A 115,343-nucleotide genomic window follows, 5' to 3' on the forward strand; every position below is an offset into this window, starting at 1 on the left:
AGCGAATTGCTATAAATACCCTCACAAAAAATGGCGCTCACTGAGCGCCATTTTTAATACAACTAAATTACTTTTAAACTAATTTATTCTGCGTCTGGTAGGTTACGACCGTAGAATATTTCCTGCATTTCGCGGGTTAGTTTAGAGCGAATTTCTTCTTCTTCCTCATCCGACAGCTCATCAGTAGATAGGCCGAACAGGTAAGTGTTTAAGTCGGTTTCTTTTAACATCATTTTGGTGTGGAACAGGTTTTCTTGATACACGTTCACGTCCATCATTTGGTACGCTTCTTTGGTATCTTCTGTCATGAAGTTTTGAATCGAGTTAATTGCATGGTCAATGTAGTGTTTAACGCCGTTTACGTCGCGGGTAAAACCACGTACGCGGTAGTCAATGGTTACTACGTCTGACTCAAGGCTATGAATTAAGAAGTTTAACGCTTTAAGTGGCGAAATAATGCCACAGGTAGATACTTCAATATCAGCACGGAATGTACAAATACCATCATCAGGGTGTGCTTCTGGGTAGGTATGTACACAAATGTGGCTCTTATCTAGGTGCGCAACAACAGAATCTGGTAATGGACCTGGCGCTTCGTCAGCATCGTAATTTTGCTGCTCTTCTACCGGCTCTTCCGAAACCAAAATAGTCACACTTGCGCCTTGTGGTTCATAATCTTGGCGCGCCACATTTAAAATGTTAGCACCAATAATATCAACAACATCACCTAGTATGTCGGTTAGTCTATCTGCACTGTACTGCTCGTCGATATATTCAATGTATTCTTTACGTTGTTGCTCGGTCTTTGCGTAGCAAATGTCGTAAATACTAAAGCTTAAACTTTTGGTTAAATTATTAAAGCCATGAAGTTTAAGTTTATCGAAGGGTTTGTTCATGATAAACCAACCTATAAATTAGTGAAATCTGCACCTGCAGAATGAAAAGTTCGCGGATTTTATACGAATTTTCCTCACGGAAAAAGCGTTATTTTACCTGTTCTTGCACAACTTCGTGGCTGTGGGTAATTTCTACTGTTTTATCAAGCATTAAAGCAACAGAACAATACTTTTCAGCAGAGAGCGAAACCGCGCGCGCTAGGTGTTTTTCCGAGACATTATTGCCTGTAACAACAAAGTGTAAATTAATTTTAGTAAATACACGAGGTGCTGTTTCGGCGCGCTCTGAGCTTAGTTGTACTTGCACATCAGAAAAATCTTGCTTGGCTTTTTTTAAAATACTTACAACATCTACCGACGAGCAACAACCTACCGACATAAGTACCATTTCCATTGGACTTGGTGCAGCGCTGTCGCTACCGGCATCAAAAACTACATTGTGATTAGAATTAGAACGGCCAATAAAGGTGTCGCCTTCAACCCATTTTACATTTGCTTGCATGTGTTTATCTCTAAAAAAATTTTGTTGATTGTATAACAATCTGCAACGATACGTGAGCGCTGAGATTAAATTTAGTGGTGTTATTAATAAGGCGAGAAGTAATAGAAGCGCAGTCATTAGGTCATACTGCGCTGTGTTAACGGGTAACGTTAAGAGGTTTGTGTTACCGCGTTATCAAATAAGTTTTTAATAAGCCCAGCAAACTCATCTATAAATGCGTGTTGTTCAACCGTAACGGGTTGTGAGGTTATGCTGCTTAGTACTTCTTGTAAGTCGTAAACAATACCGTCTACCTCGCGTACTATTTGGCTGCGTTGTTCGGTATTAAGATTAGTATGTTGTTCACAAATTAGCATAACGTTATGCGCTATTACGTCTTCTATGAGTTCCATAACGGTAGGGGCACCGGGTTTGATTTCGCCTGGCTTCTCAAATAACGCTAAATTTTGAGTTAGATACATGATCAAGTCATCGTACCCTTGCCTGTCTAAAACCATTGTGATTTTCACCTTTGAATAACTAATTGCATAGATTTAAGCAGAAAGCGCCACTAATTACTAGCTTTGCGCGATACCAATACAAAAAAAGCAGCCTAAGCTGCTTTTCTCATTCTTTATAACTATAAATAGAACAGTAATTAATCTATTTTTAAGCCTGGGCTTAGTGTTGCTGGCATCGTTACTTTTTCAAGTTCTACCGAAGCTACAGGGTATGCACAGTAGTCGGCTGCATAATATGCGCTTGCTCTGTGATTTCCTGATGCGCCAATACCACCAAATGGAGCTGCACTTGATGCACCTGTAATCGGGCGGTTCCAGTTAACAATACCGGCACGAATACGGCGTAAAAAGTGATTGTAGTCGGCTTCGCTGTCGCTTAATAAACCTGCTGATAAACCAAAGCTGGTATCGTTTGCTTTATCAATTGCGTGGTCAAAGTCATCAAAGCGGAACACTTTTAATAATGGGCCAAAGTGCTCTTCATCTGGGAAATCGCTAATCGCTGAACACTCAATAATACCCGGTGTTACAAAACCAGTATTGGCTGTGTGCTCAAGCTCTACTAGTACTTCACCGCCAAGCTCAACAAGCTCGTTTTGTGCTTTTACCATGCCTGCTGCAGCCGCAGATGAGATCATAGAGCCCATAAATGGCTGATCTTCATCATCGTAGTTGCCTACTTTAATGGCTTTAGTTGCAGTGATAAGGCGCGCTAAAATGTCATCGCCTTGTTGGCCTTTAGGTAAAAATACTTTACGTGCACACGTACAACGTTGGCCGCTTGAAATAAACGCCGATTGAATAATATCGTGTACCGCGGCTTTAGTATCTGCCACATCTTTAATAATCAGTGGGTTATTGCCACCCATTTCAAGCGCTAAAATTTTACCTGGCTGGCCTGCAAACTGTTCATGTAAAATATGACCAGTACGCGAAGAACCTGTAAAGAATAAACCATCTATGCCTTTATGCGCAGCAAGGGCTTTACCTGTTTCTACTTCACCTTGAACAAGGTTAATTACACCGGCAGGTAAACCGGCTTTTTCCCATAATTTAAGCGTAAGCTCTGCCACCATTGGCGTAAGCTCTGATGGCTTAAATACCACGGTGTTACCGGCTAAAAGCGCTGGCACAATGTGGCCATTAGGTAAGTGCCCAGGGAAGTTATATGGGCCAAATACGGCAACTACACCATGTGGTTTATGACGGATCATCGCACGCCCTACCGGCATAGCGTTTTCAACGTCGCCAGTGCGCTCTAAAAATGCTTTTTCAGAAATGGCAATTTTACCTACCATTGCGCCCGCTTCTGTACGCGTTTCCCACAGTGGCTTACCGGTTTCTTGGGCAATCGCTACAGCAAGTTCTTCGCTGTGCTCTTTAAGTGTTGCTGCAAAGGTTTTAACTATCTCTAGGCGCTCGTTAAAGCTTTTATCTGCCCAGCTGTAAAATGCTTCGCGCGCCGAATTTACCGCGCTATCTACTTGCTCTGCAGTCGCTGAAGATGCCTGCCAGATAACGTCGTTATTTGCAGGGTTTACTGAATTAAATGCGTTGCCTTGGCCTTGTGACCACTGACCATTAATAAATTGTGCAGGATGAGTCATTATACTTTCTCCTTAATTAAACTGGGGTTGCGCTTACGGTGTCGCCCGATTGTAGCTGTAGGGCATCGGCTATTTGTTGCGATAAAATAAGGCTGCTTGCACGCTCATCAAAGCTAAGCGCTGCAACCGTTGCACGGTAATCTTCTAACTTGCCGTTAGCAAGCAGTACCATGGTATCGCCCGATGCTTCGCCTATTTCTACTTTGAAGTCTTTCGCATTACGAATAGTGGCAATGTTGTCTACTTTTGCTTCTACTGTAGGGCCCGCATCAAAAATATCGACGTAACCGTTGAAGGTAAATCCTTCATTTTTTAATAGCTCAATAGCTGGGCGTGTGTTGTCGTGTACTTTACCAATCACCGCTTGAGCGTCTTTGCTAAGCAAGTTTACGTAAATTGGGTACTTTGGCATTAGTTCAGCAATAAACACTTTTTGGCCTATACCTGTTAGGTAATCGGCGGTAGGAAAGTCCATTGAGAAAAAGTGCTCTTCTAGCCACTGCCAAAACGGGCTGCTGCCGTTTTCGTCAGACACGCCGCGCATTTCTGCTATTACTGTCTGTGCAAAACGCTGCTCATGTTGTTTTATAAACATAAAGCGCGCTTTTGAAAGAAGTTTACCGTTACAGTTTTTACGATAGCCATCTTTCAAAAATAAGGTACATAGTTCTGTCGCGCCGGTGTAGTCGTTACATAGGGTTAAAATATCAACCGCTTTGTATACATCTAACGTGCGTGATGAGTGAATTACTTTACTTAAGTGGTAATGATAAAACGCATCATCAAGCCCTACTGCAGCTTCAATAGCTGAAGTACCAACTACTTCACCGGTTTCGGTATCTTCAAGAACAAACAGGTAGCCTTCGTCACCAGGTTGTGACGTTTGTTTAGCAAATGAACTCACAGAATGGTCAATTTTCTTTTGCAGTAACTCTTCGTTTAACGGCAAAGATGTAAAACCATGGCCCGATTCGTGGGCAATTTTTAATAACGCTGCGTAATCATTTTGCTGGATTGGGCGAAGGATCATCATGAGTCCGCTTGCTCCCTTATCAATAACGGTAAATAGAATATGCAGGGCAAGCAGGCTTGCCCTTAATAAGGTGGTTTAACGCGCTTAAGCGTTTACTACGCTTGCTACTGCTTTTTCAAAACGCGCCATACCTTCGCGAATATCCGCTTCGGTGATTACTAACGATGGCGTGAAGCGTACTACATCAGCACCCGCTACAAGCGACATAAGCCCTTGCTCGGTAGCTGCTACTAAAAACTCTTTAGCACGGCCTTTGTATTGCTCGTTAACGGCTGCACCAATTAATAAACCTTGGCCACGAATTTCGCTAAACACGTTGTATTTTTCGTTTACCGCGTTAAGAAGTTCGTTAAATAATGCTGCTTTTTCTTTTACGCCCGCCAGTACTTCAGGGGTATTTACAGTATCAAATGCGGCTTCGGCTACTGCACACGCCAGTGGGTTACCACCGTAAGTAGAACCATGAGTCCCTACTTTTAAGTGCTGTGCAATCTCAGTAGTAGTTAGCATAGCGCCAATAGGGAAACCGCCGCCAAGTGCTTTAGCTGACGTTAAAATATCAGGCACTACGTTTAAACCCTGGTATGCGTATAGCTCACCAGTACGGCCAACACCTGTTTGTACTTCATCAAAAATAAGCAGTGCATTGTGTTTAGTACATAGCTCACGAACGCCTTGTGCAAATTCGTCAGTTGGCGAAATAATACCGCCCTCACCTTGCAGTGGCTCCATCATTACGGCACATGTTTTGTCGCTAATTAGCGCTTCAAATGCAGCTAGGTCATTGTAATCACAATGTACGATGTCGCCTGGCTTAGGACCAAAACCATCTGAGTATGCAGCTTGCCCGCCTACGGTTACGGTAAAGAACGTACGACCGTGAAAGCCTTTGTTAAATGAGATAATTTGTGATTTTTCAGCACCAAATTTATCAAGTGCAAAACGACGAGCTAATTTAAGTGCTGCTTCGTTTGCTTCTGCGCCTGAGTTTGCAAAGTAAACTTTTTCAGCAAAGGTCGCATCGACCATTTTTTTAGCTAAACGCAGCGCAGGCTCGTTAGTCATTACGTTTGATAGGTGCCAAATTTTTTCGCCTTGCTCTTTTAATGCACCTACTAATGCAGGATGGCAATGGCCAAGACAGTTAACAGCAATACCACCGGCAAAGTCGATAAATTCTTTACCTTGTTGATCCCATACGCGAGAGCCTTCGCCTCGAACAGGAATAACGCTTGAAGGCGCGTAGTTAGGAACCATTACGTGATCAAATAATTCGCGATTGACTGTCATTTTTTTTCCTCTTAATTGTGAGCAACACAAAACATCAAAATAGGTGTTTGGTTATAAATGTAACCAAGATATTTACGCACTAAATAGCAAAAGGTTGAGCGTAAAACTGCCTTGTGGTTCAATTTTCAGGCGCTCATTATTTCAGATATTTGTGGTGCTGTCTCGTTAAAAACTTTCATGCAGGCCTTTAAAATAAAGGCCTTGGGATATTATTTCATAGATAGTGAATAACTATCTGCATAGAAAATAAATGCCATTTTTTAATACTTATGCGCCTGCGCAGTGAGTCGCGCCTTACATTAAGTGCTTAAAGCGAGGTGTGCTTGGGGAGATGTTAATGAATGAATAGTCGCAAAAAAATTAACAAAAAATTCAATAGTTAATGAAAATTTGCCGGCAACAGCGACAAATTACCGATATAAGGACCAGCGAGTAAGCTGCTTTTTAGTCAATTTGAATAGCAAGGTTGGTAAAATTGCTTGTTTCGAGGGCTTTTAGCTCATTTTTAGTGAATTGGTGATACGAAAACCACGCCTGCATTTCATCTTGTTCAATAAGTTGGTGTTGTTTTAGATTTAAATACTGCGAATAGCATCGCGCTTTAAGCATGACTTCACTCATAGGGAAAACATCACTACTTTGCTCAATACCATGAACAAGTTGCGCCATAACATGATTAAACGGCAAAAACTTAAAAGCCATTTTTCGAATAACTTTAGCACTTAACTCAAGCGACTTATTACTTAACAACGTGGTTAAAAATAAGGGATCTGGCTTTAGCTCCAACAATGCCGTGTGTAAATCTTTTTGCTGTGCTTCACGTGCTATTTGCACTTTGCGTTGCCATACCTGTTCAAAGGTTTTTAAGTACAAGCGTACTAAGGCAATACGCCCAACATCTATAAGCATGCCCAGTGTAAACGCATGTACAGGGTTTACATCGTTAAGCTCTGCAATTTTTTGCGCCGCAATTGCATTGGCCATGGCGGCATCGCGCAGGCGGCGCTTTAATAATGGAAATGGCTCTGTGCTGTGTGGCATCCAATGGCGCATAGCAAAAGTAGGAATTACCAATTGTAAGTTATCAAGGCCAATATAACGCAGTGCAAGTGCGGGGCTGTCTACTTTAACTGAGGTACTTTTGCTGCGCTGCTTTCGGTAGTAAGGCAGGTTTACCAATGACACTAATTCGCGGCCAAGCCAACTAGAATCATTTACCAAGGGCTCTAAACGCCCAACACTTGCCGACTTAGCCGCCAGTATATCTAGCATGGTAGCAACGTTATCTTCTATGCCTATGGTGTTTTGAATAACAGCATCCATATCTTCTAATTGCTTAAATATGGCTGTTTCTATTACTTTATGAAGTTGTTTGCTCGCTTGTGCTCGGTACTTATGATGCGCGGTGCTACTTTGCTGACGTTTATGCTGTGCGGCAACTTCTACTTCTAATAAAGTGCGTTGCTTCATTGGTTCGCCATAATCAATTTCCAGCGTATGAATAAAGCCAATTTGTTGATGTGCAAAACTATGGCCAAGCAGCAAGTCGTGAGCACGCTGGTCAAGCATTGAGGCTATTCGCTTTTGCGACGCAAGTTCAGTCATAAAGTCCATTCAGTATAAGTATTACCATTCGGTGGTTACTGTAAGGTTAGAAGCGAGATAAAAAGTTAGCAAGCAATTCGAGCCCTTGAGTTGTTAAAATAGCCTCGGGATGAAATTGCACGCCTTCAAGAGCAAGCTCTGTGTGAAGTAGCCCCATAATTTCGTCAAACTCACCTTGCTCGGTTTGGCTCCATGCGGTAATGGCTAATTCACTCGGTAAACTGTGTTTTTCTACCACCAGCGAGTGATAACGACACACAGTAAGCGGGTTTTCTAAACCGGTAAATACCCCCTTATTATTATGAACAATAGGTGAGGTTTTACCATGCATGACTTGCTTAGCACGTATAACCTTGCCCCCTAGCGCTTGCGCTATAGTTTGATGCCCTAAGCAAATACCCAAAATAGGATAAATGCCTTTTAGTTGCTCAACGACATTGAGTGACACGCCCGCTTCGTTTGGCGTACAAGGCCCCGGAGAAATAACAATATGCTTGGGGTTAAGTTCCTTAATTTGCGCAACAGATATTTCGTCATTACGCTTTACCAGCACCTCTTGGTTTAAGCGCTGAAAGTATTGTACTAGGTTATAAGTAAACGAATCGTAGTTGTCGATCATCAACAGCATTACACAACGACCTTATTTAATAATGTAGTGCTCTTTGCTCACATGTGTGGCTTGTAAAATGAGCGATAGAAGCTTTTATAGGGCCATTCTATCACTAATAATTACCCAACATACATTAGCAAAACGCCTTAAAAACTTACGCCTTTAGCTAAAAATGCTTCAAATTCGTTTGCTGGTATTGGCCGGCTTAACAAGTACCCTTGAATTAGGTCGCAGTTATACTCTTTTAGTTTTTCAAGTTGGGCATGCTCTTCTACGCCTTCGGCGATAATATCGAGCCCTAAGTTTTTAGCTAATTGGCAAATACTCAGTACTAAAGCCTGATCCCGTGTGTCTGTGGCCATATTGCGCACAAACGACTGATCTATTTTTAATTTATTTACCGGAAAACGCTGTAAGTAACCCAGCGACGAATAGCCCGTACCAAAGTCATCAATTGATAAGCTAATACCCAGTGCACTCAGCGCCTGCAGTACTGAAATACCAAACTCTTCATCGTCCATAATGGCGGTTTCGGTAATTTCTAGCTCAATTAAATGCGCGGGCACGTTAAAATGTGCCAACCGCTGTTTTATGCTTTGCACAAAGTCTTGCTGTGTAAATTGCCTTGCCGATATATTAATAGCCAAGCGGATATTTAAGTTTTGCTGATGCCATTTTTTAGCTTGGGCAAAGGCACTATCGAGTATCCATTCGCCTAATGACAATATAAACCCGCTGTGCTCGGCAATAGGAATAAACTGCGCCGGAGAGACAAACTTCCCATCATCAAACCACCTAATTAAACATTCGCAGCTGTTTATGGTTTGCGATTTAAGGTGCATTTTAGGCTGAAAATAAAGCTCAAACTGCTGCTTTTCAATGGCGGTATCAAGGCGCCGAGCAATATGTAGCTGCTGGGCGTGCTTAACTCCGCTTTCGGTATCAAAATAAGCGTAGGGAATATTACGTTTTACCGCCTCTTCTAAGGCAATATTGGCGTGCAGTAGCAGCGTTTTATAGTTATTACTGGTTGGGTAGCGTGTTACACCGCAGTTAAAGCTCATACGCATTTCACCGTACGGTGTGCTAATAGCTTGGCTTAAACGGCTTTGTACGCCTTTGAGTAAGTCATCTAGGGTTGTTGAGCAATCTTGCTCGGTATAAATAACCACAAAGTTAGCATCGGCAATGTGATAAACGGTCAGTTTGTTTTTACTTTTTAACTGCTGAGAAAATTTATTAGCGCTGCGCGATAAGTGCATAGCAAAGGCATTTATACACTCGTTAGCGCCCGATAAACCATATTGCTCAAGCAATAGCTTAAAGTGGCTTACATCAATCAGCATTAAACTAAAAGGCTGCTCAAGCGAAATTAGCTCATTGGTGTATGTTTCTAAACTGGCTTGGTTTGGCAACTTTGAATACGGGTGATGAAAGGCTAAATACTCTAATGAGCGCTCTGCCTCAAATTGCTCTGTTACATCGCGTATGTGTATATCAAATGCATCTATTTCTTGCAGCCAATGTATTTGGTAAGTGAGGTAATGATTATCTAGCTGTGTATAAAAACGCTCAACATGACTAGCCGACTGCTTAGTGTCTATTAGTTGCTGCTTTATATTAGGGCTGAGTAATGCAATGGGCGTACTGTGTTTATCGCTTACATACGCTTTATGCATAGCAATAGCGGCAGGGTTACAGTAGTTAAGCTCAAGGTTGGCACTTAAACTCACAATTGGGTTAGGGTTGCGCGTTGGGAATAGCGCTAAACGTTCGTTACGGGTACTAAGTTTTATAAATTTAGATGCGTAACGCCCTGTATAAATGCTTACCAGCACTATGGCAAACGTAAACAAAAACACAATATTGACTGTGGTGTGCAAGTTGCTTTCGGTGTCTTTGTAGCCGCTATCAACCGCATTTGAAATAACCGTTTCTGCATTTGTTAAGTGCCCCATCACTTGGGCTTGCAGTTCGGTGAGTTGCTCTAGTTGCTCTCTGGCTAAATCCCAACTAGTGCTGCTGCTTGATAGGTTTTCGTGTAATTTAAGTGCTAAGTCTAAACCACTTTTAAACTCATCACTTAAACTACTTTCTAGCGCTAATGTACTGTGGTTTTGATCTAGGTTTTTTATCAGCGCAAGTATACGTACATGGTTTTCTAAAAAGTCGATTAAATAAAGTTCACGCTTACTCGTTGCGTAATACTCATATAATAAGCGCTCTTGCTTTACTAGGTAGGTTTCGATTAATCGAATATCGCGTAGCGCCGGAATTTGTTGTTCCATTAAGGTCGATGAGGTGCGCTTAATGGTTTCTGCCTGATAATAAACCATCGCAGACAGTACACAACCTACCAGCACAATACCGATATAAAACTGCTTAGCTTTACTGGCAAATTTATTAGTGAATATTTTCATATAAACGCTTGATCTGACCCTAAAATATTAACAACTCATTTTAAAGCGTAATTATATATGATTAATAAAAGCACTATTGTTTATATTTGGTTATAAAAAAGGGTGCGAAAACGTTAATCAGGCGGGCATAAAAAAGAAAGAGGCCGGCGAGAATACCAGCCTTAATGATACCAATCCGCAATAATACTTAATCATTTTCAGGGGCTAAACATGTCGCTATCTACGTTAAAAAATTCTCATTTAGAGCAACTAAATAGCGAATTTTTTGCCTTGCTATCAACACGCTTTTCCATCCTCAAAATAGATCACTTAATTATGCGGATTGGTATAATTTATTGTACAGAAATAACAACTTTACCCATAGCTTGGCCACTTGCTAAGCGGTCATGCGCTTTAGCAGCTTCTTCTAAACTAAAGTCTTGCTCATCAAGTACTGGGCGCATACCACCTGCTTCAACAATTTTCGTAAGTTTGGTCAGTTTGTCGCCGTGGTCTTGACGGTTAAAGTCGTGGATCATTGGAATAAGCATAAAGATTACGTTTAACGATAACCCTTTAAAGTGTACTGGGCTTAAATCTACTTCTAATAAAGAAAGCGTTGTAGATACCTGTGCATTTAGCTTTGCTGCAGCAAATGAGTTAGTCAGGTTACCACCACCTACGGTGTCAAATACCATGTCAAAACCAACGTTGCTTGTGTGTTTTTCAACGTACTGCTCTACGGCTTCGTCTTTAAAGTTTATGCCTGTAGCGCCAAAGCTTTCTATTAGTGCTAGTTGCTCTGCGTTACCGCCAGTTGAGTAAACATCAGCGCCAAAATGCTTAGCTAGTTGTACTGCTAAATGGCCTACACCACCTGCGCCGCCGTGTACTAATACTTTTTGGCCTGCACTTACACTTGCACGTGTTAAGCCTTCAAGTGCTGTAATACCTACAAGTGGAATAGCGGCTGCTTCTTTCATGCTTAGGTTTTTAGGTTTGTGAGCGATTAAGCGCTTATCAGCAAGAATAAACTCAGCAAGTGCACCTGGTAAATCGCCTAGTCCACCAGCACAACCATATACTTCATCACCTACTGCAAAGTCTGTTACACCTTCGCCAACAGCTTCAACGGTGCCTGCAAAGTCCATCCCTAAAATGCCCGGTAGTTTTGGAGCAAAGGGTAAGTCAGCACCCATTTGACGAATCATCATATCAATTGTATTTACGCTTGTTGCGGCAATACGAACTAACACATTACCTGCTGTTACTTGTGGTTTTGCAACCTCAGCTGCTACAAACTCTTCAGTGCCACCAAAATTATTAATTGTCATTGCTTTCATGGGTATTGCCTCTGTTATCTGTTGATAAGTAATTGTGTAATGAAGCTTCATTGTAGACACACCCTTTACAAATGATAATAAGGCTAAACATACAATCAGTTTCAAAATAATATTTATAATAGAGTTTAAAAATCACTCCATCACTGTTTAAAAGTAGGCATTAAACAAAATCCTACCCAGTCGCTGCGCTATATCAATTTAAGCTAGCTATGGTTGATTTATTATTGTCTAAGCCCCAGAGTAATATATGAAAAGGTAGTAATTCACTTAAGTAACTCATTTATCCTACTAAGGAGCGAATATGTTAGGCGAAGACCACTCACTTACCAATGACTTTCCACAGTACCTAAATACCATTGCAGAGCTAAATAAAAGCGACACAGAATTTGCTAAAAAGGCAGATAAATACGACAAGCTAGATAAAGAGATTCGTGTTTTAGAGCTTAAAGATGCGCCCATTAGCGATGAGCAAATGAATCAACTAAAACATGAGCGTTCAGAATTAAAAGATTGGTTGTACGAGCGTTTACAACAAGAGTAATGTTGCACGCAAAAAAAAGAGTTCACCGTTAGGTGAACTCTTTGACGATCAACAAAGGGTAAAACATTTAAAGCACATATCGGCTTTATAAAAACAACTAAGCCTTATAAGGCATGAGTAAAATCTTTTTGCGTTATTTTGCTACTAGCTATCAGCATTTAGCTGAGCAAGCAGGCTATCTAACGTATCAACTAACTGCTGATTTTTAGCAGGGTTGAGCGCATCTGGATGTGGCGGTGCAAAGCGCTCTGCATCGTTATCGAAATAAAGGCCAGTGGCATCTTTAAATTCGTCACTTAATGCGGCGCGGCAAAAAATATCAGCGCCTAGTTTTAAGTCGCCACCAGCAAGCCCGTAGGCATCTTTTACCATTTTACTACCTAGTAACGACTTAGGGTTTACCGCAACAACTAATGGCCCGCTGCCTTTAAGTGCTAAACCTAAGTGACGCGACCACATAGTAATAGCCAATTTGCTTTGCGCGTAGGCTGCGCTATCTGATAGTGGCTTGTTGCCCACTAACGAGTCAAAGTTAACGCTGGTTTGTGCAGCCGATGACACGTTAACCACACGTGATTGCGTGTTCATTACAGGCAGTAACGCTTTAGTAAGTAAATAAGGCGCTAACGTATTAACTGCAAACCGTGCATCTAGCCCATTTACAGTAGTGATATTTGCCAATTTATAAACACCGGCGTTATTAATAACTACATCAAGTATTTTATTCGCGTTTTGTAAGTCGGCTAACACTGACTGAGCCAAGGTGTTTACTTGCGCCATATCGCTTAAATCGGCAATGTAGGTGGCTGTGCTTGCTTGCGGGTAATCAGCATTTAAGCTTGCTTGTACGGTATTTAACTTGTCTTGGTTGCGCCCGTGTAATAATACAGTATGCCCTTGCGCTAACAACATTTTAGCGGTCTCTAGGCCAATACCGTCGGTGGCACCGGTTAATAAAATTGTTTTTTTCATGTTGAACGTTCCTTTTTGTATTAAGACTTTGGCCATTGCAATAACGACAAATTACACACGCATTAGCTCACTGCTATTTATTAATAGTACCACCACTTTTAGCGACTAATAATTAGTGGCTCAGTAGAATCAGTTTATAGAATTAATTGATAAACCTATGCGCCCTTATTAAGTAGGTATAGCCATTGTGCCTTTGCTTGGGTGAATTTTAAGCGTTTATTTGAAATAACGGACAATCATAACTATTGTTTTTAAATTACCTTAATAGTAGTATTTATCATATAAATACACTTTTCGAGAAAACACATGAAAGTTTTAGTTACAGGCGGTATGGGTTATATAGGTAGCCACACATGTATTGCCCTCCATGAGGCAGGCATTACCCCAGTTATTTACGACAACTTATCTAACGCAAGCCCCCGTGTGCTTGATCAACTCGAAAAAATTACCGGTACCCGTTTTGAGTTTATTTTAGGTGACATTCAAGACGAGCAGCAGTTTAAACTCGCCCTTAAACACAGCCAAGCTGAGGCTGTATTTCACTTTGCAGCACTTAAAGCGGTAGGTGAATCAACCGAGCAACCACTGCGTTATTACCAAAACAATGTGTCGGGCACATTAAGCATGCTACAAAACATGCAAGAGGTAGGCGTTAACCATATTATATTTAGCTCATCGGCCACTGTGTACGGCGAGCCAGACTACCTACCTATTGATGAAAAACACCCTATACGCGCTACTAACCCATACGGTTGGAGTAAAGTTATGGTTGAACAAGCCATGCAAGACGTATGTAATGCCAACAGCCAATTTATGGGCATTGCTCTTCGCTACTTTAACCCAGTTGGTGCACACCCAAGCGGCTTATTAGGCGAAAGCCCTAATGGTATTCCAAATAACTTAATGCCATTTATTGCTCAAACTGCGGTAGGTAAACGCGAAGTGGTTAATATTTTTGGTGACGACTACGACACCAAAGATGGCACCGGCGTGCGCGACTATATTCACGTTTTAGATTTAGCTAAAGGCCATGTAGCGGCCTTTATGCAACATAAAACAGATACCGCCTTTCATGCATACAACCTAGGCACAGGCCAAGGGTATTCGGTGCTTGATATGATCAAAGCATTTAGCGCATCAGCCAATAAAGATATTCCTTATAAAAGTGCACCGCGCCGAGCAGGCGATATTGCCTGTAATTACGCCGATGCCACAAAAGCGCAAACCACCCTTAACTGGCACGCAGAACTAACACTGAGCGACATGACTAACGACACATGGCGCTGGCAAACTAATTACCCAAGTGGGTTGGAGAGTTAACATGGCTTTATTAGAAAGTACTCACAGACGTAAAAACCCGCTAACGGGACGCTGGGTATTAGTATCACCGCATCGTAATAACCGCCCGTGGTTAGGCGCTACAGAAGCAGTAAACGAAAGCGTACTACCAAAACACGATGAAAGCTGCCCACTTTGCCCAAGCAACACCCGTGCAAATGGCGACAGCAACCCAGATTACAAATACACCCATGTATTTAGAAATGACTTTGGCGCACTGACCCCTAATGAGAGCGAGCAATCGCAAAGCTTAGACTCAGACAGCGATTTATTTATTGCTGATGAAGCAAGCGGCGAATGCCGTGTAATTTGTTTTTCGCCAGAGCATAACAAAACACTGCCAGAGCTTGAGCACGATGCCCTACACGAAGTAGTAAAAACCTGGAAAGACAACTACACAGAACTTGCACAACACTATGAATGTGTTCAGGTGTTTGAAAATAAAGGCGAGATCATGGGTTGCTCGCAACCTCATCCACACGGCCAAGTATGGGCGCATTCGCACTTATCAACCGAAATAGAAGCCGAAGATACCCAGCAGCTTGCCTATTTTAAAAAGCATGGCAGCGCGATGCTTGCCGATTACGTGCAAAAAGAGCAAGCAGATAAAACCCGCGTCGTATTTGAAAACGAGCACTGGCTTGTTGTGGTGCCATTTTGGGCAGCATGGCCGTTTGAAACACTGCTTGTAACTAAAGATAACATTCAAAACTTTAGCCAGCTAAACGATGCGCAAACAGACGCCTTAGCACAAGCGCTTAAAGTATTAACCACTAAATACGACAACGTATTTAATTGTAGCTTCCCGTATTCTATGGGATGGCACAATGCACCGGCTAATCGTGGCTCAGATGAGCAACATTGGCGCTTACATGCCCATTTTTACCCGCCGCTACTTCGCTCTGCCACCGTTAAAAAACACATGGTTGGCTACGAAATGTTAGGCGAAAGCCAGCGCGATTTAAGCGCAGAAACAGCTGCCTCTATTTTACAAGCAGCCAGTACCACACACTACAAAAAAACAGCAGGACACACAGATGACGCTTAACGATTTTCAACAACAATTTTTATCACTGTACGGTGCGCCTGCTCAAGGTATTGCTGCAGCACCTGGGCGTGTAAACCTAATTGGCGAATTTACCGATTACAACGACGGCTTTGTATTCCCGTGCTCGTTAGAGTTTCGTACTCAAGTTATGTTTAAAGAGCGCGACGACAACATCATTACTGTGCATTCGTTAAATTACCCAGGCGAAAAAGACAGCTTTAGTGTTGATGAAGATATCAGCGAAGGGCAATCGCAATGGGGTAACTATATCCGTGCCGTGTCATTTGTTTTAAAGCGCGCGGGCCATACTTTACGCGGCGCCGATTTACTTATTGACAGTAACTTACCGCAAGGCAGTGGCTTATCTTCATCGGCGGCATTAGAAGTGGCCATTGGTGGTATGTTTAACCATATTGCACAGCTTGGCTTAAGCGAAGAAAAAATTGCCTTACTAGGCCAAGAAGCCGAAAACGACTTTATGCATTGCCAATCGGGCATTATGGATCAGCTTATTTCGGCAAAAGGCGAAAACGGCCATGCGCTTTTAATTGACTGTGAAAACCTAGCAACTGAATCAGTAAAAGTACCCGATGATTTAAACATTGTTATTGTTAACTCTAACTACCCACGTAAATTGGTAGATAGCGAGTACAACCAACGTCGTGTTGACTGTGAGCAAGCAGCTGCAAAAATGAATGTAGCCACGCTTCGTAAAGCCACCATGGACACGCTTGAAGCAACTAAAGATGCACTAAGCGAAAACGAATACAAACGTGCACACCATGTAATTAGCGAAAACGAGCGTGTAATTGCAGCAACTAAAGCGCTGCAAAATAACGACATTGATACGCTACGCGAGCTAATGGCGGCATCGCACCAATCGCTTAAGCATTACTTTGAAGTAACCGTACCAGCAACCGACGGCCTAGTAGAAATTTGTAAAGAAGCGATGGGCGAACGCGGTGCAGTACGTATGACCGGCGGTGGCTTTGGCGGTGCGATTGTGTGTTTATGCCGTGATGCAGAAGTACCACTTATTAAAGCAGCGGTTGAGCAGCACTACTTTGAGCGTTTTAATTTAAATGCCGACATTTACGTATGTTCAGCAGGTTCAGGATTACAAATTACGTCTTTTTAAACATCATTAAGGAATAAGCATGGCAAAGGTTAATTGGGGTATTATTGGGTGTGGCAATATTGCTCACACCTTTGCTAAAAGCATTGCGCATTGCGCTAATGCACAGCTTATTGGCGCTGCATCGACCAGCGAGCAACGCGCAAAAGAATTTGCCACACACTATTCAGTTAAAGGCTATGAGAGCTACCAGGCCCTTATGCAATGCCCACACATTGACGCCATATATATTGCTAATACCCACGAGCAACACTTTAAAACTATTGCGCAATGCTTAGTGAACGATAAGCATGTACTCAGCGAAAAGCCCATTACTGTTAATGCACAGCAACTCACAACCCTTAGCCAGTTAGCCGAACAACAAAACTGCTTTTTAATGGAAGGTGTTTGGATGCGCTTTTTACCTGCCATAGTAAAACTGCAGCAGTTATTAAGCGAGGGCATCATAGGCAAAGTACACAGTGTTAATGCCAACTTTAGCCTAGCGGGCAACTTTGCTGACTCACACCGTTTAATGAACCCTGCGACCGCAGGTGGCGCATTGCTTGATTTAGGTATTTACCCTATATCGATTGCCGATGTGGTATTTAATAAAGCCCCTGAACAAATTAAATCATTAGTACACAAAAGCACGACCGGCGTAGATGAGCGCAGTGTAACCCTTATAAATTACGGCCAAGGGCAATTTGCGCAGCTTAGTAGCGCGTTACAACAAAATGGCCCTACCGAAGCCTGTATTTTAGGGGAGCACGGGTATATTCGCATTGCTGAATTTGTTGGTGCACAGTCGCTAGAGCTTCATTTAAACACCCAGCAAATGCAGCAGTTTGATTTTAGCTTTAATGACGATGAAAACTTTAAATTTGAAATTGCTCACGCTAGCGAATGTATTTTACAACAACAAACACAAAGCAATGTATTACCGCTCAGCACAAGCCTGCGGGTAATGCACATAATGGATACGCTTCGGGCGCAGTGGCAGCTTAAATACAGCGATAGCGTTGAAGCCCATCAGCTAGATTAATAATAAAAAATACACACAACAAGGATACACAATGACAACCACACACACGTTAAAGGCGCTTTCAAAAGCCTTGCTGCTAGCAACGGGCTGCTTAACAGCAAGTACTGTTTTTGCAGATCAAAAAACGCCTGAGCAACTCTACCCACCTTTAACCAGCGAAGTACTTCCTGAGCTTACTGCTAAAGGTAGTTACAGCGTTGGCGTACAAACGCTTGATTTAATAAATCCCGCGCAGTTTGACCCTGCAACCCAAGGGGAAAAAGATCGCCCTTTAAAAGTAGAAGTGTGGTACCCAGCAGCAAACAGTGCAAACGCACCCTTAACCAGCTACAGCGACATAACCCGTACAGGTAAAGCGTTTACCTTACAAGCCGATGCCATGCGCGATGTAGCCATTAATAACAAAGAGCACTACCCTGTTATTGTGCTCTCACACGGTTATACCGGCTATCGTACAATTATGTATTACTTGGGCGAACATTTAGCATCGCATGGGTACATTGTGGCAGCCATAGATCATACCGACTCAACCAATGCAGATGTTGATTTTAAAAATGCGCCGTTTTCGGGCTTTTTTAGTACCCTTATTAACCGCTCACGCGATCAACAATTTGTACTTAACTACTTTAACGAACAGAGCAACTTTGCCAGCAAGCAAGTGGATAACAAAAAAGCAGGCATAATTGGTTACTCTATGGGTGGTTTTGGCGCGGTTAATACAGTTGGTGGCTGTTATGACTTTAATGAGAAAACTACTGCAATGTTTACCGGTATGAAAGACCCTGCACAAATAAAACAAGTGCAGCAATTACTCAATAGCTGTGCAGGTGGGCAATATAAAAACCCACAAGTAGATACACGCATAAAAGCTATGGTGGCCTTTGCGCCTTGGGGCGGGCAACATAACTTATTTAATGCCAGTGCTATGCAAAACATTAAAGTGCCTTCGCTTTATATCGCGGGTAGCTTAGATGATATATCCGGTTATGAAGGCATTAAAAACCTATATAACCAAACGGGCAGCACCGACAAGTACCTGCTTACTTACAAAAATGCGCGCCATAATATTGCGCCGCACCCTGCTCCTGCTATTGCCAAACGTAGCAGCGAATTAGATATAGGCCATTACTACGAGCCATCGTGGTCAATGCGCACCCTAAACGAGACCAACAAACACTTTGTACTTGCTATGATGGACTGCCACGTAAAAGGCATTACCAGCCAATGTGAATACCTAGACTTACCACAAAATGGCGACCAAGCTGTGGTTAATGGTAAGCCACTGCCAGCATGGCATGGGTTTGATAATCGTTTTTCTACTGGTATGGATTGGCAACAAGCTAAACCGCGCACCAAGTAACACAAACTTTGGCGGCTATTTTTATATTTAGCCGCATACGCACTTAAAATAATGCTGCTATAAAACACCTGTTATTTAAAAGAGTTAGCAAATAAAAACAGCGTGCTTATTTTTTAAACGGCTATTTTAAGAAAAAATCATTGCCATTAATGTAAGTTAAAGGCAATCTAGTCATATATAAGATAAGATAAATAACACAAATATCATGTCAAAATACATACTCTCAATTGATCAAGGAACCACAAGCTCTCGGGCCATCTTGTTTACAAAAGATGCAGACGTTTTTGGCTCAGCACAACAAGAATTTTCGCAGCATTTTCCACAAAATGGTTGGGTAGAACACGACCCTAACGATATTTGGCAAACCGTGCTAAGTACCAGCCGCGAAGTATTAGCAGATAAAAACGTTAAGCCTGAAGAAATTATTGCCATTGGTATCACCAACCAACGTGAAACCACTTTAGTGTGGAACAAAAAAACCGGCAAACCTATTTATAACGCCATTGTGTGGCAAGACCGCCGCACCAGCGATTACTGCGAAAGCCTAAGCACTGACGAGCTTTGCCAAACCATAAGCGATAAAACCGGCTTACTGCTAGACCCGTATTTTTCGGCCACTAAAGTGCGCTGGATTTTAGACAACGTTGAAGGCGCACGCGAACAAGCCCTTGCAGGTGAACTGGCGTTTGGTACCGTTGATACCTACTTACTATGGCAGTTAACCGGTGGCAAAGAGCACCGCACCGACGCCACCAATGCATCACGCACTATGTTATTTAATATTCATACTCAGCAATGGGATCAAGAACTACTCGATTTATTCGAAATTCCTGAATCTATGCTGCCCCAAGTGATGGACTCAGCCGACGAATTTGGCTCAACCAGCGACGATATTTTTGGTGCACCAATACGCGTATGTGGTATTGCCGGCGATCAGCAAGCAGCCCTTGTTGGCCACGCATGTTTTGAGCAAGGTATGGCAAAAAGTACTTACGGTACGGGCTGTTTTTTAATGCTGAATACCGGCGAAAAAGCGCTTACCTCAGAAAACCGCTTACTAACCACGGTGGCTTATAGGCTAAATGGCAAACCAACATATGCCATTGAAGGCAGCATTTTTATGGCAGGCGCCACGATGCAGTGGATTGTTGAAGGCTTAAAACTATTAAGCCATGCTGGAGAGAGCGAATCGTTAGTAAAAGATGTACCGCTTGATCATGGGGTATTTTTAGTGCCTTCGTTTACAGGTTTAGGCGCGCCCTACTGGGACCCTAATGCACGTGGCGCTATTTTAGGCTTAACCCGCGACTCGGGCATTAGCACCATTGTTGCTGCTGCGCTGCAATCGGTTGGGTATCAAACCAAAGACTTACAAAAAGCAATGGAACGTGATGGCTTACGCCCAAGCGTGTTACGGGTAGATGGCGGTATGGTTAAAAATAACTGGGTACTGACCTTTTTATCAAACATTTTAGGCGCAACGGTAGAGCGCCCAACAGTGACCGAAACCACCTCTTTAGGCGTAGCATACTTAGCAGGCTTACAAACCGGTGTGTATGAGTCAACTGAGCAATTAGCAAAAATGTGGACCTGCGACCGTCGCTTTGAGCCAACAATGAGCGCTGACGAACGTAACGATTTATACGCAAAGTGGCAGCACTGTGTAGCGCAAGTTTGTCTCTCTAGTGACGATAGCAAACAAGCGTAAAACGCCCAGCCGCTAATTAAAATTAGCGGCTTACAAAACACCGGCAACAGCGCTTAAATGGCGCGTTGTACGCTGTATGTTTTAAAAAGATCAGGATTAAAAATTAACAAGCAAAAAGCGCGGTTATCTATTGTCAAATAAGAGCCACAGCTTTATGATGCTATATGTCTTATTTATATTACAAATAAAAAGGTTAGCTCGGTGGAATTAGCAGATAACGAATACGACCTACTCGTCGTCGGTGGCGGTGTAAACGGCACTGGAATAGCAGCTGATGCAGCAGGCAGAGGATTAAAAGTTCTATTGTGTGAACAATCAGACCTTGCCAGTGCAACGTCTTCAAATAGTTCTAAGCTGATCCACGGCGGTTTACGCTACCTTGAACATTACGAATTTAGATTGGTAAAAGAAGCCTTGGCTGAGCGCGAAGTGCTGCTTAAAAATGCCCCGCATATTATGTGGCCGCTTACCTTTAGGCTACCGCACCAATCGCACCTACGCCCTGCATGGATGATCCGCATTGGCTTATTTATGTACGACAACCTAGCTAAGCGCGAAACACTGGCTGGCTCGCGTGGCATTAAATTTGGTGAAAACAGCGTATTAGAACCTTCAATTACCAAAGGGTTTGAATACTCAGATGGCTGGGTTGATGATTCACGTTTGGTAATTTTAAACGCCTTAGCTGCCCAAAACAAAGGCGCGACCATTGCTACGCAAACCAAGTGCGTAAGTGCAAAACGCATCGATAACCAATGGCAGGTAACGCTTGAGCAACAACAAACTAAGGCACAACAAACTATTAAAGCCAAAGGTATTGTTAATGCAGCAGGCCCGTGGGTAGCAAAATTATTTGACGAAGCACTGATAGAAAAATCGCCACAAAATATTCGCCTTGTTAAAGGCAGCCATATTGTGGTGCCGCGTATTCACGATGAAAAACAAGCCTACATTTTACAAAATAAAGATCAGCGCATTGTGTTTGTTATACCGTTTGAAGATGACTACTCGCTAGTAGGCACCACCGATGTTGAACACAAAGGCGCAGCGCAAGATGTAAAAATTAGTGATGAAGAAATCGATTACTTAATCGATATTACTAACAGCTACTTTAAAAACCACATTAAACGCGAAGACATAGTACATACCTTTTCGGGTGTGCGCCCACTGCTTGATGACGAATCAGTGAATGCACAAAAAGTAACGCGTGATTACAAGTTAGAGCTTTCAAGTGAAGGCAAACACACACCACTGTTAAGTGTGTTTGGTGGCAAAATTACCACCTACCGTAAACTTGCCGAAGCTGCAGTGAATAAGCTTGAAGAATTTTACCCACAAATGAGTGAAGCGTGGACCAAACACAGCGCCTTACCCGGTGGCGATTTTAGCTCGGTAGAAGCGCTGGCCAATGAGCTTAAAGCGGCTTATAGTTGGTTACCAGAAATCACTCTTAAACGCTTTGTACGTACCTACGGGACTCGTGCAAAACTAATTTTAGGCAGTGCAACCCAGCTCAGTGATTTAGGCCAAGACTTTGGTCATGGCTTATTTGCAGCAGAAGTTGATTACTTACTAAATGAAGAATGGGCGGGTAACGCTTACAATATTCTATGGCGCAGAAGCAAACTAGGACTGCGCTTTAATGAAGCACAAGTGGCAACGCTTAATCATTATATTACGCAAAGCCAAGCGGCTAAAACAGCCTAACAGCAGCTTTAACCCTTACTTAATTTAATAACTAGCCCCCAATAATTGCACAATCAATATTGGGGGCTTTTTTATATTACTTGGTTTTATTACTATTAAATAAGTAGTTAAAACCACTTAACGTAGCCTCTTTTACGTCAAACTCTAAACATTGCACACCAATGCAATTTAACGCATGGGTAAAGCAGGTATTTAGTTGCTCTGTGCCAATAACCACTACTTTAGAATTATTCACCAATTGCCATTCACTGGCATGGCGTGCAGCGCGTACATCACTACCAATAAGCACGCCCGACAAGTATGCCTTGGCTTGCACTGGTGTTAACTCTTTTGAAAGCTGGCGCGTACGGACACTAAAAATACCGTGCGCCAAATTACCGCTGTCACTGCCTAACGTGAGTTCACAGCCTTGCTCAAATGCATGCCAATCAAATACCCCCGCTTCACAGTCGTTAGGAATAAGCACACTTTGATGACATAGCAAGTCGTATAATTCGCCGGTCATTGCGGTTTTAAAACAGATAATTTGGCCATCTTTTAACAGCACCCATTTAGTATGGGTACCGGGTAAACAAATGAGTACGTTGCCGTGCTGATAGGCCGGGTTTTGTTTTAAAAAACCTAAAATTTGCAGCTCTTCGCCGCGCATTACATCAAATAAATTGTTTTGTAATGTGCATTTTGTACCAGGCAAAGCACTGACTTTATTACCTGCACAATCAAAATTAATTGCGCCACTAAGCAGGCTTTCGGGGTTTATAGGGCACGCTAAATAAGGGGTTTCTTTCCAGCCAATACTTGAGGTGATTTGCCCTGCCATATAAATAGGTAAAACGCCGTATTCGCTGGTCCATGGTGCAACGACACCAATTAAAGTATGTTCAAAGTTTTGTTTATCTCTAATCACACCTGGGCCGTCGCGCTGAGCAATTAAAGTTAACTGCCCTGTGGTATTTACGCTGCATAAATAGGCGCGTAAATGACTCGTGCCCCAATCTACGGCTATAAAAAGGTTTAAGTGCTGCAACTTAGAGCCTCCCACCGTCAATTTTAATACCTTGACCGGTGATCATACTGCTTTCGTCGGCAGCTAAAAAAAGTGCCAAATTAGCTACATCTTCAGGGGTTACTAACTTTTTAAGTGCCATGGCTTCCATCCACTTCACTTGCTCTTGCTCGGTAAACCAACTGGCTAATTGGCGGTCGGTGGCAACCCAACCCGGTAAAATAGCATTCACCCGAATACCAAATTCACCATAATCGCGCGCCAGTGCTTTAGTCATGCCGATTAAACCGGCCTTTGCCGTTACGTAGCCCGCCATTTGTGGCTGCCCCATGATGGCATTGATAGAGCTAAAATTAATAATGCTCCCCGCGCCTTCGCTTTTCATAAAAGACATAGCAACTTGCGAGGCAAAAAACGCCGGATTTAAGTTAATTTGTAGGCATTGATCCCAATCTTGTACTGTAACGTCTTCACTGGCTTGGCGGCGGTCGTTGGCTACATTGTTTACCAGTACATTAATAGCGCCTAGTTCAGCACATGCATCTACCAAAGATTGCTGTAAAGCATTTGAGTCGGTTACATCAACCTGTCTAAACCACAATTTGGCGTTAGGCAATGAGGCTATAAGAGATTGAGCAGCCTCGTTATTAATATCTATAAAGGCAATTTTGGCAGCTTGAGCGGCAAACGCTTTTACCATTGCACGGCCAATGCCTGAAGCACCCCCGGTAATAAAAACAACTTTGCCAGAAATACTGGGGTAGTGAGCGTGATTATTCAAATGCGTTTCTCCATAATACAGACTGCCCCTCTCAATATTTATAATTATTTGCTAAAGAGGATTACTGTTACAGCTGTGTTAAAATACTTGCCTTTAACAAAGTTTATAACATATCCTTTCGTACATTAATATGATATATGATATATAATAAAGCAATAACTCATTCGGATAACGCTCAATGAAAAGCCAACCTCGTCAAAATTTAACACAACAATTAACCCATGATTTAGGCTTTGCAATTGTGCGTGGCGTTTACCCAGTTAACGAAGGCCTGCCCTCAGAAGCTGACCTATGCGTAAAATACGATGTGAGCCGCAGTGCAACACGCGAAGCTGTAAAAATGCTCTCTGCTAAGGGCTTAATATCTTCTCGCCCTAAGCAAGGGATCCGCGTACTGCCAGAAAGCAGCTGGAATATGTTTGACACAGATGTACTGCGCTGGATTTTAAGCAGTAAACCGTCGCTTTCTTTATTAAAAGAGTTTACACAAGTACGTGTCGCACTTGAGCCACAAGCCGCTGCCCTAGCAGCTGAAAATGCCAGTGCCGAACAACTTGCTGAAATAGACAACGCACTTGCCCGCATGGCCGATGCAGACCAAGGCTTAGACGATCCGCTTGAAGCCGATATTGCCTTTCATACCAGTATTTTAGTAGCCAGTAATAACCGCTTTTTTGTACAGCTCACTGAATTTATTAGCACCGCGCTGCGCGTAAGTATTCGTTACACCAACCACATTAAAGGTGTGCCAGGGGCCGACGTTGCAAAGCATGCTGATATTTTAGATACGATTAAATCGCGCAATCCAGAGCGCGCTAAAAAAGCAGTAGAAACCATTTTAGAAGAAGCGCTTGAGCTGATTGAGTCTAAACTCGACTAATAGCTTAAAAAACATTATTAAAAAAAGGGAGCTAATTAGCTCCCTTTTTACTGCTTGCTATATTTTAAGCTTTGTTAAGCTCAAAAATAAGCGATGTTTGCGGGAATGAAATTGGCATTTGTAGGCCAAATTCCATCAATGCTTCACCCGTAAAAGTTTGCCCGTTAACAGCGGCAATTGACGAAGGTCGGTATTCTTCAAATTTAACCGGCCACACTAAATTAAGTGTGTACTGTGTATCTGCATCTAATCCAACAAAACGAAGCTTATTAGGCGCAGTACGCGGTGTTTCGCGTACACTGTTATACGCAAATAACGCTTTTGATTTTTGCTCGTCGATTAAACCAAAGTTAATTGATAAATCGTCGCTATCGAGGCGGTACAAATCGGCAGCATGAATAAATTCACGGTGCTCTTTGTGCAGCGCAATAGCCGCTTTAAGCGCATTGTATTCGTGATCGGTCAGCTCACGTGGGTCCATTTCAATACCCATATGACCAAACATAGATACCGCAGCACGCATTTCAATACTGACATTACGACCTGTGATATGACAATCACGAGGGCCTACGTGTGCACCCATAACCGACGATGGGAAGAAGAACGAACAGCCGCGTTGAATTTCAAGACGGTCAAGTGCATCGTTAGAATCTGACGTCCATACACGGTCTGTGTGTGCAAGCACACCATAATCTACACGGGCACCACCTGAAGAACAGCTTTCTATTTCAAGGCCTGGGTGCGCCGCTTTAATACGGTCGATTAAGCGATACAGTGCCAGTGTTTGCTGATGCACCGCAGGCTTGCCTGAGAAGTTACCCGCGTGGTTTATATCGCGGTTCATATCCCATTTAATGTACTTAATTGTTGGGTATTCAACTAAAATGTCATCAATCGCTTTGTATAGGTATTCAACAACCTCAGTGCGCGTTAAATCAAGCACCAACTGGTTTCTAAAGCTTAATTGCTCGTTATTTTCTGAGCCTAATACCCAATCAGGATGAGCGCGGTATAAGTCACTATCTGGGTTTACCATTTCAGGTTCAAACCAAATACCAAACTCCATGCCTAAGCTGTTTACATGGTCAATCACTGGCGATAGGCCGTCTGGGTAAATTTCGTAATCTACGGTCCAATCACCTAGGCCTGCATAATCACCTCGGCGACCTTTAAACCAACCGTCGTCCAGTACAAAACGCTCAATACCTAATGGCGCTACTTTATCGGCTAACTGCTTTAGCGTGTCTACATCGTGATCGAAGTAAATACCTTCCCACGTGTTGTAATGCACTGGGCGTGTTTTTTCGCGCTGCGCCTGGCTAAGTAAGTTAGCTTTAACAAAGCGATGAAAATTACGCGACAGCGCACTAAAGCCATCGCTCGAAAACGAGCCATAAATACTTGGGCTTTGATACGTTTGGCCTTTAGCAAGGGTTAGCTCGCCCGGTAATAATAACTCACCCATTTGCACATAGCGGCGCCCTTCTGGTAGTAGCTCAGCGCGTAGCTTGTTGTTACCGCTCCAACCTAAATGAAAGCCATAACACTCGCCTTGTTGCTCGCCTGCGCCTTCGCTATGAACTAATAAACCAGGGAATACGTCGTGCGATGTTTTACCTTTGCGGTTTTCGCGTACAAAGCTGCCTAATACTAAATCAACCGATTGGCGTTGAAATTCGTTAGACCAACGTCCTTCAAAGCTCACTAGCTTGTTCATGCTATCCGGTAGTTGGAACGTAGGTGCGGCGCAAAAATTAACGCTTAGCGGAGCATCACTTAAATTAGTTAATACAGTATGCGCACTTAGCACATCGGTGTTGCTATCAAGTGTGATGCTGTGCACTACTTCAATACCACGCAACTCATCAACACTTACAAACTCTAAGCTAGAAGGGGTTGGCTGACGAACATCTTGAAGAGCAGGGCCAACTGACCAAGCTATGGTGTCGTTTGACAGCTCTAGCCCTGGCGCGCCTGTAAAGCCTTCACCTAATAGTGGAGAAAGAGAAATAGGTGCTTCTTCAACCACGGCACATTTTACTTCCTGACGAGTCGCAAGCTGAGTTAGCATTGTTTCAGTTGTTTGCTCAGATAGGCGCTTACCAAAATAAAGTAACGCTGGTGTTTTGCTCTGGCAGTCGAAAATAACGGTGCTGTTTGCGCTGTCTAATCGAAAGAATGGTTTAATATCAGCCATGATTCTCCTGTCCTCTTTAATGAAGATGAGTTTAATACGCGAGTACATTATATGTGTGCTTACTCGCCGCTTACTGCATCAAATTGCAGTCAGTGATTTTAAAATAATAGTATATATCATACAAATTACTTTTAGATAGTGTTTACGGTGTAATTTAGCCAATATTATTACTGGCTATACCAGTCATTAACTTAAACAGCGGTTAAAAAATTTAATACCACCTTGAGCAATATTATATTTAGTGGGCTTTTAGCCTGGGGTAATCTGTAAAACCCCAGCAGGTAGTCACACGTTTAGCACGCAAAATGATTAAGTATTATTGCCCATGGGTGTTTTCTACAGTGTCGATTAATTGAATAAATAAAAATCGGCCTAAGTTACCTTAGGCCGATTTAGTAATGTGTTAACTGGCTAATAAAAAGTGACTTAACTTTTTACTGCTGGTTATTTTGGTGCGTGCACTGGTGGCGTATCTTCAATAGCAGGTGTTTTACCTGCCCACTGTGCATTTAAACCAAACACTACTTTATTAACGATTAACGCAAAGGCTACACATACAATAAGTGTAATTGGCATTAAGTGAATATAGTGTAGTTCAGTATGTAGCGGCGAATTTTCAAACGTCAGCATGCCATACATAACCACGCCTAAAATTACCGCGGCTATACCTGCACGCGCATCTACATTTTTAAACAATAAACCCACTACAAAAATTGAGAATATAGGCATACTTAATAAGCCGTTTAACTGTTGTAGTAAGTTAATAATGCTGTCGGCTTGCTGATAAATTGGCACAAGCACAAGCGTTAAGCTAGTAAGTAACAACGTAACGTAGCCGCTTAGCTTTACTACACTTGGCTCTTTATTAAAGTAAGCTTCGTGAATATCACACACGTAAAGTGCCGTAGCCGAGTTTAATAAGCTGTTATAAGTAGAAAGCACTGCCGCCGCCATTGCTGCGGCAAACACGCCCGTTAACCATGCAGGCATTACATCACCTACAATTCGGCCATAAGCTGCATCGCCAATGTCGCCATACAGTTTGTACGAAATAATACCCGGTAGTACAACAATCGCCGGTACAATTAAAAAGCGAATACCCGCTGCTGCAAATATCCCTTTTTGCGCTTCTTTAACGTTTGGCGCAGCCATTGCTCTCTGGGTAATGGTTTGGTTAGTACCCCAGTAATACATTTGAATAAAGATCATACCGGTTAAAAGCGTAGGCCAAGGGATTGGCGAGTCAGCATCACCAATTAATGTTAAGCGCTCTTGTGGAATGCCGCTAAAGTCGTAATCAATCGCGTTAAGCGCTAAAAATACGACCAGTATTGCCATACCTAACACTAATAAACCATTGTAGGTATCGGATACCGCAACCGCACGTAAGCCACCAAAAAATGCATAAATAGCCCCTACTAAAGCAAATGCGGTCGCTATGTACATTAGCGGAATATCAACCTTAAACATGGTCTGCATAAATAGCGCACCAGAATAAATAACCGCAGGCATGTAAATTAGCGCATTACCTAAAAAGAATAAGCCACCAATAACAGCGCGAATGTGCTTGTTGTTGTAGCGTTTTTCTAACAGCTCTGTGGTGGTTGTACAGTTGTACTTGTAATAAACAGGAATAAATACTTTGGCTAAAATAATAAGCCCTAAAATAGCCGCCAATTCCCACCACACGAGCAAGGCCATTTGATTGCCATTCATGCCCACCAGCTGGTCGGTACTTAAATTTGTGAGCGTAATTGAGCCTGCTACAAACATCCAAGTAAGGCCACCGCCCGCTAGAAAATACTCTTTTGTTTGATTATCACCACTATTACGGTTTTGGCCTCGGCACTTCCAATATGTAAGTCCACCAATTAAAGCGGTTACAAAGAAAAAAACCACCAACTGCAAAATGTTGTCTGACATGTGTGTGTCTCCAGCGCGTTAAACGCAATGTCTGTCTATGTGAACGTATTAACCTGTAAAGGCTAATTAATAAATTGCACCTTACAGTGCATGTGCATCTCGACTTAGTTCTAACTTAATTTGCTTTAATGGCATAAGCTCAGGATGCTGGTTGTGACGCTTTACTAACGCATTTAACTGAAACAACGAAATAAGCATGCTGTTAAGTACGCTCAGGTAACCTTGTTTGTGTAAATTGGCAATGGTATCGCTGTCTAAAGTTTGCAGTTTATCTTCATCAACAGTGCTCAAACCTTGAATAGTTTGCGCCTCGCCTTGTTCAAACTGCAAAACAATATCTATGTTTTTAATCAGCCCTAAGCGGGCAATTTCTTGGGTAAATTGATACGTTTGGTAATCATTTTTTAAATCGCTTTCTAGTAGCTTTTGCTGCGCACTTAAATACAGGCTTGGGTTGCCTTTGGCATCAAATAACGGCTCGCCTTGCTGGGTATTAACGGCTGAGCTTTGCTCATCAATAGCAATAAAGTAATCACTGCTATTTGCCTCACGAGTGAGTAGATAAAGCGGCTGGGTTTGCATGCACACAGGCGTGTACAGCGCTTGCCATTGATTGTTACTCACAAATAAACTTTGCTGAGCACTAAAGCTGGTTAAGCCCGAAATAGTGTAGCTGCCGTTGTGTGCGTTACGCGCTAAAAAAATAGGTAAATCGCAGGCTGCTTTTGCTACTTCGGTTGCACGTAGATTAACTAAGTGCTGTGTTTTTGCGTATTCAACACCCGCATTAGGGTTAATTTTTATTGCTTGGTGTTGAGTATTTGATAGTTCACTAATTGCCATAGTTACACATCCTTAAATTGGGTTAGCCGCAAGCCACTGCTCAATATAAGCACGGTGAGGCGGCAACGTTTGCAACATCTGCTGTGTAAGCTGGCTGTTACGTTCAATTATTTGATTTGCTTGCGCATCGTTTGAGTACAAATACGCTTGCTTAGTAAAGTCGGGCTTAAAGCCCATACCGTATAAAACATACTGGTAACTGGCGGCAGGAAATAGCTCTAATGCGCCATGAAAATCTTGAATAAGTGGGCCACGCGTCCCCCAAAGCAGTAAGTCTTCTTGTAAACTTTGCGGAATGCTTTGTGGTTGTACGTGCGCTTGCCAATAAGGCTCTGGGCGCTTAGTTAACATATAATGTAGTTTTAAAAAGTCGATAATACGCTGCCAGCGATAATCCATTTGCTCATTAAAGCGCTTTGCAACAATGGGCATTACTTGGGTGTTGGCTGGCATATGCTCTGCAACAAAGCGAGACGAAATTTCAACCAACATAATGGCGGTTGCTTCAAGGGGCTCTACAAAACCTGCCGACATTCCCACTGCAACACAGTTTTTGTGCCAAAATTTTTCGCGATAGCCTGACTCAAAACTTATTTTTCGGGCAGTTAAGCCTTTAGCGGCATCACCTAAATAGTTACGTAAGTTTTGCTCGGCTTCTTCATCTGATAAAAACTTGCTTGAATATACATGCCCTACACCACGGCGATGCGTTAGGCCTATATCCCAAATCCACCCAGCATTTTGTGCGGTGGCAATGGTATGACTGGCCAGTGACTCATCACCTTCATCGTAGGGGACTTGCATAGCTAGGGCGCTGTCGTTAAATAATACGTGATCCATTTTTTTAAATGGCACGTTAAGGGCTTGGCCTAATAACAGCGATGAAAACCCCGTGCAGTCTATGTATAAATCAGCGTTTATTGTGCGGGTTTGATCGGTTAAGGTAAGCGTGTCTATAGCCCCGCTTTCATCAAGCTTTACCTGATCAACGGTGCCAATAATGTGCTCAATGCCGAGTTTGCTCTTACAATGCTGTTTTAATAGCTCAGCAAAGGCACCGGCATCTAAATGATATGCGTAATTACAATTTGCTTGATACTCGCCTTGCGCAATGCCTCTCGGTGCTAGGTTTGCTTCGCAAATATCGTGCTGAAAATTAGTTTGCTGAGCAAAGTTTTCAACATTATCTAAATAGGGGGCTAAATCTATACGGCCGTAACCTAGCGGTACCGTAAAGGGATGGTAGTAAAAATCGTTGTTGCCATGCGTCCAGTTTACAAATTTACCGCCTTGTTTAAAGGTGGCATTACAGGCTTTAAATACATCCACTTCTCGCAAACCAATTTGCTGAAGTGTGTTTTTCATAGTGGGCCAGGTACCTTCACCTACACCAATTGTTGGAATATCAGATGATTCTACCAACATCACTTTTAAGCCATCACCCTTATTACCTTGGTGATACGAAGCGATAATTGCAGCGCTCAGCCATCCTGCTGTGCCGCCACCAATTACGGCGATTGTTTTTATTGCTTTATTCATAACGGACTACTCTTTGAGTACTTTATTGATAACCGGTTAGACAACAAATGCCCTTTCGGGCATTTGTTTAAATTAGTCTCATTTTGTGCAAATTAGCTACTAACTTTATTAGTAACAGTACTTATAATGCACTGCAATGAAAACTAAGAGGCAATCGCTGCCTCTGCTATCAATTAAAACGTACCGCGAATACCAAACGCGTAACGTGAGCCATTATCTTCTACAGAGTAGATTTGATTAGCAAAACGACCCGTTTGCACTAGCTCTTCTTCAGTAATGTTGATGCCTTCGGCAAAAATAGTGAAGTTTTCGTTGATATCGTAGCTTGCACTAATATCCCATTGACCGTACGTTTCTACGTTCACTGGTTCGCCGTTAAAGCCGTTATCAACTAAGCGTAAAAAGCCCTCACGGTTGTTAAATGCAACACGTGCTTGCCAGTTATCTTGCTCGTAAAACAGCACTAAGTTTTGTGAATCACCTAACCCTTCAAGCGCAAATGTTTGGCTTGTATCGCCATCAACACTAATATCGCTATCTACTACCGTGGCATTAGCAATAAAACCAAAGCCGTTTTCAAACATATGAGTTACACCGATTTCGTAACCCGTTACCGTTGCAGACTCGCCATTTTGCGGGCGACTCACAGTGTAAACTTCTGAGCTACCGTTAAGTTCGGCATCGGTTTGGTCAGTACAGGTCGTACACGCAAAATCAGGGCCTGTACGGTCAGTCATGTCGTATGTTTCGTCGCCGGTTAGGGTAACAATAAAGTCATCCACTTCTTTACTAAATACGGCAAAGCTAAATAAGTTAGCGTCGTTGTAGTACCACTCGTAAGAGATATCCCAGTTTTCAGATTGGAACGGCTTAAGTGCAGGGTTACCACCACTTGCTGTTAAGTTTTGACGACGAGGCTCGTTAAACGTGGTCGCAGGTGATAACTGTGACATAGTAGGACGAGTAATACTGTCGTACGCTGCAAAGCGTAAAATCATGTTGTCTTGCAGTTCAAGCTTAACGTTAAAAGAAGGAAGTAAGTTTGAGTAGCTCGTCCCTTCTTGAATGTCTGTTGCCGGGCCAAATACGTTTTGGAATAAAGTGGCATCAGAGGTAGGAATAACATCGCTGATAAAGCTTTGTACAGCCGCTACTTCAATATCAGTTTCTGAGTAACGTGCGCCCATGTTAACCGTAACTGGCATATCAGCTAGGTCAAAACCAATGGTAAAGTCCATGTAAAGGCTAGTGATATCTTCGTTAATTGTGTAACGGTTATTTTGTAGTGTTGGCTCTACAGGGAAACCTTGGTCAGCAAGGTAATCAAGCATTTTGTCGCCGTCGTAGCTATAAAATGTATCGATTAAACCTGGGAAGTAGTTACTTGCTGAGTAAGCTTCAAAATCAATTTCATCAAGTGGTGCTTCAGTGCCGTAACCACAAAATTGACATTGGCTACCAAAAATTTGGAAGCTTGATTTTTCACGTTCTTGACGATAAGCACCAAAGTTAATGCGATCAACTGGGCCTTTATCTGGTACGTATTCAAAGTCGGCTTTGATTTCGGTAATTTCATCTTCATCAGTAAACTGGTTACCAATTTCGTTGTAGTGAAGACGCGCAAGGCTTGCATCTGGCAGCGAGCCATTTTCAAAACCATCATGCTGTACGGTAGGAACGCTACCGGTGCCATCAAAGCTGTAGCTGTTAATAATACCCACTACGTTAAAGCGGTCATTACCAGCACGGTCGTTTTCAGCTGTTGAGCGAGATACGTCAAATTTTGCTTTTAATGACTCGTTTACTTGCCAGTCAACGTTAATACCAAATGCTTTGTTAGTTACATCACGCGAGTTACGTGTGTGTGATACAAAGTCGGTTGCAGGGTTGCCACTGGCGTTACCTAAACCTACTTCTTGCGTAAAGGTAAGCAAAGTGCCCGTTTCTGGATCGATTGTTGCGCTACCTACGCGGTCTGGTTCAAACCAAGAAGCTAAATCGCGTACTGATGAGTCCACTTCAAATTTTGAAATTAAACCATCTACGGTAATAGTAATATCGTCAGACGGTGCATATTGTAATACTAAGCTTGCATTAGTACGTTCACGGTCTTGCTCATCTACAACTTGGTCCCAGTTACGTGGGATGTATGCATTGTCGTACAATACGCCGTCTTGTGGATTTGAAATAGTTTGTCCACCGCGCCAACCAGCCGTTAAAATTTGGTTATTTTGCAGCTTACGTTGTTGGTTAGTGATGGCAAAAAGCACACCGAGCTTGTCGTCGTTAAACGTATTACTTACTAAAAATGAAGCCGATGGCGATACTTCTTCAGAAAGGCTTTCGTACATGCCTTTTACTGAACCAATCACATGTAAGCCACCAAAATCGAATGGACGAGCTGTGGTTACGTTAACCGTACCACCAATGCCGCCTTCTTGAAGCGTTGCACTGTTACTTTTATAAATATCAGCGCCGGTGATTTGATCTGCCGCTAATACATCAAAATTAAATTCACGCCCTGCACTGTCAGTCGCAATTTGACGACCATTTACAAGTACCGTGTTAAATTGTGGGCCAAAACCACGAATTGTTACTGCTTGCCCTTCACCGCCACTACGGTCAATGGCTACACCTGTAATACGTTGCAGAGACTCTGCTACGTTTAAATCAGGAAATTTACCAAGATCTTCTGCTTTAATCCCATCGGTTACAACATTAGATGCTTTTTTATCTAACATTGATGAACGTAAGCTGCTGCGAATACCCGTTACTGCGATAACCTCAACATCTTTATCTACTACTGTCGGTGTGTCGCCTTCAGCGCCTTGAGCTGCAACGTGGCCGCTTGCCAATATGCCTGTAATAGCAATACTGAGTGCGGTTTTCTTGTTGAACGATAACTTATTGTTAATTATCATTTTTTAAAAACTCCTGATTGTGTGTAGTCATTTTGTCGTTGTGTGGTGTGTATAGCTTCAAATACTATTTATAATATAAATACTTTAAATTGAGCAAAAGTGCAACCTTTTCCTTAATTATGGCTATCTTTTTGTTACGTGTATTTTTCTTTTTGTTTTCTTTAATTTAACAGTAGAATTAGTACGTTATTGCGAAAACGCAAAAATTATTTGCTGATTATATTCTTCATTCGGCAATAAATTCGCTTTTGGATAATCGCTTCTATTTGCTGCATTGGGCCAATTTTGGGCTTCTAAACACACCGCTTGGCGTGCTTTAAAAGGAGAACCTACAAAATTTGCCGTATAAAGCTGCATACCAGGTTGGGTACTTTTAAGGGTTAAATTAACGCCCGTGTGTGGCGAGGTTAATGTAGCCATTGTTTTTAAACGATTGTCATCACTAAAAATATAGCAATGATCAAAGCCACTACCGGCATCAAGCTGTGCATGCTGTGCGCACAGAGCATCGCCAATGGGCTTAGGGTGAGTAAAATCAAAGCAGCTGCCCAAGCCATCTTCATAATGGGCAAGCGGTATACTGTTACTATCGATAGGTAAATACGTTGCGGTATTTATTTGCAGCAGGTGATTATTAATGCTCTCACTGCCTTCAAGATTAAAATAGCAGTGGTTGGTAAAGTTAACGAGGGTTTCTTTATCGGTAATGGCTTTGTAACTGAGGATTAGCTCGCCATTGCATGCAGTAATTGTTTGCCAAACTTGTAATTGGCCAGGAAAGCCTTCTTCTCCATCTGCCGAGCAGTAATAGAGCTCCACTTCATTATTGCTTTGTTTAGTGACTTGCCACAGTACTTTATTAAAGCCTTTTTCGCCGCCGTGTAAGCTATTTGGGCCATTATTTGCTTTAAGTTGGTACTCTGTGCCTGATAATACAAAACGTCCGTTTTCAATACGATTTGCGTAGCGCCCGACTGTTGCCCCTAAATAAAATGGGTTTTCTAAATAATAAGCAGGTTCGTTAACGCACAGTGTCATCTCTTGGTTATTAAACTTTATGCTTTTGATAATAGCGCCAAATGGCAATATTTCTGCAGTTAAGCTTTTACCATCGCTAAGCGTTATTACCTCTAACGGTTTATTGCCAGTTGTAGATGCCACATTCATTCTCCATAAACTACCAGCTCAACAGTACCTGTCATAGCGGTGCAACAATATATAATATAAATAGTATATAAGTGAGAAGCGTAACTCAATCAAAATGCGTTAAAATAACGCTATAAAAATTCACAGCTGTCGCTTGTGGTTTACATCACCGCTCCTCGTTGCGTGGAGCAAATGCACCTAGTTAAACTAGGTGATCGCTGAGTGCTGCGACTTCTGCTTCGCTTAAATTTTGTTTAGCTTTGTTTTTAAAGTTATAACGCACTAATACAGTTTTACCCACAACACAGCATTTACCTTGCTGCCACGCCTCTTGCTTAATGGTAAAAGAGCTATTTCCTACATGCTCAACGGCTGTTTTAATCGTCACTTCGTGAGCATAAAATAATTCCCCTACAAACGATGCTTCTATTTTAGCGATGATCAGTTTCCAGTCGTGTGGGTTAAGATCAGGGGTAAAAAATTTAAAAATAGGGACGCGTGCGGCTTCAAACCATACAGGTAGTACGGTATTGTTGATGTGTCCGAGTGCATCTGTTTCGCTAAAGCGCGGCATCACTTTTTCAATAAACATAAAAATCCAAATAATAACTAAATAAAAAGGTAAATCATGACGGACTTTATCCACGTTATTGATAACGCGTTAAGCGATGATTTTTGCGATAACTTTATTACCACATTCTCTAACAGCCCGCATGTAAAACAAGGTGTAACCTCTGGTGGTGTGGACTTAAAAAAGAAAGACAGCCACGACCTGCAATTAAACAGTTACCCAGAATACGCCCAACAATTAAAGCATATTCAGCAAACCACTGCACAGCATGTTTTTAACTATGTAGAAGCACACTTTTTTATGCTAATTGGCGCATTTGGCTTAAAAGTTTATCACCCAAAAACGGGGGATGTGGTGGATTTAACACAGGATAACTTTGACGAAGTGGGCAAACCACAGCTCTCTGTGCTGGTGCAGCAAATATTTAGACTTGGGAACATTCAGGCGCAAAAGTACGAGGTAAATAAAGGCGGCTACCCTTACTGGCATAGTGAAGTGTATCCACAGCTACAACACAATGAAGCACTGCACCGTGTATTATTATTTATGTTTTATTTAAACGATGTAGAGGAAGGTGGCGAAACAGAGTTTTATTATCAAAAACGTAAAATTGCGCCTAAAAAAGGCACTATGGTCATTGCCCCAGGCTACTTTACGCATACCCATCGAGGTAATAAGCCGGTATCGAACGATAAATATATATTAACTTCATGGGTGCTATTTAATCGCGCAGAGCACATATACGGCACACCTAAAAGCTAAAACAGTCAGCGGGCAAAAACTAACTAACCGCTGACTACTTTAAACATTTGAGCTGTAATAAGAGTTATTCACAAGCGCAGATTTGTATTCATACCAATCCGCGATAATACTTAATTATGCGGATTGGTATAAACTGTCAGTTTCAAAGAAGTTGATCAAACAAATCAAATAACTTATCTAGCTCTTCGGTGGTGTTGTAATGCATACAACCGATGCGCACTACACCGCCTTTATCAAGTACGCCTAACTGCTCACATAAGCCTTGTGCATAAAAATGCCCATCCCACACACAAATATGCTGTTTGCCTAAAAACTCAGACACCTCACGCGGCTCTAGTCCTTCAAAGGTTAAAGCAAATGTAGGCGTACGCTCGTTTAAGCGCTCTAGGTCATCAATGCCAAATAGCTTAATGCGTGGGTAATTAACTAAACGCGTTAAAAAGTACTCACTAAGCGCCATTTCGTGCTGCTTTGTTTTAGCAAAAGCCGCCGTTAACTTTTCACGGCGCGTGTGGCCTTCATCAAGCCCGCTAATTGCAGCAATGTAATCAACAGCGGCAATAAAACCTGCTAAGGCTTCGAAGCTTTGCGTGCCTGTTTCCCATCGACCTGGTGCTACATCTTTAGCTGGTTCTACTTTGTAAGGCGTAAAACCTTCAAGATGCTGTGTTTTACCGTACACCATGCCTAAGTGAGGACCAAAAAACTTATATGCAGAACAGGCCAAAAAGTCGCAATCAAGGGCCTGAACATCAACAAGCTCGTGCGGTGCATAATGCACGGCATCAACGTACACTAATGCGCCTACAGCATGGGCAAGCTCTATAATACGTTTTATATCGTTAATAGAACCCGTAGTATTTGAAGCGTAAGTTACCGCAACCAGTTTAGTATTGCTGTTTAATAAGCTTTCAAACTGCGCCATATCTAAGCTGCAATCAGCCTCGTTAATTAAAGCGGTTTGAACTTTAACGCCTTTATCTTGCGCTGCTTGCTGCCATGACGATACATTTGAGAAGTGATCAGCGTTAGTCACAATAATCTCATCACCGGCTTGCCAATCGCGTGAAATAGCACGGCTAAAGCTAAAGGTAAGGCTGGTCATATTAGGGCCAAACACTATATTTTGTGCACTTGGCGCATTAAGCAAATCGGCTGCTGCTTGGCGCGCATTTGCCATTAACTCAACGGTTTTATCACTTGAAAAAAACGCACCGCCTAAGTTTGAGTTGTAGTGCCCTAAATAAGCAGTCATTGCACTTAGTACAGACTGCGGCACTTGAGAGCCACCGGGGCCATCTAAAAATATTGGCGATTTACCATCAACGGTTTGTATTAATGCAGGAAACTGCTCACGTAGTTGCGCTATGTTCATGAGCATTCCTTAAGAGGTAAGTACAAAACAATCCAGGTAACCTGGCTTGTTTGTATCTACTTTGTTCATTGGCGTGGCATTGTGCCAAACTTGACGGTCGTTTATTAGTGCAAACATTCCGTCTTTAATTTCCATTTTAAAACACGGTTCAGCTTGCTTGTTTTCGTATACTAGCAGCTCGCCGCCTTCTAAGTTTTCGTGAGAAACACCACATACACAAACATGGTCAAACCCATCTTGATGCACACCTTCTGGTGCTGCGGGCGTATCGCTATCAATCGCAAGCATTCTAAATTGGTGAATTTCAATATCACGGCCTTCATCAATGCCGGTAAGCTCACAAAACTCACTTACAATGCTTTTCATACCTTCTGACTCAAGTAAGCTTTGCTCTAAGTTTTCATAAGTACGCTCAACATTACCCTGGAAGGTATTAATAGAATCGTCTTGAACAAACGCTTTGGCAGCTTGTAGTTTTAGCTCACCATTTTGAAATTTAATTACCGAGTAACGACGCTTACGAAATTCACCATCTGCATACGGATTAGCAGGTAGGTTATCAAAAGAAGGCTTAACCAAATCAATATTTGCTTGGTTAATAAAACGAAGTTGCAGTAAATTCTGGTTGTTTAATGCAGTCATAAAATCTCGCTTAAAATAATGAGAATATTGAAAGAGATTTTAATGCATGTAGAAAGGAATATTTGCTTTATTATTTATATAAAAAGTTGGTAATGGTTATATTTAATTCAATTAAAACTTATTACAGCATGAAATATTCAATTTTATTTTAGCCAATAAAAAACCCGCCTAAGCGGGTTTTTTAAAACAGCTTTAAATTATACAGCTTGCTGAATAATTACGTTGTCTGCTTTTTTAGTGTACTGAGGCATACGGTGGAAGTTCAAGTAACGGTATGTATCTGCAGCCGTTGCATTGATTTTCTCTGCGTATTCTTGGTACTCAGCTGGTGTAGGTAATTTACCTAAAATTGCCGCTACTGCAGCAAGCTCAGCTGATGCTAAGAATACATTTGCGCCTGTACCTAAACGGTTAGGGAAGTTACGTGTTGAAGTAGAAACAACCGTTGCTTTATCAGCAACACGTGCTTGGTTACCCATACACAGTGAACACCCTGGCGTTTCGATACGTGCACCAACACGACCAAAGATACCGTAGTAACCTTCGTCAGTTAGTTGGTCTTTATCCATCTTCGTTGGTGGAGCTACCCAAAGTTGAGTTGGGATACGACCAGTAAAGCCATCTAGTAATTTACCCGCAGCACGGAAGTGACCAATGTTAGTCATACAAGAACCGATGAATACTTCGTCGATTTTCTCGCCAGTAACATCAGAAAGTAAACGCGCATCATCTGGGTCATTTGGAGCACAAAGGATTGGCTCTTTAATTTCTGCTAGGTCGATTTCTACAACGTGCTTGTACTCTGCATCAGCGTCAGCTTCCATAAGTTCTGGGTTTGCTAACCATTCTTGCATTGCATTAATACGACGTTCGATTGTACGTACATCGCCGTAACCTTCAGAGATCATCCACTTAAGCATAACAATGTTAGACTCAAGGTATTCGCTGATAGACTCTTTAGAAAGCTTAACAGTACAACCTGCTGCTGAACGCTCTGCTGATGCATCTGATAATTCAAACGCTTGCTCAACAGTTAAGTGCTCAACACCTTCAATTTCTAGTACGCGACCAGAGAATTCGTTGATTTTACCTTTTTTCTCTACTGTTAATAAGCCTTGCTTAATACCGTAGTAAGGGATTGCGTGTACTAGGTCACGTAAAGTGATACCTGGTTGCATTTCACCTTTAAAGCGAACCAAAATAGACTCAGGCATATCAAGTGGCATAACACCTGTTGCTGCTGCGAACGCTACTGCACCTGAACCCGCTGGGAACGAAATACCTAATGGGAAACGTGTATGTGAATCACCACCAGTACCTACAGTATCTGGTAATAACATACGGTTTAACCAAGAGTGAATTACACCATCACCAGGGCGAAGTGAAACACCGCCACGGTTCATGATGAAATCAGGAAGCGTATGGTGAGTGTTTACGTCAATTGGTTTAGGGTAAGCAGAGGTATGACAGAATGACTGCATTGTTAAATCTGCAGAGAAACCTAAACAAGCTAAGTCTTTAAGCTCATCACGTGTCATAGGACCTGTAGTATCTTGCGAACCTACAGTGGTCATTTTAGGCTCACAGTATTGGCCTGGGCGAATACCTGCTACGTTACATGCTTTACCAACCATTTTTTGCGCTAGTGTAAAGCCTTTATCAGACACTTCTGTTACTGCTGGTACTTTAAATACGTCAGTAGCACCTAAACCTAAAGAGGTACGTGCTTTGTCTGTTAAACCACGACCAATGATTAGAGGAATACGGCCGCCGGCACGTACTTCATCTAAAATTACGTCTGATTTAAGCTCAAAAGTAGAGATAACGTCATCAGTACCGTGGCGCTTAACTACACCTTCGTATGGGTAAATATCAATTTGATCACCCATGTTGAACTCATCAACATTTAACTCGATTGGTAACGCACCTGAATCTTCCATTGTGTTAAAGAAGATAGGCGCAATTTTGTTACCTAAACATACACCACCAACGCGCTTATTAGGTACGTATGGGATATCATCACCCATAAACCAAAGCACAGAGTTAGTTGCAGATTTACGAGAAGAACCAGTACCTACAACGTCACCTACGTATGCAAGTGGTAAACCTTGAGTTTTTAATTCTTCAAGTTTAGTGATTGGACCTACTTCACCCGCTTTGTCAGGAGTGATACCGTCGCGCTCATTTTTTAGCATTGCTAAAGCATGAAGTGGGATATCTGGACGTGACCATGCATCTGGTGCAGGTGATAAATCATCAGTGTTTGTCTCGCCGGTTACTTTAAATACAGTAACAGAGATTTTTTCAGCAACAGCTGGCTTGTTAGTAAACCATTCAGCGTCTGCCCAAGATTGAATAATCTTTTTAGCGTGCTCGTTGCCTGCTTTTGCTTTTTCTTCTACGTCGTAAAATGCATCAAACATTAATAATGTGTTTGATAGACCTTTTACAGCGATAGGCGCAAGTGTTTCGTCATCAAGTAGCTCAATCATTGGGGCGATGTTGTAACCACCTAACATTGTACCTAATAATTCTGCTGCTTTTTCTTTAGATACTAATGGAGATTGTGCTTCGCCTTTAGCAACTGCCGCTAAAAAGCCTGCTTTGATGTATGCTGCATCATCAACGCCTGGTGGTACGCGGTTGATTAGTAAATCTAAGATGAACTCTTCTTCACCCGCTGGTGGGTTTTTAATTAGTTCAATAAGATCAGCCGTTTGCTGAGCATCTAATGGCGCTGGTACGATACCTAACGCGGCACGTTCTTCTACGTGTTTACGATATTCTTGTAGCACAATATTGCCCTCTTGGTGACGTGAAAGTATTCGGTAGCGCCTCATGCGCAAAAAAAGTAACCCAATACTTATAGTATTCTAACGCGGGATTATAAAGCTTTTATGTATAGATGAAAATCCATCCAGCTAAGCAACTGATTATACCGACTATAAATATTATGAATAGTGGTAAGCATAAATTCTATTTTCGTGAATGTTTGTTAAGTAATAATCATTCTTGTTTAATCAGGCTAATACTGCATATGCTGTTTTAAAGGCATAAAAAAACCCAGCACTAAGCTGGGTTTTTAAAATAAAGTAAGTAACTATTAACGCTTAACTTTTACACGTTCAATAGATTTTACATGTGCTTCTACACGACGGTTTTCAGCGTGAGCTTCTTTCGTGTTAGCTGTGTTTTTAAGACGTTCTTCACCTAGACCAACAGTTGTAATGCGATCTTCAGCAATGCCATCTTTAATTAGCTCTTGTGCTACATCATCAGCACGCTTTTTAGAAAGCATCTTGTTGTAGTTTGCGTTACCTACCGCTGACGCGTGGCCTTCAAGTAGTACAGTTGTATCTTCGTGCTCTTTTAAAAACTCAGATACTGATGCAATGTCGTCAAAGTAACGTTGACCAACTTGTGCAGAATCATGTGGGAAAGTAACTAATAAGCTTGTTGTTACTTCACGGTCTTCGTATAAAGTACAGCCATCGCCATCAACAGCGTCTGTCATTGGCGTGTTAGGACATTTATCATCTTTATCTAGGATGTTGTCGTTGTCGCTGTCTTTAGGTTCTACAGGTACTTCTACTACTGCTGTAGGCGCTGGCTCTACAGGCTGTGCAGGCATAGAGTTTTGGCCAAATAAGTAGTTAATACCAATTTTAGCACCTACATCTGTGTAACCTTTATCAAGACCTTGGTATACCGCAGTTTCAGCGTTTACGAAAAAGCCATCAGTAATAAAGTGTTGGTAACCAACACCTGCGTTTAAGAATGTGTTGTCATCTACTACGTCCATTTCTTTAATACCGAATAGACCGTAGAAAGGACCGCCGTCAAGGTGGTAAAGCGCATCAATACCGTAACGCTCGCCGTCGATATTATTACGATTGCCCGCAGCTTTATCGAACGCGTTAAAGTCCATATCTGCATACTCAAGGCGTGCGCTCCAGTAATCGCTGAAACGGTAACCTGCTTCTACACCCCAACCAGTTGACTCGTTTACATCAAGGCCAGTTTGTGCGCGCATGTTTTTCCATGACGCATCATAGTAGTCACCGAAAACACCAAGGTAAAGGCCTTCTTCTTTATCGGCAGCGAATGTAGACGCGCTAGTTGCAGCTAACGCTATTGCAATTGTAAGTGATTTTAATTTCATTGTTTTCTTCCCATTTTAACAACTTAGAAAATTGTAGCTAATCAATGCTAGCTCAACCAGTTTTGTACACACTACCTGAGCTTTTGTTAATCGATACTTAACGAAAAAATAAAGATTATAAATTTTTTCAACGATATACAGACATTCCAACCACCAATTGTAGGTTAAGTGAAAATTTTTACCTAATCGGCAATTAATAAATTATGGTAATTTACAAATAGTTACTTTTTATGAATGCGAACAATACCACCGAGTATATAACTGCTCAATCATTGGACACTGAATCATTTAAAAATGACTATTTATAATCAGTAACTTACAATTAATTACAATACTTAAGTACCGCAAAAAGTTTGATAGCCCTTGTCATCTTTACCTGTCTCTTGAAAGCGGGCTAAGTTAGCTGTTTTATCATATGGGTTACTCATCACCGCTAAGAAGTCGCTTAGCAGCTCACTCTCGCCGTGTTGATTATATTGCGCGAGGATTTCTTCGACGATGTGATTACGCGGTATAACCCTTGGGTTAGCCGCTCTCATAAGGTTATAGCTGTTTTCATCACATCTTTTTTGCCATAACTGGGCCCATTGCGTTAATTTATCTGGCACTTTGCCACCCTTTAGTGACTCGGTTAGGGCATCAAAGGTATTGGTGTAATCGAGCTTATGCTCTTGAAATAACAATAATAACTTACTTACAAGCTCTACATCGTCTTCGTTATAACCTGCTAAGCCTAATTTTTGTGCCCACATTTGGTTATATTGCGCGTTAAATAACGAAGAAAACTGATTAATTAGCGGCGTCATTAAACTTACAGCTTGTTCGTCATCTTCATCTATTAGCGGGATTAGGCTCTCAGCTAAACGCGCGCAGTTCCAACTTACAATATTTGGCTGATTACCATAGGCATAGCGACCTTGCTTATCAATTGAGCTAAACACGGTATCAAAATCAAAGGTATTCATCATTGCACACGGGCCGTAGTCGATAGTTTCGCCGCTTATCAAGGTATTATCAGTATTCATAACGCCATGAATAAAGCCTACTCGCATCCAGCTAATAACCAGCGCTAGCTGACTATTTATAACGGCTTCTAAAAAGTCTAAATAGCGCTGAGCCCCTGTTGATTGAATACTTGGGTAATGGCGTTCAATGGCTACATCAGCTAATTTTTTTAATCCCTCTACATCACCTTGAGTTGCTAAATACTGAAACGAGCCAACGCGAATATGGCTACTTGCTAAGCGGGTAACAATTGCGCCTGGTTGCGGCGGATTACGATAAACAGCTTCACCTGTGCCAACCACAGCCAAACACCGCGTGGTTTTAATCCCTAAGCCGTGCATAGCCTCGCTCATAATATACTCGCGAATAGCGGGGCCTAGTGCACATCGCCCATCGCCTCCTCTTGAAAAAGGCGTGGCGCCTGAGCCTTTTAACTGAATATCCCACAGCTGATTTTTATCATCGCTGATAGCACCCAGCAAGTGCGCTCGCCCATCACCCAAGCGCGGCGAAAAGTGCCCAAACTGATGCCCAGAATAGCCAAGCGCTACAGCATTTACCGGTTGCGGCTCGTTACCAGCAAAAGTACTGGCCCGCAGCGCAGGCTCAACATCAATATTAAACTGCTGTGCTAACGCTTCGTTCCACAGCAGCAATTGCGGGGCAGCAACGCTTGAAGGTTGATCCTCTATTGCAAAGTTATCTGCTATGTCTGTGTATCTTGGCACTAGTTTCATGGTTAATCCTCTGTTTGTTGGCTTATGCCTACGCGATTGTCGCCCACGCTGTAAGCCACAATTAAGCTAAGTTCTTGCAGGCTCAAACCACTTTGCTTTTGCATTTCGTTAAAAAACGCCTGTGCGGCAGTGAGCGATTTTTTAGTTTGCAGGCCGCCATCTATAATTTTGTGCGCTCTTAGGTAACTTTCTACATCTCGCGAAAGTAAAAAAGTATCTTTACCAAGCGCTCTTAAGGCATACGGGCCTGTATTGCCGCCCAAACGGGCGCCGTGTTTTTTTAAATGCGCCCATAAACCAATAATGTCATCGCCTGGCCAGTTAGCTACAAACTTGCTAAAACTGCCATGTTGCTGAGCTATTTCGTGGATCATGTAGGCATTTTCAGGAATTGTTTTTACTTTTTTATAATTACGAATAATGCGCTCATCAGTTGCTTTTTGCTCGAGCATATCGGGCGGCATCATAAGTAATTTATCAATACTAAATTGCCAAAAAACCTCTCTAAAACCTGGCCATTTACTGTTTATTACCGACCAGTAAAACCCGCTTTGAAATACTTTTCGGGTAAACTCTTCAAGCCAATCGTCGTCACTTAATGCGCTTAATGCTTTTTTAGATAAGGGTTTTGCGAGTAATAACTTAAGCATTTTTTCAGAACCTTTTCGCTCTACTGCTCGCTTATAAATATCGCTAAATTTTTCCATACTTATTAAATACCTCATCACTGCTCATAGGGTTAGTTTACGAGAAAAGCAGCCAATACGTAACCACCCACATTTTCGATGAACTAATCTGTATCCTGCAACTTGACACCTAGACGGCTAAAATGTTTTAATCGCCGCAATTACCCTATTTAAATTGTATTTTGTTAAACCTTTTGCGGTTAAACAAAATACAAAGGGCTAGAAGAGGTGCGTTATTCAGGTAGCGTATGTTAGGAGCGCAAACTCCAGTGAGCATATGTGAGGGGAATACCGCCGAGAGGTAAACGCTTTTGCGAAGCAATTACTTCGGGCGACTAGGTTGAATCCTAGCGACTGTCACCAATAGCTGTTTTAGAGCAGCTTATTAGTTTGGTGGAGAGCTTCTGGTCTTAAATAATAAGGCCGTGCGCCCTATTATTTTAAGCCCATTCGCTCTTCGAATACTGTTCGAATGACGTTAATGCGGCTCACATCATACAGCCTCCTTAATATCTCGAACACCTTATAGGTTCGTAAGAGATGATTCACAACTTCAATTTAGACGACTACGCACTGTGGACAGCGCTTGTTACGCCGTTTGATCAACAAGGTAATGTTGACTACGACACGCTCACAACACTTGTTAGCGAACAAGAAGCGGCACACAACGGTATTTTACTGCTCGGTAGCACAGGTGAAGGCTTAGCCCTTACACTTAAAGAGCAGCAAGGCATTGTTGAGCACGTGTGCCAATTAAAACCCAGTGTACCGCTTATGGTTGCTGTTGGTGGTAGTAACTTGGCCCAACAAAAAGAATGGGTTAGCTACTGTAACCAATTACCTATTCACAGCTACTTATTAGGCTCGCCTCTTTATGCAAAACCAGGGGCTGTAGGTCAAACACATTGGTACGAAAGCTTATTAAACGAAAGCGCGCATCCGTGTATGTTGTACAACGTACCTGGGCGCAGCGGTGTAAGCATTCCTATCGAAACCATTGAAAACTTAAAAGCGCACCCAAAACTGTGGGCTTTAAAAGAAGCCAGTGGCAACATCACCCAATTTGAAGCATACCGACAAGCCGCGCCTAATTTAGCGCTATACAGTGGCGACGATGCACTTATGCCCTACTTTGCCCAAGCAGGTGCAAAAGGCTTAGTTTCGGTTGCGGCCAATGCATGGCCTTTGCAAACACACGAATTTGTAAAGCGCAGCCTAAGCGGTCAACACCCCAATTTATTTGCTCAGTGGACTCGCGCTATCAATAGCCTATTTGCTGTAGCAAACCCTATTCCCGTTAAAGTGCTAATGCACCAGCAAGGGCGTTTAAATAGCCCACTGTTGCGCCCACCTTTAACGCATCTTGAGTTAACGCAAACCGATTGCATTACCACTGCAAACGACACCATTTTATCTTGGCATTAAACACAGGTTTTTATAATGAGCTGGTTAGAACTACTAAATAATTTAGAATCGGGCGCAGTACGCGCAGCATCACAAAACGAAAGCGGCCAATGGGAAGCTAACGTAGAAGTAAAACAAGGCATTTTAGAAGCCTTTAAAAATGGCACTAACACAGAGTTTGCAGGCGGGTTTGTTGATAAGCACAACCTTGCACCGCAAGAATTTAGCACTGACGATGGCGTGCGTATGGTACCAGGTGGCACCAGTGTTCGCCGCGGTGCCTACGTAGCTAAAGGCACTATTATTATGCCACCAGCGTACGTAAATATTGGCGCATACATCGACGAAGGTACTATGGTTGATAGCCACGCATTAGTGGGTTCATGTGCACAAGTTGGTAAAAATGTACATTTAAGCGCAGCTGTTCAACTTGGTGGTGTACTTGAGCCAATTGGGGCAAGCCCAGTCGTGGTTGAAGACGATGCGTTTATTGGCGCAGGTTGTGTCATTGTTGAAGGCGTAGTGGTTAAAAAAGGCGCGGTACTTGCCCCAGGTGTGCGTTTATCTGCCACTATTCCGGTTTACGACTGTGTTAACGAGCGCCAGCTAGATAAAGGCGAGCCAATTCCAGAGTACGCTATTGTAATACCAGGCTCTCGCCCTGCGTCTAACGAATGGGCTCGTGAGCAAGGCTTAAGCATGTCGTGTGCACTCATTGTTAAATACCGCGACGAGCAAAGCGATGCATCGTTATTGCTAGAAGAGGTTTTACGATAATGAGCTTTTTGAGCACGCCTATCAAGGCCGCCGTAAATACACTTACTCAGCAACTTGATACACCTTTTTTTGTTTACGACTTAGACAAACTAAACGCACACCTTACCCGTTTAGTTGCGCAAACCGATGTAAAGCTTTGGTATGCGGTAAAAGCCAATCCGCTTTCTAAGGTTATTCAATGCCTAGACAGCGCCGGATTTAACTTTGACGTAGCAAGTAAAGGTGAGCTTGAACAAGTCCTTGCACAAGGTATTAGTTCACAGCGCGTGCTCAATACAGGGCCTGCAAAGAGCCCTAAACAAATTAAACACTTTATTGAGCGCGGCGTGCGTATTTTTGTTGCCGAAAGCCTCAATCAAGTACGTTGGTTAAACCAGCAAGCGCAGCTGCAAAATACGCAGCTGCAAGTATTACTGCGTGTGCAATTACGCTGGCCAGAAGGTGAAAAAAACCCATTAGGGGGTGACAGCCTTACACCGTTTGGGCTTGGTTGCGATGAATGGCAAGCGCTCAATACTGGCGATTACCCAGCACTTAATTTTGATGGCCTACATATTTTTCAGTGGGGCAACATGCTTAGCACGCAAAAGCTAAGCGAGCTGTGGTCGCAAATGATTGCACCGCTTACCACCTTGGCTAATAACTTAAATATAAACCTGAAAATTTTAGACTTAGGCGGCGGTTTAGGTATTCCTTACACACCAAATGATGCAACACTTGAGTGGGATGGATTAATCACCGCGCTGGCAAAAATTAAAAAAGATGCGGGTGTAGACGAGCTTTGGATGGAGCTTGGCCGTTACGCTGTAGGCGAATGCGGTCATTACGCTAACCCCGTCGTTGAGTGCAAACAAAACTACGGGCAACAACAAGTTATTTTAACCGGTGGTATTAACCACTTATTGCGCCCTGCTGTTACAAGCCAAGATTTTCCTGCGGCATTACTGCGCGAGTCAACAGCGCCAGAACAATCAATGAGCTTATATGGCCCATTATGTACTGCCCTTGATTGCTTAGGCGAGCATACCCTACCAAGCGATTTAAACGAGCAAGACTGGCTGGTGTTTAGCCAATGTGGTGCCTATGGTTTTACCGAAAGCATGCCCTATTTTTTATGCCATGAACTAGCTGCAGAATACGTGTTACAAAAGGGCGAGCTCACGTGTGTGCGCCAAGCAGAAGATGCCAGTCACTACTTAAGGTAATAAACATGAGCATAACAACACCCATTAGCCAAGAAAACATTGTAGTAGGGGAAGTAGCAAACGGCTTGCCTCTAACTATTCCGGTGTATCGCTTAAAAGGCGATGGCAGCGGGCCAAGCGTGTATATTCAAGCCAATATGCATGGCGCCGAGGTACAAGGTAACGCGGTTATTTTTCAGCTGCTAGAGCAGTTAAAACAGCTTAATTTAAAAGGCGACATTACCTTAGTACCTTATGCTAACCCTATAGGTTGTAATCAAAAATCAGGGGAATTTACCCTTGGCCGATTCGACCCTATTACTGGCACTAACTGGAACCGTATGTATCACTACAATAGTGATTTAGTCACCCAGTTTGCACACGAGCATAGCCAGTACGACGATGCAGCTTTAAAAAGCAATTTTAAAAAAGCCCTGCTTGATGAAATAGATGCCAAACTTAACGGCCCAGCTTACTTGCTCAATACCGGTAAACGCATTGCGCTTAACCTGCAAAAGCTTGCGCATCAAGCCGATATCGTGCTCGACTTACACACGGGGCCTATTTCAAGTAAGCATCTGTACTGTCCAACATATGCCAGCGACAGCGCACGTTATTTTAATATTGAACACGTACTGCTTATCCCAAGCGACTTTGATGGCGCAATGGATGAAGCTAGCTTTTGCCCATGGTGGCATCTAAGTGATGCACTTAGTGCGCAAGGCAGGGACTTTAATGTACAGGTTGAAGCCTTTACAGTAGAGCTAGGCAGCCAAGAAAAAATAGATTTAGCAGCCGCCTTTGACGATGCAAACAGCATTTTAAGCTATTTGAACCATAAAAATGTATTGGTAGATGCAGCGCATCAACCTAAGCAGATGACCCGTTATGCGTGCCATTTAGATGACTACTTTGCTTATTATGCGCCGATTGGCGGCATGGTTGAATATATTGCCCCATTAGGCGCACACATAAAGGCAGGTGAGCCAATAGCCCATATATTACGCATGGAGCGCTATTTAACTGAGCAACCCCTACAAACATTAAGCCTTGATTGCGATGCAATTGCTATTTTGCATTTTGCCTCAGCAAGCGTAAACCAAGGCACTGAACTTTATAAGTTTTTTACTAACGTATTTGAGTTATAACGCACCGCGCTATAACTCCCCCTTCTCATTGCGTGAGAGTAAGTTAACTAACTTACAATATAAGCGGCTATATGCCGCTTTTTTTGATCTGTGATAACGGTGTAAACGTAAGGTAATCAAATAAGTGTAAATTCAGTGAAAGTTCACCGTTACAAATGTAAAAACACGTTATAATTTATAAATCTACCTTACTCTCAAAGGAATAAACAATGAGCTGGCGTTATTGGATTGCAGTTACGGCTTTACTAAGCACACCCTCTTTTGCCCAACAAGAGGTTAAAAAAAATGAACAAGACAACGACATAGAGCTAGTTAAGCAATGTATTTTAAATGAAGTAATTGGTGGCGATGGTAAGCAAACCTTAGACGAGCTGCGTACAAAATGCTCCGCCCTTGAAGAAAACAAACAACTTACCGCACTTGATAAACGCAAGGCTCGCGAAGAGGTAAGCAAAAAAAATCGTAACGTAATTACGCCGCATAAACGTAACTACATTTTACCTTTATCGTATGTCTCGCACCCTAACGATCGCCCGTTTGATGGCTTTGACGAGCTAACAGATGAAGAAAATGGCGAACCCCTTGATAACCTAGAGGCTAAATATCAGCTTTCTATTAAAGTGCCACTGTACGATGATTTTGCAGATGAAGACCAAGCCATATTTTTTGGCTTTACCTTGCAGTCGTATTGGCAAATTTATAACTCAGAGATTTCTTCTCCGTTTCGTGAAACCAACTACGAACCAGAAATATTTTGGGTAAACTACCTAGACCAAGAAAACGTACTTTGGGGCGACGAAATGGCCATAGCGCTGGGTATTTCGCACCAATCTAATGGCCGCAGCCAGCCAAACTCTCGTTCATGGAACCGAATTTACGCCGATTTTATATGGGAAAAGAGCGGTTTTGTATTTAGCTTTAAACCTTGGTATCGCATTGCCGAGGATGAAAAAGACAATATATTAGAAGCCGATGGCGACGACAATCCAGATATTTACAAATACATGGGTTACTTTGAATTTGGCGGGGCGTATCGTTATCACGATCATGAGTTTAGCTTTATGACGCGTAACAATTTAAATTCAGATAACCGCGGGGCAATTCAGCTTGATTGGTCATTCCCTCTTTGGGGTCGTTTGCGTGGCTACGCACAATATTTTAACGGTTACGGTGAAAGCCTAATTGATTATAACGCTGATGTAGAGCGTATTGGTGTAGGTATATTACTTACTGATTTACTCTAATTTATTAATACGCCATAAAAAAAGCCAAGCCCTTTTATAAAGTGCTTGGCTTTTTTATTAAAGCGTTACTCGTTATTTTTTAACGGCAAACACCCCTTCAAACTCTGCAACAACATCGCTGCCATCAAATATAGTAACAGGTACTACGTAGCTTGCTTTGCCTGTTGTTTCCAGCTCACTGAGCTTACCTTTACAGGTTTGCACATCAACACAACCACGTGGGTCGGTATTAAGTGGTTTTAAGTATTTTATAGTGGCATCGGCTAATACAATATTGCCCTCAAGCCCTGCCTCTTTAAGCGCTAAGTACGTTGCGCCCCAACCTGTTAAGGTTGCTAAGCTGTATATAGAGCCTGCAAACATGGTGTTGTGTAGGTTTAAGTTAGCGTCTAAATCAGCACGCGTTGTAAACTGCCAATCAGTGTAGCTTTCTACTTTTATACCCATTGCATCACTAATTGGGATTGATTCACGCCAAATATTTTGCAGTACTTGCGTCCAATCAGGGTGGCGAAACCAACCCGGCTCACTAGGCTTTTGTTTAATCATTTTGAAATGTTGTACATCGCCATACGCAAGGTGGGCTTTTTCTTTTAGCTCGTAGCCGTGGCGCTTATAAAACTCAAGCGCACGCTCGCGAGCAAATAACACTAATTCGCCTGCATTTTGCGTCCATGCTATTTTTTCAAGCTCGTGTAATAAACGGCTACCAATATGCTGGTTACGGTTGCCTTCGGCTACGGCCATGTAACGTACTTGCGCTTGTTCATGGTTGTTAAAGTGTAAACGGGCCACACCAAGCACATCACCGTTGTTATTTTTAATAAAGCGATGCTCTGAGTCTTGTTCCATATCATCTTGTTCAGAGCCACGAGGCTCATTCCACGGCGCACGTAGTACTTCCCAACGTAATTGATAGTACGCTTGCCAGTCTTCGCTGCTCTGCGGTGTCGTTACTTGAAACATATATACTCCTGTTGTTTTGCCGTAAATAAAAAATAAAGGCTACGGCATGTAATCCAACTGAATAACTCTTTAACCTGCACATTGGTTTTTACATTAGAAAATTAAAGATTAAGTTGGTTGGAATTATTATGGCAAATACCATACTCCATCTTTTAAACACTGCCAATACGACTTTGGTAAGCAAGCAAAAAAATAACTGTTTTACCCATCGCATCAGCTAGTTTATGCTGGGCCTTTAGAGATTGAACATGCACTGAGCGAAGGGTTCTGCCTAGAGAAAATTAACTCTTTGTTGCCTACATGGGTGTAAGCCAGTAGAGTAACGCAGGAGCAGTTACCTAGCCCACCAGGTTACAAATCTCGCGCCGCGATTAAATCGCCCCCTAGATTGAACAAACTTTAATCCTGAAAGGTCAACAGGCCCTTAATGTTATGAGCGATTTTATAAACCCTTTAACGGGTGTAGTGAGTAGCCACTTTATTAGTCACAGCCAAGATATTGGGCAACTAGTTTACTGGCATAAATATGCAGGCGATCACATACAGGTTCGCCAATTCGGGCAGCTTCGCTGGCTGCTAATTAACGATACATTGCAATCGGTGATAGAGCTTAACAATCCACAGCGCTTACTATTTCCACATTTAACCTATTTAGCTAAGCAGTGGCAAACCTTAGCACCGCCAAATCATGTGTTAGAACTTGGTCTTGGCGGTGGCGCTATACGTAATTACTTACAATACACTTACCCGCAGGCACACGTAACATCAGTTGAAAAAAATGCAGATATAATTGCCTGCTATACAGATTTTTTCGCTCTTAAAAACCAAAGTGACGTGCAGTGTGATGACGCGCAAAATGTACTTAGCAAGGCACATAACCATGACTGGATTATTCTTGATTTATTTAGCCAGATAGATGCACCACGATTTTTGTTTGAACGCGCTTTTTATCAAAAAATATACGATGCGCTAAACGCAGGTGGCACGTTATTTATTAACTTTTTATCGCAACATGAGTCGCAGTTAATTCAGTTACAGCAATTATTATTTAATGTGTTTGGCGTAAAAGTAAGCCCGCATAAAATTGCGGGCTTTGTGAATCATATTATTATTGTTACTAAAGCTGGTAATTAAACCAATAAGTTAAACGTAACAGGCCCATCGTTACACAAGCTCACTTGCATATCGGCGCCAAACTCTCCCGTTGCCACACTAATACCTTGCGCTTTAGCTTGAGCTACAAAGTACTCGTAAAGCGCGTTAGCTTGGCTAGGTGTGGCTGCCGATGAAAAGCTTGGGCGCATGCCTTTTTTAGTATCAGCCGCTAATGTAAATTGCGACACCACGAGTAACTCACCGCCTATATCTTTTAGGCTTAAGTTCATTTTGTCGTTTTCATCGGTAAATATTCGGTAATTACTTACTTTATGCAGCAGCTTGTCGGCGGCTTGCTCATCGTCTGGTTTTTCAACACCGAGTAACAATAAAATACCTTGGCCAATTTCACCTATAACTTGGTCGTTAACTTCTACTTTGGCACTTTTTACACGTTGTATTAAGCCTTGCATTTAACTGCGTTCCTCTGTTTTTAGTCCTTCATCAATGTCTATTTCTGGTGTTTGTGGTACATGATTAGGGCTTATACAGGCGGTAAATTCGGCCCCTAATAGCACCACCACCCACGACAAATACACCCACACAAATAAAATAGGAATAGTCGCAACAGCGCCATAAATTACTTCGTACGATGGAAAGTGGCTAATATAAAGCGCAAAGCCTTTTTTAGTCAGCTCAAATAATACTGCCGCAAAAAGAGCCCCCGGTAGCGCAGCCCGAATAGATACAGGCGTGTTAGGCACTAAAGTGTATAACATTAAAAAGCCAATCATCGAAAAGCCATAAGGCACCAGCTTTAACAAAAAGCCACTAAACCCAGGAATGCCCTGATCGGCAAACGACACTAACGAAACAATATACGATGTAACACCAATACTTGCGCCTAGCAGTACGGGGCCTAAGCTCAATACCATCCAATAAACCGCAAAAGAGATCATCATGGGGCGTTTTTTCTTAATACGCCAAATGCGATTAAGCGTGGCATCAACATTACGTATAAGCAGCAATGCAATCGCCGCTAAAAAGCCAATACCCACGGCGGTCATTTGGTTCGCATTGCCAGCAAAGGAGCTTATATGCTCTTTAATAACATCAGATGAGGTAGGTACAAAGTTAGTAAACAAAAAGCTTTCTATGGCTATGCGGGTCGACTCAAACCCCGGGAAGGCCGAAAATATTGCCACGCCTACCGCTATCAAAGGCACTAAAGAAAGCAAAGTAACATAGGCAAGGTAGCCTGCATTCACTGTAATTTGATCGTCTATACAGCGGTTAACGTACTGCATCCACCAGCTTGGCTGTTGCCTTAAAAAGGAGATAGCTTGCTGTTTATAAAGGGAGAGCTTATCATTCATACAATTGACTTGTGCTAATCGAATTTTGATTATGATAGCAATCAGCACCATAATTTACAGCACTTACTGGTAAATAGGGATCCAAATGAAAAAACAAACATTACTTAGCGCCTCGGTACTGGCCATTACGCTTACTTTATCGGGCTGTCAGTCGGCCTATTATTCTGCAATGGAAAAAGTAGGTGTACATAAGCGCGACATTCTTATTGACCGCGTAGAAGAAACCAAAGATTCACAAGAAGAGTCGCAAGAAGAATTTCAATCAGCACTTGAGCGCCTAACAACCTTAATTAATTTTGATGGCGGCGAGTTACAAGATGCCTACAATCAACTTAATGACGATTATGAGTCTAGCTTAGCAGCCGCTAATGAAGTGTCGAGCAATATTAATAAAGTTGAAGATGTAGCAGAAGCTTTATTTGATGAATGGAGCGATGAGCTTGAGCAATACAAAAGCGCGTCGCTTAAACGCGAAAGCAGTAAAAAACTAGCGGCTACACAACGCCAATTTAGCCAGTTACTTCGCTCTATGCGCAGTGCAGAAAGCAAAATGGAACCAGTGCTATCGTCTTTACAAGATAACGTACTGTACCTAAAGCATAACTTAAACGCACAAGCGGTTGCCGCTATTAAAGGCGAATTCACTAATTTAAAGCGTGATATTCAAGTACTGATGAACGACATGAATAAATCAATTGCCGATTCAAACAAGTTTATAGAGCAAATGAATAGCGCTGGCTAATCAATTAAAATCTGCCTAACAAAGCCTGCATATTGCAGGCTTTTTTGTTGTTACGTTTTGTTACCTTTGAACTATTTGTTAATCTTTTGATGTTGTTATACTTTTATAAAAATAATAATAGATAGCAACAATGAAACTAAAAACCACCAGCCTTGTATTTATTTGTGGATTGCTTAGCGCTTGCGAAACCGCTAATCGCATTGAGGTGATTGCAGGGGAAAGCACGCTTACCCCGCAACATCAAACAGGCGAGCGAAAAGGACGCTTTTATAACCTCTACCCTGGCAAAAAAACCTACCCCACCACCTGCGAAACCGGCTGCTACCCGCCAAGCCCTAAATTACAATGCAAACAAGACGCTGAAGATTGCCAATTTATTGCTGAGCAAAAGCCAATTAATTTAAATACGGGCTTTACCGTGCGCTGGTTAGGGCACGCTGGGTTTATGATCCGCACACCTAGCGGACAACACGTGCTATTTGACCCTGTAAAAGAGCAGTTCGACTCACCTGTTGATTTAGCCTTTAGGTTAGCATCAGGGTTTTACAGGCAACCCGGCGATTGGCTTACACAAAACGAGCTTAAAAACTTAAGTGCAGTGATGTACTCGCATATTCATTACGATCACTTTAATAAAGCCGATATAGGGGAGCTTGGTAATCAACCTCGCTACTTAACGCCATTAGGTATGGCCGACAACTTCCCTACTGGTGGCTATAACATTAGCGAAATGGCCTGGTATGCAAAAACACAGCTTGATGATTTAACGATTCATGCCCTACCAGCGCACCACTTTAGTAGCCGTGTATTGGTGCCCTTTATTTACGAAGATAACGATAAAGACCTATGGAATGGCTGGTTGCTTGAGCAAAACGGCAGTACCGTGTTTTTTGCAGGCGATACCGGCTACTCAAAACACTTTAAAGACATTCAGCAAAAGTATGGCGATATAGACATATGCCTACTGCCTATAGCCTCGTATTACAGTGAAGACAGCCCTACTTGGTATCGTTATGTACACACCACACCAGAGGATGCTGTAAATGCAGCTAGTGACCTTAACTGTAAAGTAATGATACCGTGGGGCTATGGTAACTCAAGCTGGAAAATGGGCGACCGGACAAGTCATTCAGCACTGCTAAGGTTACTACATATGCACAATAAAATGGCTTCAACCACACCTTTATATATTTTAAACGAAGGCGAAAGTATTTCACTGTAACTCATTGCTGAACTGTTTTAGGATGATTGTAATATCTAAATACATATTAACATTGAGAAATTAATGAAAAAACACGCATTAGCTTTAAGCTGTTTATTAAGCGCCCCAGTAATGGCCATTGATGTAGCGCACACATCGACCCCTATTACTATTGATGGCGTATCTGAAAGCGCATGGGATAAAGCAACGTGGCATGATATGCCGCATTTAATGGATGGCACCTTGCCCTCATCAGATGCCGACTTTAAAGGCCGCTACCGCCTGCTGTGGGATAAAAACTACCTGTATTTACAAGCTGATATAACTGACGATGTACTTATTGATACGCACCCAGACCCGACCGTAAAATATTGGGATGACGATGCGCTGGAAATTTTTATCGATAGCGACGCGTCAGGTGGTATTCACCAGTTTAACCATACCGCGTTGGCATATCATATTGGCCTTGATAACCAAGCCGCCGATTACGGCCCCGATAAAAAAGCCCATTTATACACCGACCACTTAACAAGTAACTGGAAGCGTAATACCCAAGCCCCTTATAACATCACCTGGGAAGTTGCTATAAAGCTCTACCCTAACGATTACCAAGAAGGCGCTGTAAACACGCCCATTACGCTTAATGAAAAACAAGTCATTGGCTTTATGCTAGCGTATTGCGATAACGATGGCAGCAAAGTACGCGAGCACTTTATGGGCTCTCACGAAGTACAGCCAGTCAATGGCGACAGAAACCGCGGTTTTATAGACGCAGATGTCTTTGGCAAAATTACCCTGCTGCCAAAAAGTAACCACTAATAAATAGTTGAGAAGTAGGTTGGGTTGAGCGCAGCGAAACCCAACGAAAAAACACCCTACCAACAATGACAGATGCTTTGCGTTATCGATTGATTAAGCTTTGACTCTTGTACTTCTCATTCCCTTCTCCTTGTGCAAATTTTTTTAAGTAAATTATTCACAAAGAGAATAAGAGGCGCTGCGCTTTTAGAGATAAATACATTGTGGCAATTTCACTATAGAACGAACTATAAACACTGACGTATTTGGAAAAGGCGCTCTACTGCCAAAAAGTAATCACTAATAAATAGTTGAGAAGTAGGTTGGGTTGAGCGTAGCGAAACCCAACGAAAAAATACCCTACCAACAATGACAGATGCTTTACATTATCGATTGATTAAGCTTTGACTCTTTTACTTCTCATTCCCTTCTCCTTGTGCAAATATTTTTTAAGTAAATTATTCACAAAGAGAATAAGAGACGCTGCGCTTTTAGAGATAAATACACTGTGGCAGTTTCACTATAGAACGAACTATAAACACTGACGTATTTGGAAAAGCCGCTCTACTGCCAAAAAGTAACCACTAATAAATAGTTGAGATGTAGGTTGGGTTGAGCGTAGCGAAACCCAACGAAAAAATACCCTACCAACAATGACAGATGCTTTGCATTATCGATTGATTAAGCTTTGACTCTTTTACTTCTCATTCCCTTCTCCTTGTGCAAATATTTTTTAAGTGAATTATTCACAAAGAGAATAAGAGGCGCTGCGCTTTTAGCGGTATGATCACAGTTCGTACAACTTACAACTCTTGTTTTAACCCACAAAAAAGCCGCTGTATTGCAAAATACAGCGGCTTTTAAACCATTACTCTAAATTAATAGATTATGATTTTGGAGCACGACCCGCACGCTTACGCTCACTTTCAGTTAAGTGACGCTTACGAATACGAATGTTCTCAGGTGTTACTTCTACTAACTCGTCATCATCGATAAACTCAAGCGCTTGCTCAAGTGTGTAGTTCAATGGTGGCGTCAATGTTTGTGCTTCATCTGTACCAGATGCACGAACGTTAGTAAGTTGCTTACCTTTAAGTGCGTTAACTGTAAGGTCGTTATCACGGCTATGAATACCGATAACCATACCTTCGTAAACTTCAACACCGTGACCGATGAATAATTTACCACGCTCTTGTAAGTTGAATAATGCGTTAGTAAGTGCTTTACCTGTAGCATTTGCAATCATTACACCGTTCTTACGAACACCTAGCTCGCCACCTTTGTGTGGACCGTAGTGATCGAATGTATGGTAAAGTAAACCAGAACCTGAAGTTAACGTCATGAACTCAGTTTGGAAACCGATTAAGCCACGGCTTGGGATCATAAAGTCTAAACGCATACGGCCCTTACCATCTGGTGCCATATCAGTAAGTTCACCTTTACGAAGACCAATTTGCTCCATGATAGAACCTTGATGCTCTTCTTCACAGTCAATTGTTAGTGTTTCGTACGGTTCTTCTAATACGCCATCAACAGTGCGTAAGATTACTTCTGGACGAGATACAGCTAGCTCGTAACCTTCACGACGCATGTTTTCGATTAAGATACCAAGGTGTAATTCACCACGGCCCGATACGCGGAAGCTATCTGGGTTGTCAGTATCAGCAACACGAAGTGCAACGTTATGTACTAATTCTTTGTCTAAACGCTCACGAATATTACGTGATGTTACAAACTTACCTTCTTTACCACAGAAAGGAGAGTTATTTACAGAGAACGTCATTGTTACTGTTGGCTCATCAACACTTAGTGGTGGTAATGCTTCAACGTTGTTAGGACAACAAACAGTGTCTGAAATCTTAAGCTCGCCAAGACCTGTTACCGTTACAATGTTACCAGCGTAAGCTTTATCTGTTTCGATACGCTCAAGACCTAGGTAGCTTTGTACTGAACCAATTTTGCCGTTACGCGTAGAGCCATCAGCACTAACAATCGTTACTTGCTGGTTAGGCACAACAGAACCACGTTTGATACGGCCGATACCGATTACACCTTTATAAGAGTTGTAATCAAGCTGAGAAATCTGCATTTGGAAGTCACCTTCAGGATCTGCATCCGGTGGTGATACTTCATCAACGATCATTTGGAACATAGGTTCCATGTTGTCAGACGGCTCGTCTAAATCTAGTGTAGCCCAACCGTTGATTGCTGAAGCGTAGATTACTTTAAAGTCTAGCTGTTCGTCAGTTGCACCAAGGTTGTCGAATAAATCAAAGATTTGATCCATAACCCAATCAGGACGTGCACCTGGCTTGTCGATTTTGTTGATAACAACAATTGGCTTTAAGCCTTGCGCGAATGCTTTTTGCGTTACGAAACGCGTTTGCGGCATTGGACCTTCTTGAGCATCAACAAGTAATAATACTGAGTCAGCCATCGAAAGTACGCGTTCAACTTCACCACCAAAATCGGCGTGTCCCGGGGTATCTACGATATTGATATGGTAGTCTTTCCAAGAAATGGCTGTGTTTTTAGCCAAAATGGTAATACCACGTTCTTTCTCAATGTCGTTTGAGTCCATCACACGCTCTTCGTTACCGCCGCGTGTTTCTAATGTACCTGATTGCTCAAGTAGTTTGTCAACCAATGTCGTTTTACCGTGGTCAACGTGCGCGATAATCGCTATATTTCTTAACTGTTCGATGCTCATATTTTTACTCAGAGAAGTTTATTCTCATTGATCCTGCAAGATCTACGCACTCATCTGCGTTTTCACCAGATGTCCCAGCATAGGATTTAAAAGGGCGCATATTATCCCTCATTAATGACATGGATGAAAGTTTATCCAATACAATTTTAAAAACTTTCTTAATACTTTTACTAAGTATCTGTTTTTTATATGACAATTATATGAAATAAATTTCGACAAATTACATAAATTGTCGTTTTTTAGCTAATTTGTTGATTGCTTTGGCACTATTTACTATTTAAGTTAAGCTGATTTAGGTGATTAAAATACGTGCAGAATCGAGCGTGAAATTTTTGCACCAATGTGGATATTTTACGCACCACAAAAGTGCAAAGCGCGTGGCCACTTTTGTGCAACCATAATTTTTAACTTAATAAACAGCAAGTTAAAATAATGGCATAAAATCGGCTTACTAAAAAACCAAAGCATTTAATGCAGCAATAATAAAACCCAACAGTTGGAGGACACATGTCACAATCGGTTTTAGATTTTATTAAAGAAAATGACGTTAAGTTCATTGATTTACGCTTTACTGATACTAGAGGTAAAGAACAACATGTTTCTATTCCTCATCACCAAGTAGATGAAGATTTTTTTGAAGACGGCAAAATGTTCGACGGCTCTTCAATTGCAGGTTGGAAAGGCATTAACGAATCAGACATGGTACTTATGCCAGTAGCTGATTCAGTAAAATTAGACCCATTCACAGAAGAAGCTACGCTAATCGTACGTTGTGATGTTGTAGAGCCATCTACACTACAAGGTTACGAGCGTGACCCTCGTTCAGTTGCTAAACGCGCTGAAGAGTACATGAAATCTACCGGTATCGCAGATACAGTTTTATTTGGCCCTGAGCCAGAATTCTTCCTATTTGATGATGTTAAATACAAGTCAGATATGTCAGGTTCTATGTACAAAATTGATGCTGTTGAAGCAGCATGGAACTCAGATAAAGACTACGAAGGTGGTAACACAGGTCATCGCCCAGGTGTTAAAGGTGGTTACTTCCCATGTTCACCAGTTGACTCTTCACAAGATTGGCGTTCAGCTACTTGTTTAGTACTTGAAGAACTAGGCCAAGTAGTAGAAGCGCATCACCACGAAGTTGCAACAGCGGGTCAAAACGAAATCGCAACTCGCTTTAATACAATGGTATTAAAAGCGGATGAAATCCAAGAGATGAAATATGTTATTCATAACATGGCCCACCTTTACGGAAAAACGGCCACATTTATGCCTAAGCCTGTTGTAGGCGATAACGGTTCTGGTATGCACTGTCACCAATCTTTAGCAAAAGACGGTGTTAACCTTTTTGCTGGTGATAAGTACGGTGGTCTTTCTGAAGATGCACTTTACTACATTGGCGGTATTATTAAGCACGCTAAAGCAATCAATGCGTTTGCAAATGCCTCAACTAACTCGTACAAACGTTTAGTACCAGGTTTTGAAGCACCGGTAATGCTTGCATACTCTGCACGTAACCGTTCTGCATCAATCCGTATCCCAGTTGTACCATCTGAAAAAGGTCGTCGTATCGAAGTACGCTTCCCAGATCCAACTGCTAACCCATACCTTGCTTTCTCTGCAATGCTTATGGCTGGCCTTGACGGTATCAAAAACAAGATCCACCCTGGCGATGCTATGGACAAGGATTTATACGACCTACCAGCAGAAGAAGCAGCAGAAATTCCACAAGTTGCATCTTCACTAGATGAAGCGCTAGAAGCACTTAGTGCTGACCGTGAATTCTTAACACAAGGTGGCGTATTTACTGATGATTTAATCGATGCATACATTGCACTTAAATCTCAAGAAGTTGAAAAACTTAACATGACAACTCACCCAGTTGAGTTTGAAATGTACTACAGCGTTTAATACGCCGTAGACAAAATTATCGATAAGATAATAAATGTGTGTTCTCAAGCCCGCTTAGCGGGCTTTTTTTTATGGTAAATTAGGGTTATCTCCACTAAAGTTATGTAATTACAAAATATGCAGGGTAGCAATGTGAATTACAGGATATTATTACTATTTTTTGCTTTAGGATTAAGCATTTATAGTTATGCAGGCAATAAGAAAATTTATGCTTGGAAAGATAAAAATGGTGTTTTAGTGTTCTCAGATACACCACGTAGTGGCGCGCACGAAATAAAACTAAGCAGCCAAGATCTTACCCTGTCTGAGACCGATAAACACCCCCCTGGTTCACCACAACCAACGCACCCTAACCGTTTTCAAATTATGATATCGTCGCCTACACATAACCAAACCGTACGCGAAAACACCGGCTCGGTGTACGTAACAAGCCGCATAACACCGCGTTTTGAAGCTGGCTTTACCATACAGCTATTTTTAAACGGTAACGCTTATGGGCCCGCAAGCGATTTATCAACGTTTGCTATACGGGATGTAGAAAACGGAGCTCATACTTTGTATCTCAAACTTTATAATAAACAAAATCAAGCCATTGCTATCAGTCAGCCCAGTACCTTTGTGATGCAAAGAAAGGCTGTAAACTAAGTACAATGTCTCATGAAGCAAAATTAGCGCAGCAGTATTTACTGATTAAAACTTGCTTGCAAATATTAACGCACTAAAGTGGTGCAAAGATGTCAAACGAACAAAATTTTAGCCCTGAACTTCTCAATGCCATTTGGCAAAATCAAACTACATCGGTCATGTTACTTGATAAAAATTTTACCCTTGTTTATGCCAACACCAGCACCAGCGAACTACTCGGCTTGGGTAAAAAGCGCATTATTGGGCAAACCTTTAACAGCTTATTTAATTACCATTCTGTGGATTTAGAGCGCATAGCCCAGTACTCACTTATTGATGGTGTAGATTGCAGCCAGCACAGAGCTGACGTGGTCTTTATAGATTCTCGCCATGCAAAAATAGCTATTACATCGCGCCAAGTTAAGTTTAAAAACGAACGCTATATTTTACTTGAGTGCCGTAAAACCGATGAAGAAATAAAACACGACAAAGCCTCTAACCAAATGCATCAATATCAAGCGGCACGAAATTTAATTAGAGGGCTTGCTCACGAAATTAAAAATCCTTTAGGGGGAATACGCGGAGCGGCGCAGTTATTGCAGTATGAGGTAGATCAACAAGAAAGGGACGAATGCGCTGAGCTTATAATTGAGCAAGCCGACCGATTACGCGAATTAGTTGATAGGCTACTTGGGCCAAATCAGCTTCCGCAAAAGTCGTATGGCAATATTCACCAAACACTTGAGTCGGTTGTTAAATTAAGCACATTAGATAATTGTAAAAATATTAGTCTAGTTAAAGATTACGACCCAAGTATCCCTGATGTGTTTATTGACCAAGGCAAGGTTCAGCAAGTTGTACTTAATATTGTACGCAATGCTCAACAGGCGTTAGTTGATGGCGGTGAAATAAAAATAAAAACCCGCATTAATCATCAGTATCGCCGCCCCGGAAAAGCCCCTAAAAAAGCCTTGTTGATCCAGGTTTCTGATAATGGACCAGGCATAGACCCTAGCGTTCGCGAAACATTGTTTTACCCGATGATCACCAACAAAGAAGGTGGCTCAGGGCTAGGGCTTTCAATCGCACAAACGCTCATAGATCAGCACGACGGTTATATAGACTGTGATAGCTGGCCTGGCCATACTGAATTTAATATCTATCTGCCTTTTGCAGATTAATGTTTTGGAGTTGGCATGAAAACAGTTTGGCTTGTAGATGATGACGCATCAATTCGCTTTGTATTAGAAAAAGCGCTGACACGCGCAGGGTTTGAAGCAGAAAGCTTTGCAAATGCGCAAGACGTGTTAAGCGCGCTAAAATTTAGCCAGCCAACCGTGTTGGTATCTGACGTACGGATGCCAGGCATGGACGGCATGGCATTGCTTGAACTCATAGCAGAGCAAAACCCTGGGCTGCCGGTTATTATAATGACCGCCCACTCAGATTTAGACTCAGCAGTTAACGCATTTCAAAAAGGCGCGTTTGAGTACTTAGCCAAGCCATTTGATTTAAACGAAGCCGTGGCATTAATCGAAAGTGCCTGTAGAGCAAACTCAACTAAAAAAACTAAGCGTAAACAAGTTCCGCCTAAAAGCGCGCACATTATTGGCGAAGCCCCTGCGATGCAGGAAGTGTTTAGAGCGATAGGTAAACTGTCGGCTTCAAGTATGAGCGTACTAATTAATGGTGAGTCAGGCACAGGTAAAGAGCTTGTAGCCAGTGCCTTACATAACCATAGCCCACGTAAAGAAAACCAGTTTATTGCATTAAACATGGCCGCTATTCCAAAAGAGCTTGTAGAGTCTGAATTATTTGGCCACGAAAAAGGCGCATTTACTGGTGCCGATAGCGTTCGTAAAGGCCGCTTTGAACAAGCCAATGGCGGCACACTGTTTTTAGATGAAATTGGCGATATGCCACTGGATGTGCAAACACGTTTATTACGCGTACTCGCCGATGGTGAATTTTACCGTGTGGGCGGGCACCAAAGTATTAAAGTAGATGTACGCATTATTGCTGCAACGCATCAAAATTTAGAAGATTTAGTAAAACAGGGTAAATTTAGGGACGATTTATTTCATCGTTTAAACGTTGTGCGCCTTCGTTTACCGGCTCTTAGAGAAAGAACTGAAGACATTGAACGCCTAGCGCAGCACTTTTTACACAAAAGCGCAAAAGACCTACAAGTAGAAAGTAAAGTACTAAGCCCAAAAGCCACAGAGCAGCTTAGGCTATTTAGCTGGCCTGGTAATGTTCGCCAGCTTGAAAACACCTGTCGCTGGTTAACCGTTATGGCCCCTGGTGAATTAGTAAGTGAGCAAGACCTACCACCAGAGATCATTGATGCTGCGCCTGTTCAACAAGAAGGTGATTGGCTTGATGCGTTTCAGCAATGGCTCAATCAAGAGCTTAAGCAAGGTAAAGAAAACATTTGGCCCGATATTCAAGCTCAGCTTGAAACTCGCCTTATAAAAACAGCACTGGCTAATTGCTCTGGCCATAAACAAGATGCAGCCATAAAAATTGGCTGGGGGCGCAACACGTTGACCCGCAAATTAAAAGAGCGCAATATTAGCTAGTTTCTACTGTTACTCGTTGGCCCTAGGATGAAATTAATAGAACACATTCCATTATTTAAACAAATGGAAATAGTGAATAGATTGCACTTTTTTAAAGACTTCACCCTTGCTGAACGCCAAGTGTTATTAGAGTCGTTTGGGTTATTGTATTTAATTAACCAGCATCAGTTTTTATTTAAACAATACGATAACGACAAACGCTTATACATTGTATTAAGCGGTGCATTACTTGTTTTTAAACATAACCACTTGCTGGAGCTTGGCACTATAGAGCCCGGTGAGTTTATCGGTGAAGGCGCATTTATTAATAACCGCGAGCGCAGTACGAGCGCTCGCGCTAAAACCGACACCATAGTACTTGCCATTACCCCAGAGGCACTTACTCGCTTGCCTAATGTAATACGCGAAAAAATTAAAGATAGAATCATAGAAGGTATGAGCCTGCGAATTGCAAAGCTGAGTGAGCACATAGAAACCCACGGTTAACTCTATCCCTCAGTTCATATAAACAATTTGTAGTGAGCAATCAAGCCAGCTGGGGTGATTAACATGCGCCGTAAATGTATACGTATCGGATGGCTTGGCGCCAAATGGCGTTGCTACAAGCGGCTGTGAGTGGCTATATGTTTGCGAGTAGGTTTTATAATAAATAACAACATAACCATATAAAAACTCCCAACCTAACCTTACAACAGCGCCACTGGGTAAGGTAAAGTCAGCGTGTTCATTTGAAAATCTAACCGCTAAATCATTGTACTTGTCTTCGCTGCATTGGGTTGTTCGTAACTTTTTAGGCATAACAAAGGTTGACCCCGCCACTGCATTTTTTAGATAAAAGCCTATATTGCCATCGCCATAAAAATGATTTGAACGCGTTGTATAGTTAACTTGTGGCTCATACCCGAGCGCTTGCATTATGGACGCAAGTCGTTCTGTCTCTTTGGAATAAATTTTATCGCTTGATAAAAGCAAAGTTGCCTCACCAAAGGTAGATGGGATTTCTAGCGCTACGTATTCATAAGGAAGATTTTGTGCTTTTAGCGCAGCATCGAGCTGCTTGCGCTGCTCATCTTGCAAGTTTTCACTAAAAACATAAACGGTAGGTTGTTGGCACGCAGTTAATAAAATTACCCACATACAGATTAAAATGCCATTTTTCATAGTTACCTCCAATGATTACAATTGTAGTCTATTGGAGGAAACTATCTATAGCAACTTAATACTCATGTGCTTAATTAAGTATTATTGTACGTTGGTATAATTTGTTTGGCTGTCTAACCAGGCATCTACACTTTGGCGCGTATATAAAACTTCGTTAAATAAGCGATGGCGTTCAAATTCCAGTTTTGATTTTTTAAGTGGATCGCCACTAATTAGTCGACTGTGCGTATCGTTAAACTTAGAAATAACCGAAAAGCCGCGTTCATCTTGCTCTTTTTGTGTTTTTACCGAATTAGCTAAGTGAGCTCTTACATCATCTGCTGTCAGCATATCTGAATTATCTAAGCCCATTAGCTCTTTTTTCATTGCTAATCTTATGCCCATTTACTGCTCCAATTATATGCAGACCTAAACAATTAAAACGGTGAAATAATTACCATGTTTTAGGTACGATTTTTTATTTGCCAAAGCAATAGCAAATAGCACACCAAATTTTTGCTAGAGCATACGCATCAGATGCTGCAGTTTTTTTAAAGTTGAAAAAAGTTTTATATTTATCACTCTTTTTTATCCCACTAGGGCGAGCTTGCTAGGTGCAAAAAACAGTGCAAGCCTTTATACTTGCTGCTTATGCGCCACCAACAGAGATAACCATGTCAGAAGAATACATTGAAATTGAACTTGAAGAAGAACCTATAGAGCTTTGTAAATTACTAAAAGTACTCGATTTAGTAGAAGGTGGCGGCCAAGCTAAAAACCTAATAGCGCAAGGCTATGTTGGGGTTAACCATGAAATATGTACAATAAAACGGAAAAAATTATACAGTGGCGATGTACTTGAATTTGATGGCGAGCTTTTTCAACTCACTTTAAGTGAAGATGCGACTCCTGTAGAGCGCCCAGTGGCAACAACCCAGCCGCAGCCAGAAAAAACACCTAATGAAACAGCTCAAAAGCCGGCAAAAAATAAAAGAAAGCGCACTAAAAAGCCAAAGGTTGATGAAAATACAGGGCGCCGCCCTATCTCATTTGGCTAGCCATTAGCGCTTTGTGCCATTTTTATTATATGTATAGGCTAGCTTGAACAGTTAGCCTTTTTGCTCTTTAATTACCTCGTAAAATACAATAAAAACAAGGTAATAATATGACAACCTCAGCCATACCCAATTGGTTTAAACCCGCCCTGTGGGCAGCACTTATCTGGAATTTATTAGGTGTGTTTGCATTTATAATGCACCTTATGATGACCCCCGAGATGATAAGTAAACTTCCGCTAGATCAACAAGCTGCATATTCAAACGTGCCTTTATGGTCTACCATTGCGTTTGCTGTAGCGGTATTTGGTGGCACCCTTGGCTGCATACTACTATTGGCCAAAAATGCATTTGCAACGCCTACCTTTGCGCTATCGTTGGTAGCGATATTTATTCAGCAATTTTATAATTTCATTGTGATAAATAGCATTAAAATGCTGGGGGTAAGCGCGGTGTTTATGCCTATTTTAGTGATTGTTATTGCGTTTTTGCTTTTATATTTAAGTATAAAAAGAAAACAACAAGGTTGGTTGAACTAACTTCCCCCCCTTTTGTAAACTCATTATTTTGCTACTTGAAAAAACAATTTTAGGTAGCATTTCTATACTTAGTACTGTCTAAAAAACATGCATTGCGCTACCTGCTTTTTAGCCTGATTTGTCATATTTATTATCTCTGGTATGCACTTTGCAAACTATTGGCAAATAAACACGTTATTTTATCAAGGACATAATCCTAACTATCAAAGGGGCAAAAAATGAATAGTTTCGACACCCAACAACAATTAACGATTAATGGCGAGCAATACCATATTCACTCACTTAAAGGATTAGGCGACAAAGCAAAGCGATTGCCCTTTTCTCTCAAAGTATTACTAGAAAACCTATTACGCAATGAAGATGGCGTAAATATAAAAGAACAAGACATTCAAGCCCTTCTTGACTGGGACCCTAAAGCAAAGCCCTCAGCTGAGGTGGCCTTTACGCCGGCACGTGTGGTAATGCAAGACTTTACAGGTGTTCCCGCCATTGTTGATTTAGCTGCCATGCGTGATGCAATGGAAAAGCTAGGTGGCGATCCTGCAAAAATAAACCCGCTTTCTCCTGCTGAACTTGTAATTGACCACTCAGTACAAGTAGATGGCTATGGTGACGACGGTGCGTTTGATTTAAATGCCAAGCTAGAATACGAACGAAATAAAGAGCGCTACGAATTTTTACGCTGGGGGCAAACTGCTTTTGATAATTTAAAAGTAGTGCCACCAGCTACAGGTATTGTGCACCAAGTAAACTTAGAGTTTTTAGCGCGTGTTGTTTTTAACGACAGTGAAAACGGAAAATCAATAGCCTACCCAGACACCCTTGTAGGGACTGATTCGCACACCACCATGATTAATGGTTTAGGTGTGCTAGGCTGGGGCGTAGGTGGTATTGAAGCCGAAGCAGCCATGCTTGGGCAACCAATTAGCTTGCTTATTCCTCAGGTAGTGGGCTTTAAATTAAATGGCCGCTTACCCGAGGGCACCACAGCTACCGATTTAGTGCTCACCGTTACCGAAATGCTACGTAACCACGGCGTAGTGGGTAAATTTGTTGAGTTTTATGGTGACGGCCTAGCTGATTTACCGCTCGCCGATAGAGCGACCATTGCCAACATGGCGCCAGAGTACGGTGCAACATGTGGTATTTTCCCCATTGATGATGAAACAATTAACTACCTGCGTTTAACGAACCGCGATGAAGATCACCTCAAACTGATTGAAGACTACGCTAAACACCAAGGCTTATGGCGCCATGAAGGCGACGAAGCACATTACACAGACACCCTTGAGCTTAAATTAGACGACGTAGTACCTAGCCTTGCAGGCCCTAAACGCCCACAAGACAGAATTACACTTGATAAAGCCGGTGATGTGATAGGCCAGCACCTAAAAGGTTTCCAAGATGAGCGTATGGCTCGTCGTGATAAAAGCGATATTGAAGAAGCGCGCATTGAAAGTGAAGGCCCAACAACCAACCCAGATGAACCGGTAGACGAAGCGCAGTTTATGGGTGCAGCCAAAGTGAAGTTTAAAGGCCAAGAATTTGAACTAAACGATGGCGCCTGTGTTATTGCCGCTATTACAAGCTGTACAAATACCTCTAACCCCAGTGTTATTTTAGCCGCAGGCTTAGTGGCTCAAAAAGCTAAACAGCTGGGTATTAATGTAAAACCGTGGGTTAAAACATCGCTTGCACCCGGTTCGCAAGTGGTAACCGACTACCTTGAAAAAGCAGGCCTAATGGATGACCTAGAAAGCTTAGGCTTTAACTTGGTCGGTTATGGTTGTACCACGTGTATAGGTAACTCAGGCCCGCTAGCAGATGAAATTAGCGAAGCTATTCAAAAGCATAAGCTAGTTGTAAGCTCTATTTTATCGGGTAACCGTAATTTTGAAGGGCGTATACACCAAGACGTTAAAATGAACTTTTTAGCCTCGCCTCCACTTGTGGTAGCGTATGCCATTGCAGGGCGTACAGACATAGATGTATACAACGAGCCATTAGCGCAAGATGAAAACGGTAACGATATTTACCTGAAAAATATTTGGCCAAGCGTGAGCGAAGTCAGCGAACTAGTACAAAAAACGGTAACCAGAGAAATGTTCGAAAAAAGCTATGCCAACGTATACGAAGGCGACAGCCGTTGGCAAAAAATCCAAATTCCTGATGGTAAGCTCTATGATTGGGATGATGGCTCAACTTACATTAAAAAAGCACCATTCTTTGAGGGCATGAGCGTTGAACCACCAGGCGTGCCAACAATTGAAGGGGCGCGTTGTTTAGCTAAACTTGGCGACTCAGTAACCACTGACCATATTTCTCCTGCGGGGGCCATTAAAGCTGAAGCGCCAGCCGGTATTTACTTACAGGAAAAAGGCGTAGAAAAAGCGCAGTTTAACTCGTACGGTTCACGCCGTGGTAACCACGAAGTGATGATGCGAGGCACATTTGCGAACGTTAGGCTTAAAAACTTACTCGCACCAGGTACAGAAGGTGGCGTTACTCGCACCCAACCTGATGACAAGCTTGCCAGCATTTACGATGCCGCAATGGAATATGAAAAGAGTAACACACCATTAATTGTGTTAGCTGGTAAAGAATACGGTACCGGTTCATCACGCGATTGGGCAGCAAAAGGCTCGCTTTTATTAGGTGTAAAAGCGGTGGTTGCACAAAGTTATGAGCGTATTCACCGCTCTAACCTCATTGGTATGGGTGTACTGCCTTTACAGTTTAAAGAGGGTGAGAGCCACGAATCATTAAATTTAACTGGCCAAGAGCAGTTTGATATTGAAGGTTTGTACGACAAAACGAATGAAGTAAGCATTATTGCCACGAATGCTGAGGGCAAAAAAGTCAGCTTTAGCGCCGATGTACGTATAGATACCCCTAAAGAGTGGGATTACTACAAGCACGGCGGTATTCTACAATACGTTTTACGTAACATGCTTGACTAATCATATACTTAAAACTAAAAAGCCTAGCAGTCGCTAGGCTTTTTTATGCGCTAAATGATTAACGAGTATTGCAACTTGGTATTGCTTTTAACTGGTTATAAGCCCTTAGCATAACGAAGGCGCAGTAACTCAGCTCACTAATTACAAACCCCGCACGATTAAAACCCCTCATATTGAGTAAGCTTTAATGCTAAGCGCACAATAAAAATTTAGTACCCACCTATACTTTGCATCTCTTTACTGCGCTGCTCTAATTTTTGCTTTGCCTTTTCGGCATCTTCAAACAGTTTTTGAATAGATTCAGCGTTGTAAACGGTTGGTGTAGGTGGTTGAATACTCTTTTTTGAGGTACTTGCACTGCTACTCAAAATTGAGGTGTCTTCTGCGGCTACAACAGTGACATCACGGGCATCAAGTTTTACCTCAATACTTTTGCCATCTGCATTAGGCGTATCTGAAAAATGCCATTGGCCGTTTTTATCTTGCCACTTATAAATTTTGCTACCGGGTTTAATTGTCGCCGCATCATTGTTTACACTCTGAGCAATTTTATCGCCTGCTTGTTTTGCGCCTTGCACTGCCTGATTAAGCGTATTGCTAGATAACGCGACCATTTTTTCTTTAATTTTGTGAGATTCAGCACTAATAGATGAACTAGAAAGCCATGTTTGGCCATCTGGCTTTTTTAGGTAAAACAAAGAGATAACAGCAATGATCATGACTGATATTGCCAAGTAGGTGAAGTATTTCATAGCGTTCCTGCTTAAAAATGAATCCTTGAAAGGCAAGTCTAATAAAAAATACTTAATCAGGCAATTTTTTTGCAATAAAAAACGCAACCTAAGTTGCGTTTAAATAGTTGTTTAGCATTCGCTTTTTTTTAAATACCATCGCCGTCAATATGCAGCCCGCATTCGCGGTTTAAACCAAAAAAGCGCGTTTCTTCTTCGCTCATACCTGGCTCAAGTTTACGCGTAGTATGCACATCACCCATCGACACATAACCTTGCTCCCATAATGGGTGGTAAGGTAAATCATGCTTGGTAAGGTATTGATATACATCGCGGTTTGACCATTCAATAATCGGGTACACTTTTACCGTACCTCGGCTTATCTCAACAAACTGTTTATCTGCACGGGTCGACGATTGGTCACGGCGCAGGCCGCTAAACCAGGTACCGGCACCAATTTCTTTTAATGCGCGGGTCATGGGCTCTACTTTATTAAGCTGATTATATTGCTTAATACCGTCCTCGCCTTGTTCCCATAATTTACCGTATTTAGCTTCTTGCCATGCAGGGCTTAGCTCAGCTTTATACACCTGTAAATTAAGTGATAGGCGCGCTGTCATTTGCTCAATAAACTGATACGTCTCTGGAAATAAATAACCCGTATCGGTTAATACCACAGGAATATCAGGACGCTGAGATGTTACTAAATGCAGCATGACCGCCGCTTGAATACCAAAGCTTGATGATAAAAAAGCTGTATCGGGTAAGTTCTCTAGTGCCCATGCAACACGCTGCTCCGCACTCATTGGTGCAAGTATGCCGTTTGCATCTGCAAGCAATGCCGCTTGGCTTTGCTTATCAAGCTGTAATATGTTTTTAAATTCACTCATGGTCAATTTTAAACCTCACCCACGCTCCGCGTGGGTATTTAATTAAGCGTGAAAATCGGTTACTGATACTTTTACTTCAGCAACAATGCCTTTGCGAATTACAAAGTCACCAAAACATTCACCGTCGTTTCGCTCACTTGCCCACTGGCCAATCAGCTTATCAAACGCGTCTAGGTAAACATCTTCACCTACGTTTTCTAGGTACAGTTTAGGAATGCGTGTACCTTCTAAATTACCGCCTAGGTAAACGTTGTATTTACCAGGGCCTTTACCTACTAAACCAGCTTCTGCAAGCATTGCGCGGCCACAACCGTTAGGACAACCTACAACACGCATAATAATGCTGTCATCAGGTATGCCATGCTTAGCAAGTAGTGCTTCGGTTTTTTCAATTAAGCTTGGTAAGTAACGCTCAGCTTCGGCCATAGCAAGCGGACACGTTGGCAATGCTACACACGCCATTGAGTTTTTACGTTGCTCAGTGTCTTTGTCATCAATTAGGCCGTGGTTACGGGCAATTTCTTCAATAACTGCTTTTTGATCGGCAGGCACACCGGCAATAATTAAGTTTTGGTTAGCCGTCATGCGCATATCGCCTTGGTGCACTTCTGCAATTTTACGACAACCTGTTTTTAATGGCTTACCTGGGTAGTCTAAAATACGGCCACTTTGTATAAATAGCGTAAGGTGGTGCTTGCCATCAATGCCTTCTACCCAACCAATACGATCGCCACGGTGAGTAAACTCATAAGGGCGGCTTGGTGCAAAGCTTACACCGGCACGTTTTTCTACTTCCGCTTTAAATACGTCAGACCCAACACGGTCTAGTGTGTATTTAGTTTTTGCATTTTTACGGTTAGAACGGTTACCCCAATCGCGCTGCACTGATACAACGTGCTCAGCAATTTTTAAAGTGTCTTCTAGGGCAATAAAACCAAAGTCGTCAGCTTTACGCGGATACGTAGCCGTATCACCGTGGGTCATAGCAAGGCCACCACCTACAAGTACGTTAAAACCAACAAGCTTGCCATCTTCAGCAATAGCAACAAAGTTTAAGTCATTCGCATGCACATCAACTTCGTTGTTAGGCGGAATAGTAACCGTGGTTTTAAACTTACGCGGTAGGTAGTTAGAACCTAAAATTGGCTCTTCAGTAGTTTCTGCTTTTTCGCCATTTAACCAAATTTCAGCGTATGCTTTCGTTTTTGGAAGTAAATGCTCAGAAATTTTTGCAGCCCACTCATACGCTTCTTGATGTAACTCTGACTCAACAGGGTTAGTCGTACATAGTACGTTACGGTTTACATCGCCTGCAGTGGCAATAGAGTCAATGCCAACGCTATTAAGCATTTGGTGCATGCCTTTAATATTTGGCTTTAATACACCATGAAATTGAAACGTTTGACGTGTTGTTAAACGAATACTGCCGTAGCTTGTTTTTTCATCGGCAAATTTATCAATTGCTAGCCATTGCTCAGGCTTGATAATACCGCCAGGCATACGTGCACGTAGCATTACGTTGTGCAGCGGCTCTAGCTTTTGCTTTGCGCGCTCAGGGCGTATATCGCGGTCATCTTGCTGGTACATACCGTGAAAACGTATAAGTTGGAAGTTATCGGCTGTAAAACCACCGGTAATTTCATCTTTTAAGTCTTGCTCTATGGTGCCACGTAAAAAGTTACTTTCTCTTTTCAAACGTTCGTTATCAGAAAGTTTTACGTTTTTATCTTGTTCGCTCATTTTAAATCCTAAATTTGTTACAGTGACGGCTGCTAGCTGTTAATAAAATAAGAAACGTGATTAATACACGTCTTTCTGATAGCGGTTAGCGCTACGTAAGTCTTTTAAATATTGCTCTGCGTCTTCGTAGCTTTTACCGGTGTTTTCGCTGATGATATCAACTAAGGCGTTGTGTACATCTTTTGCCATGCGGTTTGCATCACCACATACATAAAAATGCGCACCTGCTTCTAGCCACTCAAAAATTTCTTTTGAGTTTTTGCGTAGCTTGTCTTGTACGTATACTTTTTCGGCTTGGTCACGGCTAAATGCAACGTCAACTTTGCTTAATAGGCCTGATTTTAAATAACCCTGAATTTCTACTTGATACAAGAAGTCTTGTGTAAAGTGTGGGTTACCGAAAAACAGCCAATTTTTGCCTTGTGCTTCTCGCGAGTCACGCTCTTGTAAAAATGCACGGAATGGCGCAATACCAGTACCTGGGCCAACCATAATAATGGGGGTATTATCATCGCTAGGTAAACGGAAGTTGTCGTTGTGCTCACTAAATACTTTAACTTTACACCCTTCTTCAGCACGGCGTGCTAAATAACCAGAGCAGCCACCTAAATGTTCGCTGCCAAAGGCGTCAAACTCAACTAAACCTACCGTTAAGTGCACTTCCTCTTCAACCTCGCTTTGGCTTGAAGCGATTGAGTATAAGCGCGCTTGTAGTTTACGTAGGCAATCAACTAAGGTTTGTGCGTCTATTTTTGCAGGATTTTGTGCCACTACATCAAAAATTTGACGAGGCTCAATGTACTCACGCATCGCGGCTTTATCTTCTACAAGCTTTAGTAGCTCTGGCGTGCCCGTTGCAACTGCGTATTTTTCTACAAAGCCTGGGTATGACTGAGTAAGCTCTAACTTTTCGATTAATGCATCGCGAATAGGCAGTGACTCTTCGCCCACTTTTACAAGTGTGCTTGGATCGATTTGCGTGTGTGTTAGTAGCTCATCTACGCGGACTTCATCATTTAAAAAGTACACGCCTAATGAATCACCAGGTAAGTAGGTGATGTCTGAGCCTTCAAGCGAAATCTCAACATGGCGTACATCTTTAGTAGAATCGCGCCCTGTAATTTTTTGTACGGTAACAAGCTCTGCCGCAAATGGGTTTTGCTTAGTGTATTGGCTTGCTGCCGCTGTTGGCGCGCCAAATGGCATTGATACAACTTGGCCGTCAGCAGCATCTTGCTGCGCTTTTAAATCAGGTTCGAATGCATCAAGTGCACCGGTGATCCAAGTGGCTGCTTCATCATCGTAATCAACATCTAGGTCGGCACGTTGGAAAATAGTTTCTGCGCCAAGTTTGTTTAAACGCTCTTCAAAGTCTTTTGCTGTTTGGCAGAAAAACTCATAGCTAGAGTCGCCTAAACCCAGTACCGCGACTTTAACGCCATCTAACTTAGGTGCTTTTTTGGTAGTTAAAAATTCATACAGTGTTTCAGCATCTTCAGGTGGCTCACCTTCACCGTAGGTAGATACAACAACGGTTAAAAACTTTTCTTTTTTCAGGGCTGTAGGTTTGTAGTCAGACATGCTCACAAGTTTTACAGCTAAACCGCGCGACTCAGCTTGCTCTTTAAGCTTAGTCGCCACACCTTTTGCATTACCTGTTTGCGAACCATACAAAATAGTAAGTGGCGCAGCATCGCTTGCAGCCGCTGTAGGCGCTTGCCCACCAAGAGCCGCAGAATTAGCATTTGCAGCTAAGTAACCACTTACCCACGCTTGCTGAATCGGATTAAGTTCTGCTACTAAGCCTTGCAGCTTTTGTACTTGCTCTTGCGATAGCGGGCTTGCCGCTGCGTTAAGTTGACCTAACAACATGAATTTGTTCCCCATAACCCTGAAAATTACATACAGCCCACATGGTGCGCTGTTCAAAATGAGTTTTACCTCACCCAGAGTAACTCTGCTGAGGTTTTATTAGTGTGCAGGATAGCGGGCTATGCGGTGAGAAAAAAAGAATAGAATCTGCTTTGTTATTCCATTTAGTTATTAATTTATATAAAGACCTTCAAAAACAGCTTAAAGGCTTATTATTGCTATTTTATTAATTTTGTATTTAACAAATTTGTAACCTTGTGCAGATAGTGTATGTTATTTACTCAACTATAAAAAATAGGAACAATCATGTCACACGGGACATACAAAAATAAGTTACTTAGCACGGCATTACTGATTGCCGCCACCCCAGCAATGGCCAATGTCGCAAATGGCGGCTTTGAGCAGTGGACAGGCAATACGCCTGACGCGTGGACCACAATTGATAGCGGTATTAATGTATCGCGCTCAACCAGTATCGTAAATAACGCAAACAGCGCGGCGGCTATTAATGTGACCACCGGCTCGCAAAGCAATACCGACTTATTACAACAAGTTAGTGTGGAGGCTGGCAAAACATATGATTTCTCAGTGGATGTATATCACACTGAAGGAAGCATAAGAGCCCGCCTGTATGTAGATGGCTACCAAGGGTACTCTAACCAAGCGCAAACTAACCAGTGGCAAACAATTAGCCACAGTTATACGCCTACCAGTAATAAAACCATTAATGTTGGTTTACGTTTTTACGATATGAGCGGCTTTGATGGCAATGAAACCGTTTATGTAGATAATTTTTTGCCTAATACAGACGGCGGCGCTTCAGGCAGCTGTAACGACCATAGCCTTACTTTAACCCTTAATACCGATAACTACGGCAGCGAAACCAGCTGGGTGGTTAACAACAGCCAAGGTAGCAGCGTAGCCAGTGGTAGTGGTTATGCCTCTAACACACAATATAATGAGCAACTCTGTTTAACTGATGGCGCATACACCCTCGTTATAAGTGACAGCTATGGCGACGGTATGTGCTGTAACGTAGGTAATGGTAATTATGCGCTCACTCAAGGCAGCACCACACTTGCCAGTGGCGCAAGTTTTAATAACACAGATAGTACAACTTTTGAATTAGGCGATGGTTCTGGCGGTGATACTGGCGGTGGCACTAACCCTACACCAACAGGTTATTACGTAACAACTCAGGGTCTATCTGGCTATGCATTAAAAACTGAGCTTTATAACATTATCAAAAATCACAGCTCGCAAGGTTACTCGGCTATTTGGAACTTTTACGATTCTTCAGCACGCGATAAATACTTTGAAAACGATAACAGTATTTTAGATATGTATAGTGAAAAGCCAAATGGTAGCGACAGCTATACTTACACCGCGGTGAGCGATCAGTGTGGTACTTATAACAGTGAAGCAGATTGCTATAACCGCGAGCATTCGTTCCCTAAAAGCTGGTTTGGCGGCACAAATGAGCCAATGAATTCAGACGTGCATCACATTTATGCAACCGACGGTTATGTAAACTCAAAACGTAGTAACTACCCTTTTGGTGAAGTGGCTAGTGCATCATTTACATCAACAAACGGTAGTAAAGTCGGTTCAGCAGCAAGCTCTATTAATTACTCAGGTACGGTGTTTGAGCCAATTGATGAGTTTAAAGGTGACTTTGCCCGCGCTTATTTTTACATGGCAACCCGCTACGAGAATGTAATAGGCTCGTGGCAAAATAACACAACTGCCAGTAATGCAGTCCTTAATGGCACAAGCAATCAAGTATTCGAAAATTGGGTGGTAGCTATGCTACTTAACTGGCATAACGCCGACCCTGTTAGCCAAATGGAGCTTGACCGTAACCAAGCAGCTTATGAGTTTCAAGGTAATCGTAACCCGTATATCGATCACCCTGAATTTGTTGAGATGATTTGGTAATAGCTTGGTTATAACTTTTTAGCCCCAGCATTAACTGGGGCTTTTTAATAACTGTACTTTTTGTTTAGCAATAAGTGACGCTACATACTGCTTTTCTAAATCCCACGGATGACGCTTCCAGCCCTTAAAACCAAAACCGATAATATACACCTGTGCTTGCTGCTTTAAAAAGTGCTCAATGGCTAACATTCCCGAACTGGGTGTTTTAGCTTTAAAAGCAGGTTTACCAAACGTATATAAGTGTTTTAATAATGCTGTTTTATCGTGCTGGGCGATTCGACTCACGTTTGCATGCGGGCTATATTTACGTATTATTTCATCGCCATGGTCAATACAGCCCCTGCGGTTAATTAGCTTATAAAAAGGTTGAGTAAATAAGTTAGGTTTTGGATCAGTGATCATGACATTTTTCAGCTGCGTTATATCTATATCTGGAAACGCTGCGCAGAGCATTGCGCCTTGCTTACCTCTTCCTACTAGCCATAAATCAGTACATTTACGGCCTAAGTATGCAGGCATGTTTGCACACATATTAAAGCGCACCACTCTATCAAAGCTATTTAGAGCTTTACTTACATCCTTTTCTACGGGGCCATTACCTATAATTAACACTGTTTGCTTAGCCATACTACGCTCCTTGTACCTTTATTAGCGCATACTAACGTGCCCGCCACACTTTACCAGCAAACTTATATTAAACTTTTTTTGCAGCCACACACTGTACGGTAAATTAACAGGCGTTACTTTTGATTTAAGGCCTGCTCTGCACGCTCTATTGATTCGTAGCGTTTACCTGTAATTTTTATCAGCCATACTTTATCTGTAAAGGTGCGGCTTAAATACACTGTTTGCCCATTTGGGATTTGCGGCATAAAGGAAGAAATAGATTCCCACTTGCCATCAACCTGCTCTTTTAGCTTCAAACTAGCGTTAAAGTGCGACCCCTCTGCGTTAGGCTTTACTTCAAGCGCCGTCATTTGCGTATCATCACCAATTTCTATCATTGCACTTTTATTTAATAGCGTGAGTAGCTGAGGTTGATGCGTAGGGCTTAGATTTTTTAAAGCCTGCTCTATTTTACTATCTACGGTAATCTCATTCTGTAATTTATAAATACTGGCCTTAATTGCAAAAACAGGCTCTGCGTAACTGGGGTTTATAAAAAACAGTGAACTGATAAGCACTAAAATAGCGCTAGTAAATTTATTCGGCATATTATATCTCCTTATTAAAATCGAATTGAGCATACCTTATATTTTGTTAAATTGAATATAAGCTATTAATATTCATAATATTCTTTATATTAATAAGCATGAATATACGCTTTTAGACTATTTATAAATACTAATTTTAGCGATAATAAAACGCTTAACTAATCAAATAAGAGCAGAGGGTATGCAAGCGTTAGGAATGGAGTTAAAACGCCTTAGAGCAAATAAAAAGTGGACTCAGGCTTATGCAGCGCGTGAAATTGGAATTCAACAGTCGTACCTTTCAAAGCTTGAAAATGGACAGTTTATCCCCTCAACTGAGGTAATTGAAAAGCTTAAACTTTGCTATGGCGAAGGCTGTATTGATAAATGCCTACCTATAAGCTCAGCGATACATAAGCCCTCAAACATCACTTTAATTATGAGCTTGGCTTTATTTATGTGTGGGCTGATAGCCTGGTTGTGTGCAACATATGAAATTTTTTATCCACAAACCTACTTTACCTATCAAGCAAAGCTAGGTGACTTTTTAGCCTTTAACGTCACTCAGCAATACCAAGGCGAACGCTTTATTGAGGGGGATGTGACCTATCAAATTGTAGGAGAAAGACAAGTCAGTCGAATCGAGAACCGCTTCTTAGTGGTAGGCTCTGCCGTGTGCATATTAATATCTATTGCTGCAGCTTTACTCTCGCAAAGGCATAGGTTTGGTAAATTATAGAGCTGTTATTTAGTTGTTCTTGGCAATTACTCCAGTATTACTCTACCTCAAACATCTATACAGTCGTACATCAGAAATTTTTATCTGTCGCTATAAATGCCTAATAAATTAACACGATTGGTATTATTTTCGATTAGTATTAGGACTATTACGTATTCGTGGCGTGCTTTTTTTTCAAGTGCTCTAGTCTCAACCCAAGCTACGGCGCTTCACTTCACTGCGAGCAGCTGAGGACTGAAAGCTTCAAACTTACAGCTTTTTTAAACGCAAACAAAAAGCCCCGGCTAATGCCAGGGCTTTTTTACAAAACTTACTTAATTTAAAAATTAAGCTTGTTTTGGACTAGAAACAACGTCTACTAAAGTCCAAGATTTATTCTTAGAAATTGGTGCGCATTCACGGATAGTAACTACGTCACCCGCTTTTGCTGTGTTGTTTTCGTCATGTACGTGTAGCTTAGTAGTACGTTTGATGAATTTCCCATAGATTGGGTGCTTCACGTAACGTGCGATAGCAACAGTGAAAGATTTTTCCATCTTGTCGCTTACTACACGGCCTTGAAGAGTACGAATTTTATCGCTCATTATTGACCTGCCTTCTGGTTAATAATTGTTTTTACACGCGCGATATCGCGACGTACTGTTCTTAGCGTGTGTGTCTGAGCTAACTGACCAGTGCTTGCTTGCATGCGCAGGTTAAACTGCTCACGAAGAAGTCCCAGAAGTTCAGCATTTAGCTCTTCTACGCTTTTGTCTTTTAGTTCGCTTGCTTTCATCACATTACCGTCCGAGTTACGAAAGTTGTTTTGAATGGCAGTTTACGAGCTGCAAGGTCAAACGCTTCACGAGCAAGCTCTTCAGAAACACCTTCCATTTCGTAAAGTACTTTACCAGGCTGAATTTCAGCAACCCAATATTCAACAGAACCTTTACCTTTACCCATACGAACTTCAAGAGGCTTTTCTGTGATCGGCTTGTCAGGGAAGACACGGATCCAGATTTTACCTTGACGTTTCACGTGACGCGTCATAGCACGACGAGCTGCTTCGATTTGACGAGCAGTCATGCGGCCACGACCAGTAGCTTTCAAACCGAAAGTACCGAAGCTTACTTTGTTACCGTTTTGCGCTAAACCGCGGTTGCGGCCTTTGTGCATTTTACGGAATTTTGTACGTTTTGGCTGTAACATTACTCGCTACCTCTACTTAGCACTTTTCTTGGCTTTCTTTGGTGCGCGTTTAGCTGGCTTCTCTTGCTCTTGTACTAGTGGTAAACCACCAATAACTTCGCCTTTGAAGATCCAAACTTTAACACCAATGATACCATAAGTGGTTAAGGCTTCAGAAGTTGCGTAGTCGATATCAGCACGAAGAGTATGTAGAGGTACACGACCTTCACGATACCATTCTGAACGTGCGATTTCTGCGCCGCCAAGACGACCGCTAACTTCAACTTTGATCCCTTTAGAACCGATGCGCATTGCATTTTGTACCGAACGCTTCATAGCGCGACGGAACATAACACGACGCTCTAGCTGAGAGGCAATGCCGTCTGCTACTAGTTGTGCATCTAACTCTGGTTTACGTACTTCAGAAATATTAATCTGAGCAGGTACACCTGCGATCTTAGTTACCGCTTGACGTAGCTTTTCAACGTCTTCGCCTTTTTTACCGATAACAACACCCGGACGAGCCGTGTGAATTGTTACGCGGATCGATTTTGCTGGACGCTCAATAACGATTTTAGACACAGAAGCCGCTTTTAATTCCTTTGTAAGGAAAGTACGTACTTTGTGATCGCCAAAAAGCTGATCAGAGAAATCTTTAGAACTCGCGTACCAGGTAGAAACCCAAGGTTTAGATATACCTAGGCGAATACCAGTAGGATGAACTTTTTGTCCCATTACTTATACTCCTAGCTATCTGAAACCACAACAGTGATGTGGCTTGTACGCTTAAGGATGCGGTCTGCGCGTCCTTTAGCACGTGGCATAATACGTTTCATTGTAGGACCATCGTCCACAAAAATCGTAGTTACACGAAGCTCATCAATGTCAGCACCTTCGTTATGCTCTGCGTTAGCAATAGCAGACTCAAGTACTTTTTTAACTAATACAGCCGCTTTTTTCGGGCTGTACGCCAGGATTTCTAGAGCGCGATCGACAGGTAGTCCGCGGATCTGATCTGCAACTAGACGAGCTTTTTGCGCCGAACCAGAGGCGAATTTATGTTTAGCTAATGCTTGCATTTATCATTCCCCTCTTAGCGTTTCTTCGCTTTCTTATCCGCGGCATGGCCACGGTAAGTGCGAGTTGGTGCAAATTCACCTAGTTTGTGACCGATCATTTCGTCAGAAACGAAAACTGGTACATGCTGGCGACCATTATGGACAGCAATGGTCAATCCGATCATGTTAGGTATGATCATTGAACGACGGCTCCAAGTTTTAATTGGCTTCTTTTCACCGCTTTCCAAAGCTTTCTCTACCTTCTTCAGCAAGTGTAGGTCTATAAAAGGACCCTTCTTGAGAGAGCGTGGCATGGCTATTCCTCAATATTACTTAGTACGACGACGTACTATAAATTTATCCGTACGCTTGTTCTTACGCGTCTTAGCACCTTTAGTAGGCTTACCCCATGGAGACACAGGATGACGACCACCAGATGTACGACCTTCACCACCACCGTGTGGGTGATCTACCGGGTTCATGGCAACACCACGAACTGTCGGACGAATACCACGCCAGCGATTTGCACCTGCTTTACCAAGTGAACGAAGCATATGCTCAGCATTGCCTACTTCACCTAGCGTTGCACGACAATCAGATTGTACTTTACGTACTTCGCCAGAACGAAGACGTAATGTTACGTATTGACCATCACGCGCAAGGATTTGAACGTATGCACCAGCAGAACGTGCGATTTGAGCACCTTTACCTGGTTTTAATTCTACGTTGTGAACAGTCGAACCTACAGGCATGTTACGCATAGGTAATGCATTACCAGGCTTGATTGGTGCATCAACACCAGACTGGATTGCATCGCCAGCTTTTAAGCCTTTAGGTGCGATAATGTAACGACGCTCACCGTCTGCATATAATACAAGAGCGATGTTTGCGCTACGGTTTGGATCATATTCCAAACGCTCAACAGTGGCTGGAATGCCATCTTTAGTACGTTTAAAATCGATTAAACGGTAATGATGCTTATGACCACCACCGATATGACGAACCGTAATACGACCATTGTTATTACGACCACCTGATTTAGAGTTTTTCTCTAATAGTGGTGCGTAAGGTTTACCCTTATGTAAATCTGGGTTAACCACTTTAACTAGGTGACGACGACCCGCAGAAGTTGGTTTACACTTTTGAAGTGCCATAATTCTAACTCCCCTTATTACTCGGCGCCGCCGACAAAGTCTAGCTCGCTACCTTCTTTAAGAGTAACGTAAGCTTTCTTCCAGTCGCTACGACGACCGAAACGCATGCCAGTACGTTTTGTTTTACCCTTAACGTTAAGTGTGCGAACACCCGTTACTTCTACTTCAAAAAGCTTCTCAACTGCTGCTTTAATTTCAGCTTTAGTTGCGTCATTTGTTACTTTAAAAACAATAGTATTGTTTTCTTCAGCAGCAATTGTGCTTTTTTCAGAGATATGTGGAGCAAGGATCACTTTTAAAAGACGTTCTTCACGGATCATGCTAGCGCCTCCTCAAGTTGCTTAACAGCAGCAGCTGTAATAAGTACCTTGTCGAAAGCAATTAAGCTTACAGGATCGATACCAGCTACATCACGCGTGTCAACCTTGTACAGGTTACGTGCCGATAAGAAAAGATTTTCATCTACTTCTTCAGTCACGATAAGAACATCTTTAAGCTCAAGTTCTTTAAGCTTAGAAACTAGTTCTTTAGTCTTTGGTGCTTCAAGACCAAAGCTTTCAACAACGATTAAACGCTCTTGACGAACTAATTCAGATAAGATGCTTTTGATCGCACCGCGGTACATTTTACGGTTTACTTTTTGGCTGTGGTCTTGTGGTTTAGCTGCGAAGCTAACGCCACCTGAACGCCAAATTGGACTACGGATTGTACCAGCACGTGCACGGCCAGTACCTTTTTGAGCCCATGGTTTTTTACCACCACCGCTTACTTCAGAACGTGTCTTCTGAGCACGAGTACCTTGACGAGCACCTGCTGCGTATGCAACAACTACTTGGTGTACTAATGCTTCGTTAAACTCACGTCCAAAAGTAGCTTCAGAAACTTCAAGAGCGCCAGAAGCGTCTTTAATTGCTAATTCCATCACTAAATCTCCAGGACTTATGCTTTAACAGCTGGTTTAACGATAACGTCACCGCCGATAGCGCCAGGTACTGCACCTTTAACTAAAAGCAAGTTACGCTCAGCGTCAACGCGAACTAGTTCTAAGTTTTGAGTCGTTACACGCTCAGCACCCATATGACCGGCCATTTTCTTACCTTTAAACACCTTACCAGGTGATTGGTTTTGACCGATTGAACCAGGAGCACGGTGAGATAGAGAGTTACCGTGAGTAGCGTCTTGCATGCTGAAATTCCAGCGCTTAACACCACCTTGGAAACCTTTACCTTTAGAAGTACCGGTTACGTCAACTTTGTTGATTTCGTTGAATAATTCAACAGTAAGCTCAGCGCCTACTTCAAAATCGCCTTCACCACCATTTAGGCGGAATTCCCACAGACCGCGACCCGCTTCAACACCAGCTTTAGCGAAATGACCCGCTGCTGCTTTGTTTACACGGCTTGCTTTTTTAGTGCCTGCGGTTACTTGAAGCGCGTTATAACCGTCTGTTGCGTCAGATTTGATCTGAGCAATGCGGTTAGGAGTCGCTTCGATAACTGTCACAGGGATAGATACACCATCTTCAGTGAAGATACGTGTCATACCCACTTTACGACCGACTAGACCTAATGCCATTTTCCTATAACCTCTCTAATCTTTCGATTAACCCAGGCTGATTTGAACATCAACACCAGCAGCAAGATCTAAACGCATTAATGCGTCAACAGTCTTGTCAGTTGGTTCTACGATGTCGATCAGACGTTTATGGGTGCGGATCTCGTACTGATCACGCGCATCTTTGTTTACGTGCGGTGAAGTTAGTACAGTAAAACGTTCAAAGCGTGTAGGTAGTGGGATTGGACCACGTACTTGTGCGCCTGTGCGTTTCGCAGTTTCCACGATTTCCGCCGTTGATTGGTCAATCAAACGGTGGTCAAAAGCTTTTAGGCGAATACGAATGCGTTGATTTGACATTCTTAAACCTCAATATAAAGAGCATTTAAAGAGCATAAAAAAACGACCGAAACAATCTTAATAATTAAGATGCCGGTTGTTGATTTATATCTACGATGAGTTCCAAATCGGAACTCCTGTTTATTAGCTTGAAATCCAAGCTTAATTTATCCCTTCAAGTTCCAGAGGAATCTTGAAAGCCTGCGTATTATAGTGATATTGGTGATAAATGCAACAACTAATTGCAAATTAATTACGGGTGTAAGGCTGCCCAAATAACCGCCACTGGTTATTTATAGCTATAATTGAACTGCTCAGCGCCAAATTAGTCTTATGTTTATAATTTAACCGATTACGCAAATTACAGGATTTTATAGATATTATGGTATCCTATGCGCTAATTTTGCTTTTAATACTCTCAATATGGTGAGTCGATGCGTTTATTAAATTATTGTTTGAATTTTCTTACTAGCTGCGTAAGCCGTGTTTTGGTAAAAAGTAAGGTCCTTCCCCAAAGCCCTATAGAGCAATATGACCTTAATCCTGAACACCCTACTTTTTATATAGTACGTTTAAATTCGCGTTTCGATTTAGCTGCGCTTACTAATGTATGTAAAAAGCATGGTTTGCCTAACCCATGCGAATATCAAACGTTAGGAAACCAAGAGCTGGCACGCTTTATTGGTATTAAAAATCCGCCGCCTTTATTTGGCGATACCGCGAAACCAACCGCCGCTTTATCACAGGGTAAGCAAATAGTTGAGCATTTATTAAATAGCGGGCAAAAGAATGTACAAGTGGTGCCGGTAACTATTTTATGGGGGCGCGACCCAGGTAAAGAAAAACCAGGTATTCGTACCTTAATTACCCACTCTCTTACACCTAGTTGGTTTAGAAAATTCTTTGTTGTGCTGTTTTCTGGGCGCGATAACTTTATTCGCTTTAGCCAACCACTCGATTTATCACTTATCGTGAACGAAAAAGCCGACGTAAATGAGCTACCACAAAAACTATTACGAGTTGCTCGGGTGCACTTTAAACGTCAAAAACTGGCCGCTACGGGCCCTAAAATGCCCTCGCGCGAGCAATTATTTAACTCGCTTTTGGCTTCGCCGACAATAAAAAAAGCAATTCAAGATGAAGCAAAGTCAAAAGGAATAAGCCAAACAGAAGCCCGCCAAAACGCGTTAAAACTACTAGATGAAATTGCCGCTAATTACTCTGAGGCAATGATACGTGTAGGCGACAGAATTTTAACGTGGCTGTGGACTAAGCTTTATAACGGTATAGATATAAAATACACCGAGCAGATTCATGAGCTAACAAATAAGGGTCACGAGATAATCTATATGCCGTGTCATCGCAGCCACATGGATTACTTGTTACTTACCTATGCTATATACCATCAAGGTTTGGTGCCGCCGCATATTGCCGCAGGCATTAATCTTAACTTTTTCCCTGCCGGTGGTATTTTTCGCCGCTCAGGGGCGTTTTTTATCCGCCGCTCGTTTGCCGGTAATAAACTTTACTCAGCCGTATTTAAAGAGTATTTAAGCCAGCTATTTATTAAAGGTTACTCAGTTAAGTTTTACACTGAAGGCGGGCGCAGCCGTACAGGCCGATTACTACCGCCAAAAACCGGTATGCTCGCCATGACATTGCAAGCAATGCTACGCGGCATAGACCGCCCGGTTTCTATTGTGCCGGTATACATTGGCTATGAACATGTAATGGAAATCAATACCTACTTAAAAGAGCTTGCCGGTAAAGATAAAAAAGGCGAGTCCATTTTTGGTATTTTTAAAGCCATTAAAAACCTTAAAAATTACGGCCGTGGTTACTTAAATTTTGGCGACCCTATTTCTATAAACCAATACTTAAACGACAACCAACCTGATTGGCGCGATGCAATACACCCTACCGATGTGCAAAAGCCGCAATGGCTAGGCCCTCAAGTAGCCGCATTGGCCGACCAAGTAATGGTAAAAATTAATAATGCCGCAGCACTTAACGCTGTGAATTTACTGGCTATGATTTTGCTAGTTAACGACAAACACGCGTTAAGTAAGCCTAAGCTATTAGCGCAACTAGATTTTTACTTACGCCTACAACGCGATGCAAGCTATAGCGATAAAGTCACTGCCCCCGATGAAACACCAGAGCAACTATTAACGCACGCCATTAAGCTTAATAAGTTTGATGTTATTAGCGATGAATTTGGCGAAATTATTGCAATTAACGATAAAGAAAAAACCCTGTTTAACTATTATCGTAATAATATTTTGCACTTATTTGCTGTGCCAAGCCTTATTGCTTTGCACTTATTTAAGCAACACAGTAGTACGGTTGAGCAATGCCAAAAGCTTGTTTCGGCTTTTTATCCTCTGTTTGCAAAAGAATGGTATTTACAGCCGCTAGATGAAAACTACATAAGCCGTATTTTGGCTAACTTTAGCGATCAAAACTTAATTGAGCTTGATGGCGATACCATTCATGTTACTAACACGAATGATTCGTTAGCCAAACTTGAAATGCTAGGAAGGTCGCTTAGCTTTACGTTGCAACGTTATGCTATTGTTGTGGGCTTTATTCAAACCAGTAACGGAATTGAAAAAGCCGAACTGGAACGTGAAAGCCAAGTACTGGCAAACCGTTTAGGCACCTTACACGGCATTAAAACCCCGGAGTTTTTTGATAAAAAAGTACTGGTAAGCTTTATTGATAATTTACGCGGTGAGCTGCTAATTACTGAAGGTGAGAATGGTATTCACGGTAGTACACAACTGTGTGAAATATACATGTACTTAAAAACCTTATTACCCGCACGTATATGGCAATCGGTTAGCGACATAGTGCAAGATCAATGTAATTAGCCGTGCTGCTATAATTTAAGCTTTAATTAAACACCATTAAAAAAGCCTCAACATTTAACATGTTGAGGCTTTTTTGTACGTTTAGTTATTGAACAACAATGCTACATAGAGGCGCTTATCTCTTGGCAAAACCTTTAGCGAAAGCACTGCTAATTTGCGCTTAACAGCCAGTCTATTGCCAGCAAGTCTAATCAAATTAACGCTGGCGCATCACCCCTTCTTGAATCGTTGATGCGACTAAATTACCTTGGCGGTCAAAAAACTGGCCTCTTACCAAGCCTCGCCCAGAACTAGCACTTGGGCTGTCTATGGTATATAAAATCCAATCGTCCATTCTAAATGGGCGGTGGAACCACATAGCATGGTCAATCGTTGCCACTTGCATATTTGGCTGCATAAACGATACGCCATGGGGCTGTAATGCCGTAGGTAAAAACTCAAAGTCAGAGGCATACGCTAATAAGTAATTATGAATGCGTTGATCGTCGGGCATATCGCCATTGGCTTTAATCCAAATGTGCTTTACGGGCTCAATAACCTCTGGCTTAAACGGGTTATGAAAAGTAACCGGGCGCATTTCAATGGGCATTTCGCGTATAAACTTATTACGGATCACCTCGGGTATGTGGTGGGCGTTTTCTTGATAAAACTCAAGCGACGAGCGAAGCTCCTCTGGTGGCGGTACATTAGGCATGGTTGCTTGATGCGATAAGCCTTCTTCTTCACCCTGAAACGACGCAGTCATATAAAAAATAGGTTTACCGTATTGTATAGCGCTTACTCGGCGGGTGCTAAAGCTTTTACCATCGCGGATGGTTTCTACGTCGTAAACAATCGGTTTTGCGGCGTCGCCGGGGCGTAAAAAGTAAGAGTGTAATGAATGAACAACACGTCCTTTTGGTAGCGTTTCTTTTGCAGCAGACAGCGCCTGCCCCATTACTTGACCACCAAATACCGCTCTAAACCCTAGATCTTGGCTTTGCCCACGATATAAACCTTGTTCAATTTCTTCAAGTGACAATAACGATAATAAATCATCTAATACTTGGCTCATTTGCTGTTCTCTCAATCCCCAGATAAGCTAATGATACTATACAATGCAGCTATGTAAATCTAACTAAATGAGTAACGCTATGAATTATTGGCTATTTAAAACTGAGCCCGATGCTTTTTCGATTGATGATTTAAAAACAGTGCCGCAACAAACCACTCTGTGGGAAGGCGTGCGTAATTATCAGGCACGTAACTTTATGCGTGACGATATAAAATTGGGTGACTTAGTATTTATTTACCACTCTAGCTGCAAACAAGTAGGCGTTGTGGGTATAGCCACTGTTACTAAAGAAGCCTACCCCGACCCAACTCAGTTTGATTTAAATAGTGACTATTACGATGCGAAAGCTACGCCCGACAAGCCACGCTGGTTTGTAGTTGAAGTAACCTATAAAAGCCATTTAAACAAACGCGTTAGCTTAAAAGACATTAAAGCAAACGAGGCTATTACCGAGTTAGCCCTTAAAAAAGCAGGCCGCCTTTCGGTAATGCCAGTCACACAAAACGACTGGGAGCAAATAATAGCCATGAGCAATTAAGCTCATTAAGCAAATATCAAGCTGTAATAGTAGCTAATCATTAACGGGCTAAAGCTTGGCTATGTTTGACCTCATTTGGCCGTGTTTGATACGATCCCCCGCGAGTTATAATTGGGGGATTAATGAAACTACTGTATTGGTTAGATGAATGGTTAACGCTTTGCCGTGATGAACAACAAACTAAGCTGCCTATGTGTGGCGGCGACCTACTCGGCGATGTGTATGTAAAATACGACTTTGTTGATTTAAATAAGCCCCTGCTTTTTACTTTTTCCCCCGCGGGGACCAACGTCCAAGAACATGACCTAACCGATGATTTTGCCCCTTGGGGCTATCACTTAGCGCAAAAACAAAAAGTTAATGTTATTTCGTTCCAACATTTAGGCAAAAGCAATTGGTTTAGAAGCCGTAATTTAATCTTTTTTTTGGAGCAGTTATCAAGCTTACTTACACCGTTTAAGTGCCGCTTAGGCTATGGCCTTAGTCGCGGTGGTTTTGCTGTTGGTGCGTTTGCAAAATTACTTAAATTAGATCAGGTTTTATTTTTTCATCCTGTTAGCACCAAAAACACCGAAACAGTTCCGTGGGACACCCGCTCCAGCACAGAGCTTGCGCAGCAATTTGATTGGCAAAGTGAGTATAACGACCTCGATTTAGGCCATGCTAAGGGGTATATAATTTATGACCCCACCAATAAAATAGACCGCCTACATGCTAAGCGGTACCCACAACTGACTCATTTAAGAGTGTTTGGCATGGGCCACGGTACCCACGCAAGCTACCTCACTAAGTTTGGCTTTTACAAACAAGTGGCTGTTGATTTTATACGCCACCAGCAGATTGATATAGCGCAGTTTCGTTTGCAAACCAAAACCTTGCGCTTAAAAGAAGAGTATTATCAAAGCCTAAATAAGGCAAATGCGACTTCGCCTCACCGCTTGGCATTATTAAGTACAGCACATCAGATTTTAGCAGATGAAAAAGAAGTACATGTGCAAGAACATCAGGCTAAAATAGATATTCAGCCGTTAATAGATGTCGCACTTAAACATCAAGATGAACACCCAAATGATGCTATTCAGTTATTAGAAGTTGCCCAACAAATAGTGCCAGATGACCCGCTGGTTGAGCACAAACTCAAGCAGCTAGAATAGACCTATGACGGTTTATTCTTCTTTCTTTTTTTGTGACCATGCTTGGGCACAATCGTAAAATACATAAAAAGCCCCAGCCACGAAAAAATAATTACGCCTAATAACCAGCCGTTTTTTTCGTGGCCTTGGGTGCGCTTACTATTAACCACTATCACCACGGGTAATATATAAGCGCTTAAAATAATTATTAAAAATACTACTTCATTCATTATTTAACCTAAGCCTTGGTTATTTGGCCAAGCTTTGCCAATCTACTTCATTTGTTAGCACACGTTCAAGGGCAATGTAGTGCAGGATATCGCCCGCATTTACCTTGTAATCAAGTGGCGGATTTAAATCCATATTTTGTGCACTTAAGTTATGCGCCACCCCTAACAAAATAGCATTATAGTCATGCTTAAAATGATGAAATAAAGTACCAAACTCCATCTCTTCGCATTCACTTGGAATAGCTAGGCTAAACTGCGTGTCGCCGTGCAATGTAGATAATAGCTCTTCTTGTACTCGACTCGAGCCTGGGTCTTGCATTGAGCGTACTAAAATCTCAGCCGACTTAGCGCTACTACACTCTACATTTTGACAATGCTCAAGCAACATATCGACCTTGGTTTCATCTAAAAAGTGCGCGCTAATATGGCACTCATCTTTAACTAAACGGCTAATACGCAGTGCCGTTGTAAATGTTTGGTCGTCATCTTGCCCATCAATAATAACTTTGTCGGCACGGCTAATAGCTACGCGCTCAAGTTCTTCTAAATCGGTAAAACTTGTTAGGCGGGCAAAGTCGACATTTTCATTAGTTAAAAATGGGTGATCCATTTGCTCGGTCACCGCCAACAAAATACGGCGGTCGGTACGTTTGGTATCGGCAAGGATATAATCAATCATTTTTTTTGTTCGGGTATCGTGCCAACCAAAAATAATAATGTGGTTGTTACTGTGAGCAAAGTTTTTATCACCAGTCATAGCGCGCCTAATTAAGTAAGTCACTGTTTGCCCTGTTTTTCCTAACAGAACGCCAAATAAAGCTAATCCAAATGGAATTTGTATTAAAGCCACAACCCAACGTCCCAGCTCGCTGGTTGGGCTAAAATCGCCGTAACCCACTGTTGAGGTAGTTACTGTGTAGTAGTAAAAAAAGGTCGTAAACGAGGTAAGCGCTTGCTCATTTGCAATAAATAGCAGCCCCCAAGTCACTAACATATGAGCAAGTATTGCAAGCACCACGGCTTGCCAGCTCAGCTGATCGATATGAGCACGAACAAGTAGCGCTAGCCTCTTAAATATTACCGGCATGATACAAAATCTTTGTTAGTAAATTATCTATAAACAGTACGTTACTGTAAGCCATGCTTTTAAGCAACGTTTAAGCCTTTAAGTAAGACCTGTTACCCTTTTAGGATTAAATTTTGTTCAACCTATAAGATACTCAGGCCCTAAAATATAAGACTAAATGCGGGTTTGCTAATGTGCTAAGAGCATGATTAATTATAATAAGACTAAAAAACACACAGACACATTATGCTTAATAAAATTGCCACACCGTTTACCAAATTAGTAGAGCGCTACTTACCCGACCCTTTTATATTTGTCATATTGCTGAGCTTAATTACTTTACTCTCTGCCAGTATTTTTACCCCCGCAACACATATTGAAGTTATTAACGCATGGGGGAGTGGTTTTTGGAACCTGCTTAGCTTTGCCATGCAAATGCTATTAGTGCTGATTACAGGTTACATGCTAGCAAGCACGCCTATAATCAATTCGTTATTAAACAAACTGGCGGCGCTTGCTAATTCTGCGCCAAAAGCGATTATTTTAGTCACGCTTATTTCGCTATTAGCCAGCTGGCTTAATTGGGGGTTTGGCTTAGTTATTGGGGCTTTATTTGCCAAAGCAATTGCTAGGCAAACACAGGTCGATTACCGCCTATTAGTTGCCAGTGCTTATTCTGGCTTTGTGGTGTGGCATGGCGGCTTAGCAGGCTCAATTCCGCTTACGATTGCTACCGAAGGGCACTTTTCACAAAATAGCATTGGCATAATTAGTACCGAGCAAACCCTGTTTGCTGGTTTTAACATAGCAATATTAATTGGCTTATTTATTATTATGCCGTTGGTTAACCGCTACATGCTACCCAGTGATAAAAACAGCGTGTATGTAGACCCAGCACTTATTAAAGAGCCCCAGCCCGCACATGAAAAAATTACTCGCCCTGCTCAGCATTTAGAACACACAAAGCTGCTTGGCATTTCGATTGGTTTACTTGGCCTTTGCTATTTGGCGTATTACTTTATAGTTGCAGGCGGTAGCCTAAACCTAAACAGTATTATTGCTGTGTTTTTGTTTTTAGCCATTACCTTGCACCAAACACCCCATAACTTGCTTAATAGCTTGCAACAAGCAATTCCTAGCGGTGCGGGTATTGTCATTCAATTTCCGTTTTACGCAGGTATTATGGCTGTGATGGTCGACAGCGGTTTAGCACAACAAATATCGCGTGGTTTTATAGCTGTTGCTGATGCCGATAGCCTGCCATTTTTTAGCTTTATAAGTGCAGGGCTTGTTAATATGTTTGTACCTTCTGGTGGCGGCCAATGGGCAGTACAAGCACCTATTGTTATACCAGCAGCGCAAGAGCTGGGCGCCGATATATCACGCGTTGCTATGGCGGTTGCCTGGGGTGATGCGTGGACCAATTTAATTCAACCCTTTTGGGCTTTACCGGTATTAGCCATTGCAGGGTTAAAAGCAAAAGACATTATGGGGTTTTGTGTTGTGCAGTTATTTGTAACGGGGGTATTTATATCGCTAGTGCTGAGCTTTTACTAACCCTTAATAACGCGCAGTATTTAGGTATACTGCGCGTATAGCGATTAGCTCGATAAAATCGTCATCGGCAGGCTAAGTATTGGGTTTTCTGAATCTGCAAAGTGCATCATCACTGCCACATGGCCTGCAACTACAATAGCGTACATAGCGGCTGAAAAACCTTGGCCGTATTTATCAAGCGGCAATAAATGCGAGTAATGTCGACCGCGCCATTCAAATACGATTTCCAGTGCGCCCACAAACAAAAAGAATACCAGTAACATTAAACCAAATGTATAACTAAGCCATAAGCCAAATAACACACCGAGTAAACACACACTTAAACCGACCCAAGAGCGCATTGAAAAGCTGATACTTTTTAGTACATGGCCGCCATCAAGCGGTAAAATAGGCAAAAGGTTAAACAAATTCAATAAGGCACTGAGTACTGCAACACCGGCAAATATGTCCATTTCGGTGGCGTAATATAAAACCACACCCAGCACTGAGGTAAATAAACCAAACGCTGGCCCCATGAGGGATATAACTACATCTTGCCAACGTGTTGTTATTTTATCGTCACTTACAGCCAATCCGCCTACAAAAGGAATAAGGTAAATACCCTTGGTTTTTATGCCAAAGTATTTCATGGCTCTAACGTGTCCGTATTCATGTACCACTAAACAGGCAATTAGCATTAGTGCAAATTCAATGCTAAATAGCCAAGCATAGCCGGCAACCGATGCACCTGCCAGCGCCACCTTAATTACTTTTGCACTTTTAAATAATTTAAAGCCCAGTGCCGCTAGCCCTAAAAAGCCTTTTTTGGGCTGGCTATTTACCGGCGCAGGTAAAGCTAGTTCAGTAGCAAACACACCATCAACAAATAACGATAAAGACTGCTCATGAACATGTGAGCTATCAATCCCTATTTGCTTATTATCTAAAGTAAATTCGGCGTAATGCTCTTTGGGTGTTGCAAAGCTTATGGCCTGTTGATTATGAAATATTTGTACTATTTTATGCCCAGATACCATTAGCGTTAATGGTTGCTCTGCAAGCATGAGATCGATTTTTATCATGACTAAAACCAGTTAAAACAATGGCGCTAGTATACCGATGAATTAAAAAAACACGAATTGCCTTAAACCATAAGAGCAAAAGCACTTAGAAGATAAAAAATAATATAAAACTAAGCTGACAAAAGGCTGATCAGGCGCTATTTTTACAGTACTAATATATTAAGCAGTTACAAGGATAGAGCATGTCGATTTCGGTACCCAATATTTTAGTTGTGGATGACTCAAAGGCGATTTTAATTGTTATGGAGGCCATTTTAAATGAGCTAGGAGTCTCGAATAAAGTTACAAAATGCCTGAGTGCTCAGCAAGCGCTAACTCACGTAACCGACGATATAAACTTTTACGATATTGTATTTACAGACTTAAACATGCCTGAAATGGATGGTATGGAGTTTATAAGAAAACTAGGCGAGCTTAATTTCACAGGCGCAGTAGTTATAATTTCGGAAATGGATCATAAAGTTATTAACCTAGCTGCCAATTTAGCGCGTCATAGCAATATTCATTTAGTTGCAAATTTAGCTAAACCCGTGCAACTTAGCCAAGTAAAAACCGTTTTACAAAAAGCAAAGCACTTAGCAGTACATAACGACCTTTCTCATGCCTCTATTTCAGAAAAAGCATTGCATGAGGCAATCAATTTAAACGAGATAATCCCTTACTATCAGCCAAAAATAAATTCTCAAACCAGTGAAATAGAAAGTATTGAGGTGCTAGCGCGCATCGTTAAAACGCACACTGGCGAAATTATCTCGCCCAATCGGTTTATTTCGTTATCGGAGCAGTCGGGGTTAATTAATCAAATTACCTTTAGCTTATTTGAGCAAGCCACCAGCGACTTAAAAGCTATACGTACAAACATTGCTGCGCATCTAAAACTGGCTTTTAACCTATCTCCCACGCAACTAGATGATTTAAGCTGCCCCAACAAGCTGATGCTTATACTGCAGCTCAATGAGCTATCACCTAGTGATATAATTTTAGAGATTACCGAGCAACATGCGCTGTCTAGCCTTTCTCAACTAGAAACCTTAAACAGATTAAGAATGCATGGCTTTGGCATATCATTGGATGACTTTGGTGTAGGTTTTACCAACATGAATCAGATTAAGCGTCTGCCTTTTACTGAAATAAAAATTGACCGTACACTTATTAGTAATATTGAAACAGATCAGTTTTCGCAAGTGGTGGTCAGCTCACTGGTTGATATTGCCAGCCAAGAGCAATTAGCCCTTGTGGCCGAAGGCGTAGAGCGCGCCGAAGAATCACTCTACTTAAAAAACTACCGCACTAATTTAGCCATGCAAGGATTTTTGTTTACCTGCCCTAAAGCCAAAGACGATTTTATAGAGTGGGCACTAAACTGGGTAAATACGACGGGGGGCACAATTAAACGCTAACCTTCGACCCCGTCGTAATTATTTATTATCTCGGGGCGTGTCGTCATCTTCACTAACTATGTGCTCGCTGCTTGCTAAACGCTGGCGCCAGCGCTGCTTGGCAACCATGCGCATATTGGTCGATTGGTCGCGCTCATCAACAATTTCAAGCCCCATAAGGGCTTCTATCATATCCTCGAGGGTTACAATGCCTTGAACATCACCGTATTCATCAACAATTAAACATATGTGAGTACGCTGTTTAAGCAAGGTTTGTAGTAGCGATGACACATTATGCCCTTCGGGTACCGTATGAATAGGCTTAACTAATTTGCTAATTTTATAATCGGTACCTAAGCGGTGATAAGCCAACATAATATCGTTTTTATGCACAAAGCCAATTATGTCATCGGCGTCTTTATCAAACACTAACACGCGCGAAAATGATGACGAGCCGTGCTCGCTCATGTACTGATCGACCGTTAACCCTTTATGTACTTTATACAGCACAGTACGCGGCGTCATTAAGTCGGTTAATTTAGCATGCCTAAAATGTAAAAGGTTGCGGATTATTTCTGACTCATCGGCATGAATCGCCCCTGTTTCGGTGCCTATATCTGCCATGGCTTCTATTTCTTGGCGAATATAAAAAGCCTCATCGTGCTTGGCCCCCATTAAATTAGTAAGCTTTTGAGCAAGCCACACAAATGGTTTTAGCGATATCACTAAAAAGCGTAAAGAATAGGTCACGCTAGGGGTTAAGGCACGCCAATAATTGGCCCCTAAGGTTTTTGGAATAATCTCTGAAAGTACCAATACTAAGAGTGTCATTATGGCAGAGGCAATTCCTACTGCAGCATCTGAAAAAACCACAGCGGCTTGTGCACCCACACCTGCAGCACCGGCAGTATGGGCCACTGTGTTAAGCGTTAGTATTGCAGCAAGCGGTTGATCTACATTATTTTTTAGTTTTTCGAGCTGCTTTGCAAGTTCAGGCTGTTTTTTGCGTAATAGCGCCACATAGCTGGGCGAAATACTTAACAGTACAGCTTCCATTACAGAGCATAAAAAAGAAATAACGATGGCAGCAACCATGTACACAATCAGTAAAGTCACTTTTTCTCCGATGAGTTGAACATATGGGCATGGTAACAATACATGCTATATTTGGCCAAATAACTATCAATAATAGGCACAAATATGAGAATTAGCTCACCTTGGACCACAAAAAATAAATTACTAAAACAAGCTGCTACCTTTTTTGCTCTTGGCAGCTTGAGCTTAACAGCAATAGCAGCCCCGCTAGATAAATCAAATATCGAGTTTATTGGCCCTTTAGGCGAAAACATGCAAGTTAAGCCCTTTCAAACACCACACGGCCAAGTCATTATTAATAACTTATTAGAGCAGTTGCAACGTAATACGCAAAGTGTGTCTGTATTTGGTAAAAAGCATAGCTGGCAGCCGTTTAATAAAGTAAACGCACTTACTTTAGGTGGCCTACAAGCGCTTAAGTTCAATCTTGAAACAACCCGCTATAGCCAAGGCACATTAACTATAAAAGGGATAGAGAACGCTCAGTTGTTTATTGATGCCAAACTTCAAAAAGGCGATAACCACACATACTCTTTATCGTTAACTAATGGCTCTCATAGTGTGATTGTAGTGGCGCAACAAGTGGCTAACTGGAACAACGTTTCTCTCGATTTTGAACCCAAAGCCGACACTGACAACATTACAATTAACACCTCTACAACTAAGCGACTTTCAGCCGAGCAACTTTTTGATGCACCCACCATTAGTGGACTTTCTTTAGCGCCCGATGCTAAGCAATACGTTACCAGCACACGCAGCTATTCAAATAAAACAGCTAACCAAGCAAACGTGGTAACTGAGCTTAAAAATAGCCAAAATCAAACCTTGTATCGCTTTGAAGGCCAGCAACCAAGCAATATGGTATGGAGTCCCAATAATCAATTTTTAGTTTATATGTTAGGGAGTGAACTAAAACAGCTAAACCGTAAAAACCTCAGCATTAAAACATTGGCCAGAGAGCTTGAAGGCGCAAGTAACTTTAATTTTTATAATAATAACAGCCTTATTTTTAGCTGGTCTAAAACCCCCGAAGACAACAACAGCTTAACTAAGCACTACAAAGGCCTTCAAGATAGATGGTCATACGCACGCAACGTAAGTCAGCTCTATATGTTAGACACCAACAGCGGCTTAACCAAAGCGCTTAGCCAAGGCCCTATTTCGCATAGCTTTGAAGATGCAAACACTAATCGTGGCAAAGTATTAATGAGCCGCCAAGTTATGGTTATGCAAGCCACTACCCACCCAGAAACTGAACTGGTGGAACTTGACTTACAATCGAATAAAATAACGTCTTTTGGTAAATTTAAAACCTTTAACCATGCAAAGTACGCCAACAAAGATGTGTACGTTGTTGCTGGCCCAGATTTTAAAAATGGCGCAGGCCGTGCCCTTCCAAAAGGGATGTTAGCTAATAATTACGACGGCCAATTGTACTTACTTAGCGATAACGGTAAAAACGTAAAAGCGCTTAGTAAGCAGTTTGACCCCGCTATAGGTGAATTACATGTGCTTGATAATGGCGATGCGCTTATAAAAGTAACCGAGCAAGATACCCAACCTTTGTATTTATATGACTTAAGCAAACAGCGCTTTAAAAAACTTAATACGGGTTTAGATATCGTTGAGCAATTTAGCTACTCGCACGAGAGAAACCCGCAAGTGCTACTAAGCGGTACCACAGCATCCACCCCTCAGCAGCTTAAACGCTTAAATATAAGTAAAAATAAAACAGACCTAATCTGGGACTCTAAGCCGCTTGCCTACGCTAATACACAAATACCGACTCTGGAAGAGTTTAACTTTACAAACAAAGACGGCGTAGAAATTACAGGGCGTGTGTACTTACCTACTAACCTAGATAAAACTAAAAAACACCCTGCACTTGTCTATTACTACGGTGGCACCTCACCGGTTACCCGTGGTTTTACAGGGCGCTACCCATTTAACTTGTGGGCAGCAAATGGCTATGTTGTTTATGTATTGCAGCCAACAGGGGCAACTGGCTTTGGGCAAACATTTTCTGCTCAGCACGTTAACGCCTGGGGCGATTATACCGCTAGCGATATAATGCAAGGTACGCAGGCCTTTTTAAAAAAATACGATTTTGTTGATAGCAAAAAAGTGGGTAATTTAGGCGCCTCATACGGAGGCTTCATGACCATGCTACTTGCCACCAAAACAGACATGTTTAGTGCATCTATTGCGCATGCGGGTATATCAAACTTAACCTCGTATTGGGGCGAAGGTTGGTGGGGGTATTTATACTCAGGCGAAGCATCAAAAAATAGCTTTCCGTGGAATAACGCTTCACTTTATAGCGATCACAGCCCTGTATTTCATGCCGATAAAGTAACGACCCCTTTACTACTGTTACACGGCGATAGCGATACCAATGTACCTGTTGGCGAAAGCTTAACCATGTATACCGCCTTAAAGCTTTTAAATAAAGACGTAGAACTTATTGAATATAAAGGCGCCGACCATCAAATTTTTGCTCGTGATAAACGCTTTGATTGGTGGAACACCATGCTTGCTTATTTTGATAAACAACTAAAAGGCGAACCACAGTGGTGGGACGCAATGTATTCAGATAAGTAACACAGCGCTCAGCACATTTTTAGCTAAATGTGCTGAGCTTACTCACATAAACAGCAACCTTAGCTAAGCCGCCTTTTATATCTGAAACATAAAGTTACCGAAAAGTTACACCGCCCCCTTCTCAGCATTTAACGATTGGTGCTACCATACAGAGCTATAAATATACAAAAATAAGTCCTATGGCAATTAACGTTTTATTGGTTGAAGACGACGAGCTACTCGTTAAGCGCATCCAAAATCACTTTACAGACACCGAATTTTCGATAGAAATAGACCCCACAGGTGCCGATGCCCTAAACATAGTTAGGCAACGCGTAAACCTGCGCAGCGCTATTTCTCTTGCCATTATTGATATTGTATTACCCAAGCGAGATGGGTTGCAGCTTGCCAAAGAGCTCAACACTTTGACCGATATTGGCGTGATTGTTTTATCTAGCCGCGACTCTCAAGCCGATCGTATTGCAGGGCTTGCACAAGGTGCTGATGACTATATTTGTAAGCCTGTTGATTTATTAGAACTTGAGCTGCGCATGCGCGCACTTTATAAACGTATTGCAATTAATCAAGACGATGATGAAAGCGAAGAGTTTATAGAATACGCCGACTTTAAGCTCCACCCCGATAACCGCACATTAATTACCTCATCAGGTATTGAATCGCGCTTAACCGAAGCCGAGCACAAAGTGCTAATTTGTTTAATTAGCAACGCAGGCAAAGCAACCTCACGAGAAAAAATATCAGAAGAAATAGGCCAACCAGATTGGAGCCCAAATGACCGTACTGTGGATGTTTTAATTGGCCGTTTGCGTAAAAAACTATACGATGAAAAAGACCAAAAACGCATTGTAACCGTACGCGGCAAAGGTTACATGCTCTCAATTTAGCGCATTAAAATTTTAAACACAGAAAAACGCAGCAGGCTCCGAGCTTAGCACCTTAAAATGATTAAACATTATTGCGGTTCGGTATTATTTCCAGCAACGTTTAGTTTATTTAGTTAACTGCGCTAGTAACCGCTCAAAAGCGCGATAATTTAGCGCCTCTTTTAGCTCTTCTAAACTAATATGCTCTGCACCTTTTAAGTCACTAATAGTACGCGCCACTTTAATAACCCTATGGTAAGAGCGCGGCGATAACGACAGCTTTTCGCTAGCGCGTGCTAAAAACTGCAACTCAGCCGGAGCTAAAGTGCAATGTATATTCATTTCTTTATTATTTAATCGTGCATTAACCTTACCTTGGCGCTTTAGCTGTGCACTGTAGGCCGCTTCTACTCGGGCTCTTACTTGGGCGCTGGTTTCTTCAGGCTCGGTACTTTGTAGTTCAACACTTGTTAGTCGCGGTAGCTCTATTTGTAAATCGATACGATCGATAAACGGGCCTGATACGCGCGATAAATAGCGCATCACTTGGTCAGGTGTTGCTCGCTTATCATTATGACACCCGGTAGGGCTTGGGTTTAGTGCGGCTATAAGCTGAAACTGCGCCGGAAACTCCATTTGCCTTGCTGCCCGCGAAATAACCACCGAGCCGGTTTCCATGGGTTCACGCAGCGAATCAAGTACCTTACGTTCAAATTCCGGAAGCTCGTCCAAAAATAACACCCCGTTATGCGCAAGTGAAATTTCACCCGGTTTAGGGTTTGAAGAGCCACCAACTAAAGCGACTGCCGAGCATGTGTGGTGTGGGTTTCTAAAAGGCCGTTGGCGCCAATTATTTAGATCAATTGATTGGCCAATAATAGAATACAGTGCAGCCGTTGATATTGCCTCATCGTCAGACATGGTTGGCATTATCGTAGCCATACGCTGCGCTAGCATAGATTTACCCGTACCAGGTGGACCTAAAAAAAGTAGGTTATGGCCTCCAGCGGCGGCTATTTCTAGCACTCGCTTAGCACCGGGTTGGCCTTTAACATCACTTAAATCGAGTAAAAAGTCGGGAGACTGGGCGCAATCTGGGTATTCAATATTTAAAGGTAGTGGCTGCTGATTTAATAAATCCCCCCATACTTCTTGTAACGAGTTAACCGCTTTACGCTTAACGCCGTTCACCAAACTTGCGAGGCTATCGTTGGTAAAAGGTAAAAAGCAGCAACGGTTTTGCTCTTTTGCAGCAAGTACAGAAGGCAAAATGGCATTAACTCCCCGCACTTCACCATTAAGGGCAAGCTCACCGTAAAATTCATATTTATGTATATCTGGACACACTACCTGCCCCGAGGCCACTAAAATACCTACGGCAATGGCTAAGTCGAAGCGCCCGCCATCTTTAGGTAAATCGGCAGGAGCTAAATTTACGGTAATACGTTGATCAGGGAAACCAAATTGAGAGTTTTCTAGGGCGCTACGCACCCTGTCTTTTGATTCTTTAACTGAGGCCTCTGGCAGCCCAACAATATTAAATGCCGGTAAACCATTACCTAGGTGTACTTCTACAATAACCTCGGGGGCGTTTATACCCACTTGGGCACGAGAATAAATGCGAGCTAGCGACATTCCTTATCCTAATTAATGGTTTAATTAATTAGTTTAGTCAGAATATTTAAAAACGTGTACTGTGATTTGCCATTTAATAGCCGCAATACGAAGCAATAAGGTGGTTAGCATTGCCATTACCATGGCAAGTTCGGTCGCGAACGCAAAATAAATTCCCAGCGTATAAACTACACCGCCAGCAATACAGGTAATAGCGTATAACTCGCCTTTTAGCAGCATAGGGATTTCGCGAGCAAGCACATCACGGAGCATGCCCCCAAAGCAACCGGTAATTACACCCATAATAATCGCGGTCATATTTGGCATGCCGGCTAGTAAGGCTTTTTGAGTGCCCATTACCGCAAAAAATGCTAAACCAAATGCATCGGCAATTTGTAATGTGTAGTGCGGAATCGACTTTTGCTTGTTAATAAGCCGCGTGGTAATAAATACCGCGGCTAAAATAGCATAAAAAAAACTTTGATCGTGTAACCAAAATACCGGAACATCTAATATGAGATCGCGAACCGTACCGCCCCCAATCGCTGTTACCGCAGCTAATACTACAACACCAAAACCATCCATTTTCTTCTCGTGTGCGACCAAAGTACCTGTAACTGCAAACACAGCAATGCCGATTAAATCAAACCAGTGATAAAGTTCAGTCATGTGTAACAACCCAAAATTATTTGTGCCGTTTTAACATAAACTATACAAAGTTTTAAGTAATAACGTATTTTTAGAGAAGTTTATAATATTTATAGATATTACTCGGGGGTATAAATCTAAGAGTGCTTTATAGGGAAAGAAATATAAATTTCAGGCATAAAAAAACACGCTTTAAGCGTGTCGTTTCATTTTATGTATTTCAGTGGTTGCGGGAGCCAGAGCTTATGAAAGGTAAACCGACGACCTTTGCTGGCTTATACAGAGCTGAGACCGACGAGCTATCCATTTCACTGAATTTTAGACATAAAAAACACGCTTTAAGCGTGTCGTTTCATTCTATGTATTTCAGTGGTTGCGGAAGCCAGAGCTTATGAAAGGTGAACCAACGACCTTTGCTAGCTTATGCAGAGCTGAGACCGACGAGCTATTCATTTCACTGAATTTTAGGCATAAAAAAACACGCTTTAAGCGTGTCGTTTCATTTTATGTATTTCAGTGGTTGCGGGAGCCAGAGCTTATGAAAGGTGAACTGACGACCTTTACTGGCTTATAGAGAGCTGAAACCTACGAGCTATTCATTTCACTGAATTTCAGACATAAAAAAACACGCTTTTAGCGTGTCGATTTAATATAACTTATTATTTCAGTGGTTGCGGGAGCCGGATTTGAACCGACGACCTTCGGGTTATGAGCCCGACGAGCTACCAGGCTGCTCCATCCCGCGCCTGAAATATGTATACTTATTTAGCGTTGCTCACATTACAACGTGGCTGCCAACTTCCTAAAGGAAATTGGTTGCGGGAGCCGAATTTAAAGCGACTACCTTTGCGGCTAATGAAGAGCTGAGACCGACAAGCTTTTCTTTAACTAACATTTTACAGTAACCTCAAACCCCTGAAGGAAATTGGTTGCGGGAGCCGGATTTGAACCGACGACCTTCGGGTTATGAGCCCGACGAGCTACCAGGCTGCTCCATCCCGCGCCTGTATATTTTAAGTCTATCGACTACTTAATTTAATCTCTTAAGTTAGAGTTTACAGTAACCAAGCTTTTAAAAAATTGGTTGCGGGAGCCGGATTTGAACCGACGACCTTCGGGTTATGAGCCCGACGAGCTACCAGGCTGCTCCATCCCGCGCCTGTAATTTCTTTGAAATAGTTTCGTGTTAATAACGAGCCTGTTTCGAAGAGAGCGCTATAATATAGGAATAAACTTATATTGCAAGGCTTTAACTAGTTAATTGTGTTCAACCGAACAAAAAGCAATCAACAAGCACTATAAATAGCTATCTCTGATGTGGGCTTATCATTTTTTGAAACTCCCAATCTGGGTGTCCCATTACAATAAAGTCAGGATTTTCAGTGCTCTCACGCTGGTTATAAGTAAGCGGATTAAATTCTGCATCGGTTATACACCCGCCCGCTTCTTCTACAATAACTTGTGACGCGCCGGTATCCCACTCGCCTGTAGGGCCAATTCGTAAAAAGCAGTCGGCTTTACCCTCGGCAACTATACATGCTTTTAGCGAGCACGAGCCTACTGCAATAGTGGCAAACTGCGTATTTAAATACTGACTGACCGCTTCAATTTTTTGTCTACGACTTACTGCCAACGTTAGGTTATCGGGTGTTGCTACCGACATTTTTGTGTCGCTACCATTTTCTCGTTTAAATGCACCCTGATTAGCAGTAGCAAAGTAAGTGATCCCTTTTGCTGGCCAATGAATCACACCTAAAACGGGGTGGTTATTTTCAATAAGTGCAATATTAACGGCAAAGTCACCACTTTCTAAAATAAACTCGCCAGTGCCATCCATCGGATCTAATAACCAATATCGCTGCCAGTTCTTTCTTTGGGCAAGTGCCGGAATAGGCGTTTCTTCCGACATGATAGGAATGTCGGGCGCAAGCGCTTTTAAACCAGCAACAAGCACATCGTTAGACGCTAAGTCTGCTTTTGTAACAGGCGTAGAGTCTGATTTTTCTTGCTGGCCAATATCGTCTTTTTTATAAATAGCCATAATGGCATCGCCTGCACTTTGTGCAAGTTCAATACAAGGCTCTAGTAATTTATTCATTTGCAGCTCCAGACGCTAAATACTTATTTAATAATAGCAAAGCGGCAACACTGCGAGCTTCGGTAAAATCGTCTTGCTCTAATAATGACTGCCAATCTGTTAATGGCCACTTAACAACCACTAAAGGTTCGGGCTCATCACCTTCTAACGTTTGCGGATATAGTTGCTTAGCAAATAAAATATGCATGGTCGCGTTAAAGTAACTTGGCGCCATTGATACTACTTTTAGTGGCTCAAAAAATTCAGCACCAAAACCCACTTCTTCTTTAAGCTCTCTGTTTGCAGCTTGCTGTGGTGTTTCGCCAGGGTCTATCAAGCCTTTAGGAAAACCTAATTGGTAGTCGTTTGTGCCCGCGCAATATTCACGTACCAGTAGCATTTCGTTATCTGCAGTTATTGGTACAATCATTACAGCCCCGCGGCCACCGCCACGTATGCGCTCATACTGGCGCTCTTCGTCATTAGAAAACTTAAGCTCTAACGATTCAACAGTAAATAAACGGCTTTTAGCAACTACATTGTTACTAATAATTTGAGGCGGAGTTGGGTGCTTTTTCTGTGTCATTGGCGTTATTTTGCTATCATGGCAGTTGTGCTTAATCATAAACTTTTCACAAGGAAAAGCCCATGCTAAATTGGTCAAAAATCGATACCGTTTTACTCGATATGGACGGAACATTACTCGATTTACATTTCGATAGTCACTTTTGGCTTAACGTTGTACCAGAGCAACTTGCGCTCACTCGCAATATTACCCTTGATGAAGCAAAAGCCGATATGCACAAACGCTATCAAGCGGTAAGTGGTCAAATACAGTGGTATTGCTTAGATTATTGGCAAGAGCAACTCAATTTACCAATAATGGAATTAAAACGCCAAACCCAGCACTTAATAAAAGTACGCGAAGATGTGCCCCACTTTTTAACAGAGTTAAAAAAAGCAGGTAAAGAGCTAATTCTTTTAACTAACGCCCACCCTGAAAACGTCATGCTTAAATTTGAACATACCGCGATAGATAATTATTTAGATGGCGTGGTGTCTACTCATCAATACGGAGTGAGTAAAGAGCAGCAAAGTTTATGGCATCAAGTACAAAAAGACTTAGGGTTTAATAAGCAGCGCACTTTGTTTGTTGATGATAGTGTGCCAGTTTTAAATGCTGCCCGAGAATACGGCATTGAACATTTACTTGCGGTGGCCAACCCAGATAGCCAGCAACCACATAATGTAATAGCCGATTACTTAAACGTAACCGACTACAGAAACATAATCTAGCAGCTAGATTATTGTTGCGGGTAACGCGCCACTAGGCCTTGATATACTAACTTTGCAAAGTCGGCATGTTCGGTATCAAGGCTTTTAACGACTTCGACTAAATGCTCGTTATCTTCTTGGCCATTCCATACTTTGATGTAGCTGCCATCTTTGTAGCCATGATCTTGGCGGAAAAAGTTTAACGTGTTTTTACCTACGTAACCGCGGTATAAATCGTCAATATCCATCCCTATTTGCGCCATACACCCTGCAAACGCGGCCGCGTTAAAGGTTTTATTTGCAACTGCTGAAGCTGCTAATATTTCAAGAGTTTGTTTAAAGTCATCTGCGGCCTGTGGTGCGCTAAGTTCTTGTTCTAGCTGCTTAGCTAACTCTTCGTAAGAGGTTGTTCCGTCAATTTTTAACGACAAACCAAAATGAAATATATCAACCAATTCTAGAATGACTTGCTCGGTGTCTGGGGTTTGTTTTTTCCACCACTTCCAACCGTAATGATCTAGCATCTCTGCACACTCTACCCAAATGGCTCTGTACCACTCAAAGCCTTGGCTAAACCATTGAGCATGAACTTTAGTGTTCATGGCATTTTGCATTTCTAGCATTACTACTAGCTTATTTAAGTTGGCTGACATATTGTTTCCACTTGAGCTTTTAAATTACGCTTATGATACAGGCAAATAATAAAAAGTGCATTTTTGATCTATTATAAACAGCACATAAAAACAGGGCAGGAAATAATGATGAGTAAAGTGTTACTGCATACCTTGGCGACTATTGTAATGGCTGCTTTTTTAGTAACGAATGCGCAAGCAAGTACAGAAGGAATTGCTACAGCCCCCGAGCAAGTATCACCATTATTACCGGGCTTAAGCGTGCCTAATATAACGCTCAAAGATCAACATGGTAATAATGTAGAGTTACAAAAGCGCTTTGCTGAAAAAACAACGGTACTTATTATTTACCGCGGTGGTTGGTGTCCTTATTGCTCAAAGCAACTGGCTGATATACAAAAAATTGAGCAGCAACTCGCTAATTTAAATGCGCAAATTATTGCAGTATCGCCAGATAGTCCAGAAAAACTAGCCCAAAGTAAAATAAGTTCGCCAAATTATTTACTGCTTTCAGATGATAGCCTAACCCTAACAAAGGCCTTAGGTTTAGCTTATTTTTTAGATGATAAAACAGCTGCTATCTATCGCAATAAGCGCGGTGTTAACTTTGTTGATGCCCAAGGTAAGGTAAACGTCGCCTTACCTGTACCGGCTGTATTTGTAATTGATAAAAGCGGCGTTGTGTATTTTCAGTACGCAAACCCTAATTACAAAGTACGTTTAACAGAGGAGCTATTATTAGCTGGCGTTAAATCAATAGAAAATCAATAATTTGTAGATATATACCAATCGACTTAAATATTTAACCATTCTAGGGTGCTAAATAGAGCGCTATAAATGCCTAATAACTTAACACAATTGATATTACAAAAAAGGCCAACTAGGTTGGCCTTTTAAACATTTAACGCGAGCCACTAAACTCAGCCCACGACTCTATTAAATCTATAAAATCTTCAAAGCCACAACCACTCACTAGGCCATTTTCTTCAAGCATTAAGTCATCATCTTGATAGGCGACTAAATCTTCGCTGTCTTGGTGTAGAGCATGGGCTTCAAATAAGGCTTCGTCTTTAGAGAGTATTAAGTCTATCTCTTGGCCTTTTAACGTTATTGGCTCGTAACTTGTTTTTACCGAGCTAATAAGTGCTTGTACCATCGCGACTTTTTCTTTGCCAATTTCTTCGTTTAACCAGCGGCCAATTAGGGCATGCTCGCTGCTTATTTTAATGCGCAGCCCACTAATAGGGTCACGTATAAATTGATATTCCATAATTTTTACTTTTAAAACGCTAATGCACTAATTATACCCATAAATAGCCTTAAACACCGACCCTAAAACGCAAAATAGCGCCAATGGGCGCTATTAAATAGGTGACATAAAAGCTAACTTCGCGATCTAAAACGTGCAGCATCTATAATCGACCATAAATAAATAATAGGCACGAGTACGAAGCCTACTAATACATAAATAAGTGCGTAACTAATTATAATAGCTAGCGCAAAAAAGATAGCGGCTAAAATTCGCCCTTGTACCAATTGCCCTAAACCAGGAAAAAATATATTACACAACGCTGCAATAACATTACCGCCAGAACCTTGATCAGCCATACTCACCTCTGTAGTTAATTAATTTTAAGTTTTAGTTATTTACTTACTATCACACTTTATGCCAATTTATTAAAGCTTAAAAATCAAATAGTTAAATTACTACTAAATAACTGCTTTAGTATTTTTTACTAAATATAGGTCAATTTGATTATTTTTATTATTAATTATCGTTACTTAAGAGTACACAAAAGCGACTAAGGGATTAGTTTTACAAGTATTTTTAGAATAGCTGTTCATAAAAACAGTATTTTATTTAGCCTAACAAAAACACCTGTTATACTGCCCTCATTATTGATTGAAAAGGCGTAACGATGGACGTTTCTGAATTACTCGATGGCTTAAATGACAAACAACGCGATGCCGTTGCAGCCCCACTACAAAACATGCTGGTATTAGCAGGTGCTGGTTCGGGTAAAACACGTGTTTTAGTTCATCGTATCGCGTGGTTAATGCAGGTTGAGCAAGCATCAGCCTATAGTATTTTTGCAGTTACTTTTACCAATAAAGCCGCTAAAGAAATGCGCACCCGTGTTGAAGAAACCTTAAAAGCCCCTGTCGGTGGCATGTGGATTGGTACATTCCATGGTTTATCACACCGTATTTTGCGCGCTCACCATCGAGAAGCAAACCTACCAGAAGCCTTTCAAATTTTAGACTCTGACGATCAACTTAGAATGATCAAGCGCTTATTAAAATCAATGAATATTGATGACAAAAAGTGGCCCGCCAAACAATTTGGCTGGTACATCAGCGCTAAAAAAGATGAAGCTCTGCGCCCTAAAGATATTCAAGCCTACGATATAAACGAGCAAATGATGCTGCGTGTATATGCCGCCTATCAAGAGGCGTGTGACCGTGCAGGTTTAGTCGATTTTGCAGAAATACTGCTACGTAGCTACGAAGTACTTAAAAATAACCCTACGCTACTTCGCCATTACCAGCAGCGCTTTGCCCACATGCTGGTAGACGAGTTCCAAGATACCAATACCATTCAATACGCATGGTTAAAGCTACTTGCTGGTGATACACAAAGCATTATGATTGTAGGCGACGATGACCAAAGTATTTACGGTTGGCGCGGCGCTAAAATAGAAAACATTAAACGCTTTTTAACTGATTTTGACGCCGAAACTATTCGTCTTGAGCAAAACTACCGCTCAACCGCGACCATTCTAAAAGCATCTAATGCGCTAATTAAAAATAATTCAGAGCGCATGGGTAAAAGCCTTTGGACCGATGGAAACGAAGGCGAACCTATATCAATTTATGCCGCCTTTAACGAGCTAGACGAAGCTCGCTTTGTAAGCAGCAAGCTACGCAGCTGGTTAAATGCCGGTAATGCATTGCAAGACGCCGCTATTTTATACCGTAGTAACGCGCAATCTCGTGTACTCGAGGAAGCCATGCTTCAAGAAGGCTTAAAATACCGTATTTACGGTGGTATGCGATTCTTCGAGCGTCAAGAAATTAAAGATGCGCTATCGTACTTACGATTGGTAGGAAACCGCCAAGACGACGCCGCATTTGAGCGTGTAATTAACACCCCTGCGCGCGGTATTGGCGATAAAACACTTAGCCATATACGCGACTGTGCGCGTGCTGAGTCTCTGCCTCTTTGGTACGCAGCTAAAGCTATTGTTGAACAACAGCATTTATCTGGCCGCGCGGCAGGTGCAGTATCTAAATTTGTAGAGCTGGTTGAGCACATAGAAGACAAAATTAGTGACCTTACACTGCAAGAGCAAGCCAAATACGCTATTCAAACCTCTGGCCTTATGGCTATGTACCAAGCTGAAAAAGGTGAAAAAGGCCGAGCTCGCGTAGAAAACTTAGAAGAGCTTATCAGTGCCTGCGATCAGTATGAACTCCCCGAAGAAGAAGAGTTTAGCTCACCACTACAAGGCTTTTTAGCTTATACATCGCTTGAGTCTGGTGAAGGCCAAGCCGATGAACACGAAGACGCTGTGCAAATGATGACTCTTCACTCTGCTAAGGGCTTAGAGTTTCCACTTGTGTTTATGGTAGGCGTTGAAGAAGGCATGTTCCCATCGCAGCAAAGTAATGAAGAGTCAGGGCGCTTGGAAGAAGAACGCCGCCTTTGTTACGTGGGTATGACCCGTGCCATGGACAAACTTTACATAAGCCATGCCGAAAGCCGTCGTTTATACGGCCAAGAAAAGTACCATAGCCCATCGCGATTTTTACGCGAAATACCCGAAGATTGCGTAGAAGAAATTCGTATTAAAACACAGGTATCACGACCGCCTGCTGCTGGACGTTTTAGCGCATCAGTAAGCCATGCTGTATTTGAAGAAAGTGGTTTTAACTTAGGCCAACGTGTACTACACGCTAAATTTGGTATTGGCACTGTGCTTAATTACGAAGGCAGCGGCGCGCAATCGCGTGTGCAAGTAAACTTTGACGACCTTGGCAGCAAATGGTTAGTAACCGCATATGCACGACTTCAAGCTGTATAAGCACTGTGTTGAGCAATTAACGCAGCAACTAACTGGCGCTAAGCATCGTCAGTTAGTGCTTATTACAGGCCAGCCTACTTGGTGCTATGAACTATTAAGCGCGTTAACCCGTTCGGATGATGTAAAGCTACTTTCAAGCAGCCTTGCCAATGCAAGTTGGCCTGAGCATACTCATCAACTACTTGGGCAAGAGTTTCCTCATGCCGTTTATGATGGCTTTAGTGGCATTTACCCCGATAAACTCGCTGCATTAGCCGGCACCGTAAAAGCCGGCGGGCTTTTATTTTTATTACTGCCTGATTTACAACGTTTAGCCTCATGGCAAGACCCTGCGCTGCAAAGCGTGCAGTCTTATGGGTGTAGTAATCAGCAAAGCTATTTTAATTTACGTTTTTCTCGCCTTTTACAAACGCTACCTGCCATACACTTTGATGAACACACTACCTTTAAACAGCCGCCGCTCAAAAGCAATGTAACAAATAAAATTGAGTATCAGGCGCAGCAACAATGCGTTGAGCAAATAATTAAGGTGGCCACAGGGCGTGCGAACAGGCCTTTAATTATTAATGCCGACAGAGGGCGAGGAAAATCAGCCGCGCTAGGTCTTGCAGCCGCAGCATTACATGATAAAAAAATCATTGTATGCGCAACACAATTTAGAGCCACCCATAGCTGTTTTAAGCATTTAGCTAAAACCTTACAGGTGGAATACAAGGCTCAGCAAAAACATTTAGCTAATTTACAATACATGGCGCCCGATGCACTGCTTAATCAGTTGCCGCCATGTGATTTATTACTGATTGATGAAGCCGCCGCAATCCCTGTCCCACTACTGTTAGCCATGTTAAAGCACTACCCGCGCATAGTCTTTGCGAGCACCTTGGTAGGCTACGAGGGTAATGGCCGAGGCTATACCATTCGCTTTACGCAACATATTAAAGCAAATTACAAAGCGGCAAAAATTGTAAACTTAGAAGAGCCTTTACGCTTTGCCAAGGGCGACCCTCTTGAGCAACATGTACGCACACTCTTTGCTTTAGATGCACAATATAACGAATACCCACCCGCTTTAAATAACATTGAGCACGTTGAAGTCACTCAACAGCAACTCGTTGACAATGAGCCTTTACTGCAGCAAATAGTTGCGTTGCTAGCACTTGCCCATTACCAGAGCAGTGTTAACGATTTACGCCAATTACTTGATGCCCCAGCGCAAAGGCTGTTTCTTAGTAGATGCGACATGCATGTTGTGGGTGTGTGTTTAATAGCAGTTGAAGGCGGTATGGATGCAGAGCTAGCTAAGCAAGTAATCAGTGGTGAGCGCCGCCCACAAGGGCATTTAATGGCGCAATCGCTCGCGCAATTAAGCGCACAGCCAAGCTATTTAACAAAACAAAGCGCACGCGTTATTCGTATAGCTGTTGCACCTAACCTGCACCAACAAGGCGTAGGTAAAGCATTGCTAGCGCATTGCCAACATCAGCTAACCCCCACCTGTAGTTATATAGGTGCAAGTTTTGGGGCTACAGCAGGGCTTTTACGTTTTTGGCAATCTCAGGGCTTTAGTGCTGTAAAGCTAGGTTATCAGCGAGATAAAAGCACGGGTGAGCACTCAGCCCTCGTTATTAAAGCATTAGACACATCCACGCAGGGCTTACATACCTTAGCTCAGCAATTTAAAAGTGATTTATTTTATGGTTTATTAACGCACTTTAGCCAACTCGACAGTGAGTTAGTCAGTGAGCTAATAAGTAAATTTATCGATGAATCTAGCGTGCCCAGCCCACCTATAAACACTGCAATTAGTTCAATAAATCGCTTTAATACCGCGCCAAAACTATGGTATTTATTTAACCACTCCCCATCCTGCCTAATGGCAACTAAAAGCGAAGATCGCCACTTGCTGATACAAATGGTATTACAAAACCACAGTAATGAGCAGCTAATCAAGCAACATCGTTTAAGTGGAAAAAAAGCCTTAGAGCAACAATTTAAACTCGCAGTTAAGTCACTAATTAAAAAACCACACAACCTTTAAGCTATTTATCTATTTTGTTCTATCCTTAAAGCATTACAAGGCAATTAAAGATAAAGGTATGGAATTCATAAACTTTCAAGTGGGCTCTAAAACTATTTCACTTAAAATTCTCGATATTTTACTCACCGAGCGGTTTGATAATAACCTCACTACATTGCCAAATAACAATAAGAGCTTTATTGGTGTAAAAGACTACATGGAAACACCCACGCCGGTGTTCGACCTAGGTGTTATTTTAAATGGCAGCTCTACAGAGCAAAGTAATAAAAAAGCACTTAATGAGCTAAGAACCTGGCAAGCCTCGCTTAATGATTGGTTTAGCCAATTTGAAAAAAGCATCGCGCAACAGAGCCACGTAATAACAAACGATAAAACTCAGCTGCACAACATCGCCGTATTTTATAAAGAGTTTAAAACTGACAACAGTGACCTAAAAACTATCATAGAAAAACTTGATGAGCCTTTTCAAGCGCTAGTAACAGCAACAGATCGCGCAGTTAGTGCTCATAACGAGCAAGACTATAAACAAGCCAGTAAATATTTAGCGAGTATAAAGCGCAACAGCTTTATGCAATTACAACGACTGTTTGATGCGGCAAAAGAGCAAATAACACTCGATTATAAACCTATTATTGTTTTTACTACTAAAGATGGGCTCAACCCGCATATCGGATTACTAGTAGATAAAGTAGAGGACAATATAGATTATAAAAAAGAAGACATTAAGCCACTCGATAAATTAACCGAAGTAGGCTTTGATATAGACCCGCAAACCAAAGGCATGATGCGAGGGCTAATAAAGTTAGCCGAAAAACACAGTGTTTTAATAGACCCTAGCGCAATATTTAGACCTGATCATTTAGCACAACAGGAAGACGAAGAAACACAAGCGTATGGTTTATTCTAAACATAAAAAAGCCGAGAAGGCTCTCGGCTAATTAACTTATAGCAACACGTTATACAGTAGCTATAATATCTTCAACTGGTAAACGCGCTTTAGGTTTGCCAAAGTTCCAATCTTCTTCTTCAACTGGGTAGCCCATTGCAAGTGCCACTTCACAAATATGACCATCAAGCTCTTCGCTAAACTTCTCACCGATTAACTCTGGGTCAACACCTTCCATAGGCGTAGATGCAATATTTAAACGCGCCAGTGTATGCATAATGTTACCCAGTGCTAGGTAAACTTGTGCTTTAGTCCAGCTGCCATTGTAGCCATTTTCATCCGTATTCATTTCAGCAAAAGCGTAGGCACCCATAAAGCTTTCACGCAGTTGCGCTGGTAAGTGACCAGAGCTCACTTCAACATCCACACGTTTAACAAACTTCTCTTTAGTAAACTTAGGATCGTAAGCTAATAACAGCGTATGCGACGCTTCTTTAGCGTGTAATTGATTAAACTGGTGCTTGTTAGCAAATGTATCGTGCAAACGCTGCTTAGCTTCATCACTTTCTACCAATACAAACTTCCAAGGTTGAGAGTTGATTGAAGAAGCAGACAAGCGAATAGCTTCTTTAATTACGTCAAGATCCGCCGATGAAATACGTTTGCTCGTATCGTATTTTTTAGCCGTGTAACGGTTATGTAAGTCTTTAATAATTTGATGAGACATGCTCTTCTCCCCTTTGGTAAGGTATGTAAATACAAGATGGAGCAAGTTTATAGGGTTTGCTATCAATTGATAATTAGCAAAATACTTAAAAGACTTTCTAAAAAAATTTGATAATAGATCAAGCTCATACCTTTTGGAGTAACAGTGTTATTGGTGCGGGATCTGTAGTAACTAAAAATGTAGAGGCGGATACTGTTGTTGCTGGTAATCCAACTCGTGAGATAAGAACAATATATTTACCATACAAGGGTGTACGGCGAACCTTATCCGCGGGTTTCGTGAT

Annotated in this window: 104 protein-coding genes, 3 tRNA genes, 1 pseudogene and 1 riboswitch (1 of these 109 cut by a window edge); of the genes and pseudogenes, 43 read left to right on the forward strand and 65 right to left on the reverse strand. The window is 42.0% G+C overall.

The genetic code is table 11. The features are described from left to right. Position 1: a 1-nt sliver of an aromatic amino acid transport family protein gene (locus tag MSC25_RS09770; RefSeq protein ID WP_248443278.1), read on the forward strand. The gene continues 1,271 nt to the left of window position 1, outside the view; only 1 of the gene's 1,272 nt is visible here; its start codon lies beyond the left edge, outside the window; the stop codon is cut by the window's left edge — 1 of its three bases falls inside, at position 1. Positions 2-83: 82 nt separating this feature from the next. Here the strand turns inward: MSC25_RS09770 and speD are convergent, their stop codons facing one another. The 10 genes from speD to MSC25_RS09820 form a co-directional block, all read right to left on the reverse strand. Next, entirely contained in the window at positions 84-896 is an 813-nt protein-coding gene (speD, locus tag MSC25_RS09775; protein WP_004588193.1) for an adenosylmethionine decarboxylase, read from the reverse strand. Between the two features lie 88 nt (positions 897-984). Further along, the gene (locus tag MSC25_RS09780) at positions 985-1,398 is read right to left on the reverse strand and encodes an OsmC family protein (protein WP_004588192.1); all 414 of its coding nucleotides are present in this window, start codon (positions 1,396-1,398) and stop codon (positions 985-987) included. Between the two features lie 149 nt (positions 1,399-1,547). Beyond that, on the reverse strand, positions 1,548-1,895 hold the full coding sequence (locus MSC25_RS09785) for a DUF3802 family protein (RefSeq protein ID WP_004588191.1): 348 nt from the start codon (positions 1,893-1,895) through the stop codon (positions 1,548-1,550). A gap of 140 nt (positions 1,896-2,035) precedes the next feature. After that, the gene (gene astD, locus MSC25_RS09790; RefSeq protein WP_029774138.1) at positions 2,036-3,505 is read right to left on the reverse strand and encodes a succinylglutamate-semialdehyde dehydrogenase; all 1,470 of its coding nucleotides are present in this window, start codon (positions 3,503-3,505) and stop codon (positions 2,036-2,038) included. A gap of 16 nt (positions 3,506-3,521) precedes the next feature. After that, positions 3,522-4,538, reverse strand: coding sequence for an arginine N-succinyltransferase (gene astA, locus MSC25_RS09795; RefSeq protein ID WP_004588189.1), 1,017 nt, complete (start codon positions 4,536-4,538; stop codon positions 3,522-3,524). 84 nt (positions 4,539-4,622) lie between these two features. Then, complete coding sequence (locus tag MSC25_RS09800; RefSeq protein WP_004588188.1) at positions 4,623-5,828, reverse strand: aspartate aminotransferase family protein; 1,206 nt, start codon at positions 5,826-5,828, stop codon at positions 4,623-4,625. A 444-nt stretch (positions 5,829-6,272) separates the two neighbouring features. Beyond that, complete coding sequence (locus MSC25_RS09805; protein WP_248443279.1) at positions 6,273-7,433, reverse strand: HDOD domain-containing protein; 1,161 nt, start codon at positions 7,431-7,433, stop codon at positions 6,273-6,275. Positions 7,434-7,479: 46 nt separating this feature from the next. Then, positions 7,480-8,061, reverse strand: a complete 582-nt coding sequence (locus MSC25_RS09810; protein ID WP_248443281.1) for an aminodeoxychorismate/anthranilate synthase component II — start codon at positions 8,059-8,061, stop codon at positions 7,480-7,482. Positions 8,062-8,189: 128 nt separating this feature from the next. Next, on the reverse strand, positions 8,190-10,463 hold the full coding sequence (locus MSC25_RS09815; protein WP_248443282.1) for a bifunctional diguanylate cyclase/phosphodiesterase: 2,274 nt from the start codon (positions 10,461-10,463) through the stop codon (positions 8,190-8,192). Between the two features lie 332 nt (positions 10,464-10,795). After that, positions 10,796-11,785 carry a zinc-dependent alcohol dehydrogenase family protein gene (locus MSC25_RS09820; protein ID WP_248443283.1) on the reverse strand — a complete coding sequence of 330 codons (990 nt, stop codon included), beginning with the start codon at positions 11,783-11,785 and terminating at the stop codon, positions 10,796-10,798. Between the two features lie 301 nt (positions 11,786-12,086). On the opposite strand from MSC25_RS09820, the gene MSC25_RS09825 reads away from it, so the two are divergent. Next, complete coding sequence (locus tag MSC25_RS09825) at positions 12,087-12,326, forward strand: YdcH family protein (protein ID WP_004588182.1); 240 nt, start codon at positions 12,087-12,089, stop codon at positions 12,324-12,326. A gap of 144 nt (positions 12,327-12,470) precedes the next feature. On the opposite strand, the gene MSC25_RS09830 is transcribed toward MSC25_RS09825, so the two are convergent. After that, positions 12,471-13,298: an SDR family NAD(P)-dependent oxidoreductase gene (locus MSC25_RS09830; RefSeq protein WP_248443284.1), complete on the reverse strand. Its 828-nt coding sequence runs from the start codon at positions 13,296-13,298 to the stop codon at positions 12,471-12,473. 306 nt (positions 13,299-13,604) lie between these two features. On the opposite strand from MSC25_RS09830, the gene galE reads away from it, so the two are divergent. The 7 genes from galE to glpD all read left to right on the forward strand — a co-directional run bounded on the left by galE (position 13,605) and on the right by glpD (position 22,618). Then, complete coding sequence (gene galE / locus MSC25_RS09835) at positions 13,605-14,618, forward strand: UDP-glucose 4-epimerase GalE (RefSeq protein WP_054983392.1); 1,014 nt, start codon at positions 13,605-13,607, stop codon at positions 14,616-14,618. 1 nt (position 14,619) lies between these two features. Then, positions 14,620-15,684: a UDP-glucose--hexose-1-phosphate uridylyltransferase gene (locus MSC25_RS09840; RefSeq protein WP_029774133.1), complete on the forward strand. Its 1,065-nt coding sequence runs from the start codon at positions 14,620-14,622 to the stop codon at positions 15,682-15,684. Further along, entirely contained in the window at positions 15,674-16,822 is a 1,149-nt protein-coding gene (gene galK / locus MSC25_RS09845; RefSeq protein ID WP_024032028.1) for a galactokinase, read from the forward strand. The genes MSC25_RS09840 and galK overlap by 11 nt, the downstream gene beginning before the upstream one ends. Positions 16,823-16,841: 19 nt before the next feature. Then, complete coding sequence (locus MSC25_RS09850) at positions 16,842-17,843, forward strand: Gfo/Idh/MocA family oxidoreductase (RefSeq protein WP_248443285.1); 1,002 nt, start codon at positions 16,842-16,844, stop codon at positions 17,841-17,843. A gap of 31 nt (positions 17,844-17,874) precedes the next feature. Beyond that, a complete protein-coding gene (locus MSC25_RS09855; protein WP_248443286.1) occupies positions 17,875-19,203 on the forward strand; it encodes a dienelactone hydrolase family protein in 1,329 nt (442 codons plus the stop codon). Between the two features lie 205 nt (positions 19,204-19,408). Next, positions 19,409-20,911 (forward strand): glycerol kinase GlpK, encoded by a 1,503-nt coding sequence (glpK, locus tag MSC25_RS09860; RefSeq protein ID WP_039972273.1) that lies wholly within the window; start codon positions 19,409-19,411, stop codon positions 20,909-20,911. 201 nt (positions 20,912-21,112) lie between these two features. Further along, a complete protein-coding gene (gene glpD / locus MSC25_RS09865; RefSeq protein WP_248443287.1) occupies positions 21,113-22,618 on the forward strand; it encodes a glycerol-3-phosphate dehydrogenase in 1,506 nt (501 codons plus the stop codon). A 76-nt stretch (positions 22,619-22,694) separates the two neighbouring features. On the opposite strand, the gene MSC25_RS09870 is transcribed toward glpD, so the two are convergent. Next, positions 22,695-23,645 (reverse strand): 2-dehydro-3-deoxygalactonokinase, encoded by a 951-nt coding sequence (locus tag MSC25_RS09870; protein ID WP_248443288.1) that lies wholly within the window; start codon positions 23,643-23,645, stop codon positions 22,695-22,697. 1 nt (position 23,646) lies between these two features. After that, positions 23,647-24,405, reverse strand: coding sequence for an SDR family NAD(P)-dependent oxidoreductase (locus MSC25_RS09875; protein WP_024032022.1), 759 nt, complete (start codon positions 24,403-24,405; stop codon positions 23,647-23,649). Positions 24,406-24,583: 178 nt separating this feature from the next. On the opposite strand from MSC25_RS09875, the gene MSC25_RS09880 reads away from it, so the two are divergent. Continuing rightward, positions 24,584-25,285: a FadR/GntR family transcriptional regulator gene (locus MSC25_RS09880; RefSeq protein WP_004588172.1), complete on the forward strand. Its 702-nt coding sequence runs from the start codon at positions 24,584-24,586 to the stop codon at positions 25,283-25,285. Between the two features lie 64 nt (positions 25,286-25,349). Here the strand turns inward: MSC25_RS09880 and MSC25_RS09885 are convergent, their stop codons facing one another. The 7 genes from MSC25_RS09885 to MSC25_RS09915 form a co-directional block, all read right to left on the reverse strand. Next, on the reverse strand, positions 25,350-27,482 hold the full coding sequence (locus MSC25_RS09885) for an alpha-galactosidase (protein WP_054983385.1): 2,133 nt from the start codon (positions 27,480-27,482) through the stop codon (positions 25,350-25,352). A 444-nt stretch (positions 27,483-27,926) separates the two neighbouring features. Beyond that, entirely contained in the window at positions 27,927-29,405 is a 1,479-nt protein-coding gene (locus MSC25_RS09890) for an SLC5 family protein (RefSeq protein ID WP_024032020.1), read from the reverse strand. 81 nt (positions 29,406-29,486) lie between these two features. Further along, complete coding sequence (locus MSC25_RS09895) at positions 29,487-30,248, reverse strand: SapC family protein (RefSeq protein ID WP_248443289.1); 762 nt, start codon at positions 30,246-30,248, stop codon at positions 29,487-29,489. A 12-nt stretch (positions 30,249-30,260) separates the two neighbouring features. Beyond that, the gene (locus tag MSC25_RS09900; protein WP_248443290.1) at positions 30,261-31,787 is read right to left on the reverse strand and encodes a tryptophan halogenase family protein; all 1,527 of its coding nucleotides are present in this window, start codon (positions 31,785-31,787) and stop codon (positions 30,261-30,263) included. 173 nt (positions 31,788-31,960) lie between these two features. Next, positions 31,961-34,708, reverse strand: coding sequence for a TonB-dependent receptor (locus tag MSC25_RS09905; protein ID WP_024032017.1), 2,748 nt, complete (start codon positions 34,706-34,708; stop codon positions 31,961-31,963). Positions 34,709-34,894: 186 nt separating this feature from the next. Next, a complete protein-coding gene (locus MSC25_RS09910; RefSeq protein ID WP_248443291.1) occupies positions 34,895-35,869 on the reverse strand; it encodes an aldose epimerase family protein in 975 nt (324 codons plus the stop codon). 187 nt (positions 35,870-36,056) lie between these two features. Continuing rightward, entirely contained in the window at positions 36,057-36,446 is a 390-nt protein-coding gene (locus tag MSC25_RS09915) for a thioesterase family protein (protein WP_004588166.1), read from the reverse strand. A 36-nt stretch (positions 36,447-36,482) separates the two neighbouring features. Here MSC25_RS09915 and MSC25_RS09920 point away from each other — a divergent pair, with 36 nt between their 5' ends. Next, positions 36,483-37,187 (forward strand): 2OG-Fe(II) oxygenase, encoded by a 705-nt coding sequence (locus MSC25_RS09920; RefSeq protein WP_004588165.1) that lies wholly within the window; start codon positions 36,483-36,485, stop codon positions 37,185-37,187. 142 nt (positions 37,188-37,329) lie between these two features. On the opposite strand, the gene MSC25_RS09925 is transcribed toward MSC25_RS09920, so the two are convergent. The 6 genes from MSC25_RS09925 to MSC25_RS09950 form a co-directional block, all read right to left on the reverse strand. Then, positions 37,330-38,562 carry a cysteine desulfurase-like protein gene (locus tag MSC25_RS09925; protein ID WP_248443293.1) on the reverse strand — a complete coding sequence of 411 codons (1,233 nt, stop codon included), beginning with the start codon at positions 38,560-38,562 and terminating at the stop codon, positions 37,330-37,332. A 9-nt stretch (positions 38,563-38,571) separates the two neighbouring features. Beyond that, positions 38,572-39,204 carry a 2OG-Fe dioxygenase family protein gene (locus MSC25_RS09930; protein ID WP_004588163.1) on the reverse strand — a complete coding sequence of 211 codons (633 nt, stop codon included), beginning with the start codon at positions 39,202-39,204 and terminating at the stop codon, positions 38,572-38,574. 197 nt (positions 39,205-39,401) lie between these two features. Further along, on the reverse strand, positions 39,402-41,999 hold the full coding sequence (acnB, locus tag MSC25_RS09935; RefSeq protein WP_004588162.1) for a bifunctional aconitate hydratase 2/2-methylisocitrate dehydratase: 2,598 nt from the start codon (positions 41,997-41,999) through the stop codon (positions 39,402-39,404). A 308-nt stretch (positions 42,000-42,307) separates the two neighbouring features. Next, positions 42,308-43,366 carry an OmpA family protein gene (locus tag MSC25_RS09940; protein WP_248443294.1) on the reverse strand — a complete coding sequence of 353 codons (1,059 nt, stop codon included), beginning with the start codon at positions 43,364-43,366 and terminating at the stop codon, positions 42,308-42,310. Between the two features lie 335 nt (positions 43,367-43,701). Next, entirely contained in the window at positions 43,702-45,108 is a 1,407-nt protein-coding gene (locus tag MSC25_RS09945; RefSeq protein WP_248443296.1) for a protein adenylyltransferase SelO family protein, read from the reverse strand. A 2-nt stretch (positions 45,109-45,110) separates the two neighbouring features. After that, positions 45,111-45,815 (reverse strand): DNA-3-methyladenine glycosylase I, encoded by a 705-nt coding sequence (locus MSC25_RS09950; RefSeq protein ID WP_248443297.1) that lies wholly within the window; start codon positions 45,813-45,815, stop codon positions 45,111-45,113. A 194-nt stretch (positions 45,816-46,009) separates the two neighbouring features. Continuing rightward, a riboswitch (Lysine riboswitch) is annotated at positions 46,010-46,206 on the forward strand. A gap of 128 nt (positions 46,207-46,334) precedes the next feature. On the opposite strand from MSC25_RS09950, the gene dapA reads away from it, so the two are divergent. The 5 genes from dapA to MSC25_RS09975 all read left to right on the forward strand — a co-directional run bounded on the left by dapA (position 46,335) and on the right by MSC25_RS09975 (position 51,551). Further along, positions 46,335-47,219, forward strand: coding sequence for a 4-hydroxy-tetrahydrodipicolinate synthase (gene dapA, locus MSC25_RS09955; RefSeq protein ID WP_029773500.1), 885 nt, complete (start codon positions 46,335-46,337; stop codon positions 47,217-47,219). Between the two features lie 15 nt (positions 47,220-47,234). Further along, positions 47,235-47,975 carry a 2,3,4,5-tetrahydropyridine-2,6-dicarboxylate N-succinyltransferase gene (locus MSC25_RS09960; RefSeq protein ID WP_029773501.1) on the forward strand — a complete coding sequence of 247 codons (741 nt, stop codon included), beginning with the start codon at positions 47,235-47,237 and terminating at the stop codon, positions 47,973-47,975. Then, entirely contained in the window at positions 47,975-49,180 is a 1,206-nt protein-coding gene (locus MSC25_RS09965; protein WP_248443298.1) for a PLP-dependent decarboxylase, read from the forward strand. The genes MSC25_RS09960 and MSC25_RS09965 overlap by 1 nt, the downstream gene beginning before the upstream one ends. A gap of 5 nt (positions 49,181-49,185) precedes the next feature. Then, positions 49,186-50,307 (forward strand): succinylglutamate desuccinylase/aspartoacylase family protein, encoded by a 1,122-nt coding sequence (locus MSC25_RS09970; RefSeq protein WP_248443299.1) that lies wholly within the window; start codon positions 49,186-49,188, stop codon positions 50,305-50,307. A 209-nt stretch (positions 50,308-50,516) separates the two neighbouring features. Beyond that, positions 50,517-51,551 (forward strand): phospholipase A, encoded by a 1,035-nt coding sequence (locus MSC25_RS09975; RefSeq protein ID WP_248443300.1) that lies wholly within the window; start codon positions 50,517-50,519, stop codon positions 51,549-51,551. A gap of 72 nt (positions 51,552-51,623) precedes the next feature. Here the strand turns inward: MSC25_RS09975 and MSC25_RS09980 are convergent, their stop codons facing one another. Further along, positions 51,624-52,517 carry a bifunctional GNAT family N-acetyltransferase/hotdog fold thioesterase gene (locus tag MSC25_RS09980; RefSeq protein ID WP_024032005.1) on the reverse strand — a complete coding sequence of 298 codons (894 nt, stop codon included), beginning with the start codon at positions 52,515-52,517 and terminating at the stop codon, positions 51,624-51,626. A 432-nt stretch (positions 52,518-52,949) separates the two neighbouring features. Between MSC25_RS09980 and MSC25_RS09985 the strand changes: the two genes are divergently transcribed. Beyond that, entirely contained in the window at positions 52,950-53,651 is a 702-nt protein-coding gene (locus tag MSC25_RS09985) for an SAM-dependent methyltransferase (RefSeq protein ID WP_248443301.1), read from the forward strand. Here MSC25_RS09985 and dtd read toward each other — a convergent pair. Together dtd and MSC25_RS09995 are read right to left on the reverse strand one after the other, a co-directional pair. Further along, positions 53,648-54,085: a D-aminoacyl-tRNA deacylase gene (gene dtd / locus MSC25_RS09990; RefSeq protein ID WP_248443302.1), complete on the reverse strand. Its 438-nt coding sequence runs from the start codon at positions 54,083-54,085 to the stop codon at positions 53,648-53,650. The two genes, MSC25_RS09985 and dtd, sit on opposite strands and share 4 nt — an antisense overlap. Then, positions 54,086-54,988, reverse strand: coding sequence for a virulence factor BrkB family protein (locus tag MSC25_RS09995; protein WP_248443303.1), 903 nt, complete (start codon positions 54,986-54,988; stop codon positions 54,086-54,088). Positions 54,989-55,073: 85 nt separating this feature from the next. On the opposite strand from MSC25_RS09995, the gene MSC25_RS10000 reads away from it, so the two are divergent. The 3 genes from MSC25_RS10000 to MSC25_RS10010 all read left to right on the forward strand — a co-directional run bounded on the left by MSC25_RS10000 (position 55,074) and on the right by MSC25_RS10010 (position 57,750). Beyond that, entirely contained in the window at positions 55,074-55,730 is a 657-nt protein-coding gene (locus MSC25_RS10000; protein ID WP_004588426.1) for a DUF2959 domain-containing protein, read from the forward strand. Between the two features lie 130 nt (positions 55,731-55,860). Next, positions 55,861-56,952: an MBL fold metallo-hydrolase gene (locus MSC25_RS10005; protein WP_248443304.1), complete on the forward strand. Its 1,092-nt coding sequence runs from the start codon at positions 55,861-55,863 to the stop codon at positions 56,950-56,952. A gap of 63 nt (positions 56,953-57,015) precedes the next feature. Then, positions 57,016-57,750, forward strand: coding sequence for a CBM9 family sugar-binding protein (locus tag MSC25_RS10010; RefSeq protein WP_248443305.1), 735 nt, complete (start codon positions 57,016-57,018; stop codon positions 57,748-57,750). A gap of 865 nt (positions 57,751-58,615) precedes the next feature. On the opposite strand, the gene typA is transcribed toward MSC25_RS10010, so the two are convergent. Continuing rightward, entirely contained in the window at positions 58,616-60,439 is a 1,824-nt protein-coding gene (gene typA, locus MSC25_RS10015; RefSeq protein WP_004589455.1) for a translational GTPase TypA, read from the reverse strand. Between the two features lie 507 nt (positions 60,440-60,946). Between typA and glnA the strand changes: the two genes are divergently transcribed. From glnA to MSC25_RS10040, 5 genes are all read left to right on the forward strand, one after another. Continuing rightward, entirely contained in the window at positions 60,947-62,353 is a 1,407-nt protein-coding gene (gene glnA, locus MSC25_RS10020; RefSeq protein WP_024031998.1) for a glutamate--ammonia ligase, read from the forward strand. A 132-nt stretch (positions 62,354-62,485) separates the two neighbouring features. Beyond that, positions 62,486-62,998: a DUF4124 domain-containing protein gene (locus MSC25_RS10025; protein WP_138685779.1), complete on the forward strand. Its 513-nt coding sequence runs from the start codon at positions 62,486-62,488 to the stop codon at positions 62,996-62,998. A gap of 89 nt (positions 62,999-63,087) precedes the next feature. Further along, entirely contained in the window at positions 63,088-64,158 is a 1,071-nt protein-coding gene (gene glnL, locus MSC25_RS10030; protein ID WP_248443307.1) for a nitrogen regulation protein NR(II), read from the forward strand. A 15-nt stretch (positions 64,159-64,173) separates the two neighbouring features. Further along, positions 64,174-65,559, forward strand: coding sequence for a nitrogen regulation protein NR(I) (glnG, locus tag MSC25_RS10035; RefSeq protein WP_004589451.1), 1,386 nt, complete (start codon positions 64,174-64,176; stop codon positions 65,557-65,559). Between the two features lie 27 nt (positions 65,560-65,586). Continuing rightward, on the forward strand, positions 65,587-66,045 hold the full coding sequence (locus MSC25_RS10040; protein WP_064386697.1) for a cyclic nucleotide-binding domain-containing protein: 459 nt from the start codon (positions 65,587-65,589) through the stop codon (positions 66,043-66,045). A 9-nt stretch (positions 66,046-66,054) separates the two neighbouring features. Here MSC25_RS10040 and MSC25_RS10045 read toward each other — a convergent pair whose 3' ends face one another. Beyond that, positions 66,055-66,720: a hypothetical protein gene (locus MSC25_RS10045; RefSeq protein WP_248443308.1), complete on the reverse strand. Its 666-nt coding sequence runs from the start codon at positions 66,718-66,720 to the stop codon at positions 66,055-66,057. Between the two features lie 81 nt (positions 66,721-66,801). After that, the gene (locus MSC25_RS10050; protein ID WP_004589447.1) at positions 66,802-67,104 is read right to left on the reverse strand and encodes a hypothetical protein; all 303 of its coding nucleotides are present in this window, start codon (positions 67,102-67,104) and stop codon (positions 66,802-66,804) included. A 269-nt stretch (positions 67,105-67,373) separates the two neighbouring features. On the opposite strand from MSC25_RS10050, the gene MSC25_RS10055 reads away from it, so the two are divergent. From MSC25_RS10055 to acnA, 3 genes are all read left to right on the forward strand, one after another. Further along, complete coding sequence (locus MSC25_RS10055) at positions 67,374-67,757, forward strand: RNA-binding S4 domain-containing protein (RefSeq protein ID WP_024031994.1); 384 nt, start codon at positions 67,374-67,376, stop codon at positions 67,755-67,757. 107 nt (positions 67,758-67,864) lie between these two features. Further along, entirely contained in the window at positions 67,865-68,293 is a 429-nt protein-coding gene (locus MSC25_RS10060; protein WP_248443309.1) for a hypothetical protein, read from the forward strand. A gap of 218 nt (positions 68,294-68,511) precedes the next feature. Then, a complete protein-coding gene (acnA, locus tag MSC25_RS10065; protein ID WP_024031992.1) occupies positions 68,512-71,253 on the forward strand; it encodes an aconitate hydratase AcnA in 2,742 nt (913 codons plus the stop codon). Positions 71,254-71,462: 209 nt separating this feature from the next. On the opposite strand, the gene MSC25_RS10070 is transcribed toward acnA, so the two are convergent. The 4 genes from MSC25_RS10070 to MSC25_RS10085 form a co-directional block, all read right to left on the reverse strand. Further along, positions 71,463-72,005 (reverse strand): DUF4124 domain-containing protein, encoded by a 543-nt coding sequence (locus MSC25_RS10070; RefSeq protein ID WP_024031991.1) that lies wholly within the window; start codon positions 72,003-72,005, stop codon positions 71,463-71,465. Positions 72,006-72,133: 128 nt separating this feature from the next. Then, the gene (locus tag MSC25_RS10075) at positions 72,134-72,874 is read right to left on the reverse strand and encodes a phosphoadenylyl-sulfate reductase (protein WP_004589442.1); all 741 of its coding nucleotides are present in this window, start codon (positions 72,872-72,874) and stop codon (positions 72,134-72,136) included. Between the two features lie 42 nt (positions 72,875-72,916). Continuing rightward, a complete protein-coding gene (gene cysI / locus MSC25_RS10080; RefSeq protein ID WP_024031990.1) occupies positions 72,917-74,614 on the reverse strand; it encodes an assimilatory sulfite reductase (NADPH) hemoprotein subunit in 1,698 nt (565 codons plus the stop codon). A gap of 60 nt (positions 74,615-74,674) precedes the next feature. Continuing rightward, positions 74,675-76,486 (reverse strand): assimilatory sulfite reductase (NADPH) flavoprotein subunit, encoded by a 1,812-nt coding sequence (locus tag MSC25_RS10085; protein ID WP_248443310.1) that lies wholly within the window; start codon positions 76,484-76,486, stop codon positions 74,675-74,677. 306 nt (positions 76,487-76,792) lie between these two features. Between MSC25_RS10085 and MSC25_RS10090 the strand changes: the two genes are divergently transcribed. Continuing rightward, positions 76,793-78,424, forward strand: a complete 1,632-nt coding sequence (locus MSC25_RS10090; protein ID WP_024031988.1) for an endonuclease — start codon at positions 76,793-76,795, stop codon at positions 78,422-78,424. Between the two features lie 30 nt (positions 78,425-78,454). Here MSC25_RS10090 and MSC25_RS10095 read toward each other — a convergent pair whose 3' ends face one another. Both MSC25_RS10095 and MSC25_RS10100 read right to left on the reverse strand, forming a co-directional pair. Next, the gene (locus MSC25_RS10095) at positions 78,455-79,051 is read right to left on the reverse strand and encodes a hypothetical protein (protein ID WP_248443311.1); all 597 of its coding nucleotides are present in this window, start codon (positions 79,049-79,051) and stop codon (positions 78,455-78,457) included. Positions 79,052-79,164: 113 nt separating this feature from the next. Beyond that, entirely contained in the window at positions 79,165-79,638 is a 474-nt protein-coding gene (locus tag MSC25_RS10100; protein WP_004588695.1) for a hypothetical protein, read from the reverse strand. A 181-nt stretch (positions 79,639-79,819) separates the two neighbouring features. On the opposite strand from MSC25_RS10100, the gene MSC25_RS10105 reads away from it, so the two are divergent. Next, positions 79,820-80,356 carry a helix-turn-helix transcriptional regulator gene (locus tag MSC25_RS10105; RefSeq protein ID WP_248443312.1) on the forward strand — a complete coding sequence of 179 codons (537 nt, stop codon included), beginning with the start codon at positions 79,820-79,822 and terminating at the stop codon, positions 80,354-80,356. A gap of 326 nt (positions 80,357-80,682) precedes the next feature. On the opposite strand, the gene rpsQ is transcribed toward MSC25_RS10105, so the two are convergent. Genes rpsQ through rpsJ form a run of 11 tightly spaced genes read right to left on the reverse strand, consistent with a single transcriptional unit; the run spans position 80,683 to position 85,649 of the window. Then, the gene (gene rpsQ, locus MSC25_RS10110) at positions 80,683-80,940 is read right to left on the reverse strand and encodes a 30S ribosomal protein S17 (RefSeq protein ID WP_004588693.1); all 258 of its coding nucleotides are present in this window, start codon (positions 80,938-80,940) and stop codon (positions 80,683-80,685) included. Next, positions 80,940-81,131, reverse strand: coding sequence for a 50S ribosomal protein L29 (gene rpmC / locus MSC25_RS10115; protein ID WP_004588692.1), 192 nt, complete (start codon positions 81,129-81,131; stop codon positions 80,940-80,942). Before rpmC ends, rpsQ begins: the two co-directional genes overlap by 1 nt. Continuing rightward, a complete protein-coding gene (gene rplP / locus MSC25_RS10120; protein ID WP_002957890.1) occupies positions 81,131-81,544 on the reverse strand; it encodes a 50S ribosomal protein L16 in 414 nt (137 codons plus the stop codon). The genes rpmC and rplP overlap by 1 nt, the downstream gene beginning before the upstream one ends. A 12-nt stretch (positions 81,545-81,556) precedes the next feature. Next, entirely contained in the window at positions 81,557-82,258 is a 702-nt protein-coding gene (gene rpsC, locus MSC25_RS10125; protein WP_004588691.1) for a 30S ribosomal protein S3, read from the reverse strand. 11 nt (positions 82,259-82,269) lie between these two features. Then, positions 82,270-82,602: a 50S ribosomal protein L22 gene (rplV, locus tag MSC25_RS10130; RefSeq protein WP_004588690.1), complete on the reverse strand. Its 333-nt coding sequence runs from the start codon at positions 82,600-82,602 to the stop codon at positions 82,270-82,272. 14 nt (positions 82,603-82,616) lie between these two features. Then, the gene (gene rpsS / locus MSC25_RS10135; RefSeq protein WP_004588689.1) at positions 82,617-82,895 is read right to left on the reverse strand and encodes a 30S ribosomal protein S19; all 279 of its coding nucleotides are present in this window, start codon (positions 82,893-82,895) and stop codon (positions 82,617-82,619) included. Positions 82,896-82,910: 15 nt separating this feature from the next. Beyond that, entirely contained in the window at positions 82,911-83,735 is an 825-nt protein-coding gene (rplB, locus tag MSC25_RS10140; RefSeq protein WP_004588688.1) for a 50S ribosomal protein L2, read from the reverse strand. Positions 83,736-83,752: 17 nt separating this feature from the next. Beyond that, a complete protein-coding gene (gene rplW / locus MSC25_RS10145; RefSeq protein ID WP_004588687.1) occupies positions 83,753-84,055 on the reverse strand; it encodes a 50S ribosomal protein L23 in 303 nt (100 codons plus the stop codon). Then, positions 84,052-84,657, reverse strand: a complete 606-nt coding sequence (gene rplD, locus MSC25_RS10150; protein ID WP_004588686.1) for a 50S ribosomal protein L4 — start codon at positions 84,655-84,657, stop codon at positions 84,052-84,054. Before rplD ends, rplW begins: the two co-directional genes overlap by 4 nt. A 17-nt stretch (positions 84,658-84,674) precedes the next feature. After that, the gene (gene rplC, locus MSC25_RS10155; RefSeq protein WP_004588685.1) at positions 84,675-85,310 is read right to left on the reverse strand and encodes a 50S ribosomal protein L3; all 636 of its coding nucleotides are present in this window, start codon (positions 85,308-85,310) and stop codon (positions 84,675-84,677) included. 27 nt (positions 85,311-85,337) lie between these two features. Continuing rightward, positions 85,338-85,649: a 30S ribosomal protein S10 gene (gene rpsJ, locus MSC25_RS10160; protein WP_002957900.1), complete on the reverse strand. Its 312-nt coding sequence runs from the start codon at positions 85,647-85,649 to the stop codon at positions 85,338-85,340. Between the two features lie 413 nt (positions 85,650-86,062). Between rpsJ and plsB the strand changes: the two genes are divergently transcribed. Beyond that, positions 86,063-88,501: a glycerol-3-phosphate 1-O-acyltransferase PlsB gene (gene plsB, locus MSC25_RS10165; protein WP_029773518.1), complete on the forward strand. Its 2,439-nt coding sequence runs from the start codon at positions 86,063-86,065 to the stop codon at positions 88,499-88,501. Positions 88,502-88,697: 196 nt separating this feature from the next. On the opposite strand, the gene tesB is transcribed toward plsB, so the two are convergent. Beyond that, positions 88,698-89,555, reverse strand: a complete 858-nt coding sequence (gene tesB, locus MSC25_RS10170) for an acyl-CoA thioesterase II (protein ID WP_004588683.1) — start codon at positions 89,553-89,555, stop codon at positions 88,698-88,700. Positions 89,556-89,634: 79 nt separating this feature from the next. On the opposite strand from tesB, the gene MSC25_RS10175 reads away from it, so the two are divergent. Beyond that, positions 89,635-90,093: an EVE domain-containing protein gene (locus MSC25_RS10175; protein WP_248443313.1), complete on the forward strand. Its 459-nt coding sequence runs from the start codon at positions 89,635-89,637 to the stop codon at positions 90,091-90,093. Positions 90,094-90,215: 122 nt separating this feature from the next. Then, positions 90,216-91,247 (forward strand): cytosolic protein, encoded by a 1,032-nt coding sequence (locus tag MSC25_RS10180; RefSeq protein WP_248443314.1) that lies wholly within the window; start codon positions 90,216-90,218, stop codon positions 91,245-91,247. Positions 91,248-91,249: 2 nt separating this feature from the next. On the opposite strand, the gene MSC25_RS10185 is transcribed toward MSC25_RS10180, so the two are convergent. Together MSC25_RS10185 and MSC25_RS10190 are read right to left on the reverse strand one after the other, a co-directional pair. Continuing rightward, a complete protein-coding gene (locus MSC25_RS10185) occupies positions 91,250-91,456 on the reverse strand; it encodes a hypothetical protein (protein WP_004588680.1) in 207 nt (68 codons plus the stop codon). 19 nt (positions 91,457-91,475) lie between these two features. Then, complete coding sequence (locus MSC25_RS10190) at positions 91,476-92,543, reverse strand: potassium channel family protein (protein ID WP_024031979.1); 1,068 nt, start codon at positions 92,541-92,543, stop codon at positions 91,476-91,478. Positions 92,544-92,768: 225 nt separating this feature from the next. Between MSC25_RS10190 and MSC25_RS10195 the strand changes: the two genes are divergently transcribed. Then, positions 92,769-94,079 carry a TIGR00366 family protein gene (locus MSC25_RS10195; protein ID WP_248443315.1) on the forward strand — a complete coding sequence of 437 codons (1,311 nt, stop codon included), beginning with the start codon at positions 92,769-92,771 and terminating at the stop codon, positions 94,077-94,079. A 44-nt stretch (positions 94,080-94,123) separates the two neighbouring features. Here the strand turns inward: MSC25_RS10195 and MSC25_RS10200 are convergent, their stop codons facing one another. Next, the gene (locus MSC25_RS10200) at positions 94,124-95,140 is read right to left on the reverse strand and encodes a site-2 protease family protein (protein WP_055255150.1); all 1,017 of its coding nucleotides are present in this window, start codon (positions 95,138-95,140) and stop codon (positions 94,124-94,126) included. A gap of 182 nt (positions 95,141-95,322) precedes the next feature. Between MSC25_RS10200 and MSC25_RS10205 the strand changes: the two genes are divergently transcribed. Further along, on the forward strand, positions 95,323-96,540 hold the full coding sequence (locus MSC25_RS10205; protein ID WP_004588676.1) for an EAL domain-containing response regulator: 1,218 nt from the start codon (positions 95,323-95,325) through the stop codon (positions 96,538-96,540). A gap of 18 nt (positions 96,541-96,558) precedes the next feature. On the opposite strand, the gene MSC25_RS10210 is transcribed toward MSC25_RS10205, so the two are convergent. Next, positions 96,559-97,635 carry a hemolysin family protein gene (locus MSC25_RS10210; RefSeq protein WP_004588675.1) on the reverse strand — a complete coding sequence of 359 codons (1,077 nt, stop codon included), beginning with the start codon at positions 97,633-97,635 and terminating at the stop codon, positions 96,559-96,561. Positions 97,636-97,719: 84 nt separating this feature from the next. Between MSC25_RS10210 and MSC25_RS10215 the strand changes: the two genes are divergently transcribed. Together MSC25_RS10215 and MSC25_RS10220 are read left to right on the forward strand one after the other, a co-directional pair. Then, complete coding sequence (locus MSC25_RS10215; RefSeq protein WP_248443317.1) at positions 97,720-100,215, forward strand: S9 family peptidase; 2,496 nt, start codon at positions 97,720-97,722, stop codon at positions 100,213-100,215. 179 nt (positions 100,216-100,394) lie between these two features. Beyond that, positions 100,395-101,099 (forward strand): response regulator transcription factor, encoded by a 705-nt coding sequence (locus MSC25_RS10220; protein WP_004588673.1) that lies wholly within the window; start codon positions 100,395-100,397, stop codon positions 101,097-101,099. 105 nt (positions 101,100-101,204) lie between these two features. On the opposite strand, the gene MSC25_RS10225 is transcribed toward MSC25_RS10220, so the two are convergent. The 7 genes from MSC25_RS10225 to nudE all read right to left on the reverse strand — a co-directional run bounded on the left by MSC25_RS10225 (position 101,205) and on the right by nudE (position 106,003). After that, positions 101,205-102,713 carry a YifB family Mg chelatase-like AAA ATPase gene (locus MSC25_RS10225; protein ID WP_004588672.1) on the reverse strand — a complete coding sequence of 503 codons (1,509 nt, stop codon included), beginning with the start codon at positions 102,711-102,713 and terminating at the stop codon, positions 101,205-101,207. A 33-nt stretch (positions 102,714-102,746) separates the two neighbouring features. Continuing rightward, positions 102,747-103,361, reverse strand: a complete 615-nt coding sequence (locus MSC25_RS10230) for a trimeric intracellular cation channel family protein (RefSeq protein WP_248443318.1) — start codon at positions 103,359-103,361, stop codon at positions 102,747-102,749. 647 nt (positions 103,362-104,008) lie between these two features. Then, positions 104,009-104,085: transfer RNA gene (locus tag MSC25_RS10235), tRNA-Met, on the reverse strand. Between the two features lie 181 nt (positions 104,086-104,266). Next, positions 104,267-104,343, reverse strand: a tRNA-Met gene (locus MSC25_RS10240). A 78-nt stretch (positions 104,344-104,421) separates the two neighbouring features. Next, positions 104,422-104,498, reverse strand: a tRNA-Met gene (locus MSC25_RS10245). 148 nt (positions 104,499-104,646) lie between these two features. After that, positions 104,647-105,438, reverse strand: coding sequence for a 3'(2'),5'-bisphosphate nucleotidase CysQ (gene cysQ / locus MSC25_RS10250; protein WP_004588670.1), 792 nt, complete (start codon positions 105,436-105,438; stop codon positions 104,647-104,649). After that, a complete protein-coding gene (nudE, locus tag MSC25_RS10255; RefSeq protein ID WP_029772216.1) occupies positions 105,431-106,003 on the reverse strand; it encodes an ADP compounds hydrolase NudE in 573 nt (190 codons plus the stop codon). The genes cysQ and nudE overlap by 8 nt, the downstream gene beginning before the upstream one ends. 62 nt (positions 106,004-106,065) lie before the next feature. Here nudE and yrfG point away from each other — a divergent pair, with 62 nt between their 5' ends. After that, positions 106,066-106,713, forward strand: a complete 648-nt coding sequence (yrfG, locus tag MSC25_RS10260) for a GMP/IMP nucleotidase (RefSeq protein ID WP_004588668.1) — start codon at positions 106,066-106,068, stop codon at positions 106,711-106,713. An 8-nt stretch (positions 106,714-106,721) separates the two neighbouring features. On the opposite strand, the gene MSC25_RS10265 is transcribed toward yrfG, so the two are convergent. Beyond that, the gene (locus MSC25_RS10265; protein ID WP_248443319.1) at positions 106,722-107,345 is read right to left on the reverse strand and encodes a dUTP diphosphatase; all 624 of its coding nucleotides are present in this window, start codon (positions 107,343-107,345) and stop codon (positions 106,722-106,724) included. 105 nt (positions 107,346-107,450) lie between these two features. On the opposite strand from MSC25_RS10265, the gene MSC25_RS10270 reads away from it, so the two are divergent. Next, positions 107,451-108,095, forward strand: coding sequence for a peroxiredoxin-like family protein (locus MSC25_RS10270; RefSeq protein ID WP_248443320.1), 645 nt, complete (start codon positions 107,451-107,453; stop codon positions 108,093-108,095). Positions 108,096-108,225: 130 nt separating this feature from the next. Here the strand turns inward: MSC25_RS10270 and MSC25_RS10275 are convergent, their stop codons facing one another. Together MSC25_RS10275 and MSC25_RS10280 are read right to left on the reverse strand one after the other, a co-directional pair. After that, a complete protein-coding gene (locus MSC25_RS10275) occupies positions 108,226-108,594 on the reverse strand; it encodes a YacL family protein (protein ID WP_054983969.1) in 369 nt (122 codons plus the stop codon). A gap of 113 nt (positions 108,595-108,707) precedes the next feature. Continuing rightward, entirely contained in the window at positions 108,708-108,932 is a 225-nt protein-coding gene (locus MSC25_RS10280; RefSeq protein ID WP_004588664.1) for a hypothetical protein, read from the reverse strand. 311 nt (positions 108,933-109,243) lie between these two features. On the opposite strand from MSC25_RS10280, the gene uvrD reads away from it, so the two are divergent. Genes uvrD through MSC25_RS10295 form a run of 3 tightly spaced genes read left to right on the forward strand, consistent with a single transcriptional unit; the run spans position 109,244 to position 114,354 of the window. Continuing rightward, positions 109,244-111,409: a DNA helicase II gene (gene uvrD, locus MSC25_RS10285; RefSeq protein WP_138579411.1), complete on the forward strand. Its 2,166-nt coding sequence runs from the start codon at positions 109,244-109,246 to the stop codon at positions 111,407-111,409. Beyond that, a complete protein-coding gene (locus tag MSC25_RS10290; RefSeq protein WP_248443321.1) occupies positions 111,387-113,447 on the forward strand; it encodes a GNAT family N-acetyltransferase in 2,061 nt (686 codons plus the stop codon). Before uvrD ends, MSC25_RS10290 begins: the two co-directional genes overlap by 23 nt. 58 nt (positions 113,448-113,505) lie before the next feature. Next, positions 113,506-114,354, forward strand: coding sequence for a chemotaxis protein (locus MSC25_RS10295; protein ID WP_248443322.1), 849 nt, complete (start codon positions 113,506-113,508; stop codon positions 114,352-114,354). Positions 114,355-114,403: 49 nt separating this feature from the next. On the opposite strand, the gene MSC25_RS10300 is transcribed toward MSC25_RS10295, so the two are convergent. Further along, positions 114,404-115,060 carry an NAD(P)H-dependent oxidoreductase gene (locus MSC25_RS10300; protein WP_024031966.1) on the reverse strand — a complete coding sequence of 219 codons (657 nt, stop codon included), beginning with the start codon at positions 115,058-115,060 and terminating at the stop codon, positions 114,404-114,406. A gap of 140 nt (positions 115,061-115,200) precedes the next feature. Between MSC25_RS10300 and MSC25_RS10305 the strand changes: the two are divergent. Next, positions 115,201-115,293, forward strand: a pseudogene (locus MSC25_RS10305) (sugar O-acetyltransferase); the annotation flags it as partial. Positions 115,294-115,343: the final 50 nt, after the last annotated feature.

Source organism: Pseudoalteromonas sp. 1CM17D (assembly GCF_023161805.1).
GTDB classification, from domain to species: domain Bacteria; phylum Pseudomonadota; class Gammaproteobacteria; order Enterobacterales; family Alteromonadaceae; genus Pseudoalteromonas; species Pseudoalteromonas atlantica.

Excerpts from the sequence above, each read along its gene's own strand:
- MSC25_RS10205 (WP_004588676.1), top strand. The coding sequence starts at position 95,323 with ATGTCGATTTCGGTACCCAATATTTTAGTTGTGGATGACTCAAAGGCG.
- MSC25_RS10100 (WP_004588695.1), bottom strand. The coding sequence starts at position 79,638 with ATGCCGAATAAATTTACTAGCGCTATTTTAGTGCTTATCAGTTCACTG.
- MSC25_RS09950 (WP_248443297.1), bottom strand. The coding sequence starts at position 45,815 with ATGGAAAAATTTAGCGATATTTATAAGCGAGCAGTAGAGCGAAAAGGT.
- MSC25_RS10225 (WP_004588672.1), bottom strand. The coding sequence starts at position 102,713 with ATGTCGCTAGCTCGCATTTATTCTCGTGCCCAAGTGGGTATAAACGCC.
- astA (WP_004588189.1), bottom strand. The coding sequence starts at position 4,538 with ATGATGATCCTTCGCCCAATCCAGCAAAATGATTACGCAGCGTTATTA.
- MSC25_RS09940 (WP_248443294.1), bottom strand. The coding sequence starts at position 43,366 with ATGAAATTAAAATCACTTACAATTGCAATAGCGTTAGCTGCAACTAGC.
- rplC (WP_004588685.1), bottom strand. The coding sequence starts at position 85,310 with ATGGCATTAGGTCTAGTCGGTCGTAAAGTGGGTATGACACGTATCTTC.
- MSC25_RS09975 (WP_248443300.1), top strand. The coding sequence starts at position 50,517 with ATGAGCTGGCGTTATTGGATTGCAGTTACGGCTTTACTAAGCACACCC.
- plsB (WP_029773518.1), top strand. The coding sequence starts at position 86,063 with ATGCGTTTATTAAATTATTGTTTGAATTTTCTTACTAGCTGCGTAAGC.
- MSC25_RS10050 (WP_004589447.1), bottom strand. The coding sequence starts at position 67,104 with ATGGGCATAAGATTAGCAATGAAAAAAGAGCTAATGGGCTTAGATAAT.
- MSC25_RS09820 (WP_248443283.1), bottom strand. The coding sequence starts at position 11,785 with ATGAAAGCAATGACAATTAATAATTTTGGTGGCACTGAAGAGTTTGTA.
- glnA (WP_024031998.1), top strand. The coding sequence starts at position 60,947 with ATGTCACAATCGGTTTTAGATTTTATTAAAGAAAATGACGTTAAGTTC.
- rpsC (WP_004588691.1), bottom strand. The coding sequence starts at position 82,258 with ATGGGACAAAAAGTTCATCCTACTGGTATTCGCCTAGGTATATCTAAA.
- MSC25_RS10280 (WP_004588664.1), bottom strand. The coding sequence starts at position 108,932 with ATGGCTGATCAAGGTTCTGGCGGTAATGTTATTGCAGCGTTGTGTAAT.
- MSC25_RS10095 (WP_248443311.1), bottom strand. The coding sequence starts at position 79,051 with ATGGCTAAGCAAACAGTGTTAATTATAGGTAATGGCCCCGTAGAAAAG.
- MSC25_RS10175 (WP_248443313.1), top strand. The coding sequence starts at position 89,635 with ATGAATTATTGGCTATTTAAAACTGAGCCCGATGCTTTTTCGATTGAT.
- MSC25_RS10265 (WP_248443319.1), bottom strand. The coding sequence starts at position 107,345 with ATGTCAGCCAACTTAAATAAGCTAGTAGTAATGCTAGAAATGCAAAAT.
- MSC25_RS10060 (WP_248443309.1), top strand. The coding sequence starts at position 67,865 with ATGACAACCTCAGCCATACCCAATTGGTTTAAACCCGCCCTGTGGGCA.
- MSC25_RS10090 (WP_024031988.1), top strand. The coding sequence starts at position 76,793 with ATGTCACACGGGACATACAAAAATAAGTTACTTAGCACGGCATTACTG.
- uvrD (WP_138579411.1), top strand. The coding sequence starts at position 109,244 with ATGGACGTTTCTGAATTACTCGATGGCTTAAATGACAAACAACGCGAT.
- galE (WP_054983392.1), top strand. The coding sequence starts at position 13,605 with ATGAAAGTTTTAGTTACAGGCGGTATGGGTTATATAGGTAGCCACACA.
- acnA (WP_024031992.1), top strand. The coding sequence starts at position 68,512 with ATGAATAGTTTCGACACCCAACAACAATTAACGATTAATGGCGAGCAA.
- MSC25_RS09810 (WP_248443281.1), bottom strand. The coding sequence starts at position 8,061 with ATGCTGTTGATGATCGACAACTACGATTCGTTTACTTATAACCTAGTA.
- MSC25_RS10105 (WP_248443312.1), top strand. The coding sequence starts at position 79,820 with ATGCAAGCGTTAGGAATGGAGTTAAAACGCCTTAGAGCAAATAAAAAG.
- MSC25_RS09840 (WP_029774133.1), top strand. The coding sequence starts at position 14,620 with ATGGCTTTATTAGAAAGTACTCACAGACGTAAAAACCCGCTAACGGGA.
- MSC25_RS09925 (WP_248443293.1), bottom strand. The coding sequence starts at position 38,562 with ATGAACATAGCGCAACTACGTGAGCAGTTTCCTGCATTAATACAAACC.
- MSC25_RS09895 (WP_248443289.1), bottom strand. The coding sequence starts at position 30,248 with ATGGCAATTAGTGAACTATCAAATACTCAACACCAAGCAATAAAAATT.
- MSC25_RS10085 (WP_248443310.1), bottom strand. The coding sequence starts at position 76,486 with ATGTTGTTAGGTCAACTTAACGCAGCGGCAAGCCCGCTATCGCAAGAG.
- MSC25_RS10005 (WP_248443304.1), top strand. The coding sequence starts at position 55,861 with ATGAAACTAAAAACCACCAGCCTTGTATTTATTTGTGGATTGCTTAGC.
- nudE (WP_029772216.1), bottom strand. The coding sequence starts at position 106,003 with ATGACACAGAAAAAGCACCCAACTCCGCCTCAAATTATTAGTAACAAT.
- MSC25_RS10070 (WP_024031991.1), bottom strand. The coding sequence starts at position 72,005 with ATGAAATACTTCACCTACTTGGCAATATCAGTCATGATCATTGCTGTT.
- MSC25_RS10045 (WP_248443308.1), bottom strand. The coding sequence starts at position 66,720 with ATGAAAAATGGCATTTTAATCTGTATGTGGGTAATTTTATTAACTGCG.
- glnL (WP_248443307.1), top strand. The coding sequence starts at position 63,088 with ATGTCAAACGAACAAAATTTTAGCCCTGAACTTCTCAATGCCATTTGG.
- MSC25_RS09905 (WP_024032017.1), bottom strand. The coding sequence starts at position 34,708 with ATGATAATTAACAATAAGTTATCGTTCAACAAGAAAACCGCACTCAGT.
- MSC25_RS09965 (WP_248443298.1), top strand. The coding sequence starts at position 47,975 with ATGAGCTTTTTGAGCACGCCTATCAAGGCCGCCGTAAATACACTTACT.
- cysQ (WP_004588670.1), bottom strand. The coding sequence starts at position 105,438 with ATGAATAAATTACTAGAGCCTTGTATTGAACTTGCACAAAGTGCAGGC.
- glpK (WP_039972273.1), top strand. The coding sequence starts at position 19,409 with ATGTCAAAATACATACTCTCAATTGATCAAGGAACCACAAGCTCTCGG.
- rpsQ (WP_004588693.1), bottom strand. The coding sequence starts at position 80,940 with ATGAGCGATAAAATTCGTACTCTTCAAGGCCGTGTAGTAAGCGACAAG.
- MSC25_RS10230 (WP_248443318.1), bottom strand. The coding sequence starts at position 103,361 with ATGACTGAACTTTATCACTGGTTTGATTTAATCGGCATTGCTGTGTTT.
- yrfG (WP_004588668.1), top strand. The coding sequence starts at position 106,066 with ATGCTAAATTGGTCAAAAATCGATACCGTTTTACTCGATATGGACGGA.
- MSC25_RS09805 (WP_248443279.1), bottom strand. The coding sequence starts at position 7,433 with ATGACTGAACTTGCGTCGCAAAAGCGAATAGCCTCAATGCTTGACCAG.
- MSC25_RS09920 (WP_004588165.1), top strand. The coding sequence starts at position 36,483 with ATGACGGACTTTATCCACGTTATTGATAACGCGTTAAGCGATGATTTT.
- dtd (WP_248443302.1), bottom strand. The coding sequence starts at position 54,085 with ATGCAAGGCTTAATACAACGTGTAAAAAGTGCCAAAGTAGAAGTTAAC.
- MSC25_RS10040 (WP_064386697.1), top strand. The coding sequence starts at position 65,587 with ATGAAATTAATAGAACACATTCCATTATTTAAACAAATGGAAATAGTG.
- MSC25_RS10180 (WP_248443314.1), top strand. The coding sequence starts at position 90,216 with ATGAAACTACTGTATTGGTTAGATGAATGGTTAACGCTTTGCCGTGAT.
- MSC25_RS10185 (WP_004588680.1), bottom strand. The coding sequence starts at position 91,456 with ATGAATGAAGTAGTATTTTTAATAATTATTTTAAGCGCTTATATATTA.
- rpsS (WP_004588689.1), bottom strand. The coding sequence starts at position 82,895 with ATGCCACGCTCTCTCAAGAAGGGTCCTTTTATAGACCTACACTTGCTG.
- speD (WP_004588193.1), bottom strand. The coding sequence starts at position 896 with ATGAACAAACCCTTCGATAAACTTAAACTTCATGGCTTTAATAATTTA.
- MSC25_RS10215 (WP_248443317.1), top strand. The coding sequence starts at position 97,720 with ATGAGAATTAGCTCACCTTGGACCACAAAAAATAAATTACTAAAACAA.
- MSC25_RS09800 (WP_004588188.1), bottom strand. The coding sequence starts at position 5,828 with ATGACAGTCAATCGCGAATTATTTGATCACGTAATGGTTCCTAACTAC.
- MSC25_RS09825 (WP_004588182.1), top strand. The coding sequence starts at position 12,087 with ATGTTAGGCGAAGACCACTCACTTACCAATGACTTTCCACAGTACCTA.
- MSC25_RS09880 (WP_004588172.1), top strand. The coding sequence starts at position 24,584 with ATGAAAAGCCAACCTCGTCAAAATTTAACACAACAATTAACCCATGAT.
- MSC25_RS10055 (WP_024031994.1), top strand. The coding sequence starts at position 67,374 with ATGTCAGAAGAATACATTGAAATTGAACTTGAAGAAGAACCTATAGAG.
- rplV (WP_004588690.1), bottom strand. The coding sequence starts at position 82,602 with ATGCAAGCATTAGCTAAACATAAATTCGCCTCTGGTTCGGCGCAAAAA.
- MSC25_RS09855 (WP_248443286.1), top strand. The coding sequence starts at position 17,875 with ATGACAACCACACACACGTTAAAGGCGCTTTCAAAAGCCTTGCTGCTA.
- MSC25_RS09815 (WP_248443282.1), bottom strand. The coding sequence starts at position 10,463 with ATGAAAATATTCACTAATAAATTTGCCAGTAAAGCTAAGCAGTTTTAT.
- MSC25_RS10295 (WP_248443322.1), top strand. The coding sequence starts at position 113,506 with ATGGAATTCATAAACTTTCAAGTGGGCTCTAAAACTATTTCACTTAAA.
- MSC25_RS10275 (WP_054983969.1), bottom strand. The coding sequence starts at position 108,594 with ATGGAATATCAATTTATACGTGACCCTATTAGTGGGCTGCGCATTAAA.
- MSC25_RS10200 (WP_055255150.1), bottom strand. The coding sequence starts at position 95,140 with ATGATAAAAATCGATCTCATGCTTGCAGAGCAACCATTAACGCTAATG.
- MSC25_RS09900 (WP_248443290.1), bottom strand. The coding sequence starts at position 31,787 with ATGAATAAAGCAATAAAAACAATCGCCGTAATTGGTGGCGGCACAGCA.
- MSC25_RS09945 (WP_248443296.1), bottom strand. The coding sequence starts at position 45,108 with ATGAAACTAGTGCCAAGATACACAGACATAGCAGATAACTTTGCAATA.
- rpmC (WP_004588692.1), bottom strand. The coding sequence starts at position 81,131 with ATGAAAGCAAGCGAACTAAAAGACAAAAGCGTAGAAGAGCTAAATGCT.
- cysI (WP_024031990.1), bottom strand. The coding sequence starts at position 74,614 with ATGAGCGAACAAGATAAAAACGTAAAACTTTCTGATAACGAACGTTTG.
- MSC25_RS09890 (WP_024032020.1), bottom strand. The coding sequence starts at position 29,405 with ATGTCAGACAACATTTTGCAGTTGGTGGTTTTTTTCTTTGTAACCGCT.
- MSC25_RS09930 (WP_004588163.1), bottom strand. The coding sequence starts at position 39,204 with ATGACTGCATTAAACAACCAGAATTTACTGCAACTTCGTTTTATTAAC.
- galK (WP_024032028.1), top strand. The coding sequence starts at position 15,674 with ATGACGCTTAACGATTTTCAACAACAATTTTTATCACTGTACGGTGCG.
- MSC25_RS10190 (WP_024031979.1), bottom strand. The coding sequence starts at position 92,543 with ATGCCGGTAATATTTAAGAGGCTAGCGCTACTTGTTCGTGCTCATATC.
- astD (WP_029774138.1), bottom strand. The coding sequence starts at position 3,505 with ATGACTCATCCTGCACAATTTATTAATGGTCAGTGGTCACAAGGCCAA.
- MSC25_RS09995 (WP_248443303.1), bottom strand. The coding sequence starts at position 54,988 with ATGAATGATAAGCTCTCCCTTTATAAACAGCAAGCTATCTCCTTTTTA.
- MSC25_RS09885 (WP_054983385.1), bottom strand. The coding sequence starts at position 27,482 with ATGGCTGATATTAAACCATTCTTTCGATTAGACAGCGCAAACAGCACC.
- tesB (WP_004588683.1), bottom strand. The coding sequence starts at position 89,555 with ATGAGCCAAGTATTAGATGATTTATTATCGTTATTGTCACTTGAAGAA.
- MSC25_RS10195 (WP_248443315.1), top strand. The coding sequence starts at position 92,769 with ATGCTTAATAAAATTGCCACACCGTTTACCAAATTAGTAGAGCGCTAC.
- rplW (WP_004588687.1), bottom strand. The coding sequence starts at position 84,055 with ATGATCCGTGAAGAACGTCTTTTAAAAGTGATCCTTGCTCCACATATC.
- MSC25_RS09970 (WP_248443299.1), top strand. The coding sequence starts at position 49,186 with ATGAGCATAACAACACCCATTAGCCAAGAAAACATTGTAGTAGGGGAA.
- rplB (WP_004588688.1), bottom strand. The coding sequence starts at position 83,735 with ATGGCACTTCAAAAGTGTAAACCAACTTCTGCGGGTCGTCGTCACCTA.
- rplP (WP_002957890.1), bottom strand. The coding sequence starts at position 81,544 with ATGTTACAGCCAAAACGTACAAAATTCCGTAAAATGCACAAAGGCCGC.
- MSC25_RS09785 (WP_004588191.1), bottom strand. The coding sequence starts at position 1,895 with ATGGTTTTAGACAGGCAAGGGTACGATGACTTGATCATGTATCTAACT.
- MSC25_RS10290 (WP_248443321.1), top strand. The coding sequence starts at position 111,387 with ATGCACGACTTCAAGCTGTATAAGCACTGTGTTGAGCAATTAACGCAG.
- MSC25_RS10075 (WP_004589442.1), bottom strand. The coding sequence starts at position 72,874 with ATGAGTGAATTTAAAAACATATTACAGCTTGATAAGCAAAGCCAAGCG.
- MSC25_RS09985 (WP_248443301.1), top strand. The coding sequence starts at position 52,950 with ATGAGCGATTTTATAAACCCTTTAACGGGTGTAGTGAGTAGCCACTTT.
- MSC25_RS10000 (WP_004588426.1), top strand. The coding sequence starts at position 55,074 with ATGAAAAAACAAACATTACTTAGCGCCTCGGTACTGGCCATTACGCTT.
- MSC25_RS10300 (WP_024031966.1), bottom strand. The coding sequence starts at position 115,060 with ATGTCTCATCAAATTATTAAAGACTTACATAACCGTTACACGGCTAAA.
- MSC25_RS10010 (WP_248443305.1), top strand. The coding sequence starts at position 57,016 with ATGAAAAAACACGCATTAGCTTTAAGCTGTTTATTAAGCGCCCCAGTA.
- rpsJ (WP_002957900.1), bottom strand. The coding sequence starts at position 85,649 with ATGTCAAATCAACGCATTCGTATTCGCCTAAAAGCTTTTGACCACCGT.
- MSC25_RS10270 (WP_248443320.1), top strand. The coding sequence starts at position 107,451 with ATGATGAGTAAAGTGTTACTGCATACCTTGGCGACTATTGTAATGGCT.
- MSC25_RS09980 (WP_024032005.1), bottom strand. The coding sequence starts at position 52,517 with ATGTTTCAAGTAACGACACCGCAGAGCAGCGAAGACTGGCAAGCGTAC.
- MSC25_RS09780 (WP_004588192.1), bottom strand. The coding sequence starts at position 1,398 with ATGCAAGCAAATGTAAAATGGGTTGAAGGCGACACCTTTATTGGCCGT.
- MSC25_RS09915 (WP_004588166.1), bottom strand. The coding sequence starts at position 36,446 with ATGTTTATTGAAAAAGTGATGCCGCGCTTTAGCGAAACAGATGCACTC.
- MSC25_RS09830 (WP_248443284.1), bottom strand. The coding sequence starts at position 13,298 with ATGAAAAAAACAATTTTATTAACCGGTGCCACCGACGGTATTGGCCTA.
- rplD (WP_004588686.1), bottom strand. The coding sequence starts at position 84,657 with ATGGAATTAGCAATTAAAGACGCTTCTGGCGCTCTTGAAGTTTCTGAA.
- typA (WP_004589455.1), bottom strand. The coding sequence starts at position 60,439 with ATGAGCATCGAACAGTTAAGAAATATAGCGATTATCGCGCACGTTGAC.
- glnG (WP_004589451.1), top strand. The coding sequence starts at position 64,174 with ATGAAAACAGTTTGGCTTGTAGATGATGACGCATCAATTCGCTTTGTA.
- MSC25_RS09960 (WP_029773501.1), top strand. The coding sequence starts at position 47,235 with ATGAGCTGGTTAGAACTACTAAATAATTTAGAATCGGGCGCAGTACGC.
- dapA (WP_029773500.1), top strand. The coding sequence starts at position 46,335 with ATGATTCACAACTTCAATTTAGACGACTACGCACTGTGGACAGCGCTT.
- MSC25_RS09850 (WP_248443285.1), top strand. The coding sequence starts at position 16,842 with ATGGCAAAGGTTAATTGGGGTATTATTGGGTGTGGCAATATTGCTCAC.
- MSC25_RS10220 (WP_004588673.1), top strand. The coding sequence starts at position 100,395 with ATGGCAATTAACGTTTTATTGGTTGAAGACGACGAGCTACTCGTTAAG.